This is a genomic window from Nocardia sp. NPDC004718 (genome assembly GCF_053601535.1).
Genome location: NZ_JBSGCA010000001.1, coordinates 25846 through 135238, shown reverse-complemented (window position 1 = coordinate 135238; position 109393 = coordinate 25846). Strand labels below are relative to the sequence as shown.

The following is a 109393-nucleotide window of genomic DNA, read 5'->3' as shown; positions in this document are numbered from 1 at the left end:
TCGCCGGGAGCGCGGAGGCCGTCGCGCGGTGGCACGACCCGTCGTCCGACGCCATGCTGCGGATCGCGCTCGCGCCGTGTTCGCCCTTCTCGGTCACGCCCGACCTGCTGCGCGAGTCGGCGGCGCTGGCCCGCGAGCTCGGGGTCCGGCTGCACACCCACCTCGCCGAGACCATCGACGAGCAGGACTTTTGCCTGGCGACTTTCGGCTGTACGCCCGCGCGGTACCTGCAGCGGCTGGACTGGTTCGGTCCGGACGTCTGGTACGCGCACGCCGTCCACCTGGACGACGACGCGCTCGCCGCCCTCGCGGAGACCGGTACCGGCGTGGCGCACTGCCCTACGTCGAACGCGCGGCTCGGCGCGGGCATCGCCCGCGTCGCCGACCTGGTCCGCGCGGGCGTTGCGGTGGGGCTCGGGGTCGACGGCGCGGCGAGCAACGAGGCCGGTTCGATGATCGAGGAGCCGCGCCACGCCTTGCTGTGGGCGCGAAATCGGGGCGGCCCGCACGCGATGACCGTGCGCACGGCGCTGGAACTGGCCACCATGGGCGGCGCGCGGGTGCTGGGCCGCGCCGCCGACATCGGTTCGATCGAGGTCGGCAAGCTGGCGGACCTGGCGCTGTGGCGGCTGGACACGGCCGCGCACGCCGGGATCGCGGATCCGGTGACCGCACTGGTGCTCGGCTCGCCTCCGCCGTTGGCGGCGCTGCTGGTGAACGGACGCGAGGTGGTGTGCGACGGCGAGGTGCGGACGGTCGACACCGATGTGGTCGCCGCCGAGGTGGCGCGGGCGCAGGCGAAACTGCTCGCGAAAGCGGGGTGAGCGACTCGCGCGCAGCAGCCGTCGGCGGCCCTGCCGGAGTGCGGGATCGGCCTACCGGCAGCGGGTGCTGTCGCCGTACGGCCTGTGCCGGTCGAGGCGGGGGGACGTGGCCCGGCCGGTACAGGTCGCCCACCTGCTCGACTGCGCAGGCGAGCAGCACCGGGAACCAGGCGGCGCGGTCGGTGCGGCGAGGCCGGGAGGATGCTGTCGGCTCCTTGGGTGCACGGAGTGCGGATCTCCGTCGCCGAGGCGCTCGAAGTCGATCGCGCACCGGAACACCGGATGCGGCCGTGCGGCACTCTCGCCATAGCCGCGCGGTGGTCGGGAATGCCGGGTGCGGTGACGGTGGTGTCGCGTCACCTTCGCTCGAGTGAGAATCGCCGCGTTGATCTGGGCGGGGTGTCGTGCCTGGTCAGGCCGGACGAGCAATACTGAAGCAGTGTCGGCTCGGACGGCCGGTAGGCGGGCGCGAGCCGTGGTGTCGTGGACGGCACGCCCGCGTAAGCGCTCGGCCGGGACGGTTTCCCGGTCGCGGGGGCCGTCGTGCGGCGAGGTAACGGCCGCGCAATCTGACGTGCGTCGCGCGCAATACGGCGGCAACCGACTGGCTCTACGGTGACGGAGAGGCAGGAACGAGGTGAGACGTGGATCTGGACACGATTCGCGAGGTGGTGATCGCTCGCGAGCGCGAAGACCTGGCCGTGCTCGGTGCGTCCACTGCGGTGCTCGCCGGAGGAACCTTCCTGTTCTCCGAGCCGCAGGATCAGCTGCTGCGCCTGGTCGACATCACCGGCCTGGGGTGGCCCGCGTTCGAGATCGTGGACGGCGGACTGGACATCGCCGCGACTTGCACCCTGGCCGAGTTCGCCGGAGCCGCGCCGGGCCGTGAGCTGGGGACGGGGGTGTTGCGCGACCCGTGGCCGGGGACCGCGCTGTTCGCTCGGTCCTGCCGGGCGCTGCTGGCCTCGCACAAGATCTGGCGCACCGCGACCGTCGGGGGCAACGTCTGCCTGGCGTTGCCTGCGGGAGCGGTGCTCGGCGCGCTGGTGGCGCTCGACGGAACCGCGCTGGTGTGGGCCGCGGACGGTACCGATCGGGAAATTCCGATGCGGGAGTTCGTCCTCGGTCCGGGCCGTACGGCGCTGCGCCCCGGCGACGTGCTGCGCTCGATTCGCCTGCCGCGCTCGAGTCTGCTGGCCCGCACCAGCTTTCGAAAGATCGCGCTCGCCCCGCTCGGCCGCTCCGACGCCGTCGTGATGGGGCGGAGGGAAGGCGGTGGCCGTAGCGCGGTCACGATCACGGCCGCCACGATCAGGCCCGTCGTGCTGGACTTCGCCGCACCGCCCACCGAAGGCGAGATGCGCGATGCCGTGCACATGATCGATCCGGCGCTGTGGTTCGACGATCCGCACGGGTCGCCGGAGTGGCGCAGGCATGTCTCGGGAGTGCTCGCCGACGAGGTCGCCGCGGAACTGCGGGGAAACTGATGCGATTCGAAGTGGACGGCAGGACCGTCGACATCGCGGCGCGGCCGGGGCAGTGCCTGCGGACGGCGCTGCGCGACAGCGGCAACCTGGCGGTGAAGAAGGGCTGTGACACGGGCGATTGCGGGGCCTGCTCGGTGCTGGTCGACGGAATGACCGTGCACTCCTGCGTCTTTCCCGCCTTTCGCGCCGCCGGACGCGCTGTCACCACCGCCGCCGGACTCGGAACGCCCGAGCATCCGCACCCGGTGCAGCGCCGGTTCGTCGCCGACGCCGCGTTCCAATGCGGGTTCTGCACCGCGGGCATGGTGGTGACGGCCGCGGGGCTCGGGTGTGCCGCCGACGAGCAGGTCGGCGTGTCGGGCGACGAACTCGCCGAGCTGATGAAGGGCAACCTCTGCCGCTGCACGGGTTATCGCGCCATCCGCGCCGCGCTGGGCGAGCAGCTCACTCCGGACGATCCTGCCGCCGTCGCACCGGATCCGGCCGCGGCGATCGTAGGAGCGGGCGCCCCGGCCGGGCCGCGCATCGTCTCCGGACGCGAGCCGTACACCTTCGACTTGCCGCTACCGGGCGACGCCGACACCGCGCCACCGTCCGCGCCGCTGCACATCGCGGTGCTGCGAAGCCCGCACCCGCATGCGCGAATCCGCTCGATCGGTACCACAGCCGCCGAGGCACTACCCGGCGTGCACGCGGTGCTCACCCATGCCGACGCGCCGGACGTGCCGTTCTCCACCGCGCGGCACGAGCTGCGCACCGACGACCCCGACGACACCTACGTGCTCGACCGCACGGTTCGCTTCGTGGGGCAGCGGGTGGCCGCGGTGGTGGCCGACAGCGTCGCGATCGCCCGCGAGGGATGCCGTCTGCTGGAGGTCGACTACGAGGTCCTGCCCGCGGTGTTCGAACCGCAGGACGCGCTGCGCCCCGACGCGCCGAAACTGCACGGCGACAAGCCCCCCTCGGCCCGGATCATCGGTCCCGGCCGCAACCTGGTCGCCGAACTGCACGGCGAGGTGGGTGACGTCGCCGCGGGTCTGGCTGCCGCGGCGCACGTCGTACGCGGCGTCTGGGATTCGCCGCGGGGCCAGCATGTGCACTTGGAGACACACGGCGGCGTGGGCTGGCTGGACGACGCCGGACGCCTGGTCATCCGGTGCAGCACCCAGGTCCCGTTCCTGGTCCGCGACGAACTGTGCCGTCTGTTCGGCCGGTCGTCCGCGCAGGTGCGGGTGTTCGCGGCCAGGGTCGGCGGCGGGTTCGGCGCGAAACAGGAGATGCTGGCGGAGGACCTGATCGCGCTGGCCGTGCTGCGCACCGGCAGACCGGTGCAATACGAGTTCACGCGCTCCGACGAATTCACCGCCGCGACCTGCCGCCATCCCATGCGGGTCGCGGTAACGGCGGGGGCCGACGCGCGCGGTGTGCTGACCGCCTTGGCCGTCGACGTGCTCGCCGACACCGGCGCGTACGGCAATCACAGTGGCGGGGTGATGTATCACGGCGTCGGTGAGTCGGTGGAGCTGTACCGCTGTGCCAACAAGCGGGTCGACGCGCAGGCGGTGTACACCAACAACGTTCCCTCCGGCGCGTTCCGCGGCTACGGCCTCGGGCAGGTGATCTTCGCGGTGGAGTCGGCTCTCGACGAACTCGCGCACGCGCTCGGCATGGACCCGTTCGAACTGCGCCGCCGCAACGCGGTGGTGCCGGGTGACCGGTTCGTCGGCGCCGCGGTGAACGAGAGCGACCTCATGTTCGGCAGCTACGGCCTGGACCAGTGCCTCGACCTCGCCGAACGAGCGCTGCTGCGCGGCAACGACGTGCACGCGCCCGGCCCGGAGTGGCGGGTGGGCACGGGCATGGCCGCCGCGATGATCGCGACCGTTCCGCCGCGCGGTCACCGGTCGACCGCGACGGCCGCGCTGCTGCCCGACGGCCGCTACGAGATCCGGGTCGGCACTGCCGAATTCGGCAACGGCACGACGACGGTGCACGCGCAGCTCGCCGCTACCGCGCTGGACACCGAGGTGGACCGCATCGTGGTCCGGCACGGCGACACCGACCTGGTGGACCACGACACCGGCGCGTTCGGCTCCACCGGCATCGTGGTCGCGGGCAAGGCCGTGTACGCGGCGGCGTGCGCGCTGCGCGGGCGGCTGCTGGCGAGGGCGGCGGAACTGACCGGCGTCGCGGAGCGGGACTGCGCGCTGAACTCCGGCGGCGTGCACTGCGGCGACCGGCTGCTCACCGCCGCCGAACTGCTGACCGGTGGCGCCCTCACCGCGCGCGCCGAGCACGACGGCAGTCCCAGGTCGGTGAGCTTCAATGTGCACGCTTTCCGCGTCGCCGTGCACCCGGACACCGGAGCGGTGCGCATCCTCCAATCGATCCAGGCCGCCGACGCGGGGACGGTGCTCAACCCCGTGCAGTGCCGCGGGCAGATCGAGGGCGGCGCGGCTCAGGCCATCGGCACGGCGCTGTACGAGGACATGCGCAGCGCGCACGGTGTGGTGGGTGCGCAGACCCTGCGGCACTACCACATACCGCAATTCGCCGACGTGCCGCGCACGGAGGTCTACTTCGCCGAGACGTCCGACGCGCTCGGTCCGCTGGGGGCCAAGTCGATGAGCGAATCGCCGTACAACCCGGTCGCGCCCGCGCTGGCCAACGCGGTCCGCGACGCGGTCGGCGTGCGGATGTACGGGCTGCCGATGACCGCCGACCGGGTCTGGGCCGCCCTGCGGGAGAAGGGATCACGATGACGAAGGTGCCGGAGAACGTCCGCGCCCGGGTCGAGGCGATGCTCGACGCGGTCGATACCGAGCTGCGCCGCCGATACCCCGGCTCGAACGGTCGCTCGCAACCGATCCACACCGTGTACGTCCCGGCCGACCGGGTCACCGAGGAGACTCCCGGGGAGTGGGGCGCGACCGCGGTCGAACTACTCGAACGCCACCACGATCTGCTGATCACTCTCGACGGCACCGATTCGCTTCCCGACGTGCGCAAACGGCTGGAAGCCGACCCGGTCCAGGATCTGCGCATCGACTTCGAGGACGGATACGGCCTGCGCGCCGACGCCGAGGAGGACCGTGCGGCCACGGCGGCGGGCGCGGTGCTGGCTGCCTGGGCACGGCGCCCCGGAGGCCCGGCGAGCAGCGGCATCCGGATGAAGGGTTTGGGCGGCGGCGAGCGTCGCCGGGCGCTGCGCACGCTCGACCTCGTGTTGGAGGGCGCCGGCGGCGTGCCCGAGGGATTCGTCTTCACGGTGCCGAAGATCCGTGCCGCGCAGCAGGTTCCCGCCCTGGTGCAGCTGTGCGCAGGGCTGGAACGCGGGTACGGCATCGCCGCGGGCAGCCTGCGCTTCGAACTACAGATCGAGAGCCCGCAGGCGATCCTGGCCGCGGATGGCACCGCGCCGGTGGCCGCCATGCTCACCCTCTCCGAAGGGCGGTGCAGCGCATTGCATTTCGGTACATACGACTACACCGCCGCCTGTGGCGTCGCCGCACCGGATCAGGCGCTCGACCACCCGGCCGCCGATTACGCCAAGGCGGTCATGCAAGTCGCGGCCGCGCAGACCGGGGTGTGGGTATGCGATGGTTCCACCCAGATCGTGCCCGACGCCGACCCGGAGGCCGCGCTGCGCAACCACCACCGATTGGTCGCCCGGGCGTTGCGGCGCGGGTACTACCAGGGCTGGGACATGCATCCGGGTCACTTGGTCACCCGCTGGCTTGCCACCTACGACTTCTTCCGCCGGGCGATCGACGTCGCGGTGCCGCGCCTGCGGGACTACCTCGCTCGACGCGGCGGCGACATCGTCGACGAGCCCGCCACCGCGGAAGCGCTGGCCGCCACGGTGCTGCGTGGCATCGAGTGCGGCGCCCGCCCGGACGCGGGGGCGCCGGAACTCACCGAGACGGTTCTGCGAGCCCTGGCGGCACGCGCGCCGATACCGGAGGCGCCGTGATCGGCCATCCGAACGGGACGATCCCGCACGACACAGGAGACGCGATGCGCGACCGGGGCGACGAAGAATTCACGCTGCTGCCGGACCTGGCGGTCCGGCCGCTGGGCGGTTCGGTGATCTGGGCGAACGACGAATTCTTCGCGGAGAAAGAGAATCTGATCAACCCGGGGCCCGCCCGGTACCGGCCGTCCGACTTCGGGCACAAGGGACAGATCTACGACGGCTGGGAGACCCGCAGGCACCGCGGGCAACCCGGCGACGACGCCGCGATCGTGCGGCTCGGCGTGCCCGGCGTGATCCGCGGGATCGTGGTGGACACGGCGTGGTTCAAGGGCAATTACCCGCCCGCCGTGTCGGTGTCCGCGTTGGAGGTCGAGGACTATCCGCACGCGGACACCATCGCCGCGCGGGACGATTGGGTGATGCTGGTCGATCGCTCGCCGGTTGCGGGCGACAGCCGCAACTCGTTCGCCGTCGAGAACGAGAAGCGCTGGACGCATGTGAAACTCACCATGCACCCCGACGGCGGCGTGGCCAGGCTGCGGGTGCACGGCGAAGGACGGCCCGACCCGCGCCTGCTCGGCCTCGGTCCGCTGGACCTGGCCGCGCTGGAGAACGGCGCGCTGGTGCTGGACTGCTCCAATCGCTTCTACAGCTCGCCGAACCAGTTGCTGTATCCCGGCCGCGCCCGGTCCATGGGTGAGGGCTGGGAGACCGCTCGCCGCAGGGACGACGGCAACGACTGGGTGCGCATCCGCCTGGCCGGGCCGGGACTGATCCGGCTCGCCGAGCTGGACACGTCCTACTTCCTGGGCAACAGTCCGGGCGCCGCCCGGCTGACCGGTCGCACCAACGACGGCACCGAGCTGGAGTTGTTGCCGCGCACCCCGCTGCAACCCGACACCAGGCACCGGTTCCCGATCGCGCCGATGGCGGCGTCGGTGGAGGAGGTGCGTCTGGACATCTACCCGGACGGCGGGCTGGCGCGGCTGCGCCTGTACGGAGAGCTCGGCGCATGAGCGGGCGGACGTCGGCAGTGTGTTGGGCTGCGCCTGCTCGGCGTATGTACGCGTGGGCGTTCGCAAGGTGTGGAGCTGCGCATGCAGGGCGAGCTGGGCGTATGAACGCGCGGGCATCGGCGGCGCGCACCGAGCCGTGTTTTCGTGAGGCGCGCTGATGAGGGATTTCGTCGGCTACGGCCCGCGTCCGCCGGACCCGAAGTGGCCGGGACAGGCGCGGATCGCGGTCCAGTTCGTGCTCAACTACGAAGAGGGCGGCGAGAACAACGTCCTCGACGGTGACGAGTTCTCCGAGACGTTCCTGTCGGAAATGACTCCCGCCGAAGCCTTTCCGAACCGCCACATGAGCATGGAGTCGCTCTACGAGTACGGCGCACGCGCCGGGTTGTGGCGAGTGCTGCGCGTCTTCGAACGGCGCGGGTTGCCGCTGACGATCTTCGCGGTCGCCCGAGCTCTGCAACGCAACCCGGAGGCGGTGGCGGCCTTCGGCGAACTGGGCCATGAGATCGCCTGCCACGGTCTGCGCTGGAAGTCCTACCAGCTCACCGACCGCGACACCGAGCGTGCGCACATGGCCGAGGCGGTGCGCGTCCTCACCGAACTGACCGGCTCCCGGCCGCTGGGCTGGTACACCGGCCGCGACTCGCCGAACACGAGGGAGCTGGTGGTCGAGCACGGCGGCTTCGCCTACGACGCCGATTCCTACGCCGACGACCTGCCCTATTGGGTGCGCGTGCTCGACCGCGGCCACTTGGTGGTGCCCTACACCTTGGACACCAACGACATGCGATTCGCCTCCCCCGCGGGTTTCCCCACCGGCGAACAATTCTTCGCACACGTCCGCGACGCCTTCGACGTCCTCTACCGGGAAGGGGCGGAGGGCAATCCGAAAATGCTGTCCATCGGCCTGCACTGCCGCCTCATCGGCCGCCCCGCCCGCACCGCCGCCTTGGAACGCCTACTCGACCACATCCAGTCCTACGACCAGGTCTGGATCACCCGCCGCATCGACATAGCGCGACATTGGCGCACGGTGCACCCACCGGTTGCATCCTTTTGACTTCGCCGGACCGCAACCCCAGCGTTGGCCTTCAGAGCCGTAGGTGCGACGCGTCGGCGAGTGGCACATGGCTGTGGCGAAACGCGAAAAGACCTCTCGCTGATGTGCCGCTCGCGGTCGTGGGGCGGCTCGTGGCGGGCGTCAGAGATCGGGGCGGGGTTCGCGTGGTCGGAGGTGGCGGGTCAGCGTCGTGAGCGCGTCGAGCACCTCGCGTAGGGCGGCTGGGTCGTTGTCGGCCAGTGCCGCTGCCACCGCGTCGTCCACTGGTGTTGCTCGGACTTCGGCTACTCGGGGTGAGGCTTGGTCGGCCGCGCGGACGAGGGTGCGGCGGCGGTCGCGTGGGTCGACCGTCGAGGTGACCGCACCGGCCTCCTTGAGTCTGGCGACGGCGGTGGATACCGCGCTTTGTGGCAATCCGGTTCGGGTGGCGATCTCGCCCACGGTGCTGTCCGGGTGCTCGAGGATGTCGCTCGACACGACGAGCACCGGGCGGTGTCCGCCGCCGAGTCCCGCTGTCGGCAACGCCTCCTCGCCGATCTTCATCAACGTCCGGCCCAACAGGAACAGTTCGACTCCGTCCACGACGGAGAACTTTACATCAATTCAGATGTATCAAGCTTGATGTATCTGAATTGATGGATTAGTCTGGTCTGCATGAGCACGATTGCCACTGGCACTCTCGAAGTCCCCGGAGCCGACCTGTACTACGAAGTTCGCGGCAGCGGCCCGATGCTTCTGATCTCGCAGAGCGGCGAGGGGGACGCGCGGCGCAGCGAAGATCTGGTCCGCCATCTGGAGCGGCGCTTCACCGTCGTCACTTACGACCGGCGCGGACTGTCCCGCAGCGTCCTTCGCGATCCGGGCGCTCCCGCCTCGGTCGCGACGCACGCCGACGACGTCTATCGCCTGCTGTCCACGTTGACCGACGAGCCCGTGGCAATGCTCGGGTGCAGCATGGGCGCGGCCATCGGATTGCATCTGGCGGTCGAGCACCCGGACCGGCTGCACACTCTCGTCGCGCACGAGCCCGTCACGCCGTGGCTGCTCGCCGCCGCCGACCGCGCCGCCCAAATGGGCGAACTCGAACACTGCGAGCAGGTGTTCGCCGAGCTCGGCTGGCAGGCGGCACTCGCTCCGATGGTGCGGACGCTGGGGATCGATCCGAAGAGCCAGGATCGCGAACCCGGCGTGACCGCACCCCCGCTCGGCCCCGAGCGTGCCGCGAATTTCGAATATTTCCTCGGGCACGACTTCGCCGCGATCCGCGCCGACCACCTCGACGTCGCGGCCTTGCGGCAGTCGCCGGTACGCATCGTCCCGGCCTGCGGGCACACCACCCCTCAGCACGTCTTCGACTACAAGGCCGCCCACGAGTTGGCGGCACTGCGCGGCGTGCCGGTGGTGGAATTTCCCGGCGGGCACAACGGAAATCTGACGCATCCGGCCGGATGGGCCGCGCGGGTCGGCGAAATCTTGTCGAACCACACGTTATTGGCGGGATAGAGCCTAGTCCGGCTCGCTACATCATTGCCGCGGACGGACTGATCCTGCGCCCAGGTTGGGGACAATGCCCGTGCGCATGCCCGCTCAGCGGCCCAGCCTGCCGTACGGCACGAGATACCCGGGATCCGTTCGGCTTCGCCAACCGCGCTCGGTCGGTTCCAGCGCCCGGCCGCTGGCAGCGGGGTCCTTCGGCCACGGCTCGCGTATGTGAATCTGAATGTCGTCCTGAAGGATTCGCGCCAACTCCATCGCGAAGCCCTCGGCCGTGCCGCTGCCCGACTCGGTGGGGTCGAGCGCCGCGGAGGTGCCTGCATCCGGCACTCCAATGCTCACCCAAGCTTTCGGCACCGGGCGACCGGGCTGCTCGCCGAATCTCCGCCAGTCCTCGGTGTACTCGGTGCTGATCTGTGTCGAGAACCCCAGGGATTGCTCGATATCGGCCGCCAGCAGCCGGGCACCTCGAACTGCTTCGTCTATACCCATGCCCATCCTGCCATTCGCCCACACGGCCGAACACTGCTCGAGACCGCCCCCTTCGGATCGGCCATCTTCCGCCACGAGTGGCACAAGGCTGCGGCAAAACGCGAGAAGGGCTCTCGCTCATGTGCCACTCGTGAGCCGGAATAGTCGGAGAGGTTGCCAGTGGCGCTGTGGCTGCTTTTGAACCACTTCGCCCCGGATAGGTCGGTCTTCACGCCTCGTAGCTCCTTGCTACCCGCCTCAGCAGGTCTCGCGATCTGGTCTCATCCAGCGACGACGTCCGGATGGGGGGTGGTCCGAGGAATCCAACTGACGGGATTGTCGGGAGCGGGCAATGGAGGGTGGTAGACGGAGGGAGCCACCCTTGCCGGGCTCGGAACTTCCCCCGTCCGGCCTGAGGCCGGGGGAATCGAGCCCGAGATCGAGGGGTGGCGTGGGCCACAGTGGTCGTGTGAAGGTCCTCACAGTTGGGAATTGCAGAGCCGGGGTGTAGGGGGCCGCCCGCCGATCGCTAACAGTACGAGCGTTACGCTAAAATCCCATGTCAGAGCTACCGGCCGGTAGATTGCACTACTGCAATTCGAGGGCAAATTTTGCAGACTTAGCAAAGAGGGCTGAAAACCTAGCTCAGATTCACACTAACAACAGGTAGACGCCTATTTCTTCATGTGCCATCGTGTGGAAGTACACCCCAAGGGCCTAGCAAGCCTGCAAATTGCCGCTCCAGCAGTACGAGCTGTTTCGTAGCTCGACCGGGCGGCAGCACCGAACGAGGAAGTGGAGTCACAGATGTCGACCACCGGCACCCCGAGGACCACCGCGGAAATCCAGAAGGATTGGGACACCAACCCGCGCTGGAAGGGCGTCACCCGTAACTACACCGCGGAGCAGGTGTCGAAGCTCCAGGGCACGGTCGTCGAGGAGGCCACCCTCGCCCGCCGCGGCTCGGAGATCCTGTGGGATCTCGTCAACAACGAGGACTACATCAACTCCCTCGGCGCTCTCACCGGCAACCAGGCGGTCCAGCAGGTCCGCGCCGGGCTGAAGGCCATCTACCTGTCGGGTTGGCAGGTCGCCGGTGACGCGAACCTGTCCGGCCACACCTACCCCGACCAGTCGCTGTACCCGGCCAACTCGGTTCCGTCCGTGGTCCGCCGCATCAACAACGCGCTGCTGCGCGCCGACGAGATCGCCAAGGTCGAGGGCGACACCTCGGTCCAGAACTGGCTGGCCCCGATCGTCGCCGACGCCGAGGCCGGCTTCGGTGGCGCGCTGAACGCCTACGAGCTGCAGAAGGCCATGATCGCCGCCGGCGCCGCCGGTGTGCACTGGGAGGACCAGCTGGCCTCCGAGAAGAAGTGCGGCCACCTGGGCGGCAAGGTGCTGATCCCCACCCAGCAGCACATCCGCACCCTGACCTCCGCGCGTCTGGCCGCCGACGTCGCCGACGTGCCGTCGGTGATCATCGCCCGCACCGACGCCGAGGCCGCCACCCTGATCACCTCGGACGTGGACGAGCGCGACCGTGAGTTCCTGGACGGCACCCGCACCGCCGAGGGCTTCTTCGGTGTGAAGAACGGCATCGAGCCCTGCATCGCGCGTGCCAAGGCCTACGCCCCCTACGCCGACCTCATCTGGATGGAGACCGGCGTGCCGGACCTCGAGGTCGCGCGCAAGTTCGCCGAGGCCGTCCGTGGCGAGTTCCCGGACCAGCTGCTGGCCTACAACTGCTCGCCGTCCTTCAACTGGAAGGCGCACCTGGACGACGCGACCATCGCGAAGTTCCAGCGTGAGCTCGGCGCGATGGGCTTCAAGTTCCAGTTCATCACCCTGGCCGGCTTCCACTCGCTCAACTACGGCATGTTCGACCTGGCCTACGGCTACGCCCGCGAGGGCATGACCGCCTTCGTCGACCTGCAGGAGCGCGAGTTCAAGGCCGCCGCCGAGCGTGGCTTCACGGCCATCAAGCACCAGCGTGAGGTCGGCGCGGGCTACTTCGACACCATCGCCACCACCGTGGACCCGAACACCTCCACCGCGGCGCTCAAGGGCTCCACCGAAGAGGGCCAGTTCCACTGAGCTGTGCCGCCGCGCTTCGGTCGCGGCTGGTCGAACGGCCCGCGCGTCGCATGCCGCTTTCGGAGCGACGCGCGAGCCGTTCGAAAACACAACTGGTGCTCGCAAGGGAAGTGAGGTTCCCGACGTGAAAACCGACAATCCTCTACTCCGGTAGGGGTGTACTGCCCTCCCCGCTGAACAGCCCCGGCGGGGAGGGCATCCCTATACCTTGGACCATCGAAGGGCGCGCTCACACCGGAGCGACACCTTCGCAGACCAGCCACCCCAGAGCCAGACAACCCAGCAGGAGCGGGACGTGAGCAGCGAAAAGATCCAACGCGTCGGTGTCATCGGCGCCGGCCAGATGGGCGCCGGAATCGCGGAGGTGTGTGCCAGGGCGCACGTCGACGTACTGGTGTACGAGCAGACCCGGGAACTGGCCGCGGCGGGCCGCGCGCGCATCCTGCGGTCCCTCGATCGCGGCGTGAGCAGCGGCAAGATCACCGAGCGCGAACGCGAGCAGGCCGCCTGGCGGCTGCGGTTCACCTCCGATCTCGGCGACTTCGCCGACCGTCAGCTGGCGGTCGAGGCGGTGCTCGAGGACGAGAAGGTGAAGACGAGCATCTTCGCCGAGCTCGACAAGGTCGTCACCGACCCTTCGGCCGTACTGGCCTCCAACACCTCCTCCATCCCGATCATGAAGATCGCGGTCGCCACGGCGAACCCCGAGCGCGTGGTCGGCATGCACTTCTTCAACCCCGTCCCGGTGCTGCCGCTGGTCGAGCTGGTCACCACGCTCAAGACCAGTGAGTCGGTCTCCGCGCGGGCCGAGGCGTTCGCGGGCGACGTGCTCGGCAAGCAGGTCGTGCGCTCGGCCGACCGCTCCGGTTTCGTGGTCAACGCGCTGCTGGTGCCGTACCTGCTGTCGGCGATCCGGATGGTCGAGTCCGGCTTCGCCACCAAGGAGGACGTCGACAAGGCGATGGTGCTCGGCTGCGCCCACCCGATGGGCCCGCTGGCGCTGACCGACCTGGTCGGCCTGGACACCGTGAAGTCCATCGCCGACTCGATGTACGGCGAGTTCAAGGAGCCGCTGTACTCGGCCCCGCCGCTGCTGATGCGCATGGTCGAGGCGGGCCTGCTCGGCAAGAAGACCGGCGCGGGCTTCTACCAATACCGTGCTTGATTCGCAGCGCCCGCGGCGCTGCGTGTTCGCGGCCCCTGGAAGTCTCGCGTCCGAGCGTCCGCTGCTCGCGCCTTCGGCGCATGCACAACGGACACTCGGACGCGAGACGGGCCGCGAACGGTGCTCGTAAGATTCGCACCCAGGGGGCCGGGGGAGCGAGCACCGAACGATCGGCGGTAGACGCGCCGCGGCGGTGGCCCCAGTCGGGGGGCGCGTAACGACCCCGACGTGGAGTCGACCGGAACGGTGTCGCCGGGCCGTCGACGGCAATCGGCATAAGCTGCACAACAGCCGGGCCATGGTGACGGCTCGGCTGGGTATCCGGAGCGCAGCGCCGGGTCGATCCGTCGATCCAGGCAAGGGCCGCGCAGGTGATCGAAAGAAGGTATCCCGCTCATGGTGAACGTGACCGACGGCTACGGGTCGAGCATCCTCGGCTATCCCAGGATCGGGCCGCACCGCGAACTCAAGCGGGCCCTGGAGGCCTACTGGCACGGTTCGCTCGACCGCGAGAAGCTGCTCGCGGTCGGCCGTGAGATCCAGGATACCCAGTTCAACGAGCTGGCCGCTACCGGACTGACCCAGGTGCCGGGCAATACCTTCTCGTTCTACGACCACGTGCTCGACAACGCGCTGTTGTTCGGCGCGGTGCCCAAGCGGTTCGAGCCGTATCGCGAGGGCCTGCATCCGCTGGACTTCTACTTCCTGATGGCGCGCGGCCGTCCGGACCTTCCGCCGCTCGAGCTGGTCCGGTTCCTCGGTACGAACTACCACTACCGCCAGCCGGAAATGGACGCCGACACCGAGTTCTCGCTGCACCCCGAGGCGCTGCTCGACGAATTCGACCGCGCGAAGGCGGTCGACATCGAACTGCGGCCGGTGGTCCTCGGCCCGGTGTCGCTGCTGCTGCTGTCCAAGGCCGGGCACATCCCCGGCGAGTCGGGCGGGTTCGACACGCTGAGCCTGCTGGACAAGCTGCTACCGGTCTACGAGGAACTGTTCGAGATCCTCGCCAAGCGCGGCGCCACCTGCGTGCAACTGGACGAGCCCGCGTTCACCAGCGAGCGCACGCCCGCGGAACTGGCCGCGTTCGAGTCGGCCTATCACCGGTTGGGCAAGGCCCCGCTGCGTCCGCGCATCCTGGTCACCGGACAGTACGGCGATTTCGGCGAGGCGCTGGCCATTCTCGCGAGCACGAACATCGAGGCGATCGGCCTCGACCTCGCCAGTCACCGGATGCGCCCGGAGGATCTGGCCGAGGTGCCCGGCATCCGCCGCAAGCGCTTGTACGCGGGCGTGATCAGCGGCCGCAACGTGTGGCGCGCCGACCGCTACGTCACGCTGGAATACCTGAACGAACTGGCGCAGGTGTGCCCGGACCTGGTGGTCTCGACCGGGACCACGCTGCTGCACGTGCCTTACGACCTGCTGGTCGAATACGACATCGAGGGGCATGTCGCCGATCGGCTCGCGTTCGCGAAACAGAAGGTGGGCGAGGTGGTCTCGCTCGCGAAGGCGCTCACCGAAGGCCCGTCGGACAAGTGGCGCAAGCGGCCGACCGAGGTGCACTTCAAGCAGAAGCACGCGGTGCGGCAGCGGGTCTACGCGATCACCTCGGACATGCGCTCGCGGGAGCCCTACGAGGTGCGCCGGGAAGCCCAGCAGCGCAAGTTGAACCTGCCTCCGGTGCCCGCGACCACGCTCGGCTCCTTTCCGCAGACCGTCCGGATTCGCCAGGCGCGCTACGAGCTCGGCGAGGGCAGGTTGTCCTACGAGGAGTACCGCAAGCGGATCGAAGCCGAGATCGAGGCGACGATCCGGTTGCAGGAGGACATCGGCCTGGACGTGCTGGTGCACGGCGAGCACGAGCGCAACGACATGATCCAGTACTTCGCCGAGCTGCTCGACGGTTTCGCGACCACCCGCTTCGGCTGGGTGCAGGTGTACGGATCACGCTGTGTGCGGCCGCCGATCATCTACGGCGACGTGTCGCGCCCGGCGCCGATGTCGGTGGAGTGGATCACCTACGCGCAGTCGCTCACCGACCGGCCGGTCAAGGGCATGGTGACCGGGCCGGTCACCATGATCGCCCGCTCGTTCGTCCGGCAGGACCAGCCGCTGCACGAGACCGCCGACCAGGTGGCGCTGGCCATCCGCGACGAAGTGGTGGACCTGGAGAAAGCGGGCATCGCGATCATCCAGGTCGACGAGCCCGCGATCCGGGAGATGCTGCCGCTGCGCCCGGAGGGGCGCGCCGAGTATTTGCGCTGGGCGGTCGGCGCGTTTCGTCTGGCCACCTCGGGGGTGCAGGCGGAAACGCAGATCCACACGCACATCGGGTATTCCGGCCGCGCCGAGGTGGTCGAGGCGATCGAAGAACTCGACGCCGACGTCACCGCCATCGTCGCGACGCGCTCGATCGAATGGGTGCTGCGTGCGTTGAAGGAGGACTGCGCCTCCGGGCACGGGCTCAGCCACGGCGTCGGCCCCGGCGTGTACGAGAGCCGGTCCGCGCGTATCCCGGACATCGACGAGCTGGACGAATTGCTCACGGCGGCAGCCGAAGCGGTGACGCCGCAGCGGTTGTGGGCGAATCCGGACGGCGGCCTGAAGACCAGGCACTACTGGCAGCTCGAGCCGTCGCTGCGCAACTTGGTCGCGGCGGCGCGCCGCATCCGCAGACGGGTGGAGTCCGCCGAGTGAGCTGAGGCAGAACGCGCCGACGGCCGTCTTCGTTCGATCGAACGGGGGCGGCCCTCGGCGTTTTCCCAGAGCTATTTCAGTACAGTTCGTACTGTATCGTTGAACTATGGACACCGACAACGGCTGGCCGGACTCACTGCGCGTCGCACAGGTCAGGATCGCCCGCCCGACCGACCGGCTCGAGGAAGTGGTGCGGTTCTATGTCGACGGGCTCGGCCTGCGCGAGCTCTACCGATTCCGCGACCACGCGGGCTACGACGGCGTGATGCTCGGATTGCCCGGGGCCGGATACCACCTGGAATTCACCACGCATGTGGACGGCAGCCCCGGCGATGCGCCGAGTCGGGAGAACCTGTTGGTGCTCTACTTCACCAGCGAGTCGCACATGTACGACGTTGCGCAGCGGCTCGGTGAGTTCGGCGTCGAGCCGGTGCCCGCCGAGAATCCGTTCTGGGCGGCCAACGGCGGCTTGACCTTTCCCGATCCGGACGGCTGGCGCGTCGTGCTGATGCCGCGACCGGTCTTCTGATGGCGGGACGAACCCGCGACGACCGCATCGACGCCGCGGTGCTCGCCGCCGCGCGGGAACTGCTCGACGAGGTGGGATACGCGGACCTGTCCATCGGGCAGGTCGCGGCCCGTGCGGGTCTGCACCGTCCCGCGATCTACCGCAGATGGCCGTCGAAGCGGCACCTGGTGGTCGACGTCGTCGCCGAAATGCTCGGCTTGCGACCGACCCCGGACACCGGCGACCTGCGCGCCGACCTGAACCGCGCCATGCGGGATCTGGTCGCCGCGCTGCGTGACACGTCGCTGCACCGGGTGTTGCCCGCGCTGGTCGCGGACCTGGCCGGTGACGAGCGGTTGCGCGCCCACTTCCTGGCCACGGTCTTCGAACCGCGGCGGCGGACCACGGCGACGGCGTTGCGCTCGGCCATCGCCCGCGGCGAAGTGGACCCGGACATCGATCCGGATTTCGTGCTGGACGCGGTCGCCGCGCCGATTTACTACCGGGCGTTGTTCGGACACCTACCGCTGACCGATGAACTCGCCGAGCAGTCGGTCACGGCGGTGCTGCGCGCGATCACTCGCTGACGGCAGGCAGCGCGCTGAGCGTCGCGAGCACCTCGGTCGCGGCATTGGCCACCGCTTCGACCTCGGCCATTGCCAGCGCGGCCGCCGTAGCGGCCCGCACGCGCGGCAGCAGCGCCAAGCAGGCCGCGGCGGCGGTACGGTCGGCCGGGGCGAGCTCGGCGTCGTCCTCGGCGGCGGATTGCCATGCCGCGGTGGCGATCACCTCGTGCAACCAGTTGAGCAGCTCCAAGCGCAGTGGTTGCGGATCGCGCAGCCAGGCGCGGACATAGATCACGTCGGTGCGCTCGTGCAGCAGGGCGCCGAGCACGACTTCGGCGGCGGGCGCGGTGACCGAGTAGATCGAACCCTGGTGCAGCACCGCGGAGTACAGGAATACGATGCCGCGCGCCTGGTCCTCGGTAGCCGCGCTGATCAGGTCGGCGAGCATGGCGGGGGCATCGCTCGCGGATCCGTGGGCGTGCGCCAGCCCGGCCCAGTCCGTCTCGCGCAGCACGGTCGCCGCCCGTTCGTGGTAGATCGGCGCGAGCGCGGCCGCCGCCCGGACGCGAGCTTCCGCGTCCGTCGAATCGAGTGCGCGCTGGAAGGCCGCCAGCGCCACGTCCGGCTCGCCGAGCTGTTCGCTGAACACCCCGACATCCAGACTGGCCCGCGCGGCCACCGCGGGATCGTCCGAACCGGCCAAGGACCGGCTCACCTCCCTGGCCCCCGGCAGATCGCCCGCCTCGCTCAGATGCTGGACGAGATCGCCCGCGACGATGAGCGACTGATCCTCCGGCCAGCCGTCGATGACGGCGCGGTAGGCGGCCTTCACGCCGTCCAGGTCGTCTTCGGAGCGCAGAAGGTAGGCCAGGTTGGACAGGGCGAGCCGGGCGATGTCGCCGGGGCCCGCGTCGATCGCGTGCTGGTAGGCCGTGCGCGCCGAATCCGAGTCCCCGCGCTTGGCGCGCGAGTAGCCGAGATTGATCCAGGCCCGCGGCGCCGCGTCGGGATGGCCGGATTCGGCGGCGCGCTCGTACATCGCCTCGGCCGCCGCCGTGTCGCCGCGTTCGGCCAGCAGCAGGCCAAGGTTGTAGGCCGCGCGCGGCCCGGCGTCCTCATGGCCGGAATCGACCGCGACGTGGTAGGCGCCTTCCGCGGCCGGTTTGTCACCCGCCGCGCTCAGCAGTCCGCCCAGCTCCGCGGCGGCCAGCGGCGCCCAGTTCGGATGGCCGGAGGCGATGGCGATCTGAAACGCCTCGCGCGCGGCCGCCACGTCGTTGCGCCTGCGGTGCATCTTGCCGAGGTCGAAGGCCAGGTCCGGCGGCCGCTTCAGCATTGTTCCCATTCCAGCCTCGGCACCGAGTGGTGCGGATCCTTTTCCGAGAGTTCTACATCGGCGCGCGATTCATGGCTACCCGTGGCGTGGGATAGGCCGGTGCGAGACGGTTCAGTCGGGGCCGATCTCGGTGGCCAACGTGCGCAATCCGGCGATCAGCTCGTCGGGCGACGGCGCGTTTTCGGGATCCACCAGCCACTGGGCCATGAGACCGCCGATCAACGCGTGCAGCACCGCGCCCACGGCGCGGTCGGCCTCCACGCCGCGGGGCGGGCCGAACAACTGCCAGAGCTGCTGGCGCGCGTGTTCCTCTGCGGTCGCCAGCTCCGCGCGTACCTCGGGGGAGTGCAGCGCCTGCGCGAGGCCTTCGATATTCGCCGACCAGAGCGGCCGGTCCTCGGTGAACGATGCGATGAGCTTGCGCCAGAAGACTTCCAGGCGCGCCGCGGGCGTAACGAGGTCGTCCTGCGGCAATGCCCCGGCGATTCGCTGCACCGCCTCCGCGCTCGACTCGATCATCGCCTGGTTGAGCAGCTTGTCCCGGGTACCGAAGTGGTAGTTGATCGCGGCCAGGTTGCTGCCGGAGGCGGCGACTATCTCGCGCACGGTCGTGCGTGCGTAACCGCGCTCGGCCAAGCACTGCTTGGCCGCGGCGAGCAGGTCTTCGCGGGTTCCCACTCCAGCACCTTAGCAAGGGGCCATACGTGCGTTTATAACGAACGTTTCAAACGTTCGTATGTGACAAGCGTTTGAAACATACGTATGGTGGGGTCTTCCGCACGAGAAGGAACGAGATGATGACCGATCACCGCCCCCTGTCCCCCTTCGAAAGCAGCTACTTCGGCTCCGGCACCAGAATCGGCAGCATCCCGGTGGGTGGCATGCCGCTGTTCATCGGTTCGACCGTGCGAGGCGTCCTCGACGTGTCCGCGCTGACCCGCGTGCTCGCCGAACTGGCGGCCGCGCATCCTCTCCTGCGCAGCCAAGTGATCGACGCCGAGGGAACGAAATGCTTCCGGTCCGACGAGTCCTATCGGCCGCGCTTGACGATCACCGAGGGCGGCGAGCCGGAGTACCTGGAATTGGTCAACACCGCACAGGACTGGACCGATGGGTTGTTCCACGCGCATCTCCTGCGCGACGGCGACCGCGCTCGGATCGTGCTGGTCATCCACCACGGAATCGCCGACGGCAGGTCAGCTTTCGCGCTGCTCGGCGAGCTGTGGGAGCGCTACACCGCACAGGTGACGGGCGCGCCCGCGCCACAGGCGAATCCGGACCAGCGCCTGCCCGAGGCGATGGACACCGAGCTGGCGGGAATCGTCTCCGACGAGGAGGTCGCGGGCCTGCTCGACCTGATGCGCGCGGGCGCGGCCATGATGAGCCCGGATCTCGCGCCGCGGCACCTGCCCGAGCCCGGCGACGGCGCGCACCGGCCGAACCGATTGACCCTGGACCGGATCGAACTCGACGACACCGAGACCGCCGCGGTGCTCGCCGCCGCCCGCCTCCACGGCGTCTCGGTGAACAGCCTGGTCGCCGGAGCGGCGCTCGCCGCCTTCCGCGCACAGCTGGAGCCGTCCGCGGGAGCGCTGCCGATGATCTGCGGCCACGCGGTCGACGTCCGCGCGGACCTCGTCCCGCCGCTGGCGGTGAGCACCGTGCTCAACTGCGTATCGGGGGTGGGCACGTACGCGCTCGTCGAACCGGAAGCCGATCCGATCGCGCTGGCGCACGCGGTGGCGTCGGGCATGCGCTCCTCGGTCGAGCGCAGAGAAGCACTGCTGGTGATGCTCGCCGCCCAGCGGGTCACCGACCCGGCGGCCGCCGCGCTGTTCTCCTCGCCGAACACCTTCGCCATCTCCAATATCGGTCGCCTGCCCGCGCTTCCGACCCCGCCGGGACTGCGGATCGTCCGCAACGACGTCTTCGCCATGACGGTGGGCATGCCGCCGAAGCTGACGGTGTTCACCATCGGCGACCGGATGACCATTCAGGTGGAGTACGACACCGCACGGCACACCCGGGCGCAGCTGGACGAGGTGAGCAAGGCGCTGGTCCGGACGTTGGCCGCCGTTCGCGCCGCCTAGCCACCCGCCGTCGCCGGTTCACTCGGCGGGCGGCTCGTGACGGCCGGCCAGGCGAAGGGTCAACTTCCTGGCGAACTTCCGGCGGCGCTTGGGTGAGCCGGTCGTGCGATCGATGTCGGCCTCTACGTCGGCCGGGACGTCATAGCGGCGGATGTAGGCGCCGGAGAACGCCTGCACCGTCGCGGTGACCGGAATGGCGAGCAACGCGCCCGTGGCGCCGAGCAGCGCCGCGCCCGCCAGCACCGCGCCGAAGGCCACGGCGGGGTGCATGTCCAGGGTGGTCGCGGTGACGCGCGGTTGCAGTACGTAGTTCTCGAACTGCTGGTACAGCACGATGAAGCCGAGGATCCACAGCGCCGTGCTCGGCCCGTGCACCAGACCCACGATCACCGGTAGCGCACCGGCGAGATACGTGCCGACCGTGGGGATGAACTGCGAGACCACACCGACCCACAGCGCGAGGGCGAACGCCGACGGCACGTCCAGCAGCCGCAGCATGACGTAGTGCGCGAGTGTCGAAGCGAGCGCGAGCAGTGCGCGGGAGTAGATGTAGCCGCCGGTCTTGTCCACCGCGATGTCCCAGGCGCGCAACACATGCCGCTGGCGGCGCGGCGGCAGGAGCGAGCAGACGGTGGTGCGGATCCGGGGGCCGTCCGCGGCGAAGTAGTAGGTGAACAGCAGGATGCCGAGGATCTGGAAGAGCGCGCCGATCGCGGCCGTGCCGATGCCCCAGACGTTGCCCGCCAATCCGGTGAGGTAGCCCTCCAGGGTCGAGCTCCAGTCGGTGGCGTACTTCTGGATGTCCGTACTGGACAGATCCTTGTGGAAGGTGTGGTTGATCCAGTCCACGCCGCGGTCGGCGTATTCGGGGGCGTGCTGCACCAACGTGGTGACCTGCTCGACCAGCAGCGCTCCGAGCGTCCAGAAGAAGCCGACGACGAGGGCCGTCAGGACGAGGAACACCAATCCGGTCGCCGGACCACGCCGCATGCCGCGCCGCGCCAGCCAGTTCACCGCCGGTTCGATCGCGAAGGCGAGAAACAGCGAGACCAGCAGAATCGTCAGCAGGCTCCGCAGTCGCCCGAGCACCCAGAAGGCCGCCAGCAACCCGGTGACCGTCGCCGCGGCGAGCAGGAACGCGCGCGGCAGCCACGGCGGCATGCCGCGTGCGGCGATGGCCAGTCGTGGCGTCTCGTCTTCGTCCTCCGCGGGCACAAGGCCAAGGTACCCACGCCACGACCGGTTCGCGCACGACACCACGCGGCCGTACCGGTGGAGAGCGGGCTCACATGGTGGAGACGTCGATGACGAACCGGTAGCGCACGTCGCTGGCCACCACCCGGTCGTAGGCGCCGTCGATCTCGTCGGCGGCGATCAGCTCGATCTCGGCGCCGATGCCGTGCTCGGCGCAGAAGTTCAGCATCTCCTGGGTCTGCGCGATGCCACCGATCATCGAGCCCGCCAGCGAGCGGCGGTAACCGGCGAGGTTGAGCGGCTTGACGCTCAGGGGCTTCTCGGGCAGACCGAGAACCACCAGGGTGCCGTCCAGGTTCAGCAGGCGCAGATAGTCGTCCATGGGCAGGTTCGCCGACACCGTGTTCAGGATCAGGTCGAACCGGCCGCGCAGCTCGCGGAAGGTCTGTTTGTCGCTGGTCGCGTAGTAGTTGGTGGCGCCGAAGAGCTTGCCGTCGTCCTGTTTGCTCAGCGAGTGGCTCAGCACCGTGACCTCGGCGCCCATCGCGGCCGCGAGTTTGACCCCGACGTGGCCGAGTCCGCCCATGCCGATGATCGCGACCTTCTTGCCAGGCCCAGCGCCCCAGTGCCGCAGCGGCGAGTACAGCGTGACGCCCGCGCACAGCAGCGGCGCCGCGACGTCCAGGCCGATCCCTTCGGGGATGGCGACCACGAAGTTCTCGGTCACCACGATCTGCGTGGAGTACCCGCCGAGCGTGTGTCCGCCGGGCTCCACCGCCGGATCGACCGGGGTGTTGTAGGTCATGGTCGCGCCCGCGGTGCAGTACTGCTCCTCGTCGGCGAGACAGGGCGCGCAGACCCCACAGGAATCGACCATGCAGCCGACGCCGACGCGGTCGCCGACCCGGTGCTTGGTGACCGCGGATCCGACCGCGGCGACCACGCCCGCGATCTCGTGGCCCGGCACGCAGGGGTAGCGGGTTCTGCCCCACTCGTTGCGGGCGGTGTGGATGTCGGAGTGGCAGATGCCCGCGAACTTGATGTCGATCAGCACGTCGCGCGGACCCAGGTCCCTGCGGTGGATCGTGACCTTCTCGAACGAGCCATCGGCGGTGGACAGGGCATAGGCAGCGGCAGTACTCATGAGGACATGCCTACCGTCGCATGGGTGCGGTTGCCAACTGTGACACGGAAAAGGCACGCTCACGAGCTATTTTTCCGGCGGGCTGCACGGTTCGATGATCTTCGGCGGCACGCACCGGCGACAATGGATCCGGGAGGTTCGGCCGAGGCGGGAGAGCCATGGACGAAAAACGGCAGCAGTGGATCGGGGCGCGTCGCGCGCCCGGTGGTGGCCGGGTGTTCGTGCTGGTCGTCACCCTCATGCTCGTGGTCGCCGCGTTCCTCGGGTATCGCGGCGATCTCCCGGACCGCGACCGGCCCGGCCCCGCCGGGACGGCGGCCTCGGTCGCGTTCGTACCGCCCGAGCCGCTCGACGCGGGACTCGTCACCGCGGCGGTGCGCCCCGCGCTGGTCAACATCAACGCCTCGGCCGAGCGATCCGGCCCCGGCGCCGCGGGCTCCGGCATCGTCCTCACCGCCGACGGCGAGGTGCTCACCAGCCACCACGTGGTCAAGGGCGCGGACACCGTGACCGTCACCGACGTGGGCAACGGCAAGGTCTACGACGCGGCGGTGCTCGGCTACGACGCCGACGCCGACATCGCCCTGCTGGACTTGGCCGCGGCCAACGCGCTGCCGACCGCGACCATCGGCAGTTCGGCCGGATTGCGGCTGCGTGAGGAGCTCCTCGCGATCGGCAACGCGGGCGGGACCGGCGGCACGCCCACCGCGGTGCACGGCCCGCTCACCGACCTGGACAGCGCGATCGTGGCGATCAACGCCGCCGATCTGTCGCGCAAGGCGCTCAACGGGATGCTCGAGGTCGCGGCGGCGGTCACGCCGGGACAGTCCGGCGGAGCCCTGGTCGATCACAAGGCGTCCGTCGTCGGCGTCATCGCGGCGGCGTCGGGCGACGGGGCGCGCACGGCCGACCACCCGGCCAACGGCTACGCGGTGCCGATCGATGCCGCGATGCGAGTGGTCCAGCAGATTCGCTCCGGCACCCCGACCGACACCGTGCACATCGGCCCCACGGCCACGCTCGGCGTGCTCGTCTCCAACGCGCTTCCGGCCGGTACCGGAGCGCGCGTGGACATGGCGATCTTCGGCATGCCCGCCTATACCGCCGGTCTGGCCGCCGGGGACGTGATCACCTCGCTCGACGACCACACCGTCAGCAACGCGCAGTCGCTGCGCATCGCGCTGAACAGGCGCAAGCCCAACGAGACCGTCCGATTGGGCGTCACCGGCGCGAGCGGCGCGCGCACGGTGCCGGTGGCGCTGGTCGCGGGCCCGCCGAACTGATCCGGATCAGACCAGCGACAGCCAGTAGTCCTGGAAGCGCAGGAATACCAGCAGCAGCACGACCGCGTAGAACAGCGCGACGATCGTCCAGCGCCACTCGGCGAGTACTCCCAGCGGACCGCGCGAGCGCCCCCACAGCTGATCGGTGCACACCGCGAGCAGCGGCGTGATGATCGCCCACACCACCATGCAGTACGGGCACAGCGCGTTGATCCGGTACAGGCTCTGGAAGATCAGCCAGCAGATGAAGCCGACCCCGAGCAGGGTGCCCAGCCACAGTCCGCCCCAGACCCAGCGCGGGAAGCCGACCCCGGCCACCGACAGCACGCCGAGCGTGACGACGACCGAGAACCCGACGATGCCGATGAGCGGGTTCGGGAACCCGAAAACCGCGGCCTGATCGGTCACCATCACCGACCCGCAGGACAGGATCGGGTTGATGCTGCACGACGGCGTGTAGCCGGGATCGGTGAACAGCTTGAACCGTTCCACGGTCAGCGCCACGGCGGCCAGCCAGCCGGCCAGCCCACCGATCAACAGGACCCACGCGGCCCGGGGCCCCGCGGTGATCACTGGCCCGCGGCGGCGCTGATCACGGGTGCGAGACCGCCTGCGCCGAAGACCTGCTGGCTGGACTCGACCTTCTTGCCGTTGACGAACACCGACGGGGTCGACTGGATGCCGCTGTCCAGCACCTCTTTGGTGCGGGCCTGGACGTACTTGTCGTACTTGTGGTCGGTGATGCACTGGGCGATCGCGTCGTCGGTGTAACCGGCGCTCTTGGCGATCTGGACCAGCTGATCGTCGGTCAGGCCCGCGCCGCCCTCCGGGGGCTGCTGGGCGAACATCGTCTTCAGCCAGGCCTGGTACTTCGATGGGTCGGCCTCCGCGACACAGTAGGCGGCGTTGGCCGCGCGCGAGGAGTAGCGCGTGGTGGACGCCTTGTCCAGGAAGGCGATGATGTTGTACTCGACCACCGCGGTGCCGTTGGCTACCGCGTCCTCGAGCACCTGTCCATTGGCCGCCTCGAAGGCCTTGCACGCGGGGCACTGGAGGTCGGCGACGACCCGCACGGTGACCTTCGCGTCCGGCTTGCCGACGCGGACGGCGCCGTTGTCGGTGATCGAGGCGGGCACGGGGCCCGCGTTCGCGGTGCCGGTCGCGGCGATGGACGGAGCGGGGCCGGGATCGTCCTTGTGGGCCTTCTTCACCGCGATGCCGATGCCGATCGCCGCGATCAGCGCGACGAGCACGGCGGCGACGGCCACCTGGATCAAGATCTTGCGGTTGCGGTCGGCGCGTTCCGCCGCCAGCAGCGGGTTCGATTTCCCACCCTGGTTTTTGCTCACCGTGCGCTCACCACGCCTTTCGCTCGCCGGACGTTTTCTGCCGCCACGATCGTAGATCCGCCGACCATCTGCCCGCGTGATCGGCCCACAGCCGCCATCATCGTCGGCTTACCTGAGAGATTCCGTAAAACAGGGCGTAGCGGCGGTTCGGAAGGCACCGGGAAACCGGCCGGGGCAGGCGGTATGAATAGTAGGATGACTGTTCTCGGTGTTGTGTTCCGCCCCCAAAATCCCCCCGAACTGCTCCGCGAGGCGACCCGCGTGGCCGAGACGACGGGGCTGGAGGAATTGTGGCTGTGGGAGGACTGCTTTCTGGAAAGCGGGATCGCCACCGCCGCAGCCGCGCTGGCCTGGACCGAACGGCTGCGCATCGGCATCGGGCTGTTGCCCGTACCGTTGCGCAACGTCGCGCTCACCGCCATGGAAGCGGCGACGCTACATCGGCTATTCCCGGACAGGCTGATCCTCGGTGTCGGGCACGGCGTCCAGAGCTGGATGGGACAAGTCGGCGCACGCGTGGAGTCGCCGATGACCCTGCTCGGCGAGCACCTGTCCGCGCTGCGCGCGCTACTGGCCGGTGAGCGGGTCACCACCTCGGGTCGCTACGTGTGCCTCGACGCCGTCGCGCTGGACTGGCCGCCCATTCGAGCGCCGAAGGTCTACGCGGGCGCGCGCGGCCCGCGGTCGATCCGGCTGTCCGGCGAGCACGCCGACGGCACTCTGCTCGATTCCGTCGCCGACGCCGACGGCGTCCGCGCCGCCCGCACGCTGATCGATGCGGGTCGCGCCGCCGTGGGTCGCGCCGACCGGCACGAGGTGATCGCGAATCTGCTCGCGGTGACCGGTCCGGACGCCGAGGCTCGCCTGGCCACGGAACGGACGCCGGAGCACGCGCCCGGCGCGGGCGTCGCCGGTGACGCGCATACGGTCGCCGGAGCCGTCACGCGGCTGGCCGAAGCGGGCGCCGATACGGTCGTCCTGCAGACCACTGCCGACGACACCGACCCGGCCGCGTTCATCCGCTTCGTGGCGGAGGAGGTCCGGCCACTGGTCCGCTGACGCTAGGCCCGCGCAAGCCGCCGTTTCTGCGCCTCGACGTCGAAGGTCGGTTGCGGCCAGTCGAGGTCGAGCCGCTCGAGGGCCGCGATCAGCAGTTCGGTGACGGCGAGCCGGGAGAACCACTTACGGTCGGCGGGCACGACGTGCCAGGGCGCGTACTCGGTGGACGTGCGGTCCAGCATCGCCTGGTACGCGTCCAGGTACGCGGGCCAGAACGCGCGCTCATCGATGTCGGACGGGTTGAACTTCCAGTATTTGTCCGTGCGTTCCAGTCGCTCGGCCAGCCGCCGCTTCTGTTCGTCGAGCGAGACGAACATGGCGACCTTCACCAGCGAGGTACCCTCGTCCACCAGTTCCCGCTCGAACGCGTTGATCTCGTCGTAGCGCGGCTCCCACACCGTCGGCGGCACCAGATTGTGCACCCGCACCACGAGCACGTCCTCGTAGTGCGAGCGATCGAACACCCCGAGCTGACCAGCGCGCGGCAGCGCCTTGCGGATGCGCCACAAATAGTGATGGCGGCTCTCCTCCGGCGTCGGCACGCCGAACGCGGCATGGTCGACGCCCTGCGGGTCGACCGAGCCGATGACGTGCCGGACGATGCCGCCCTTGCCCGCGGTGTCCATGCCTTGCAGGATCAGCAGCACGTTGCGCCGGTCGCCGCCTGCCCGGCCGTTGGCGTACAGCTTCTCCTGCAGATCCGACAGCACTTGGGCGCGTTCGGCGAGCAAGGGCACGCCCGCCTTCTTGCCGCCGGTGAACCCCGGCGTCCCGGAGGTGTCCAGCTCGGCTACGCGCAAGCCATCGGCTCGCATGGCCTCGGTGGGCGGCACCGTCCACAATTTCGGCATGGCTCCAACCTAATCGCGCGGCGGTCCGGCCACGTCACACTTGCGCGAGCCGCAGTAACTGAGTGGCGAATTCCTCGTCCGACACCGGGGTGAGGATGAGATCGTGCGCGGTGGTGAGCAAGTAGCGACCGTCGCCGGTGAAGTCCAGCCAGGTGCGATGGCGGGTGGGCGGGGACATCGGGTTCTCCGGCTGCACCGTGACGGTGATGAAGCCACGGCCGTCCACCGGCTTGCGCAGGGTTTGGCGGAACTTCGCCGCGCCGCGATGGCCATTGGTGACGAACGGCTCGGTGCGATCCGGATTCAGCACCGCGTCCTGCGGCTCCCGCATCGGGGCGAGCTTGCCCGGTCGCGCCGAACCGATGATCTGCACCAAGCGTTCGCCCACGGCACGGGCGTGGCACATCTGAACGGTCACCCGGTCCGGCGTGGCGACCAGAATGCCCGCGTGGTTGTGCACCACCGCGGCGAACGCGAGGATCCGTTCGGTCTCGGACCCGCTGCCGTTGCGCGAGAGCGCCGAACGCTCGCCGGAGACGGTGATGGTGGTCGCGTCGTTGCGCGCGCAGAGCACCAGCGCGGCGGCGAGATCCGGATCGGCTTGGCGGGCGAAGCGCTGCGGCAGATGGAGGGCGTGGTACTCCGACTCGGTCCGCGCGGTGGCCGAAGGGACCATGTTGACCGGGTAGGGCCTGCGGTCCAGGCTCGTTTCGTTCGTCCAGACATGCGTGAACTCGTCCGGGGTGAGCACCCATTTCACCGTGCGCCGCCTCCGCGCGCGGAATCCGGATCGCCGGGTGCGTTATCGGCCGCCGAACCTTCCTGCGGCCGGGGGAATCGGGGAACGCGGTCGCCGGTGGCGGGCATCGTCGGGGTGTAGACGTAAGTCATCGTGTCCCGGACATCCGCTTCGATGTCTGCCGCCGCACTATCGTGTTCCATCCTACGTTTTCCACCGTAAACCGCTTCTGCGGCCGGGTCCGCCAGCGGCCGATACCGCTGCGGCGGCGCGATCGCGCCCCGGACCGTCTGCGCGGCATCGCTATTCAACTCCATCAGCCGAGCGACCGCCCGGCACACGTCGTGCGTATCCCCGCCCGCGCGGACGAACTGCCTGGTCGCGCTCACCGCGGCGTCGGCTGCCCGGCCCGACCAGCGCGCGAATTCCCGGTTGGTGGCATCGGAGAAGGCTTGGAACGCTTCGGCCACCGCGGTCGCGTTGGCCTGCCATGCCGCGGCGATCCGGCCCAATGCCGCCGGGTCGAGCGCTTCGTGCACCAGCTCCCAGATCTGCTGGTGGGTGTAGGCGCCGAACAGTTCCCGATCCGGCGCGTAGGCGGGATCGGTCGCGTCGTCGGTGAATCCGGCCAATTCCTGCCGGATGCCGTCGGCGGCGGCGCGTGCCGTGGAGTCTGCCATCCGTCGTCCCCCTCAGTCGGTCCCGGCGCGCGGGTGCGCGCTCAACGGGGCTCCAGATAGTCGGCGACCAGCCGCAGCGCGGCCTGATTCGCCGCCTCGGCGTCGGCCAGCCGATTGGCCGCGGCGAGATACGCGGCCTTGAACAGCAGCGCCGTTTCCTGGAACGCTGCCAGGGTGTCCAGGTATTGCCTTCCCTTCGCGGAGAACCCGCGGGTGAGGCCGTGCCCGGTGGGCAGATCGGGGAAGCCGGTCACGTCGGTGACGAGGTGTTCGCCTGCCATCGCGCGGCCCAGATCGTCGACCAGTTGGTCGCACGCGGCGGCGAGATTCTCCGCGACCGCCGTGTCCAGCTCGAACCTTTCGCTCCCGCCCGCGCCGATGGCCGCCGCGTACAGCTCGCGCGCCGTCCCCTGTCCGGTATCGGGTACCGCCACGTGGAAGCCCCCTTCCGCTCGGTCCTGTTCGTACCGCGCTGTACTGGATTCGCACTTTACCGGGCGGTTCAGCGCGGCGGACCGCCTCGGTACGGGCTTGTGTGAAGGCCTCTGCCCCCGTCTCCGCCGTTGTTACACTGACCAGCGGTCCGAGGGGCGGTGTGGGGAAGGCGACCGGTGGCCGGAATCGATGGCGTAGTCCCGAAGTATCTGCAGATCTCGGGGCATCTTCGGGATCTGATCGAGCGCGGGGAGTTGGCTCCCGGCGCCGAGGTGCCGTCCGAGCGCGAACTCGCCGCCCGCTGGAAGGTAGCCCGCCCGACCGCGGCCAAGGCGCTGAACACGCTGCGGCAGCAGGGAATCGTCACGTCACGTCGTGGGTCGGGCACCTATGTGGCCGAACGCTCGGCGCTGATGCGCGAGAGCGCGCCCCGATACGGACCGTCCGCGTCCCAGCCCGATTCGGTGACCGTGCTGGGAGCTGAAATGGTGGAAGGACCGCGGGAGGTCACCGAATCGCTCGGTCTCCCGACGGCGGATCCGGTGATCAGCTTGAAGCTGTTGTCCGAGAACGGCTCCGGGGCAGTGCGGCTTGTCACGTGCTGGTATCCCGGTGCATTCGCCGCGGCCGCCACGCTGGTGCACGGGACGGTGCCCGTACCGGGCGGAGTCGTGCGGCATCTGGAAAACGTGATCGGCCGCGCCGCCGCAGTCGTGCGCGAGAGCGTCGGCGCCCGGCTGGCCACGGACGACGAACGCCACCGTCTCGCGCTGCCGCATCCGGCGGCGGTGCTGGTCGTGCACCGCATCGGTCTGGACGTCCACGGTGTCGCGCTGGAGTACCGCCAGAGCGTCCACCCGCCCGGCCGCCCGATCATGGAGCGCGTGTATCCGGCCAGGTCAGCGACCGATTTCCGCCGTTGACACCCCTGTGCCGCAACTGGCATAGTCCACTTGTCGGAAGTATCGAAGGGTGGGAGGGGCGATGTCCGATCAGTTGACCGTCGGCGGCTGGGTGGTCGTGGGGGAGCAGTGCTCGGTCCGCTTGGCCCCGGTACCGCGCGACGACTTCCTGGCCTTCGTGTTCGAGAGCAGCGGAACCGAATTCGAATTGGCCTTGGCGCCCGCGATCCTGCACCGCATGGTCGATCTCGGGACCGCCCCGTCCGCGCCGTGACATCGGCGAGCCATCACCGCGGCGGATCGCCTTACGCGCACCGTGGTTCGCGGCGGTTCCTGCCGACGCCTGCGGAACAAGCTGGGGGCCGAAAGTCAGTGCGGGTGCGTGCTTTCGGCTATCTCCGCGAATGTGGTCTACGCGTCGATGAAAAGGTCGTTGGCGAGCGCGCCGGAGCCCGGTACGACCCGGTAGTGGTCCAGGTCGGTGCGGCCATGGGAAGCGAGGACATCCTCGTCCAGCAGGAGCTGACCGGTGTAGGTCGCCGCAGGGCTGGTGACGATCAGTAAAGCGGCGTCCGCGCAGATGAACGGGTTGCGGGACGCGGCGACGGCTTCCGCGCCGCCGAGCAGGTTGCGCACCGCGGCAGTGTCGATCTTCGTGCGCGGCCACAGGGAGTTCACGGCGATGCCGTAGGGCCGGAACTCATGTGCCAGACCGACGGTGGCGACGCTGACACCGTATTTGGAGACGGTGTAGGCCACGCCGTTGCCCACGTGCTCGGGGTTCATGTTGAGCGGCGGTGAGAGGGTGAGGATGTGTGGATTCCGCCCGGCCGTCGCCGAGGCGCGTAGATGTGGCAGCGCCAGCTTGGACAGCAGGAACGGCGCGCGGACATTGACGGACTGCATGTGGTCGTAGCGCTGCATGCCCAGCTGCTCGGCGCCCGTGAGATCGACCGATCCCGCGTTGTTGACCAGGATGTCGATGCCGCCGAAGCGCTCGGCGATCCGATCGACCGCTTCCGCCATTGCCTTGTCGTCGCGGACATCCGCCACCAGCGGCAGGACCGCGCCGCCCGCGGCCTCCGCCTCTGCGGCGGCGGTGTGGATGGTGCCGGGCAGTTTGGGGTGCGGCTCCTGGGTACGGGCGATCATCGCGACGTTCGCGCCTTCCGACGCGAATCTGATCGCTATCGCCAGGCCGATACCACGGCTGGCCCCGGTGACGACGGCGGTCCTTCCCTCGAGCAGATCCCCGGTGGCCTCTCCTCGGGCGGACGCGGGCGTGGGTAGGGGACTGTTCATGGCTGGGTCCTCTGGCTGGAATACGCGATCTTGTGGAGTGAGGCTAGCTGGCATTCGCCGGGAGCGGGACAGATCCGTTGTCCCCGAGCTGTTTACAGCGGCTTGCGGGCGGCTGCTCGCCGTGCCCGAGGGGACGATCGAAGCCGGTGCGTCCATACGCGGCGGTCGTTTGAAAAAGCAATTGGATTTCTCGGCGATCCGGGGAACCGACAGCAGTCGGGATGCGTCCAATAACAGTGACGACCTTTTGAACGATGCACAGGCGGGCCTGGGGGTGAGGGGATCGGTGCGATGTCGGATGCGAACAACGCAGGTGCGATGGCGACCCGGACGGTGCCGCAGCCTCCGTTCTCGCCGGGGTTGCTGGCCGATCTGCATGCCGGCAATGTGACGGCCGCGCAGCGCGAGCAGTTGTGGCCGATCGTCTCGCGTGATCCGCAGGCGGTGCGGTATCTGCGCGGGCTGGATGAGATCAGCGCGGAATTGGGTGCACTGAGCCGGGAGGAACGCGTCATCCACGCCATGCCCGAGGACGTCACCGCCCGGCTGACCGAATTCATCGAAGCACTCCGATCATCCCAGGACGCCACGGTCCATGTGATTGCGCGCGGGCGGGCGGGCGAATCCCGGCTCGATATCGAATATTCCGAACGCGGCGCGGCTCCCTCGGTCACTGTCGACGAGCACCGCCGCACCAGGGCGCGCTGGTTCGCCGCGGCAGCCGCGGCGATCGTCGCCCTTGCCGGAGCCGGCGCGGCCATCGCGACGATGGACAGCCGTGACCACCCAGCCCCCACCGCGCGACCCACCATCGGGAATGACGAAGTCACCGCCACCATGGCCCTCGGCGCGCTGGGCCGCCACACCGTCAGCGGCTCCCTCGCCGACCCCGAAGCGCTGCAACGCTGTGTCCACGCGAACGGGCTCGACCGCACCGTCCTCGGCTCGGCCGACATCGCGTTCCAGGGCGGCGACGCGGTGCTCATCCTGCTCAGCGGCCCGCATCCGCCCGCCGTCACCGCATTGGTCGTCGGAACCGGTTGCGATACCGGTGACTCGCAGCGGCGGGTATTGCAGGACATCGGCTGACCGCGCGCGGTCACGGTCCACCGCGCACGGCCCGGGCCCGCCTGCGCGTAGGCTATGACAGTCGTCATGAACATGGGAGGAGAAAGGTGGCCGAAACGCCGCAGGCGCGGGATCGGATGGTGGCAGGCGCGGCCGACATGATCCGCCGCCGCGGTCTGAACGCGACCAGCGTGCGGGAACTGGCCAAGCACGCCCAGGCTCCGCTGGGATCCACTTACCACTACTTCCCCGGCGGCAAGGCGCAACTGGCGGCCGAAGCGGTGCGCTTCGCCGATGCGCTGGCCGCCCGCAAACTCGCGCAGGGCTTGCCCGCCGGGCCGGTCGCCGGATTGCGGTCGTTCGTCGACATGTGGCGGAAGGTCCTGGTGGACAATGATTTCCACGCAGGCTGCCCGGTGCTCGCGGTCTCGATCGAAGACCAAGGGGACGACGACGACGAGCCGCAGCGCGCCGCCGCGACCGCGTTCGAGAACTGGACCGGGCTGCTGACGCGGTCGTTGCGCGACCACGGCGCGAGCGAGGCAGACGCCGAGCAGACCGCCACCCTGATCGTCGCGGCGCTCGAGGGCACGGTGGCGATGTGCCGAGTGGAGCGCAGCATCCGTCCGCTCGATCGGACCGTGGCGAAGCTCGAGTTCCTGATCCGGACGGTCACCCGCGATTGATCACCGCGCTCCGGCGCACGCTGTTCCCGTCGCCGACTGAATGGGCTTCGTCGCGCTGACGTACTGGAGCAGGCGATGCACCCGCTGGTCGATCTCCACCAAGCCCTCCTCGGCGAACAGCGCGGGAAAGGTCCGGCCGCCGAACACCCGAAGTCCGCTCAGACCGCCGACGACGCGGCTCATCTCACCGATGGGGTTGGCGGCCCGGTGGCTGGTGGTGATGGCGATGCGGCCACCGGGGGCGAGGACGCGGATCATCTCGCGAGCGGCGACGAGCGGGTCCGGGATGAGGTAGAGCGCGCCGAAACAGCAGACCGCGTCGAAGGTTCCGTCCGCGAACGGGAGTGTGCGCGCGTCGCCGCGCAGATACCCGACTCGCGGTCCGGCGTTGTCCGCGACGGCGCGTGCCAGCATCGGCTCGGAGTAGTCCAAGCCGATCGCGTAGCCGTCGCCGGACAGAGATTCACTCAGGTATCTGGTGAAATTTCCCGGCCCGCATGCGATGTCGAGCACCTTTTGCGCGCCGCCGAGCCGCAGGGTGGAGACCGCGTCGCGCCGGTCGGACGCGGTCGTGCGCCCACTGGCGAGATAGAACAGCGCCGGTCGCCAGGCCCGCTCGTACACCGCGGCGAGCGCAGGGGCATTCATCGTCTTCCGTGCGAGATTCACCGGAGTGCGTCCCTCAGGCGCGGTCGACGGTGATCGTCATGCCCGCCGCGCGCAGTCGCTCGGTGAGCGCGTCGCCCATTGCCGCGGCCGGGGTGAGAATGCCCGCGAGCTCGGGTTGCTTCTCCGTGTCGAACGCCAGGCACAGACCGCTCTCGCCGAGCAGTACGGCGGTGGCCTGGTAGCCCGGGTCGCCGGTGCCGGAGAAGGTGGCCACGTATTTCGCGCCCGAGGTGGTGTGCGCGAACGTCTTCATAGAGAACCAGCCGCTCTTGCGGGCCTGCTCGCTCGGCCCGGTGCCCGGCTTGGGCAGCACGCGATCGAGCAGCTTGCGGCCCGCCGACGCCCGCGACAGCAGCGCCCCCGCGGTCATGCCCGCCACGATGCCGCCCGCCATGCCCGCCGCGACCAGCGGCGCCACCCGGGACTTCCCCGCGCTCATCACTTCGCGGTAGCGGAAGTTCTTGCCGTACACCCAGCCGAGCAGGCCGTTGCTGCGGCGCACGACCTTGGTGTTGTGCGCGGCCATGACGAACGTGCTGACCCACCCGTCCAGGCTGGGGTCGATCGCGCTCGCCCGCGACAGCGCCTGATCGGACTGGCGGCCGACGTCGGGATCCATCGACCTGTCCGGGCTCAGCGAGTACGGGTGCGACATCACCTTGCCCTTGGCCGGGTCGGCGGCGATCGCCTCCATCATGGCGCGGCCGGAATCGATGGTGCCGCCGCTGACGCCGCCCTTGAGCGAAGCCACCAGCGTGGTGTCGACGAGCTCACCGGTGTTGTCCTCGACCGTGCGGCGGTAGAGCTGATACACGCTCAGATCGGACGGAATCGAGTCGTAGCCGCAGGAATTCACGATCTTCGCGCCCGTGGCGACGGCCTGTTCGTGATAGTTGTCGATGGCGTCGCGGATGAACAGCGGCTCGCCGGTGAGGTCGGCGTAATGGGTGCCTGCCTTCGCGCACGCCGCCACCAGCGGCATCCCGTAGCGCAGGTACGGGCCGACGGTGGTGACCACGACTTTGGTGCGCGCCGCCAGCTCGTCGAGCGCGCTCTGGTCTGTCGAGTCGGCCACCACCAGACCCCAGTTCGCGGCCGTCGGGCCGAGGCTGTCGCGTACGGCGGTCAACTTGTCCAGCGATCGTCCCGCCAGCGCGATTCGCGCGGATTCCGGCGCGGCCTCGGTGAGATACTCCGCGGTCAGCTTGCCGACGAAACCCGTCGCGCCGAAGAGCACCAGGTCGAATTCCCGTGTGTCTGCCATGGTCTTCCGTTCTGCGGTCGTGCCGCCGTTCGGCGGCTACTTGGTGGTCTTCTTGCGCGGCCGTTGCGGCGCGGCGTGCGGGCGGTCGGCGAGCCAGGCGTGATGGGCCCGGCCGAGCTCGGTGACCGGTGGTTCGTCGTAGAGCCATTCCCTGGAGATGCGATGCCAGTTCGCGGTGCAGCCGAGGTGACCGAGCATGCCGAAGGTCAGGAAGTCGGCGCGGCGTGAAAAGAGGTGCTCCGGCGGCAGATTCTGCTGCTTCATACCGGTGAACTCGCTGGCCCTCGGGTCGACCGCGAGCAGGAAGGCGCCGCTGGCGAGCTCGGGAGTGATGGTCAGTTCCTCGTCGACCAGACACCATTCCGAAGCAGCCAGCACGTATTCCAGGCACTCTTCGGCGCCGATCTCCTGCGGTGAGATGACGCCGCGCTTGATCATCAACTCGCGCAGATCTTCCGCGCGATCTTCTGCCGCGGCACGCAGACAGACCAGCTCGAATTGCACGTGCTCGGCGTCCATGCGATTGAACAATCCGAAATCCAGGAAGCCGACCCGGCCGTCCCCCGCCAGCAGCACGTTGCCCGGATGCGGGTCGCCGCAGAATTCGTTGAAGGTGAACAGCGATCCCACGTAGAACCGGTAGATGATCTCGCCGATCCGGTTGCGCTCCGCTTGGGGCAGCTGCCGGATCTCCTCGAAACCCTTGCCCTCCACGTATTCGGTGACCAGCACCCGCGTGGTGGAGAACTCCGGCAGCGAGCGCGGGACGATGACGAACGGATGCCCGGCGTACAACTCGGCGATCTGCAACTGGGTGGCCGCCTCGGCCCGGTAGTCCAGCTCGGCCTCCATGTTCAGCCGTAGCTCGTCCAGCACCGCGGGCGTCACCCACGGCATCGCGGACTGGAGCACGCGCCGGAACATCGCGAGATTCTTCAGATCCGCGCGCACCGCGGCATCGATGCCCGGATACTGCACCTTCACCGCGACCTGGCGACCGTCGTGTAGTCGCGCCCGGTACACCTGGCCGATCGAGGCGGCGGCGACGGGCTCGGCGTCGAACTCGGCGAATACCGCGTCGAGCGGCTTTCCGAAATCGTCCTCGATCACCTGGCGCATGGCCGCGAAGGAGACCGTCGGAGCCGCGTTGCGCAGCACGGCCAGGCGTTTCTGGAACCGCTCCCGATGGTCCTCTGGCACCAGATCCAGATCGAGCACCGACATCATCTGGCCGAGCTTCATGGCGACGCCCTTCATGGTGCCCAGCACCGTGACCACCTGCTCGGTGGTGCGGATCATCGATTCCTCGGCCATCTTCGCCCGGACGGCCTCGGATCTGCCCCGCATGGTCAACCGCGTGCGCTGGGTGCGAAGGACCGAACTGGCTGCCACCGCGCCCAGCTTCGTGCCACGAGCAAGCCGAGAGGTCGGTACTTGCTTCGCCATCGAGGTACCTCCGTTGGTGCCGCGGTCGGAGCGACGGACGCGGGCGGCAGCGTGCGGGATACCCGCACGGACCGCCGCCGAGTACGGCGCCTGCGGTGACGCAACGCACTCGGCGCACCGCTCGGGTTCAGACTAGCCAAGGTTTCGGCAAAGTCGAGAGTGCTGGTGAACTTTTGCAAGCGCTCCAGCTAGCACGAGGGCCGATGGCTCGATTCAGTCTTGCGCCGGCGTCTCGGGGGCGGGCAGCACGTGCTGCTGCGCGTTGAACGCGGCGGGTGAACCACCCGCGCGGGCCATGCCCTCGATAGCGCTCCAGGCGAGCATGGTGAGGTAATCGATCACGTCCTCGCGGGACAGCGACTTGTTGGTGGTCCACCAGTGCGTGGCCAGCTGGATGCCGCCGACCAGCACGTACGACGCCAGCGCGGCGCCCTCGGTCGCCACGCCCCGGTCCTTGGCACGATCGGTGATCACCGCGCACACCACCTCGGCGAAGAGCTTCTCGAACTCCGCGAGCGAGGACTGGTCGGCCGAGCCGTTGCCCATGATGAAGCGGTAGACCTCGGGGTCCTCGTCGACCGTGCCGACGTACTCGGCAAGAGCCGAGCGCACCAGCTGGTATTCGTCGGCGTCCAGGCTGATCGCGCCGTACACCCGTGGCATCAGCGTGGTCTCGATGAACCGCTGCATGGTCGCGTGGACGAGGTCGTTCTTGTCGGAGAAGTAGCGGTAGAGCACGGTCTTGGAGACGCCGATCTCCGCGGCGATCTCGTCCATGCCCGCGTTGCTGCCGCGGGCGCGCACGGCGGCGAGAGTGCCGTCGACGAGTTCCTCTCTGCGGTCGATCTTGTGTTGCCGCCACCGGCGCTTGCGGCCGTCCATCCGGCCGCCGCGCACCGCCGACGGTCGCTCGCCGACATCGACAAGGTCTTCGGTGGACAGCGTGGGCTCCCTCGTTCGTAAGTGCTCCGGTGGCTACCAGCTTAGGTCCCCGATACCCGTGATATGCGCTTTTGAGCCCGGATGCGGTAGGAACCACAGTTCGGGCGTGTCCGGCGCCCGGCACGTCCGGTTTGTGCGCAGGCACTCACCCCGCTCGCTCACTTCGCCGCGCACAGCAGAATGGGAGGCATGGAGAAAGCTCCCGGCAACACCGCGGTGCTGAACGCCCGGGGCGAGCGCGACGGAGGCGCCGCGCCCGCCGCCGTGCCCCTCGGCTTCGCCGCCGTGCTCGACGAGGCGGCCAAGCGTCGTGACCTCTGGCGGATGAAGGCGTTCGCCACCGGGCTGCTCGCCCTGGCCACCGCGATCTATCTGTTCTGCCGCTGGACCGAATCGCGCGGGGCGGGCGGCGACTGGGTCGGCTACCTGCGGGCCGCCTCGGAGGCGGGCATGGTCGGCGCGCTGGCGGACTGGTTCGCGGTGACCGCCCTGTTCCGTCACCCACTCGGCCTGCCCATCCCGCACACGGCGATCATCCGGCGGAAGAAAGACCAGCTCGGCGCCAGTCTCGGTACGTTCGTCGGCACGAACTTCCTGGCACCCGAGGTGGTGTCGGCCAAGGTGAACTCGGCGCAGATCTCCTGGCGGGTCGGGCGTTGGATGGCCGATCCGGGTCATGCCGCGCGCGTGGCGCAGGAGAGCTCGACCATCCTGCGCGCCGTCGTCGGCGTACTGCGCGACGAGGACGTTGAGCAGGTCATCGACAACACCATCGTCAAGAGGATCGCCGAGCCCCTGTGGGGTCCGCCGATCGGACGGGTGCTGGCGGAACTGCTCGCCGACAACCGGCAGTTGGCGTTGCTGGATCTGCTCGCCGAGCGCGCGCACCAGTGGGCCCTCGGATCCCAGGAGACGATCGATCGGATCGTGTTGCGGGACGCGCCGCAGTGGGCGCCGAAATTCGTCAACATCTTGCTTTCCGAACGGATCTACCGGGAACTGGTCGAGTTCACCTGGAAAGTCCGCTCCAATCCGGAGCACGAGGTCCGTCTCGCCGCGAACCGGTTCCTGGAGGAATTCGCCGAGGACCTGCAATTCGATGACGCCATGATCAAAAAGGCGGAGCGGATCAAGGCGCAGATCATGGGCCGGGAGGAGATCACCGGGCTCGCCTCGGCTACTTGGCGCGCGGCGAAGCGGCTGATCCTGGAGTCCGCCGACGATCCGAGCAGCACGCTGCGGCGCAAGGTCGCCGAGAACGTGCAGCAGCTCGGCGAACGCTTGCGCGACGACGCGGACATGCGGGCCAAGGTCGACAACTGGATCGATCGCGGTGCGCGCTACTTGGTGGAAAACTACGCCGGTGAGATCAGCACCCTGGTCACCGACACGGTTGCCCGGTGGGATGCCGAGGAGGCCAGCAAGAAGATCGAATTGCAGGTCGGCCGGGATCTGCAATTCATCCGCATCAACGGAACCGTCGTCGGTTCGCTTGCCGGACTGACGATCTACACGATTTCCCACCTGATGTTCGGCGGTTGATCCGCGGCGTGCGGAACGTTTGCCGAAACGCTGCTAGCAGACTGCTTGCAATAGCTAGCACCCTGACCTAGAATCGAATTCGTACAACCGCCAGAAGGTGAGTGATGGCTGACCAGCCCGAGGTTTCCGCCGAGTACACCGAGAGATCGGACGAGCATTCGTCCGGCATCGGCGAACGAGGGGGTCGCGTCGTCAGTGCGGCGCACGACATCGGAGGCTTCATCAGGGCGCAGCGGGAAGCCGCGCAAGTCTCGTTGCGTCAGCTCGCCCAGCTGGCGGGGGTGAGCAATCCGTATCTCAGTCAGATCGAGCGCGGACTGCGAAATCCGTCCGCCGAAGTGCTCACGCAGATCGCGAAAGCGCTGCGGGTCTCCTCGGAGGTCTTGTACGTACGGGCTGGCTATCTCGAGCAGCGGCCGCACAGTCCGGTCCGGGATGCACTGCTCGCCGACACGTTCATCAGTGAGCGGCAGAAGCAGGTGCTGCTGGACATCTATGAATCGTTTCGCCGGGAAAACGGAGGAAACGAGGTAGGGGGGGACGTATGGGACAGCGACGTTCCGCGCACGACAACCGAAACTCCGCCACGCCAGGAGAACGAAACACCATGACCGAGAAGAACGCCACCGTCACCAAGCCCCTGCTCGCCACCGTCGGCGCGGGTGATGCCCTCTACGCTGCCGTCAACGACGTTTTCGCCCAGGTGCGCGAGCGTGCGGCCGCCACCGAGGTGCAGGCCCGGGTGGAGGAGGCGCGCGAGCGCTTCGCCAACGTTCCCGCCGACGTCCAGGACCGGTTCGAGTCGCTGCGCGAGCGGCTGTCCGGCCTGCCGTCGGAGCTGCCGGACGACCTCGCCGAACTGCGCGAGAGGTTCACCGCCGAGGAGCTGCGCGCGCTGGCCGAGAAGTACTACCGGCAGGCGCTGGACATCTACGCCGACCTCGCCGTCCGCGGTGAGGAGACGATCGAGCGGCTGCGCGCCAACCAGGTCGTCGAGGAGCGGATCGGCAAGGTCGAGACGCTGTACGGCGACGCGGTCAGCCGCGCCGAGGACGTGCTCGGGCGCGTCAACGGACTGATCGGCCGCCCGGCGAAGGTCGAGGCCGACGAGGAGACCGACCCGGCGCCGGTCGTCGAGGCCGAGGTCGTCGAGGTGACCACCGAGGCCACCCCGGCTCCGGCCGTGAACGGTGAGGCCAAGAAGGCTCCGGCCAAGAAGGCCCCCGCGGCCAAGAAGGCTCCGGCCAAGAAGGCCGCTCCCAAGAAGGCCTGAACGGCCCGCGGCTGAAGCGATTCGACGCCCTCGCGCACCCCTGGTGTGCGGGGGCGTTGCTTCTATGATGGGTGGGGTGAATATGGTGCACGGATTGACCGGGATGATCCTGCTGGTGCTGTGGCTGGCGGCGCTCGGTGCGACGATTTTCGCGCTGATCCACGCCGTGCGTCAGCGTCCGGACGCGTTCACCGCGGTGGACAAGCTGACCAAGCCGATCTGGCTGGCGATTCTCGGGGCGGCTGTGCTCGTGCTCCTGCTCTCGCCCGCGGGTCTGGGCCTGCTCTCCTTCGCGGCGATCATCGCCACGGGCGTCTACTTGGCCGACGTCCGGCCCAAGGTGGACGAGGTGCAGCGGGGTCCGCGCTGGTGAGGGCGGAGTTCGCCGACAGGTAAGGGTGCTTGCACTAGCAAGCGGCGCGAATCGGGGTTACTGTATCTGGCAGTAACACAAAGGAGTGTCCGATGCGTGCCATGCTGCCGACCGCGTTGACGAGCTTCCGGGGCCTGCTCCGGAGCTTGCGCGACGCGCACAGCGCCGACTTGCGGTCGCGTACCTACCAGACCGCCGCGTTCAACCCGCCGACCGAGCCTCGCGAGGTGATTCCGGTCCGGACCGGTGACGGCGTCCGGCTGCGCGTACACGCCTACGGCCCGTCGGATGCCCCCGCCATCGTGCTCGTCCACGGGTGGACCTGCTGCCTGGAATACTGGAATCCGCAGATCAACGCGTTCGCCGGAGACTATCGGGTGATCGCGTACGACCAGCGCGGTCACGGCGAGAGCGAATACGGGTCGGGCGAGCTGACCATGGAGCTGCTGGCCGACGACTTGGCCGCCGTGCTCGACGCCGCGCTCGCGCCCGGGCAGCGGGCCGTGCTCGTCGGCCACAGCCTCGGCGGCATGACACTGCAAGCGTGGGCGGGCCGCTATCCCGAGCGGGTCGCGCGTCAGGCGCTCGCGGTGCTGCTGACCAATACCGCGGCGGACCGGTTGATCCTGGAGACGACGGTCGTGCCGCTGCTGAACCGTCCGCTGCGGCTGCTGCAGTTGAAAGTGCCCCTGCCGTTCCTGTTCGGCAGGCTCGGGCTCGGCGCCCCGATGGTCTTCCCGCCCATCGCGCCGGTGCGCTGGCTGTTCGCGCGTCAGATCCTCAGCACCGCGGCCAAAGGCGAGCTGTTGGATTTCAGCATGGCGATCGTGCGGTCGTGTCCCGCGCGAGTGCGCGCCAAGTTCGGATTTCTGCTGGCCACGATGGATGTCGGGGAGTCGGCCCGGAATCTGGTGGTCCCCACGACGGTGATCTCGGGGCAGTTCGACGACATGACGCCGCCGGTGCACTCCGAGCGGATCGTCGAAATGCTCCGGCAGACCGGCAGTCTCGCGCGCTATCAGGTGCTGCCCGCGGGGCATCTCGGCAATGTCGAGGCCTACGTGCGGTTCAACGAGGAACTCGCGCGCGTCCTCGCCGCCACGCGCAAGTCCAGCCGCGCCGACCTCGCGGGCTGACGCGCCCAGGCACTCGCGCCGGTCAGGAGAAGACGACCGTCCGGCGGCCGTGCACCAGGACGCGGCCCTCCAGATGCCAGCGCAGCCCGCGCGCCAGAACCACCCGCTCGATGTCGCGACCTTGGCGGACCATGTCGCGCACTTCGTCCGCGTGGTCGATGCGGATGACGTCCTGCTCGATGATCGGGCCCGCGTCCAGTTCCGGGGTCACGTAGTGGCAGGTTGCTCCGATCAGCTTCACGCCACGGGCGAAAGCCTGGTGGTACGGGCGAGCGCCGACGAACGAGGGCAGGAAGCTGTGATGGATGTTGATCGCCTTGCCCGCCCAGTGTTCGCACAACTCGGCAGGCAGCACCTGCATGAACCGCGCCAGCACCACTGCGTGCGGATCGTGCGCGTCCACCAGGGCGCGGACCTCTTCGAACGCGGGACCGCGCTCGGCCGGGTCCTTCGGGAACGGCACGTGATGGAACTTCACCCCGTGCGCCTCGGTCATCGCCGCCAGATCCGGGTGGTTGCCGATCACCGCCTCGATGGTGGCGGGCAGTTCACCGCTGGCGGCGCGTCCGAGCAAATCGTGCAGACAATGGCCGTCCCTGCTGACCAGCAGGACGGCGCGACGGCGCGCGCCGGAGTCCAGCAGTTGCCATTCGCTCTCCGGCCCCAGTTCCGCCGCCACCCCGGCGAACCGGTCACGCAGCTCCGCGATGCCGAACGGCACCGTCGCGGCCCTGATCGCCTGACGCGTGAAGAACCAGCCCGTATCCGCGTCGGAGTGATACCCCGCCTCCACGATCGAGCCGCCGAACTCGGCGATGAACGACGTGATCCGGGCGATGATGCCCGGTCGATCCGGGCAGCCGAGAGTCAGCACGTAGCGGCGGTCGTCCGAGACGGGTGGAGCGGAACTCATGGGGTTCATCCTCCCAGGTGCGCCGCCGGGCATTCGCCGCGCCTTCACCGAGGCTCGACAAAGTGTCCCCGAGTGTGATCGCCGTCTATGCTTGAAGCCAATGAAGGCAATGACGCTATTGCTGTCAACTCGGAGTGGGTGAGTGGATATGGCCAGGCTGACCGTTCGTGATCTACCCGACGAGGTACGCGAGGCACTGCGTGTCCGCGCGGCCCAGCATGGACGCAGTACCGAGGCGGAAGTTCGCGCGATCCTCATCGAAGCCGTCACGCCTGTGGCGCAGGTCGAACTCGGGTCGTTGCTGGCGGAGATCGGTCGTGAGATCGAGCTCACCGATGACGAGTTCGACGCCCTGAACGCCCGTGACCGACGGCCGATCCCTCCCGTGGAGTTCGAGTGATCGTTCTCGACACCAACGTCATCTCCGAACCGCTGCGCAAGGCTCCGGACTCGCGTGTAGTCGCCTGGATGAATGCTCAACCTCTGCGCACTCTGTACCTATCAGCTGTCACTGTGGCCGAACTGCGGTTCGAAATTGCCGCGATGCCGGCGGGCAGGCGGCGGGACAACTTGCGCGACAGGTTCGAAACACGCGTGTTGCCTCTGTTCGCCGAGCGAATACTCGCATTCGACCTGACCACCTCCGCGGTGTATGCCGAACTCATGGCGGCTGCCCGCGCCACCGGCGCGGCGATCGGGACTGCCGACGGCTATATCGCCGCGACGGCCAGCGCTGCCCGGATGGCCGTCGCCACTCGCGATACCGCGCCGTTCCGAGCTGCCGGGGTGCCCGTCATCGACCCGTGGGCCTAGCGCCCGGGCCGTTCGCCTGCGGCGCAGGTCGCCTGTGCCGCAGGCGTCCGAGTCGAGCGGTGGTGCTCAGAGGTTGTAAAACGGTTCGGCGTAATGGAATTCGCCGGCGATCTGGGAGTCGTAGGCCGAGAGGGAGCGGACCTGGAAGTGGCTGATCCACGACGGGTCGTCGGGGGTGATGCCGAGGCGGGCGGCGGGGACGAAACCGAAGCGCGGGTAGAACTCCAGGCTGCCGAGCAGGCCGATCAGTGGTTCGTCGAGGGCGTCGGCGGCGCCGAGCGCCGCGTGCATGAGGGCCGAGCCGACTCCGGCGCCCTGATGGTCGGCGAGAACGCCGATCGGGCCGAGCGCCAGCACGGGAAACGGTCCGACGGCGGCTCTGGTCAAGCACAGGTGGCCGACCACACTGTCGTGCTCGATCGCCACCAGCGAGAGCGTCGGGATCCAACCCTCGTCGCTGCGCAGTTGAGCGACCAGGTCGACCTCGGGCGGGTCGGCGCCGGGGCGGCCACCGGATGCGGCGGCGGGGGCATAGCGCGGTGCGAATGCGCTGCGATGCACCGCCGCGATGGCAGCGGCGTCGTCGACGCGTTCGCGACGGATCAGCACGGTCGTCTCCTCCCGAACGAAGTAGGGCCCATCCGCACACGTTAGTCAGCGACCGTGGCGTCACGTTGTCCGATGCGCCATCAGCTACGAGTGTGCGCGAACTGCCGCCAGGCGCGCAACGGAATTCGATTCCGGTGTGCCAGACTCTCACCCCATGGCAAGTTCCACGTCGCTGACCAGGGCCGAAGTGGCCGCCATGATCGATCACACGCTGCTCGCCCCGGAGGCGACGCCCGCGCAGGTCGGCGCGTTGATCGAAGACGCGCGAGCGCTGGGCGTGCTCGCGATCTGTGTGTCGCCGTCCATGTTGCCGGTGCGCGCGCCCGGACTGGTGGTCGCGACGGTCGCCGGATTCCCTTCGGGGAAGCATCATTCGCTGGTCAAAGGCGCCGAAGCGCGGCTCGCGGTGAATCAGGGCGCCGCCGAGGTGGACATGGTCATCGATGTCGGCGCGGCTCGCGCCGGTGATTACACGGCGGTGCTGTCCGACATCGTCACGGTCCGCGAGGCGATCGGGGATCGGGCGCTGTTGAAAGTGATCATCGAGTCCGCCGCGCTGCCGGACGAAGCGATCGTGCAGGTGTGCCGGGTCGCCGAACGCGCGGGCGCCGATTTCGTGAAGACCTCCACGGGATTTCATCCCGCGGGCGGCGCGAGCGCGCACGCGGTGCGGTTGATGGCCGAGACGGTCGGCGACAGGCTCGGCGTCAAGGCCAGTGGCGGCATCCGGACAGCCGAGGCGGCCGCGGAGATGATCGCGGCGGGCGCGACCCGGCTCGGGCTGTCGAAATCGCGTGAAGTGCTCGACGGTTTCCCGATCTGACGGCAAAGCGCAACGCCCGAAGACCTTGCGACGGTACGCGTTCAGCAGCGCATGTCGGAGCCGTTGCCGTTGCCCGCGGGCTCGAGCTGGGTACGCCCGCCGGAGAGGTGGACGTCGATGCCGGAGTCGGTGACCTTCAGGTCGGTCGCCGCCATGCCGAGCGGGTAGCTCTGCAGGCTCTTGGTGAACAGGTCGACGATGCTCTGTACCAGGTCGGAGGGCAGGCCGATGCCGAGCAACTCCGCAGACATCGTCTCCACCTGCACCGTGCCGTTCACGATCTGCGGCTTCAGCTGGAGTTCGGCGAAGCCGCCGAGCACCGACAGGGTGAGCATGCCGGTACTCGCCGAGGAACTCACCCCGCTGACCATGCCGCCGAGAGTCTGCTTGATCCCCTCGTTGCTCCAGGTGACGTCCGCCGAGGAACTGCCGATTTCGCTTCGGTTCTGGTCGGCGACGTCGACGTCGCGGAAGACGGCGTGCACCACCATCCCGACGGCGGGACCGAACTTGGTGTCGTCACTGTTCACCTTGACCGTGGGCACTTTGCCGTCGATCCAGGTGAGCAGCATCGGCTTGGGTCCGAAGCTCACGTCGACCTTCGAACCCATCTCCTTCTCGAACTGCGAGCTGATGCAGTTCGACACCGTGTGCCTGGCGTAGGCCTCGCCGCCGACCAAGACCGTGGCGAGCAGAATCGCTACCACGGTCAGGGCGATCAGCAGGGTCCGCCGGTTGATCGTCGAGGTTGAGGTTGCGTTCGTACTCATGGCCGAAATTCTTCCCGACCTTTCTGTGCCGTCTCTGAGGACGCCGTGAGGGGTTCGAATGTGACATGAAGCACAAAAATCGAGCGTAGCCTGATGCCCATGGCCGGCGATGAGGCAAGCCGCGCGATCGTATCCGCGGAACAAGGATGGCGTGTTCTGCGCCGCTGGGCCGGTCGGCACGCCGGTTTCTTCACGACTCGCCAGGTGCTGCGCACCGGGTGCGGAGCGAGGGTGCGAGCGGCCCTGGGCGATGGTTCGGTGACGAGGGCCGGAGTCGGCATGCTCCGGTTGGCCGGGTGGCCGGACGGCCCGCTCGACGAGTACGCGATGTGGGCGGCCTGGTTCGACGGCGCCGCGGTGGTCTCCCATCAGAGTGCGGCGGACTTGCACGGGCTCGGCAGTCTGTGCCCGCGGTTCCTGCACCTGTCGGCGCGCGCGGGACGTCCGCCGGTGACGCCGCGGCTGGTGGTCGTGCGCCGGACGCTGGCAGGCGCCGACGTGGAATCGGCGGGTGCGTTCCTGGTGACGACGCCGGTGCGCACGGTGCTCGATCTGGCCGAGGCCGATATCGGGCAGTCCGCCCTGAACGAGGTGGTGGCCGACGCGGTCGCGATCCACCGGTGCGCGGGCGAGGAGATCACCGACGCGGGTGCGCGCTTGTCGCCGCGCGCCGCGCGACGGGTATACCAGGCGCTTGCCGTAGCGTGACGAAACCGCGCTAGCTCGTACCGAGCGGCGCGACCGCCGGCCACGGCACCGAGAGCACGCTGTCGCGCAGGCGGCGACGGTAGTGGCGGATCGGGAAGCCTTCCGCGTGCAGCGCCCGCGCCGCCGCGCGCCAGCGGACCCGGGGACCGTACGGCGCCATCGGCGCGGCGTGGGCCCACGCGCGATCGGCGGCGGTCAGCAGCGCGTGAATCGGTTCACCGGGGATGTTTCGGTGGATCAACGCCTTCGGCAAGCGTTCGGCGAGGTCGGAGGGACGCTCGACGGTGAAAGGATCCCAGGCCAGCGTGAGCGAGCGCGGTCCGTCCCGGTCGAGCAGGATCCATGCGCAGCGTCTGCCCAATTCGTCGCAGGTGCCGTCGACCAGCAGCCCGTCCGGCGCCAGCCCGGCCAGCACCGTCGACCACGCCTCGGGAACCGCCGCTTCCGGGTACTGCCGCAGGACGTTGAAGGCGCGCACCAGAACCGGCCGCAGCCCGGCCAATTCGAATCCGCCCCGTGCGAAGGTGACGCCGTCGCGGCCGGGCACCACGCGCTGCGGGTCGATCTCCAATCCGACCACCCGCACGTCGGCGCGGATCGTGCGCAGCCGAGCGGCCAGCTCGAACGTGGTCCACGGGCTCGCGCCGTACCCGAGATCGACGACCAGCGGATCGGGCGCACCGCGCAACCGGTCGGCGACGAATTCGTCGTTGATCAGCCAGCGGTCGCTGCGGCGGAGACGGTTGACGGCGGTGGTGCCACGAGTGATATTGCCGACCGGTTTGGTCAGCGAGTGGGGTGTTGTTCTTCCAGCCACTGAACCGTGAACTCGGCCTCGCCGCGGAACAGGTCGACCAGGTTCACCAGCATCAGCTGTTCCAGGCGCGGACCCACCATGGGGATGAACACTTTTGCCTCCGACGAGAAGCGCATGGTGCAGCCGGTGTCGGTGGGGAACAGGCGGATGGTGCCGCCGAGGCTACCGGGGCCCGCGGGAATGGACGCCGAGTACTTGCCGGTGGTCTCCTCCGCGGCGTACGGGCTGTAGAACTCCTTGCGAGTGATCACCATGTCCTTGCGCATCACCGTCTGCGCGATTTCCGGCAGCATGTCGCGGGGCAGGACGTGATGCAGCTCGACCGTGATCCCGTCGTCGCCCGCCTCCAGCCGGACCACCTCGTTGCCGGGGGTGTACTTCCGCATCTCGCCCATCCGCGCGTCCCAGTAATCGCGGTTCGACAGCGCCGCGTACAGCTCTTTTGTGGTGTGCAGCGGATAGCGGGCGGAGTAGTCCAATCGGCGTGCCATGGGCTCACACGTTACTGGGTCCGGTGGCGCCGACCTCGATGGGCGGGTGGAGTGCGGAACTGACACGAAGGCCGGGACCGCACGATGTGACGTCGAACAGTGACCGTGCTCCCGAGGCCGGTCAGTGCGCCGTGAGCCACTTGCCGGTGAACTCCGCCTCGTTCTTCAGCAGCTCGGTGAGGTGCTCGGCGATCGCCTTCTCGATCTTGCTGCCGAACAGCGGAATCTTCACCTCGATGGTGCCGTCGACCGTGGTGACGGCGCCGGAGCCGTCGGCGGCCAAGGCGATGGCGCCGCGGACCTCGGCGGGCGCGCCCTCGACGCGGGCCTCGAAGGTGGCCTGGTCCCCGGTCCAGTGTTCGACGCGGGGGATGATCAGATCGCCGGGCCGCACCGCGGTGATCGCGGCGGGGAGCCGCTCGGCGGGGATGGCCTGCACCATTTCGACGCGCACCTCGTCACCGCTGACGGTGACCGACTCCAGCCGCGCATTGGGGCCGCCGACCTCCGCGATGCGATCCTTCCAGTACTGGTCGTTCGCGAACGCCGCGCGCACCGCGGCGGTCGGATGGGTGTAGCGGGCCGTGTACGCCAGCGGTGTAGCCATGGTCCACACGCTACCGTGTAGCGCTCGAGCTCCACGACTCCTGCTGTCCGATCTGCTCGCGGCCGGACACCTCGGAATGGGGCCGTTCGCGCGCGTGGTACCGCGTAGCACTCGTGCTATCCGGATGGTGCCATCCGATCGACTGCTGGGAGCAATACACCAGCGTGTACCCATCAGCGCGCACGCTACCGTTTATCATCGTGCGAACTTCACGAGTGGTGCCGTCGGATCTCCTCGCCGATACCGGCGCGCGGCTACGCGCCGACGTGCGGCTGGCGGAGCTGACCACGCTGCGCGTGGGTGGACCCGCCCTGGTCGCCGAATGCGCGACGACCGAAGCGCTGGTCGCGACGGTCCGCGCGCTGGACGCGGCGGGTGTCCCGGTGCTGCTGCTCGCGGGTGGCTCGAATCTGCTGATCGGCGACGACGGCTTCGACGGCGTCGTGGTGCGGATCGCCACCGGCGGCGTCGAGATCGGCGACGGCGGCGTGGTCGCCGAGGCGGGCGCGGACTGGGACGCCGTGGTGCGCGCGACGGTCGAGGCGGGTCTCGGAGGATTGGAGTGCCTGTCCGGCATTCCCGGTTCGTCGGGTGCGACGCCCGTGCAGAACGTCGGCGCCTATGGCGCGGAGGTGGCGAATCTGCTGCGCCGGGTACGCCTGCTGGATCGCGCCAGCGGTGAGATCCGGTGGGTGGAGCCCGCGGAACTCGGTTTCGGTTACCGCACCAGCGTGCTCAAGCACCACGACGACGCCGTCGTGCTCGCGGTCGACTTCGCGCTGCGCGCAGACGGTTCCAGCGTGCCGCTGCGTTACGGCGAGCTGGCCTCGGCGCTGGGCGCCACGGACGGCGAGTCCCGCCCCGCGGCGCAGGTGCGGGAAGCGGTGCTGCGGTTGCGCGCGGGCAAGGGCATGGTCCTCGATCCCGCCGACCACGACACCTGGAGCGCGGGTTCGTTTTTCACCAATCCGGTGGTCGCGCCGGAGCGGGTGGCCCAGGTGCGCGCCGCGATCGCCGCTCATGTGGGCGACATCGCGGTGCCGACCTATCCGGCGCCGGACGGAGTCAAGTTCTCCGCGGGCTGGCTCATCGAGCGGGCCGGTTTCGCCAAGGGATTCCCCGGCGACGGTGCGCCCGCCCGGCTGTCGACGAAACACACACTGGCGCTGACCAATCGCGGCGGCGCCAGCGCGGCCGATGTGGTGGCGCTGGCCAGGACGGTCCGCGACGGCGTCGCCGAGCGTTTCGGGATCCGGTTGGAACCCGAACCGGTCACCGTGGGTCTCGCCCTCTGACCCGTTGAGGCCGACACCACACGCTGCGTCGACGGGTCGGCGCGCGCGCCGCGCGTAGATTCGACGAAGTGAACCACCGCACGATGATCCGCCGATCGGTTGCCGTGGTGTCGGCCCTCCTGCTGGTGGTCGTCGCTCTGGTTGCCGGTTGCACGATAGACCGTGGCTCCGGAAAGCCGCGTCCCGCTGCCGGTCCGATCGCCAAAGCGACGTTGACCCCCGCCGCCGACGCCACGAACGTCAACCCGGCAACGCCGGTCTCGGTGACGATCAGCGACGGCACCATCGATCAGGTCGCGCTGACCAACGCCGCGGGCAAGCAGGTCCGCGGCGAACTCGCGCCGGACCGGCGCGCTTACACCATCACCGAGCCGCTCGGCTACGACGCCACCTACACCTGGTCGGGCACCGCCGTCGGCGCCGACGGCAAGCCGATCCCGATCGACGGCTCGTTCCACACCCTGAAGCCCAAGAGCACCGTCCCCGCGACCCTGAACATCGGCGACAACCAGGAGGTCGGCATCGCGGCGCCGATCATCCTGCAGTTCAAGTCCTCCGTCACGAACAAGGCGGCGGTGGAGAAGGCCCTCACGATCACCACCGACCCGCCCACCGAGGGCGCGTGGGCCTGGTTCCCCGACGACGGCGGCTCCCGCCTGCATTGGCGTCCGAAGAACTACTGGACACCGGGGACCGCCGTGCACGTCTCGGCCCGGCTCTACGGCCTCGACCTCGGTGGCGGCAACTACGGCGATTCCGATCTGACCACCGATTTCCGCATCGGCCGCAGCCAGATCGTCAAGGCGAGCGCCCCTAGTCACCGCATGCAGGTGGTCCGCGACGGACGGACGGTCTTCGATTTCGCCGTCAGTTACGGCGAGGGCAACGAGGCGCGCAACGTGACTCGTTCCGGTGTCCACGTGGTCACCGAGAAGTACGAGGACTTCATGATGTCGAACCCGCCGTTCTACACCAATGTTCGCGAACGCTGGGCGGTACGCATCTCCAACAACGGCGAATTCATCCACGCCAACCCGGAATCGCTGTCGGCGCAAGGGTCGGCGAACGTCACCAACGGCTGCATCAATCTGTCGCCCGGTGATGCCCAGGCGTATTTCCCCACGTCCCTGTACGGCGATCCGGTCGAGGTGACCGGAACCTCGATCCCGCTCTCGGCCGCCGACGGCGACCTCTACGACTGGACCATCGACTGGGACACCTGGAAAACCATGTCGGCGTTGCAGGGCGCGCCGTCGGCCGTGGTCTCCGCCACACCCCTGCCCCCGCAGCCCGCGGGGGCGCGCTGACCGGTTCTAGCGCACCTTCACGTTCTGTTCTTCGGTCGCGTCGTCGGCGTGTTCCTCTTCGACCTCTCGGTCGGCCTGGCGTTGGGCGCGGACCGCCTCGTGCCGCTCGGCGAGCAGGTCGCGAATCTCGGTCAGCAGTTCGATCTGGGTTGGCTCGGCCGCCTTCGGCGTGCCGAAGCGATTCTTGATCGTCTTCATGGGCAGGATCAGCGCGAAGTACAGCACCGCGGCGACCATGAAGAAATCGATGGCGGCCGTGATGATCGGGCCGACGGCGATGAAGGTGGCGGGCTTGGAGGGGATCAGCTGCACGCCGAGGCCCAGCTGATTGGTGCTGCCGAACACCGCGAGCAGCGGATTGACCACACCTTTCGTCACCGAGGTCACCACGGAGGTGAACGCGGTGCCCATGACGACGGCGACCGCGAGATCGATGACGTTCCCGCGCATCAGGAACTCTTTGAAGCCCTTGAACATGAGCCGAATCACTCCCATCCGATGTCTTTACGCGTGCGGCCTCTCGGATGGTAACGGCTACGGGCGAACAGCGAAGGCCCAGCAATTCGCGGCCGGATCGGCTCCGCCGAAAGAGCAATACGTATCAGCTATGAATTGCGGCGGGCGAACCGGCCCGCGTCCGCCTGGTCGCGCGGCTTGATGATGATCTGGTCCAGATCGACGTGCGCCGGTCGCGACGCGACGAACCCGATGACCTCCGCGATGTCCTGGGCGACCAGCGGATCGATGCCCTCGTACACCTTGGCCGCGCGTTCGGCGTCGCCGCCGAAACGCACCAGCGAGAACTCGGTCTCCACCGCGCCGGGCGCGATCTCGGTGAGGCGCACCGGCTGCCCGAGCAACTCTCCGCGCAGCGTGCGGTGCAGCACGGCTTGCGCGTGCTTGGCGGAGGTGTACCCGGCACCGTTGTCGTAGGCGGTGAACGCGGCCACCGACGTGACGGTGACGATCAGCCCGTCACCGGAGGCGATCAGCTTCGGCAGCAGCGCCTTGGTGACGCGCAGTGTGCCGAGCACGTTGGTCTCCCACATCCAGCGCCAGTCGTCCAGGTCGGCCTCGGCCACCGGAGCCAGGCCCTTCGCGCCGCCCGCGTTGTTGACCAGCACGTCGACGCGCTCGACCGCCTCGGTGAACGCCCGCACCGACTCGTCCGAGGTGACGTCGAGTTCCAGTGCGGTGCCGCCGATCTCGTCGGCGAGGCGGCGCAGGCGATCGAGCCTGCGCGCACCGACGTAGACGTGATAGCCCTGCTTCGCCAGCTCCCGGGCGGTGGCCTCCCCGATCCCCGAGCTGGCTCCGGTGACGACGGCGGTGCGAGTGCTCATGCGAACAGATCCTAGGTGCGCGAGGTTTGCCGGGTCCTGGCGGTCACCGCGAGCACGGTTAGCCTCGGTGCATGGCTATTCGGGACGTGGTGAGCGCGGACGGAACCAACATCGTCTACCGGGTGAACGGCCCGGCGCACGGCAGGCCGCTGGTGCTGCTGCACGGCTGGTCGGCGAATCTGCGCTGCTGGGGTGGAGCCGCCGACGACCTCGCCGCGCACCTGCGGGTGGTCGCCGTCGACCTGCGTGGCCACGGTTACTCCGACGCGCCCGCGGCGGGCTACGACGATCCGAAGAACTGGGCGGCCGACGTCGCGGCGGTGCTGGCGGCCGAGGGCATCGCGTCCGGCGCGGTGCTGCTCGGCTGGTCCTACGGCGGGATCGTGCTGACCGACTACTTGACCGCCTACGGCACCGGCGCCGTGGCGGGCGTCGTTTACACCGGCTCGATGGCGAACATCGGCCCCGGTGTGCCCGGCGCGGCGACCGGCAGCATGATGCGGGAGGCGATTCCGGGCGTCTTCGAGGAGAGCGCGGGGCGGGCGGTGCGCGCCTTCGGTGTGTTCGGCAATGCGAACACCGGACCCGGCGCGGACAAGGGGCCGGACGCGCAGCGCTTGTTCGGGGCCAGTCTCGCCACCCCGCCCGCGGTGCGCAAAGCGCTGTTCTACCGGACCGTCGACAACACCGAGACCCTGCGCACGCTGGACGTTCCGGTGCTGGTCCTGCACGGGACCGCCGACAGGGTCGTTCCCGTCGACAACGGCCGCTACATCGCCGAGGCCGTGCCGGACGCGCGTGTGTCGTTCTGGGAGAACGCACAGCACGGCCTGTTCATCGAGGACCGTTCCCGGTTCGTCGCCGAGGTGCGCGCGTTCGCCGAGAGCCTGTGATCGGATTCATGTCTGCTCTGTGATAGCTCTCACTTGCCGCGGATAGCGTGTCTGGGCCGGGGAACGCAACGTGCACTATGGATAGTGTGAGTCAGCGCCTGGACCTACGGCCGAACCGTATAGCCGTGTTATCGGTGCACACCTCACCACTCGCTCAGCCGGGCACCGGCGACGCGGGCGGCATGAACGTCTACGTCCTGCAAACGGCCGTCGAGCTGGCCCGGCGCGGCACCGAGGTGGAGATCTTCACCCGGGCCACCGCGTCGAACGTCCCGCCGGTCCAGGAGGCCGCGCCGGGCGTGCTGGTGCGCAACGTGGTGGCAGGCCCGTTCGAGGGGCTGGACAAGCACGATCTGCCCACCCAGCTGTGCCCGTTCACCGCGGAGGTGCTGCGTCAGGAGGCCAGGCACCTGCCCGGCCACTACGACCTGGTGCACTCGCACTACTGGTTGTCCGGCCAGGTCGGCTGGCTGACCAGGGACCGGTGGCGGGTGCCGCTGGTGCACACCGCGCACACCCTGGCGGCGGTGAAGAACGCCGCGCTGGCCGAGGGCGACTGTCCCGAACCGGCGACCCGCGAGATCGGCGAGAAGCAGGTGATCGCCGAGTCCGACCGGCTGGTCGCCAACACCGCCGAGGAAGCCCGCCAGCTGGTGGAACTCTATGGCGCCGACCCCGAGCGCATCGATGTCGTCCCGCCGGGCGCCGACTTGACCTGCTACCGCCCCGGTGACAAGGCCGCCGCCCGCGCCGCGCTCGGGCTGGCCGCCGACGAGCGGATCGTCGCGTTCGTCGGCCGGATCCAGCCGCTGAAGGCGCCCGATGTGCTGGTGCGCGCCGCGGCCGAGGTCTTGCGCGCCGACCAGGAGTGCAAACTGCGCGTGCTGATCGTGGGCGGCCCGTCCGGCAGCGGGCTGGAGCGGCCGGACGCGCTGATCGATCTGGCCGCCGAACTCGGCATCGCCGAGCGGGTCAGCTTCCTGCCCCCGCAGCCGCCGCAACGGCTGGTGCTGGTCTACCGCGCCGCCGATCTGGTCGCGGTGCCGAGCTACAACGAGTCCTTCGGCCTGGTCGCGATCGAGGCGCAGGCCAGTGGCACCCCGGTGCTCGCCGCCGACGTGGGCGGTCTCGGCACGGCCGTACGGCACGAGGTGTCCGGCCTGCTCGTCCCCGGCCACCGCACCGTGGACTGGGCGAACGCGCTGCGCCACCTGCTGGACGACCCGGACCGGCTGCACCGGATGGGTGAGCGGGCCGTCACGCACGCGGCCAACTTCTCCTGGGCGCACACCGCCGACGGGCTGCTCGCCAGCTATGCCGCGGCCATGGCCGGTTTCCGGGACGAGCGGGCGGCTTTCGGCGGACGCGGCCTGGCGCACAGCGATGTGCGGGAGGATGCCTACGACCGGGTGTCCGACGACCACACCGGTCTCGCCGCGGAGCGGACGGCCGCCCTGCTCGGCGAGAACAGTCAGGCGAGATCGCGGGCGCTGTGGCGGCGCCGGATGGGAGTGCGCCGGTGAACGAGGTACAGACGACCGCGCGGCTCATCGATGAGACGCTGCGGGACAGGGAGATCGAATACACCCGGCCGGGGGAGGAGACCTTCGTCGTCGTCCTGCCCGGTGAGCGCAAACTGAAGACCACGGTGATGGTCACGGTGGGCAAGCACGGGGTCCGCTTCGAAGCGTTCGTCTGCCGCAAGCCCGACGAGAACTTCGAAGGCGTGTACAAGTTCCTGCTGCGCCGTAACCGCAGGCTCTACGCCGTCGCGTACACCCTCGACCGGGTCGGCGACATCTATCTGGTGGGCCGGATGTCCGCGCACGCCGTCACCGCCGACGAACTGGACCGGGTGTTCGGCCAGATTCTCGAGGCGGTCGACGCCGACTTCAACGTGCTGCTGGAACTCGGATTCGCCGAATCCATTCGGCGGGAATGGAAATGGCGCGTCTCGCGCGGCGAGTCGCTGCAGAATCTGCGCGCCTTCGAGCATCTGGTCGATTCCGCCGACAAGCCGTAGCCGGTCGTCGCCCCGTCCGGCTCCCGGGTGACAATCGCAGGTGGCTCGGATCGGCGAAGGGACGGCATTGGCGATTCTCGCTCTGGACATCGGCGCGACGAAGTTCGCGGCCGGGGTGGTCGGCCCCGGTTCCGAGGTGCGCGGCGTGCGCCGGGTGGACGTGCCGGCCGCCGGCGTGTGGGATGTCTGTCGCGAACTGCTGCGCGTGGTCGCGGGGCCGGAACCCGTCAGCGCGGTAGGTATCGGTGCGGCCGGGCCGGTGGATGTGCGCACCGGCGTCACGGGTCCGTTGAACATCCCGGAGTGGAAGACGGGATTCCCGATCGTTGCCGCCGTGCGGGAACTCTTTCCCGCCGCCACGATTCGTTTCGCCATCGACGGCGCTTGTCTCGCGCTGGCCGAACATCGCCTCGGCGCGCTGCGCGGGGTGCCCGACGCGCTGGCCATGACGGTGTCGTCGGGCATCGGCGGCGGGATCGTCGCGGGCGGCAAGGTGCTGCTCGGGCGCACCGGCAACGCCGGGCACGTGGGTCACATCGTCGTGCCCGGGTGGGACACGCCCTGCGGCTGCGGCGGCCGCGGCTGCGTCGAGGCGGTCGCGAGTGGCATGTCCTCGGTGCGCTGGGCGCGCGAGCAGGGTTGGCCCGGCGCCACGGGGATGCGGCTGGCCGCGGACGCGCACGCGGGCGACGAGATCGCCGTCGCCGCGCTGCACCGGGCGGGCACCGCGCTCGGCACGGCGGTCGCCTCGGCCGCCGCCCTGCTCGACGTCGACCGGGTGGTGATCGGCGGCGGGTTCGCGCAATCCGGTGCGCCGCTGTGGGATCCGCTGCGGGCCGCGGTGGACGCGCACGCCGGGCTGAAATTCCTGCGCGGACTGCGCGTGGAACTCTCCGAGATCACCCACGGGGCCACCCTGGCGGGCGCGGGCGTGCTCGCTGCGGAGCACACCGCCGACGAACCGGTCTGACATCGCGCTTTCGCGCCGGGACCCGGGGCGGCGGAGGCGGGAACCGATGCGACCCGGCGCGGCGCGCATGGGAGGATGGCCGCATGACGTACACCCTCGTGCTGCTGCGCCACGGCGAAAGCGAATGGAACGCCCTGAACCTGTTCACCGGCTGGGTGGACGTGCATCTGACCGACAAGGGCATCGCCGAGGGCAAGCGTGCCGGGGAACTGCTGGCCGAGCACGGCATCCTGCCGGACGTCGTCTACACCTCGCTGCTGCGTCGGGCGATCTCCACCGCGAACATCGCGCTGGACGCCGCCGACCGGCACTGGATCCCCGTGATCCGGGACTGGCGGCTCAACGAGCGCCACTACGGTGAGCTGCAAGGCAAGAACAAGGCACAGGTCAGGGAGAAGTACGGCGACGAGCAGTTCATGTTGTGGCGCCGCAGCTACGACACCCCGCCGCCGCCGATCGACCCCGCCAACGAGTACAGCCAAGAGGGCGACGCGCGCTACGCGGGCATCGATGTCCCGAAGACCGAATGCCTGCTCGACGTGGTCAACCGGATGGTGCCGTACTGGGAGTCGACCATCTCCAAGGACCTGCTGTCCGGCAAGACCGTGCTGGTCGCCGCGCACGGCAACTCGCTGCGCGCGCTGGTCAAGCACCTCGACCAGATCTCCGACGAGGACATCGCGGGCCTGAACATCCCCACCGGCATCCCGCTGCGGTACGAGCTCGACGAGAACCTGCGCCCGGTGCGCCCGCACGAGTACCTCGACCCGGAGGCGGCCGCCGCGGGCGCAGCCGCCGTCGCCGGTCAGGGCGGCAAGTAACCCGCATACCGAGCACTCTCGACGCGCTGTCACCCACCCGGGTGGCAGCGCGTTGTCGTTTCGATGGGCAGACGGGTGTTGCCGTGCGACACGCCGGAGGATGCCGGGTCGATCAGCGTCGCGACATCGGCGATTTAAGTTACCCACTATTTCTACCGGCAAGTAAGTAGGTACACTCTGGTCGTTCGACCAGCCGAGAGGTGGATCACGTCCGATGAAGAACGCGCTGCGGGCCACGGTGGCGGCGGTTGCCGTCACGATGCTCGTCCCCTTTCTCGCCGGCGGCGCCGATGCCGTCGCGCCGCCCACCGGCCCGGACGGCGGCGCTGCCGGAGCGGCTTGGACTGCCACCCAAGATGATCCGCAGCAGCAGTACCCGAACATCAACATCCAGTGGGACGTCCCCATCACGATGAGTGACGGAACGGTGCTGAAGGGCAACGTCTACCGGCCCGCGGACGCCTCCGGCCGCCCCGTCGACACCCCTACGCCGACGATCGTCAATCTCACGCCGTACACCAAGCTGGTGTCGAACCTGGCCGATCACGCGCAGTCGATCCCCGGCCTGTCCGACGCGCTGATCGAATTCTTCCGGCAGATCGACATGAGCGGCACGCCGCTGTCGGGCGTCACCGACCTGACGAAGGCGTTCGGCGGGGGCGAACTGCGCAACTTCACCGTCGACCGGCAGCTGATCAAGAGCGGCTACTCGCAGGTGGTCGTCGACGTGCGCGGCACCGGCTTCTCTCAGGGGGTCTGGGACATGCTGCGCGGACGCGAACAACAGGACACGCTCGAGGTGATCGACTGGGCGTCCCGGCAGCCGTGGTCCAACGGACGCGTCGGCATGAACGGCATCTCCTACTCCGGGATCAATCAGGTGCAGGTCGCGCAGAAGCGCCCGCCCGCCTTGCAGGCGATCTTCCCGGTCGTACCGGGCAGCGACCTGGTCAACGACGTGCTCGCACCCGGCGGCGGCTTCGGCTTCAACTTCATCCCCCTGTGGCTCACCGCGGTCAACGGGCTCAAGCTGATCCCCGACCTGGCGTCGGTGCTCAACGGGCAACTGGACACCACGTGGCTGGCCGACCGCGCCCGCGATCCGTTGACCTTCATGGACGTCCTGCTCAACGTCTACACCACCGCGCGCATCGAGGATCTCGACCCGCGCGCCAAGGAACTGCTCACCGACGGCTCCGGCCCGCGCCAGGACTGGCTCGGTGATCCCAGCGGGATCCGGACACCGACCTTCGTCACCGGCGGCTGGCACGACCTGTTCACCTACTCGGAATCCAAGATCTACGACGAGATTTCGCTGCCGCCGGGCCAGAAGCAGCTGCTGATGGGCAACACCTATCACCTCAACTCGGGCAACGAGTACGGCAAGCCGGGCCTGCCGCCGCGGCTGGATGTGTTGCAGCGCGCGTGGTTCGACCGGTGGCTCAAAGACATCGACAACGGCATCGAGCAGTACGGCCCGATCACCCTGCGTCAGCAGGGCGGTGGCTGGATCACCACCGACTCGTTCGCCGCGCCGACCGCCGCCGCGAAGCCGGGGCAGGCGGTGCATCGCAGGATGTACCTGACCGCCGCCGCCAGCGGCACCGCGAACAGCCGCTACGACGGTTCGCTCGATGCCACCGGCACCGGCGAGCCCGCGCGTCTGACCGTGGCGCCCGGCCTGACCAGCCTGTGTTCCAACGACGCCGCTCAGGGCAGTGCCGGTGTGCTTTCGGTCATCGACGGCTGCGCGAAGGACTCCAGGGTCGAGGAACTCAACGGACTGACCTTCACCAGCGCCCCGGTCGGCGAGCCGACCACGATTTCCGGGCGGATCGCGGTGCGGCTCAACACCGTTCAAGATGCCGCCGATGGGTACTGGGTGGTCACGGTGAACGATGTCGCGCCGGACGGGCAGTCCAGCGTGCTGTCGTCCGGTCAGCTCATGGCTTCGCTGCGGGCGATCGATGAGGCGAACAGCAGCAAGTCGGCCAACGGCGACTACACCGATCCGCGGCCGTACACCTCGCTGGAGCAGCGGCAGCCCACGGTCCCCGGCGAGGTGACCACGCTGGACATCGCGCTGCCCGCCACCGAGGCGATCCTGCAACCCGGTCACCGCCTGCGCGTCGACGTCTACGCGGGCAACTTCCCCAAGGGCTTGCCGATCCTGCCGATGCTGGTCGACACCGGCTTGCGGCCTCAGCATCTGGAGCTGGACCCCGGCCGTCCGAGCTTCGTCAACATCCCGGTCAGGGGCAATCCGGGCTGGTAGATCCGGGGCGGGTCCGGGCGTGCACCCCGCGCATCGACGTCGCGGGGTATGGGCGAGGGTGCACGCTCCGGCCGCATCGTCGTGCGGTCAGTCGGCGACGGCGAACGCGGCCTCCAAGGGCGGGAACATCGCGCGGGCGTCGTGCCCGGCGAACCAGAGACCTACGGTGAACACCGACATCGCCTCCAGGTACCGGGCCCGGTGCAGCCCGCCCGCCGGGAGCGCCCGCGATCCCAGGTCTTCCGCCAGCCCCGCGACCACCCGCAGCGCGGCCTCGTCGTCACCGCACAGCGGCACCGCCAAGCGGCGCTCGTCGAAGACGCGCGCCTTCGCCTGCCACACCTCGGCGGCGCACAGGTTGAAGGCCTTCACCACGTGCGCTCCCGGCGCCAGCGCAGCGACCCGTTCCGCGACAGCGTCTTCCGCCAGCACGAAGGCGGTGGCTCCTTCGGGCGCCGCCGCATCCGGGGCGAAGGCGTTGGTGCAGTCGACCACCGTGCGTCCGGCCAGCAGCTCTCCGGTCGCGTGCAGCACCTCCGACAGCGCGGGCACCGGTAACGCGAGCAGCACGGCGTCGCCGAACGTCGCCGCGTCGGTGATGCTCCCGGCGCGCCCGCCGATCGAGGCCGCCGATTCCGCCGCGGCGGCGGCGGAGCGGGCGCCGATGAGTACTTCGTGCCCCGCCGCGCTCCAGCCGCCGCCGAGCGCCCGCGCCATCGCGCCCGCACCGATGATTCCGATTCGCATTCGAACTCCTGACTCGAGACGTGTTCGACGACGACGCTAGGAAATCCGAAAGGCACCCGGAGGTGCGCAACGGCGCTGGCAAGCTGGAGCCGTGAACGCAGCACCGATCGACCCGGTCAGCGCCGAGCGGGTGGAATACGCGCCATACGGCGACTTCGAATCCGACTGCCCGGCCCGGATGGGTGTGGACATCTTCGGCAACTCCTGGCTACCGGTGCTCGTCTACCTGCTGCGAGAGGGGCCGATGCGTCCGGGCGAGCTGCGCGCGGCCATCGGCGGCATCAGTCAGAAGATGCTGACGCAGACGCTGCGCCGGATGGAACAGATGACGCTGGTGCGGCGGCACCGCTACGCCGAGGCCCCGCCGCGGGTCGAATACGAGCTGACCGAGGCGGGCGTGGACCTGTTGATCCCGATCTACGCCCTGGGCGAGTGGGTGGACAGGCACGGTGCGTCGGTGAACGCGGCCCAGGCCGAGGCCGACGACGAAGAGAACCGACCGCTCGGTGAATACGGGGCGGATACCTGACGTCGAACAGCGCGTAAACATGCGGCTAACGGGGCCGGAAGGGCCTATGACCTGCGCGAAACTTCGTGTACCCCGCGTTGGCCGACCCGTCGGCGACCGTACGATTCAAGGGTGAGTGTTCCCCAGGCCGTGCTGCTGGCCCTCTTGGCGGCTGTCGTCGGCCTGGCAGTCGGCGGGCTACTGATCCCGTATGTGAATGCCAGGCAGGCCGCGCGCAGGCAGGCCGACTCCGGTCTCACCATGTCCCAGGTTCTCGACCTGATCGTGCTCGCCTCCGAGAGCGGGATCGCGGTCGTCGACGAGTACCGCGACGTAGTGCTGGTCAATCCGCGCGCGGAGGAACTCGGCCTGGTCCGCAATCGCCTGCTCGACGAGCGGGCCTGGGCCGCGGTGGAGAAGGTGCTGGCCACCGGCGAATCCGCGGAGTTCGACCTCACCGCCAAGAATCCGGTCCCCGGCCGCGGCCGCATCGCGGTGCGCGGCGTCGCCAGGCAACTGTCGCGCGAGGAGACCACCTTCACCGTGCTGTTCGCCGACGACGATTCCGAACAGGCGCGCATGGAGGCCACCCGGCGCGACTTCGTGGCCAACGTCAGTCATGAACTCAAGACCCCGGTCGGGGCCATGAGCCTGCTGGCCGAAGCTTTGCTGGAATCCGCCGAAGACCCCGAAGCCGTGCGACACTTCGGTCAGCGCGTGCTCGGTGAATCCCGCCGCCTCGGCAAGATGGTGACCGAGCTCATCGCGCTCTCCCGCCTGCAAGGCGCGGAGAAACTGCCCGAACTCGAGGTGGTGGACGTGGACACCGTGGTGATGCAGGCGGTCGACCGTTCCCGCACCGCCGCCGAAGCCGCCGGGATCACGGTCAGCACCGACCGCCCGAGCGGGCTCGAGGTGCTCGGCGACGAAACCCTGCTGGTCACCGCCCTGTCCAATCTGGTGGAGAACGCGATCGCCTACTCGCCGGCCGGTTCCCACGTGTCGGTGAGCCGCTCGCTGCGCGGCGATCACGTGGCGATGGCGGTCACCGACCGCGGCATCGGCATCGCCAAAGAGGACCAGGAGCGGGTGTTCGAGCGATTCTTCCGGTCCGACAAGGCGCGTTCGCGCCAGACGGGCGGCACCGGTCTGGGCCTGGCTATCGTCAAACACGTGGCCGCCAACCACAACGGGGAAATCACCCTGTGGAGCAAGTTGGGCACCGGATCGACGTTCACCTTGCGCATACCCGCCCATCACGAAGCAGGCGCCGACGACGACCACGACGGCGCCGTGGTTGGCACGAATGAAACAAGCCCGCGTCCTCCGGGACCGGGCCGACCGAATGGTGTGGAGGCACGCAGATGACGAGTGTTCTGATCGTCGAGGATGAGGAGTCGCTGGCCGATCCGCTCGCGTTCCTGCTGCGCAAGGAGGGTTTCGAAGTCACCGTCGTCGGTGACGGTCCGTCCGCGCTCGCCGAGTTCGACCGGTCCGGTGCGGACATCGTCCTGCTCGACCTGATGCTGCCCGGCATGAGCGGCACCGACGTGTGCAAGCAGTTGCGCACCCGCAGCGGCGTCCCGGTGATCATGGTCACCGCCCGCGACAGCGAGATCGACAAGGTGGTCGGCCTGGAGCTGGGCGCCGACGACTATGTCACCAAGCCGTATTCCGCCCGCGAGCTCATCGCGCGCATCCGCGCCGTGCTGCGCCGGGGCGCGGGCGACGAGCTGGAGGGCTCCAACGAGAGCGGCGTGCTGGAAGCGGGTCCGGTGCGGATGGACGTCGACCGGCACACCGTGATGGTGAACGGCAAGCCGGTCACCTTGCCGCTCAAGGAGTTCGACCTGCTCGAATACCTGTTGCGCAACTCCGGGCGGGTGCTCACCCGCGGCCAGCTGATCGACCGCGTGTGGGGCGCCGACTACGTCGGCGATACCAAGACCCTCGACGTGCACGTCAAGCGGCTGCGCTCGAAGATCGAGGCGGATCCGGCCAAGCCGGAACACCTGGTCACCGTGCGCGGCTTGGGCTACAAACTGGAGGCGTGAGCGCTCCGCGCGGCGAGAACACGGAACGGCCGAGAGCACTGCGGTGCTCTCGGCCGTTGCGTTCAGCGGTGTGTCAGGGGACGTAGATCCAGGTGGTGCCGAGGGGGGTCTCGGTCTTCTGCAGGGTGATCCAGCCCAGATCGTCTTCCTGCATGCAGTCGTAGAGATCGGCGGTGGTGGTACCGCGGCAGGCGATGGTGTGGGAGGTGCCGTACGGGCTCGCGATCAGGAGCTTGCCCGCGGCCTTGGCGTTGACCGCGGCCGGATCGGTGGCCGACACGAACTCCGTGGTGAAGTCGAAGAACTTGTGCGGGTCGCCGTTCGGCTCGGCGTGGGCTACTCCGGTCAGCGAGAGGGCGGCGCCCAAGGCGATGGTGGCCGCGGTGAGAACTTTCTTGGACATAACCGCACATCAAACCCGATCCGGGTAAAGCTCGCATGGCGACGGGGTGAACCGCCCGGCGAATCGGTCCGCCGACCGCTGCCGACCGAGCGCCCGACCGGCAAACTGGTCAGGCGAGCGGATCCGTGGATTCGCGCATCCGCTCGGCGTGCACCGTCGCCGGGTGGACGGCGATCAGGCCGAGTCCTTCGCGGCGCTTGCAGTGCCTGGCCAGCTCCGCGTAGGCGGGCGCGCCGATCAGTTCGGTCAGCTCCGGTGCGTAGGACTGCCACACCGGCTTGCTGCCGACATGGGCGTCGGGAGAGCCGGAGCAGTACCAGTCCAGATCGGCGCCGCCCGGCCCCCAGCCGCGGCGGTCGTATTCGGTGATCACGGTGCGCAGGATCTGCACGCCGTCGGGCCGGTCCACCCAGTCCTGGGTGCGGCGGATCGGCAGCTGCCAGCACACGTCCGGCTTCATCTCCATCGGCTCGATGCCGCGCCGCAGCGCCATCGAGTGCAGGGCGCAGCCGATGCCGCCCGCGAAGCCGGGACGGTTGAGGAAGATGCACGCGCCGTCGAACCGGCGCGTGCGCAGCGCGGGCTCGTCGTCCAGTTCGTCGAGTTCCAGATAGCCGCTCTTGATGACTTTGCCCTGCGCGTTGGTCGCCTCGTCCCGCAGCTGCCAGTCCTCGGGTGTGAGCATCTTCACAGCGCGGCTCAGTCGTTTGCGGTCGTCCTCGTCGGAGAGGAACGCGCCGTGCGAGCAGCAGCCGTCGTCCGGCCGGTCGGTCAGGATGCCCTGACAGGCCGGGGTGCCGAACACGCACGTCCACCGCGACAGCAACCAAGTCAGATCGGCGACGATCAGATGCTCGTCATTTGCCGGATCTACGAACTCGATCCACTCACGGGGAAAGTCTGGATCGACTTCCGGGGCGGGGTCGATCTTCCCCGCTGGTCGGGGCCGGGTCGGGCTGCTCGGTGATGCGCCTACCGTCACGAAATAAGACGCTAACAGTTCAGTCGCCTGGGCTGAAGTGCCGCGCCACCCAGTACCGTGTTCATGTGCGGCTTGGGGTACTCGATGTCGGAAGCAATACCGTTCACCTGCTCGTGGTGGACGCGCATCGTGGCGGTCACCCCCTGCCGATGAGTTCGACGAAAGCCACCTTGCGGCTCGCGGAGAACATCGACGTCGCCGGTCGCATCACCGAGGCGGGCGCGCAGCGGCTGATCGACACCGTGGCCGAATTCGCCAGCATCGCCGAGACGTCCAGATGCGTCGAACTGATGCCGTTCGCCACCTCGGCGCTGCGGGAGGCGGCCAACTCCGAGGAGGTACTCGGCCGCGTGCGCGAGTCGACCGGAGTCGACCTACGGGTGCTGTCCGGCGTCGACGAGGCGCGACTGACCTTCCTCGCGGTGCGCCGCTGGTACGGCTGGAGCGCCGGGCGCATTCTCAACCTGGACATCGGCGGCGGATCGCTCGAGATGACCAACGGCGGCGACGAGGAACCCGACGTCGCGCTGTCCTTGCAGCTGGGCGCGGGCCGGTTGACCAGGGAGTGGCTGCGCGAGGACCCGCCGGGCAAGCGCCGGGTCGCCGTGCTGCGGGACTGGCTGGACGCCGAGCTGGTGGTACCGGCGAAGAAGCTGCTCGAGCCGGGCAAGCCCGATCTCGCCGTCGGCACCTCGAAGACCTTCCGGTCGCTGGCCCGGCTCACCGGAGCGGCACCCTCCGCGGCGGGTCCGCGGGTGCGTCGTACACTCACGAGCTCGGGTCTGCGCCAACTGATTGCGTTCATCTCGCGGATGACGGCGGCGGACCGTGCAGAATTGGAAGGCGTAAGTTCCGATCGGTCACAGCAATTGGTGGCCGGCGCACTGGTCGCGGAGGCGAGTATGCGGGCACTTTCGCTCGATACTTTGGAGATTTGCCCGTGGGCGCTGCGTGAAGGGCTGATCCTGCGCAAACTGGATACCGATATGAATGGTGGACCCGAAGCAACGTACTCAGCGGGCACGGCGACCGGTGACGGTCGGCCCGCGCCCGGCGGCGCGCCTTCGCCGGGCTCGATCGGGACGGTGTCGTCATGAGCGAGGATTCCAAACAGCTGTCGGTCGCGGAACTGCTGGCGCGTAACGGCCAGCAGAGCGGAGGCTCGTCCGGCGGTGGCAGACGTCGCCGCAGTGGCCGTGGCATCTCCGTCGCCGAACTGACCGGCGACCTGCCGGTCATCCGGGACGGCGGTGGCCACTCCGCGCACGCGGCGCCGGATTCCGACGCGGAGGAGCCCGCCTACGCGCCCCCCTCGTTCGATCCGCCCGCGCCGGAACCGGTTTCCTACTCGCCCGAGCCGCAGCCCGATCCGTCGTCGTATTCGCCCATGTCGGGCCCGATTTCGATGTACGACCCGCTGGCCGGTTACGCGCAGCCGGATCCGCCGCAGGCCGATCCGCCGCCCGGGCGATCCAGCCGGGTCATGCCCGGCCGGAAGATGCCCTCTTCGTGGCACGGCACGTCCTTCGATCCGCTGTCGCCGGATACTCCGGTGTCCGATTTGTTCTCTGTCGCGCCCGGTCCGTACGCCCCCGACCCACTGGCGGGTGCGCCCGAGACGCCCCCGCGCTCCGGGCGCAGGCGCAGGCGGGAGGAACCCGAAGAAGAGGCCACGGAGGTACGGTCCTGGCACGAGGTCCCGCACGAGCCGTTCGGCCGGGACGCGCTGTCCGACCGCGGGGTCGGTGAACCGGGCCGCAACGGCCACGGAGAGCGGGACGCACCCGGCTTCGGCCGCTCGCCGCTGCCCGAACGCAACGGCGCCAGGGGCGGGCGCGCGGCCAGGCGCAGGGCGGCCGAGGCCGCGGAAGCCGCGGAAGCCGCCGAGGACCTCGGTCCGTCCACCGCGGCCTGGTCCCCGTCCACCGGCGGTTTCGCCCCGGAATCGGAACCGCTGCCCCTTCCGCCACCGCCCGATCCGAGACCGAAGCCGACCAGGCCCGCTCCGCCCGAGCCGCAGCCGGAGGCACATCGAAGATCAGCCCGCCGCGAGGGCGTCGGCGAGAACGGACTACCGGCCTGGTCGGCCCGCCGGCACAAGCCGCAGGCCGATTCCGCGCCGGAATCGGTCGGCATCCCGACCGCCGCGTGGTCGCTGGCCAGCCAGGATCAGCAGTTGCTCTCCGGCCAGACGGTCGCGGGCGACCTGCTGCGCGACGGCGTCGACCGGGCCGAACGCGGCGCGGCGGAGCGCAACGGCAGAGGTGGTCGCGGTAGGCGCGCCGCGGCCGAGGCCGCGGAACTGGACGGCGTCACCGACGTCTACGAGCCGATCGCGCTGGACGAGGACGAAGACGACGACATAGTCGACGAACCTCGCATCACCAGCCGGGCCACCTCGCGCCGGTCCCGGGCCGTCAAGAAGGCGGAGGACGACGAGAACCGGCGCCAGTGGATGATCCTCGGCGGCCAGAGCACCGGCGCCGCCGTCGCGGGCATGCTGCTGTTCAAGGGCTTCGAGCGGATGTGGGAGATGCTGCCCTGGGTCGCGCTGGCCCTGGCGATGATCGTGATTCTAGGCCTGGTGGCCCTCGTGCGGATCCTGCGCAGGACCGACGACATCCTCAGCACGGTGATCGCCGTCGTCGTGGGCATCTTCGTCACGCTGGGGCCACTGGCCTTTCTTCTCAGCACGAACTGAGCATGGAGCAAGTCGTGGCGAATATCGGGCAGGCGAACGAGACCGGGTCGCGTATGGGCGAGGGATCGCCAGGAGATACCGGGGGCGCATCCCGGCCGAGGGAGATCCGGGTGGGGCTCTCGACCGCCTCGGTGTACCCGGAGAATACGGAGGCCGCGTTCCGTTACGCCGCCGAACTCGGCTACGACGGCGTCGAGCTGATGGTCTGGGCCGAGCCCGCCAGCCAGAGCATCGCCACCGTGCAGGCGTATTCGCGCAGTTACGGCGTTCCGGTGCTCGCGTTGCACGCTCCGTGCCTGCTGATCTCGCAGCGGGTATGGGGTTCGGATCCGGTGGCCAAGCTCGAGCGCAGCGTGCACACCGCCCAGGCGCTCGGCGCGGGCACGGTCGTCGTGCATCCGCCGTTCCGCTGGCAGCGCCGCTATGCGGCCGGGTTCGCGGCGCAGGTGGCCGAGCTGGAGGAGAGCAGCCCGGTGCTCGTGGCGGTGGAGAACATGTTCCCGATGCGGGCGGACACGCTGTTCGGCCGACGCGAAGGCGCGGTGCGCCGACTGGAGCGCCGTGGTGGCCCGGGTCCGGCGCTCACCGCCTTCAGCCCCTCCTACGACCCGACCGACACCGGGTTCCGCCACTACACCCTGGACCTGTCGCATACCGCCACCGCAGGAGCCGACCCGTTGGCGCTGGCGGCCCGCATGGGCGCGGGTCTGGTCCATCTGCACCTGGCCGACGGCCGGGGCGCCGCGCACGACGAACATCTCGTTCCTGGCGATGGCACCCAGCCGTGTGTGGAAGTGTGCGCGAGCATGGTCCGCAGCGGTTTCACCGGCCAGGTCGTCGCCGAGATCAATACGCAGAACGCGCGCACGACCAAGGAGCGGGCCGAGATGTTGCATCGCACGCTGGCCTTCGCCCGCAAGCATCTGACCGAGGCCGCCGCGCCCACTCCCGCCGGCGCGCGGCACAGCTCGCCCGAACCGCCGATGTGACGCTCGTCGCTACTCCGGTATGCGGCCATGGGGTCGGTCGCCGGTTGCGTTGTACGTTGTACGAACCCGATGCCGACAGTGTGGTCACGAGGCCGCGAACGACGCCATCGGGTGCGGCCGACGCAGGACAGGAGTGAGGATGACGACGGAGCTGACGGCTGAATTCGGCCCGGCGGCCACGACCGACGCACCGTTCAGCCAGGTGTGCGCGCTGGAAACGGCGCCGCCGCGAACTCCGGACACCGGCCGCTACCTGGGCTTCATCGACGACATCTGGACCATCGGCCCGAAGGTGCACGGCGGGACGATGGTGGCGGGCAGTGCGGCCGCGGCGACGAATTGGCTGCGCGCCGCCGATCCCGCGCTGGTCGGGATGGCGCCGGTCGCCGCGAGTTCCGATTTCCTCGGCGCGCCGAACCCCGGCGAGGTCGAATACGAGGTGCGCCTGCGGAAGATCGGTCGCCAGATCTGCCTGGCCGACGCCGACCTCGTCCAGAACGGCCGCGTCCTGGTGCGCACGGCGCTGACGTTCAGCCGCCTCGACGACGCGAACGCGATCTACGCGCCCGAGCACTCCGACATGCCCACGGCGCCGCCCGCCGATGCCGTCGGCTACGAGCCCGGCTCCCAGATGGGCGAGATCGTGCACGTCGGCCGAGGCGCCGACATCTATCTCGACCGCGACTGGGCCCGCTTCCTCGCGGGCGCGAAGGGCGAGCCGCGCCTGCGGATGTGGATTCGTCCGCGACCGGGCGACGAACAGGACCCGGACGTCGCGATGTACTTCGCCATGATGAGCGCCGACATGAGCCCGCCGGTCCCGATGAATCTCGGCCACTTCGGCTGGGCGCCCACCGTGCAGATGACCACCTACCTGCGTCGTAGGCCCGCGCCGGGCTGGCTGCGGATCATCGCCACCACGCACGAGGTGGGCGAGCGCATGTTCGACGAAGATCAGCTGGTGCTGGACTCGACCGGCGCGGTCGTCGCGCAGAGTCGTCAGCTGGCGCTCGTTCCCCAGCGCTGAGCCGCCGCGCGCGCCGTCTAGCCTTGACGCCCATGACGAGAATTGCGGTGATCGGTGGCGGGCGCATCGGGGAAGCGTTGGTCGCCGGGTTGCTGGAGTCCGGGAGGCTGACCAAGGATTTGGTCGTCGTGGAGACGCATCGGGAACGGGCCCATCAGCTCGCCGACCGCTTCGGCGTCCGGGTCACCGACGACCTCGCCGATGCCGCGGTTGGCGCGGATCTGCTGGTGATCGCGGTGAAACCGGGCGATGTGGACGCCGTGCTCGCGCCGCTGGGCAAGGCGGAGATCGGCAGCGACCGCGATCAGGTGCTGGTGTCGCTTGCGGCCGGTGTGCCGACCGGGCGACTGGAGGGCAAAATGCCCGCCGGGTTCCCCGTGGTGCGGGTGATGGCGAATACGCCGATGCTGGTGGGGCAGGGGATGAGCGTCATCGCGCCGGGGCGCTATGCGCGCGAGCAGCATCTGGAACTGGTGACCGAGGTGCTCGGGGCGGTCGGCAAGGTGGTCACCGTGGCGGAGAGCCAGATGGATGCCGTCACCGCGGTGTCCGGATCCGGGCCCGCCTACTTCTTCCTGGTCGTCGAGGCCTTGGTGGACGCGGGCGTCGGGCTCGGGCTCACCAGGGATGTGGCCACCCAGCTCGTCGTGCAGACCATGGTCGGCTCGGCCGCCCTGCTGGACACTTCCACCCAGACCGCGGCGGAATTGCGCGCCGCGGTGACCTCGCCCGCGGGCACCACCGCGGCCGCGATCCGCGAACTCGAGCGCGGAGGACTACGCTCGGCATTCTGGGAAGCCCTCTTCGCATCGAAGGAACGGTCGGTCGAACAGGGCGCATCAGCGGAGTGACCGGTCTGTTCAAAATCGGAAAACCCGATTTCTCACACCCGTCGCAGTAACACCACTGGTCCCGCTAAGCTTCAAGGAGCACGTGCGTGTCTGTTCCGCCGGTGGGGAAGCCGGCGGCGCGGACGTGCCGGAGGTCAATGGTGCAATGATGTCTGCGAACAAGATGTCTGCGAATTCCGGAGCGTCCGGCGGCTCCGGTCCCGCAGCAGGTCGGGGGAATTCCCGCGCACAGCGCGAGGCCGCGACGCAGGGGCAACCTGTACTCGGCGGCGGCACCCAGTTTCTCACCGTCGCCGAAGTGGCGAGTCTGATGCGGGTGTCCAAGATGACGGTCTACCGGCTCGTGCACTCGGGCGAGTTGCCCGCCGTGCGCGTCGGACGATCGTTCCGGGTGCACGCCAAGGCGGTGCACGACTATCTGGAAACGTCCTATTTCGACGCCGGATGAGGCGGTTTCGGTACCGCTGGGGCGTGACGGTACGATAGCTCCTCGGTTCGTGTTCGCCCGCCGGTGGCATCGTTGTTCGTTGCCCCGTGGTATCCGGCGGCGCGAACACGGGGCGTGCGGCTTGCCGAGCGACCCCGGCCCGTCGGCCGGGGCGCGGGCAGACGGGCGTCCGGCAATCGCGCACGGGCAGCGTGCGCGCCGAGTAGAGAGAACGCGAGGACAACCCTATGGGTTCTGTGATCAAGAAGCGCCGCAAGCGCATGTCGAAGAAGAAGCACCGCAAGCTGCTTCGCCGCACGCGTGTTCAGCGGCGCAAACTCGGCAAGTAGGCATCGCTGCGTGGTAGCTGCGCGAGCCCGTCACCAATAGGTGACGGGCTCTTTTATTTGAAACTTGAAATTTTGGAATCACCATTTGTATCACGTGACTGAAGTCATCGTTAGATCCTGGTTAATACTCTCGGTGCACGGGTAGGTACCCGCTACGCTGGGCACTGGGAATAATCACAAGGGCGGCTGGCAAGGGAAAGCGGGTGCCGGTGAGTTCTGAGGGTCGGGAAGTGTACGCGCCGAAGGTCGTGCTGGTCACCGGGGCCAGCCGGTTCTTCGGCGGCACGGTCGTCGCCCGCCTCGCCCAGCAACCCGCGATCGAGCGGATCCTCGCCGTCGACACGATGACGCCGAGCCGAGAGTTGCAGCGGCGCATGGGCCGTGCGGAATTCGTGCGGGCGGACATTCGAAATCCGTTGATCCGTAAGGTGATCGATGGTGGCGAGGTGGATACCGTGGTGCACACCGCGCTGCTGACGCGCCCGCCTGCGGGCGGCGGTCGCGCGGTGATGAAGGATTACAACGTCCTCGGCGCGATGCAGCTGTTCGCGGTGTGCCAGAAGGTGGCTTCGGTGCGCCGGGTGGTGCTGCGCTCCTCGTCGGCGGTTTACGGTTGCAGCGCCAAGGATCCCGCGAAATTCACCGAGGAAATGAGCGCGCGCACACCGCCGCGTGGTGGGTTCGCGCGGGACATGATCGATATAGAGGGTTATGTTCGCGGGCTGGCCCGGCGGCGCCCCGATATCGCCACGTCAATTCTGCGATTCGCCCCCATCGTGGGCCCGCGGCTGGCCGCTCGCGGCGCGCAATATCTGCGTTCGCCGGTGACCCCTACCGTATTCGGCCGGGACGCCAGAATGCAGCTGCTGCACGAGGAGGACGCGGTGGCCGCGTTGACTCACGCGGCGCGCGGCGCGGCAGGCGGCACGTACAACATCGCGGGCGACGGCGCGCTGTCGCTGTCGCAGGCGGTCCGGCGGGCGGGCCGGATCGAGTTGCCCGTTCCCTTCACGGTGTTCCGCACCGCGGGTCGCCTGCTCATGGGCCCGGTGCTGCGGGAGTTCTCCGCCGAACAGCTCGACTATTTCCACTTCGGTTGTGGCCTGGACACCACGCGCATGCGCACCGAATTCGGGTTCGTGCCGCGCTGGACGACGGTGCAGGCATTCGACGACTTCATCGGGGGCGCAGCGTTGCGGCCCGTGGTCGATCCAGCGTGGATCGACGCCGCAGAACACAAACTGCTCGGCCTGCTCGGGGCCGGTACGGGAGCACACCAATGAATGACGTAGCGAAAGTCATCCGACTCCACGACCTCCAGATCGAGGCGCGTCAGCGGCCCACGCCACGCAGGCTGGCCGCGCAGAGTCCGGTGACGTCGCTGGTGGAGCGGCGCGCGGCGGTCGCGCCCGCCGCGCCCCAGTCGCTGTCGGGCATGCTGCGCGGCGCGCTCGGCAAGCAGATCTCCAAGACCGCGGATTTCGCGCGCCGCAGGCTCACCGGCGACTACCAGGTCGACGAGTTCGGTTTCGACGAGCATCTGCTCGAGTCGGTCATCCTGCCCGCCCTGCGTCCGCTGTCGGACCTGTGGTTCCGGGTGGAGGTCAGCGGTATGGAGAATCTCCCGGAAGCGGGCGGCGCGCTGATCGTGGCCAACCACGCGGGCACCGTGCCGATCGACGGTCTGATGCTGCAGCTGGCCGTGCACGATCGGCATCCCAAGCAGCGCGCGTTGCGCTTGCTGGCGGCCGACCTGATCTTCGAGACGCCCGTGCTCGGGGTGCTGGCTCGCCGGGCGGGCCACACGCTGGCCTGCCGGGAGGACGCCGAACGGCTGCTGCGCTCCGGCGAGCTGACCGGGGTGTTCCCCGAAGGGTTCAAGGGCGTCGGCAAGCAGTACACCGATCGCTACAAGCTGCAGCGCTTCGGTCGCGGCGGCTTCGTCGCCGCCGCGGTGCGCACCGGCGTGCCGATCATCCCGTGCTCCATCGTCGGCTCCGAGGAGATCTACCCCAAGCTGGCCGACCTCAAGCCGCTGGCCCGGCTCCTGGGTCTCCCGTATTTCCCCGTGACGCCGCTTTTCCCGCACCTCGGCCCGCTGGGCGCGGTGCCGCTGCCGTCGAAGTGGTACATCGAATTCGGCGCCCCCATTCCGACCGCGCCGTACGAGCCCGAGGCCGCCGACGACCCGATGACCATGTTCGAGGTCACCGACCAGGTGCGCGAGACCATCCAGCAGACGCTCTACAAACTGCTCACCAAGCGCCGCAACGTTTTCACGGGGTAGCGGGGATCGCTAGTGACCGTCGCGGCGGCGGGTTACCGCGGCTGCTACGGCACCGCCCGCTGCGCCGAGGGCCAGGGCGGTGGGTACGCCGATCTTCGCTGCCTTGCGGCCGGTTCGGAAGTCGCGGATCTCCCAGCCGCGGTTCTTGGCGACCTCGCGTAGATCCGAGTCCGGGTTGATCGCGACGGCGGTGCCGACCAGCGAGAGCATCGGCACATCGTTGTGGCTGTCGGAGTACGCGGTGCACCGCTTGAGGTTCAAGCCCTCGCGGATCGCCAGGGTGCGCACCGCGTGCGCTTTGCCGAGTCCGTGCAGGATGTCGCCCACCAGGCGTCCGGTGAACTTCCCGTCGACACTCTCGGCCACGGTGCCCAGCGCTCCGGTGAGCCCGAGCCGCTTCGCGATCACCTGCGCCAGCTCCACCGGGGTCGCGGTCACCAGCCACACCTGCTGGCCCGCGTCCAGGTGCATCTGCGCGAGCGCGCGGGTGCCGGGCCAGATCTTGTCGGCGATGATCTCGTCGTAGATCTCCTCGCCCAGCGCGGCCAGTTCGGCGGTCGAGCGCCCGGCGATGAACGCCAGCGCCTTCTCCTTGCCGCTGGCCATGTCGGTGCTGCTCTCCTTGCCGGTGACCCGGAACTTCACCTGTTTCCAGGCGACATCCACCAGATCGGAGGTCTTGAAGTACTTGCGCGCCGCTAGACCACGGGCGAAATGCACGATCGACGCGCCTTGCACCATGGTGTTGTCGACGTCGAAGAACGCCGCCGCAGTCAAGTCGCGCGGCGCCTCGGGACCAGCGGCCTCCACCTCGCCCGCGGCGAGCTCGGCGTCGTGCAGGGTCAGCGCCGCGTCCGCGCTCGCCTCACCGGCCAGATTGGCCCGCAATTCCTCTTCACTCGGGCCGAAGGGGCTGCGCGAGATGCGGGCGAGCTGGTCCTGCAGCCCCTGGCCCATCTGGCTCAGATTCCACCGCGCCGGAAACTCACCGAATCGTCCCGCGATGAATCCGGCCCTCGCCACCTTCGATCGTTCCGGCACCAGTACCTCCGCCCGTCGCGCGAACCATGTCAACAGTAGCCGGATCGGCCGACAGTCACGGCAGAAGGCGGCGCGCGACACAATCGCGTGGCGCGCACCGAGCCCGCATGGCGTTCCGGCCGCTGATTGAATTCCGGTCATGACCAATCACACACATTCGGTGACATTGCTGACTCGCGCGGGCTGTGGACTGTGTGCGACGGCACTGGAACAACTGCGCGTGATCTGCGCCGAATTCGGTTTCGAACCGGGGACCGTCGATGTCGACGAAGCCGCCGCTACCGACCCTGGCCTGCGCGCAGAGTACGGCGACCGGCTTCCCGTCGTCCTGCTCGACGGCCGCGAACACAGCTATTTCGATGTCGACGAGACCCGATTGCGGGCCGACCTGGAGCGCTGAGCGCGCCGTTTTCCGTCCGATTCGGCCACTGTGCTGGTCGCGGCGGAAAATGAGGCCAATTTCACCGACTTTGTGCAGGGCTTCACAAGCAGTTACGGTGGTGGCAACGCGACCCGCATGCCGAGGCTGCGGAGCCGCCCCGAAATCCGAAACTTCGACACCATGGCACCGGACCGCCCCCGGGTCAGAAGGGTCGAGCGACGAACCGGAGCCCCGAGGTCCGGGACGAGGAGCCGACGACGTGACAGAGCAGCATGAGGCGCCAGGCGGCGTCTCCGGCAGGGCTCTGCAGAAGGACATCCCGCAGGCCACCGTCGCGCGGCTGGCTACCTATCTTCGGGTCCTCGCCATGTTGGCCGACGACGGTGTTGCCATCGTATCGAGTGAGGAACTGGCTGTCGCGGCGGGTGTCAATTCGGCCAAATTGCGCAAGGATCTATCCTTCCTCGGCCCCAACGGCGTTCGCGGCGTCGGCTACGACGTGGCCAAGCTCCGGTCCCGGATCGAGGATGTGCTCGGTCTGTCCCAGGGCCACCGTGTCGTGCTGGTCGGCGCGGGAAACCTGGGCCGGGCACTGGTGGGCTACGGCGGGTTTCAGCGGCGCGGTTTCACCGTGGTCGGCATTCTCGACAGCGACCCCGCGGTGATCGGCATGCCGGTCGCCGGACTGGTGGTGCGCGACGTCGCGGAGCTGGCCGCGGCGGTCGCCGAGCTGGAGCCGACCATCGCGGTGATCACCGTTCCCGACGACGCGGCCCAGGACGTGTGCGATCGGCTCGTCGCGTTCGGACTGCAGTCGATTCTGAGTTTCGCCCCCTGCGAGCTGGTCGCACCGGCCACGGTCGAGGTCCGCCGCGTCGACCTGGCCGTCGAGATGCAGATGCTGTCGTTCGAACGGGTGCGCAACGCGGAGCAGGCTCCGCTGCCGGAGGTGGCGCACGCCGGGTCGGGTCGCATCGCGCACCGCCTGCCGACTTCGCATCCGGCACTCCAGCACTCGGCAACCCCGCATACGGCAACCTCGCATACGGCAACGGAGCCAAGCAGCAAGGGATCGGTGGTCACACCATGAGTGAGCGCAGCGAGCGAATCATGCAGTACAGCACGGCGGAGGATTCCGTTCGTGCCGGGACGGTGACGGCATGAGCGTTCTCCTCGTCGGCATCTCGCACCGCAGCGCGCCGGTTCCCGTGCTGGAGAAGGTGGCCGTCACCGACACCGACCGGCCGAAGCTGATCGACCGCCTGATCTCCTCCAGCCGAGTGTCCGAGGCGATGATCGTCTCCACTTGCAACCGGGTCGAGGTCTACGCGGTGGTCGACGCCTTCCACGGCGGTCTCGCCGAGATCGGCGATCTACTGACCAGGCACTCCGGCCTGCCGATGCCGGATCTGACCAAGCACGCCTACGTCCGCTACTCCGAGGCCGCCGCCGAGCATCTGTTCGCGGTCGCCAGTGGCCTGGACTCGATGGTGGTCGGCGAGCAGCAGGTGCTCAGCCAGATTCGCGGGGCCTACGCCTCCGCCGACGCGCAGCGCGCGGTCGGGCGGACCCTGCACGAGCTGGCGCAGCACGCGCTGCGGGTCGGCAAGCGGGTGCACGCCGAAACCGGCATCGACCGCGCGGGCGCGTCGGTGGTGTCGGTCGCGCTCGATCGCGCGCAGCAGGTGCTCGGCCCCCTGGCCGGCCGGACCGCCGCGGTGGTCGGAGCGGGGGCCATGGGCGGTCTCGCGGTCGCGCATCTCTCCCGAGCCGGGATCGGCCGGATCATCGTGGTGAACCGCACCATCGCGCGGGCCCGCAGTCTCGCCGAGACCGCGCGGACGCACGGCGTCGAGGCCGAGGCCATGGAGCTGTCGCGGCTCACCGAGGCGATGTCCGCGACCGACGTGGTGGTCACCTGCACCGGCGCGGTCGGCGCGGTCGTGACACTCGCCGACACCCACCGCGCGCTCACCGACCGCGAGCGCGGCGAGGAATTCGCCACGGTGGACCGGCCGTTGGTGTTCTGCGATCTCGGCTTGCCGCGCGATGTGGAGCACGCCGTGGCCGGACTGCCCGGCGTCACGCTCATCGACATCGAGACCTTGCAGCGTGATCCGGCGGCGGGCGCCGCCGCCGACGACACGGCGGCCGCCCGATCGATCGTCGCCGACGAGCTCGCGAAGTATCTCGCCGGACAGCGGATGGCCGAGGTCACCCCGACGGTGGCGGCGCTGCGCCAGCGTGCGGCGGAGGTGGTCGAGGCCGAACTGCTGCGTCTGGATTCGCGGCTGCCCGGCCTCGCCGACCCGGAACGCGACGAGGTCGCGCGCACGGTGCGCCGGGTGGTCGACAAGCTGCTGCACGCGCCGACGGTGCGGGTCAAGCAGCTCGCCTCCACGCCGGGCGGCGACAGCTATGCCGAGGCGCTGCGCGAATTGTTCGAACTGAAGCCGGGCGCGGCCCAGGCGGTCGCCGCGCCGATGGAGATCACCGCGCTCGCGGACGACCGCGCCGAGATCACATTGGCCGACGGGGAGATCGCGCTGGCCGACGACTTCACCGCGGGCCATCGCGGCGAGGAACAGGGGCAGACGGCATGACCATGGTTCACCGAGAAGGCAACGCCACCGCGGAAGGCACTCGTGCCCCGTGGCGGATCGGCACCCGCGGGAGCCTGCTCGCGCTGACCCAGGCGGGCACGGTGCGCGACGCGCTGATCTCGGCCGGGCAGCCCGCCGAGCTGGTCGTCATCAAGACCGCCGGTGACCTGTCGTCGGACCCGGTGCAGAAGATCGGCGTCGGCGTGTTCACCTCCGCGCTACGCGACGAGCTGGCGGCGGGCGCGATCGACATCGCCGTGCACTCCTACAAGGACTTGCCGACCGCGCAGGACCCGCGCTTCACCATCGCCGCCATCCCGCCCAGGGAGGACCCGCGTGACGCGCTGGTCGCGCGCGACGGACTCGTCCTCGGCGAGCTGCCCGCGGGCGCCAAGGTCGGCACCTCCGCGCCGCGTCGCGCCGCTCAGTTGCGGGCGCTCGGGCTCGGCCTGGACGTCGTCCCGCTACGCGGCAACCTGGACACCCGGCTGCGCAAGGTCCGCGAGGGCGAGTTGGACGCCGTGGTGGTGGCCAGAGCCGGACTGGCGCGCATCGATCGGCTGGACGCGGTCACCGAGTCGCTGGAGCCGGTGCAGATGCTCTCCGCTCCCGCGCAGGGCGCGCTCGCGGTCGAATGCCGCAGCGACCACACCGCGCTGGTTGAGATTCTTTCCGGCCTCGACGACGCGGCCACCCGCGCGTCGGTCGTCGCCGAGCGGTCGCTGCTGGCCGAACTCGAGGCGGGCTGCACCGCACCGATCGGTGCGCTCGCCGAGGTGGTCGAATCGCTCGACGACGAAGGGCGGATCGTGGACGAGCTGTCGCTGCGCGCGTGCGCGGCGGCCGTCGACGGATCCGACGTGCTGCGCGCGTCGGTGGTCGGCGCCCCGGACGACGCCGCCGAGCTCGGCCGCGCGCTTGCCCGCGAGTTGCTCGACATGGGTGCGCGCGAGTTGCTCGCCACCGAACCGGACGACGGTTCCCCCACCCGGGCGGTGAGTTCGCCCGCCACAGACTTGCCCAACCCCAGCCCAATGGAGAACAGCCGATGAGCGGAAGCATAGGCACCGTGCCTTCGGGTATGCCGGAGCCGAGCGCAAGCGAGGTGCAGGCATGAGCCGAGCCACGAAGAAGCACCCCGGTCGCATTCTTTTCGTCGGATCGGGTCCGGGTGACCCGGCGCTGCTCACCGTGCGGGCCCGTGAGGTCATCGGGCGGGCGACGCTGGCGTTCACCGACCCGGACGTCGACAAGGGTGTGCTCGCCCTGATCGGCACCTCGGTCGAGCCGGGGCCCGACGGCGAACGTCCCGTCGACGTGCGGCCCGCGCTCGGCGAGCCGGCCGAGGTGGCCAAGACGCTCATCGCCGAAGCGCGTGCCGGGCACGACGTGGTGCGCGTGGTCGCGGGCGACCCGCTGACCACCGATTCGGTGATCGCCGAGGTCAACGCCGTCACCCGCTCGCACATGGTCTTCGAGGTGCTGCCCGGCCTGCCCAATGGCTCCGCGGTGCCCAGCTACGCAGGCATCGCGCTCGGTTCCGGGCACACCGAGGCGGACGTGCGCGGCGAGGTCGACTGGGCCGCGCTCGCGGCCGCGCCCGGCCCGCTGGTCCTGCACTCGACCTCAGGTCATCTCGCGGAGACCGCGAGCGCCCTGGTCGAGCACGGCATGGCACCGCAGACCCCGGTCGCGGTGACGGTACGGGGCACCACCCGCCAGCAGCGCACCATCGAGGCCACTCTGGCCACGCTGAACAGCGCCGCCTCCGAACTGGTCGGCCCGCTGGTGGTGACCATCGGCAAGGTGGTCGCGCAACGCTCGAAGATGTCCTGGTGGGAGTCGCGCGCGCTGTACGGCTGGACCGTGCTGGTGCCGCGCACCAAGGATCAGGCCGCGGAGATGAGCGAACGGCTCGTCACGCACGGCGCCATCCCGATGGAGGTGCCGACCATCGCGGTCGAGCCGCCGCGCAGCCCCGCCCAGATGGAGCGCGCGGTCAAGGGTTTGGTCGACGGTCGCTACCAGTGGGTGGTGTTCACCTCCACCAACGCGGTCCGCGCGGTGTGGGAGAAGTTCGCCGAATTCGGTCTGGACGCGCGGGCGTTCTCCGGTGTGAAGATCGCCTGCGTGGGGGAGGCCACCGCCGACAAGGTGCGGTCGTTCGGCATCAACCCCGAGCTGGTGCCCAGCGGCGAGCAGTCCTCCGAGGGCCTGCTGGCCGACTTCCCGCCTTACGACGACGTGTTCGACCCGGTGAACCGGGTGCTGCTGCCGCGCGCCGACATCGCCACCGAGACGCTGGCCGAGGGCCTGCGCGATCGCGGCTGGGAGATCGACGACGTCACGGCCTACCGCACGGTGCGCGCTTCGCCGCCGCCCGCGGAGACCCGCGAGATGATCAAGACCGGCGGTTTCGACGCGGTCCTGTTCACCTCGTCCTCCACGGTGCGCAACCTGGTCGGCATCGCGGGCAAGCCGCACGCCCGCACCATCGTGGCCTGCATCGGCCCCAAGACCGCCGAAACCGCCATCGAATTCGGTCTGCGCGTGGACGTGCAGCCCGACGTGGCCCAGGTCGGTCCTCTGGTCGAAGCGCTGGCCGAGCACGCGGCCCGGCTGCGCGCCGAAGGACTCCTGCCGCCGCCGCGCAAGAAGAGCCGCCGCAGTAGGTAATAGGGATCGGACTCAGTACCGCCTGCGCATCAGGGTGCGGACCATGGAGCAGGTGGCGTCGGAGGGTGGGCGGATGCCGATCACCTCGGCGGTGTGCCTGATTCGCTTGTTCGTGGCGTAACTCGGTGCGTAGACGCCGGAGTCGAGCAGTGCGATCGCCAGGCGCATCGCCTTGAGCCGCCGGTTGTGCAGGACGTACCACGCCTTGGGGCGGCCCGGAGGCAGCGGGCGCTTCTGCAAAGGGGTGTAGGGGCGATCGATGAGAACGGTTTGTGGTGTGCGCATTGGCATCCCTCCCGTGGCGATCGGGGGCGGGCGAGCCCCCTCGAACGTACCTTCGATTGTACCCGTGGGGACCGACAAACTTGGCTGGCCAGAAGGCTTTTCGAGCGTCCAGCGGCTCACAGATCGTGCAACAGCCGCATCGACTGCGGATGGCCCAGCGCGGCCGCGCGTTCCAGCCACTGCCTGGCTTCCCGCTGCGCCGGGGTGCGGCCGGTCGCGATGGCGGCGGCGGTCCGCAGCGCCTCGGGGTCCGCGAAATCGCCTGCGAGGTAGGGGGTGTTGGCAGCGCGCAGCAACAGCGCGAGGTGGAACATCGAGTCCGGGTCGCCCGCTTCGGCGCCCTTGCGCAACCACCGCTCACCCTCGATCGGCTCGCCGCGGTCCAGATGCAAGGCGCCCAGCACGGCCATCGCATCGGTCCTTCCCCGCCGCGCGGCCTCGGTGAGCAGGTCGATCGCGCGGTCGAATTCGCCGCGGCGCGCCAAGCGCAGGCCGAGACTGCGCATGGCCGTGGGATTTCCGGCGCGGACGGCTCGTTCGTACCACTGCTCGGCCTCTTCGTCGCGTCCACGCCGGTTGGCGATGACGCCCATATTGCAGAGGGCTTCCGGCAACCCGCGCTCGGCGGCCGGCCGTAGCCAGCGCTCCGCCTCATCGATATTCCCGCGCTCGGTGTGCAGCAGGCCCAGCTGCACGCCCGCCGCCTCGTTGCCGCGGGCGGCGGCGGTCTCCAGCCAGTGGATCCCCTCGCCGATCCGCCCGTCGGCTCCCAGCAGCGCGCCGAGCATGCCCATCGCCGGCGCACTGCCACTCGCGGCGGCCCGGCGCAGCCAGCGTTCGGCGCCCGCCGCGTCGCCCGCGTGCCACAGCGCTTCGGCACGCCGTTGCATGGCGACCAACTCGACCTCGCTCGGCGGCTCGGTCATCTAACAGCCCGTCTCGCGGAACACCACGCCGTCCATCATGGCGCCTGTTCCATCGGGACGCGGTACCCGTTCGCGTGCGCGTACGCCGTCAGCTGCGCGTCGTAGTTGCGGAGGCTGTCCAGTAGCCAGGTGTGTCCGGTGTCCTTGACGACCACGATCGGCCCCCGGCTGCCCGGCGGAAGCGTGGGTACCGAGCCGTCGAGGTACCAGGATGTGGTCGACCACGGGAAGATGAAGGCCCAGCCGATGTCGGCGACCCGCTGCGGCGGTCCGAGCTGTAAGGGATCGGCCGGGGTGGCATGCCGTGCGCTGTGCTGGGCGAGTAGATGCCGTGCGCTGTTGCGGGCCACGCGCACGTCCAGCGGCCCCGAAGTGGTGTCCGGAAACCGGAGACTGGTCTCCGCCCCTGCGCACAGTCGTCGGCCCGCCGCCTCCGTCACCTGGCACGGCCTGCTCTGCAGGCGGAGGAAGACGCAGCGGGCGGTGTCGGAGAAGCGCAACTGGACGATGGCGTCCTCGGTGCCGCCGGCCAGGTGCGTCCCCCGGCTGCGTATCCACTCGGGCTCGTCGGGCCGGATGCCGAGCATCCGGAAGGCGACGTGCGCGCCCGGCATCACCTCGGGCGCGGCCGATTGTCGTGCGACGAACTCCACGGCGAAGTTCTGCCCGGTGGCGTCGGTGGCACGCCAGACCCGCAGCATGAACGCGGGCGGAGGCAGACCGTCGGTGAGCACGGGCCACCAGTCGGCCAGCAACACCGCCGCCCACGACTCGAAGTCGGCGGCTCTGGCCAGCGAGATGTCGATGTGCGGATCGGTCATGCTTGTCCCCCAGCGGTTCTCGCCTAGTCGGAGTATGCGCCTTCGTCAGGGGGGTAATGTGTGATTTCGCACACTGTTATCACTCGGATGGCATGAGTGATCGCCGGGTAACGCGCGGCAGCTGTCCCAGAGGGTCGGGCCCGGCCCGCGCAGCGGGCCACGGGTGCTCGCGACAGCGGATCGCGCCGGGCGTATCGTGCGATTCATGACCGGAATGGACCGCCCACGGCGGTTGCGCCGTACTCCCGCTCTGCGCCGTCTCGTGGCCGAAACCACACTCGAACCACGGCAATTGGTGCTGCCGATGTTCGTGGCCGACGGCTTGGCGGAGCCGCATCCGATCGGCTCCATGCCGGGCGTGGTGCAGCACTCGCTCGACTCGCTGCGCAAGGCGGCGGTCGAGGCGGTCACGGCGGGTGTCGGCGGCATCATGCTGTTCGGCGTGCCGCGTCCGGAGGACAAGGACGCGGTCGGCAGCGCGGCCAGCGATCCGCGCGGCATCCTCAACCGCGGCCTGCGCGCCCTCGCCGACGAGGTGGGCGACTCGACCGTGGTCATGGCCGACACCTGCCTGGACGAGTTCACCGATCACGGGCACTGCGGTGTGCTCGCGGCCGACGGCGCGGTCGACAACGACGCGACGCTGGACCGCTACGTCGAGATGGCGCTCGCCCAGGCCGAGGCGGGCGCCGACCTGCTCGGCACCAGCGGCATGATGGACGGCCAGGTCGGCGCGATCCGGCGCGGTCTGGACGCGGCCGGGCGCATCGATACCGGCATCCTGGCCTACTCCGCCAAATACGCTTCGGCGTTCTACGGACCGTTCCGGGAAGCGGTCGCTTCCTCACTGGAAGGCGACCGGCGCACCTACCAGCAGAACCCGGCAAATCGGCGCGAGGCGATCCGCGAGCTGGAACTGGACCTGGCCGAGGGCGCGGACATAGTCATGGTCAAGCCGGCCGTGTCGTATCTGGACATTCTGCGCGAGGTCGCCGATCGCTCGACGGTGCCGGTCGCCGCCTACCAGATCTCCGGCGAGTACGCGATGATCACCGCCGCCGCCGAGCGCGGCTGGATCGACCGCCGCGGCGCCGTCCTCGAGTCGCTGCTGAGCATTCGCCGGGCCGGCGCGGACTTCGTGCTCACCTACTGGGCGACCGAGGCCGCGAACTGGCTGTCGTGACGAATATGGCGGGACCGTTCGCCGCGGGCTCGGCCCGGCCCCCGATGCCGGAGGACGTCGGTACCGCGCGGCAGCTGTGGTGGGGTGTCGTCGGATTCGGCATGGTGCAGTTGATCGCCTCGATCGTCGCTGCCCTGGATCAGCGGCGCACGTTCGCCGAACAGGTCTTCGAGCAGGCCAGGATGTAGGATCCGCAGGTCACGATGGCAAGCGCCGAGCTGATGGTGTCGCTGGTCTACGTGGTCGTGGTGCTGATCGGGCTCGGTCTGTCCGCGCTCGCTCTGGTGATCGTGCACCAGTTCGGGCGTGGCAAACCGTGGGCGCGCACCGTGCTGACGGTCCTCGGCGCCTGGTCCGTGGTGATCGGCGTCGGCGCGTTGCTGGCCATCGACGCGGTGACCGGGACGGCCTCGCTCGTCGCGGGCGGTGCTTCCATCGTGCAGGGCGTGCTCGCGGTCGGCGCCATCTATCTGTCCCACCGGCCCGAAGCCACCGCCTACTTCCAGCCGGGCAGGCGTTGAGGCTCTGAATGGAACAGGTTTCCAATTTGTCCGAGACAGTCCGGCATGTATGGTGAGGGTTGTCACAGTGGACGTGGGAACCGGTAGTCGTCTGCCGTTCGTTGGCGCTTTTTACGCGCGGGAACTCGGCAAATGGCTCCGGAGGATCGGAGGCATCGATGCGAGTGGTGATCCAGCAGCCGCACAGCATTCGGCGGGATCTGGCCGTCTTGAGTCTGCTGATTCTGTTCGCCGTGCTGACCGTCGCCGTGCTGTTGCTGCCCGGCCTGAGTCGCTGATTTCGTTCTCCGCCTTGGTCCACGCTGCCGTGGAGGCTCCGGCGTGACCGTTGAAGCCGTCTTGTTCACCGAGCCGGGCGCCCGCTGGCGCGCCGTGGCCTACGGGCCGATCCTGTGCCTGGCCGTTCTCGTCCTGGAACTCGTCACCGGTGGTGACGTGCACTGGTTCGCCCTGCTGTTCTGTGCCGCGCTGATCGGCGGTTTCGTCGGACTGCAAGTGATCGCGGGCAAACGGCACGTCGGCGTCGAACTCACCGCGGAGACGCTGCGTTCGGGCACCGAGTCGCTCCCGCTGAGCTCGATCGCGGAGGTCCTGCCGGAACGGGACGAGAACTCATGGGACGACGAAGAGTGGGAGTCGGCCAGGGCGCTCGGTGAGCTGACCGGCGTGCCGCGCCGCCGCACCGGCATCGGGCTGCGGCTGGCCGACGGCAGCCTGGTGCAGGCCTGGGCCAGAGACCACAAGGCGCTGCGCACGGCGTTGACCGAGGCCGTCGAACGCAGTTCGGACGGAGTGGACCGATGAGGCGCTGGCTGGTCGTGGTGCTGGTGGAAGTGGATCTGTTCGTGCTCGCGCTCATCGGGGCGGCGTTGAGCGCACGCGCGGGTGTACGCACCACCGATTTCCCGCCGTCCGGCGACGCCCCGGGTTTCACCGCGATCCGCTATGTCGCGCCTTGGTGGCTATTGGCCACACTGCTCGTCACGGTGGCCGGTGTGCTCGCCATCGACGCCGCGGCCCGGCTCGCGCGTGGACTGCGTGGCGCCGGAGCCGTGCGCTGATCGACGCGAATTCGTCTGCGGTCGTTTCATGCTGCGCACAGCGGGAACGCCGATCATATGAAACCAACTGTCCAGCGAGCACTTTTCGGTGCGGTAGCGGCCGGTGTGATCGGCGCGGCCGCGGCCGTACCAGCCACCGCGTCCGCCGAAACCGTTCCGCAAGAGCCTGTTCCGGTGACACCCGCCTTCGCGGCCACGCCGCCGGCACCGCTGCTGCACGCGCTGCCGGCGCCGTTGGCGTGCCTGGTGACGACCGGCTTCGCCGCGTTCTGTCTGGGCATCGCGTAGCCACCGATTGCCTGCTAGCCGCTGCGGGCCGCGCGCCGTCGGGTTACCGTGCTACCGCCCCCGGTTCGGCGCCCGACGCCCGCCGACCGTGCGCTTTGGTTGGAATGGCCCTGGGGCCGTTAGTATTTCGGCCGTATTTGGTACGTGCGTCGATGAAGGAAAGTGTTCGATGAACCGGTTCGCCGTGAAGATTTGTGCCGCGTTTGCCGTGGCTGCCGCCCTCGGATTCGGGGCCGCGCCCGCAGGCGCGACCCCGGGACTGCCACTGGAGGACGCGAACCCGGTCGATGCGCCGATCCTGGTGCCGGATTCCGGATCCGCGGGCCCTTACAACGGGTTCATGTGCTTCCTGCACACGATGTCGGCGCAGGTCCCCTGCATGTACGCCTGACGGCGGCGGCCCGGCGCCCGTTCAGTTCCAGTGCTGGTAGATGTCCAGCACACGGCCGTCGCGGGTGCCGGGGGCGTTCAGGTAGACGGTGACCGTGCCGTCCGGATGGCCCGCCGCCTCCAGCACCACCTGCCGCAGTGTGGCGTGCACCGCACCGCGGTCGTCGCGGTAGATCGCGGAGTCGTTCTTCAGTCCGGCGCCGATCCGGCTGGGCGGGACGAACATGGTGACCACGGCGGGAATCGGCCCGCCCGCCAGCGCTGCGGTCGCCGTGTGGTCCAAGGGGATGGCCAGCCGCACGTCGTCGATTTGATCGAGCGGCTGCGCGGCGGCGGATCCGGCGCCGAGTGCCATTGCGGCCCCCGCGACGACGGCGAGCACACCCACGCTGACGATGGCAATCCGCATGCAGACCCTCCCGAACGATGGACGAATGTGAGCTGAGACTACGCACCGGCAACCGTTCAGCGATCGAAATCCGCGCGAACCCCACCTCGGCGTGTTGCCGGGCGGCTGCGGCCTGCATCACTGCACTACACCCTGTCGTCAAGCCGATTTTCCGGTGCTGAGAGACTGGAACTCGTGAGTTCTTCTCCGCGCGTGACCAGTGCAGCTGTGCCGGTTTCCGCTCAGCTCTTCGACCGGGCGAGTTCGGTGATTCCGGGTGGCGTCAACTCTCCGGTGCGGGCATTTCGATCCGTCGGCGGCACACCGCGATTCATCGCCTCGGCCGACGGCTGGAGGCTCGTCGACGCGGACGGCAACGAGTACGTCGACCTGGTCTGCTCCTGGGGGCCGATGATCCTCGGCCACGCGCATCCGGCGGTCGTCGATGCGGTGCGCGGCGCGGCGAGCGGGGGCCTGTCCTTCGGCGCGCCGACCGAAGCCGAGATCGAACTCGCCGAGGAGATCGTGCGCCGGGTCACGCCGGTGGAGCGGGTACGGCTGGTGAACTCGGGCACCGAGGCGACGATGAGCGCGGTCCGGCTGGCCCGCGGCTACACCGGACGCACCAAGATCATCAAGTTCGCCGGTTGCTATCACGGCCACGTCGACGCGCTGCTCGCCGACGCGGGCTCCGGCGTCGCCACGCTCGGGCTGCCCACCTCGCCCGGCGTGACGGGCGCGCAGGCCGCCGACACCATCGTGCTGCCCTACAACGACATCGACGCCGTCGCCGCCGCGTTCGCCGCGAACCCGGGTCAGATCGCCTGCGTGATCACCGAGGCGGCGGCGGGCAACATGGGCGCGGTGGCGCCGCTGCCCGGATTCAACGCGGGACTGCGCGCGCTCACCGCCGAGCACGGGGCGCTGCTCGTCATGGACGAGGTGATGACCGGATTCCGGGTCAGCGCCGCGGGTTGGTTCGGCCGGGAAGGCGTCGCGGGCGACCTCTACACCTTCGGCAAGGTGATGAGCGGGGGTCTGCCCGCGGCCGCGTTCGGCGGTCGCGCCGAGATCATGAATCACCTAGCCCCGCTCGGGCCGGTCTACCAGGCCGGGACGCTGTCCGGTAACCCGGTCGCGGTGGCCGCGGGCCTCGCCACACTGCGCGCGGCCGACGAGGCGGTGTACACCGCGCTGGACCGCAACGCGCGGCGGCTCGGCGAACTGTTCACCTCGGCGCTGACCGCCGCGGGCGTCGGGCACCAGGTCCAGTTCGCGGGCAATATGGTGAGCGTGTTCTTCGCCGAACGCCCGGTCACCGACTACGCCGCCGCCAAGGCGAGCGAGACCTGGCGCTATCCAGCCTTCTTCCACGCCCTGCTCGACGGTGGCGTGTACGCGCCGCCGAGCGCGTTCGAAGCGTGGTTCGTCTCCGCGGCGCTCGACGAGGACGCGTTCGACCGTATCGCTACCGCTCTGCCCGCCGCCGCGCACGCGGCGGCGGCCGCCACCCCCGAAGGATCCCGCGCGTGACCTCCGACCTCGATCAGCCCGATGCCGACCGGCGCGAGCCGGCCAAGCCGTCCGCCGAGCCGGAGGTGACCGCGACGCACGGCGCGACCGCCGTGGCGGTCGATCCGGCCGCGGACGAGACCGTGATCGACGCTGGTGAGCAGTTCGCCGCCGGGAGCACCGAGGCGGTGGAACGCGCCGACGCGCGGACCAGCGCCACCGACCGGGTGCACGACGGCGGCGCCGCCGCGATCGAGACGATCGTGCACGTGCTGCGCCACGGCGAGGTGCACAACCCGAACGGCATCCTCTACGGCCGCCTGCCCGGCTTCGGCCTTTCGGTGGCGGGCCGTGCGCAGGCCGCCGCCGTCGCGCGGACCCTGGCCGATCACGACATCGCCGTGGTCATCGCGTCGCCGCTGCAGCGTGCTCAGGAGACCGCCGAGCCGATCGCCGCGCAGCACGACGTCATCGTGCGCACCGACGAGAACCTCATCGAGGCGGGCAACACCTTCGAAGGCCTGCGCGTCTCGGTCGGCGACGGCGCGCTGCGCAAGCCGCGGCACTGGTGGAAGCTGCGCGACCCCTTCACCCCGTCCTGGGGCGAGCCGTACCTCCAGATCGCGCACCGCATGCTGGCGGCCGTGAACAAAGCCCGGGTCGAAGCGGCCGGGCGGGAGGCGGTGCTCGTCTCCCACCAGCTACCCGTGTGGACGCTACGGCGGTTCCTCCAGGGCCAGCGCCTCTGGCACGACCCCCGGCAACGGCAGTGCTCGCTCGCCTCGCTGACCTCGCTCGTCTACCACGGCGACACGCTGGTCGACATCGTCTACTCCGAGCCCGCCGGCGGCTCGGACCCCTCGGTACACGGCGCATGACGCACCGCACCGCGTTCCCCATCCCGCCCTCGGCGCGCGCCGGGCGGGTGCTGCCGGCTCTGCTCGCGTGCGTGGCGCTGATCGCCGCGCTCGCGGGTTGTTCGACCGGTTCGGACGCGGTGGCCTCGGGCGGCACCTTCGAATTCGTCTCGCCCGGCGGCAAGACCGACATCCGCTACGACCCGCCCGCCGCGCGCGGCACCATCGGCAAACTCGCCGGTCCGGACCTGATGACCGCGGGCAAGACCACCTCGGTGGAGGACTACGCGGGCAAAGTCGTGGTACTCAACCTCTGGGGCCAGTGGTGCGGTCCGTGCCGCGCCGAGGCGCCCGCCCTGGAAAAGGTTCACGAAGCGACCAAGGACAAAGGCGTCGCCTTCCTCGGCATCAACGTCCGCGACCCGCAACAGGACAAGGCCCAAGACTTCGTGGTCGACAACAAGGTCGGCTACCCGTCCATCTACGACCCGTCGATGCGCACGCTTTTGGCGCTCGGCGGGAATTTCCCTACCAGTGTCATCCCCACCACGCTCGTCCTCGACCGGCAACACCGGGTCGCCGCGGTATTCCTGCGGTCCCTGCTCGCCGAGGATCTGCAGTCAGTGGTCGAAAGTATCGCCGCGGAGGAATCACAGTGAATCGCGACCGTCGTACCCGCCACCTGCGCGCCTGTCGGCCACGGCAGGGCGCCCGACGAATCGGCGGCGGATGGGCCGTCGACGACCGGTGGGCGGGCATCGCCACCGTGCCGCGCAGCGTCGCGGCCGAGTCGTTGCTGGACTTCCCGGCGTTCGACGCGGCCGAGGAACCCGCGGCCACCGAGCGGACGGTAGCGCCGCGCCGCGGCGCCGGACGATCGCCGGAGGATACGCGGGAGGACTCGGTGTGACCCTCGCGCGCACCGCGCCGTGTACCGGGGAGGACCTGTGATGGTGCTCGCCGCAGTCGGTGATTCGTTCCAGCAGACGGCGGCCTCCGGGCCGCTGCTGCTGGCGCTCGGCGCGTGCCTGCTCGCCGGTCTGGTGTCGTTCGCTTCGCCGTGTGTGGTGCCCCTGGTGCCGGGGTACCTGTCCTATCTGGCCGGACTCGTCGGTGCGGAGGCGCCGCCTGCCACGGTGGCGGAGGCCACCGGCGGACGCGTCGCGACTGCCGCGCGGCCGCCTCGGTCGGGACGGATGCGGGTCGCGGGTGCGGCCGGTTTGTTCGTCACCGGTTTCACCGTCGTCTTCGTGCTCGCCACCGCGACCGTGTTCGGCGTCATCCAGACCCTCAACGTGAATCGTGAACTGCTGCAACGCATCGGCGGTGTGGTGACGATCCTGATGGGTCTGGTCTTCATCGGCCTGGTGCCCGCGTTGCAGCGCGACACCCGGATGGAGCCGCGCAGGCTCACCAGCCTCATGGGCGCGCCGCTGCTGGGCGGGGTGTTCGCGCTGGGATGGACGCCGTGCCTCGGCCCCACGCTGTCGGGCGTCATGGCCGTGGCCGCGGGCACCGACGGGACCACGGCGGTGCGCGGGGTCGCGCTGATCGTCGCTTACTGTCTCGGCCTCGGTCTGCCGTTCGTGGTGCTGGCGTTCGGGTCGGCGAGCGCGCTGCGTGGGGTCGGGTGGCTGCGCCGCAATTCCCGCACCATTCAGATCATCGGGGGCATGTTGCTCGTCGCGGTCGGCGCCGCGCTGGTCACCGGGGCATGGGACCAGTTCGTCGCCTGGGTGCGCGACGCGTTCGTCTCCGAGGTGACCCTGCCGATATGACCGTGACCGACCACCCCACGATCGAAAGCCCCGAGCGTCCGCCGCGTCAATCGCTGATCGGGCGGGCCTGGGCGTTCTTGCGCAACACCTGGCGCGGGCTCACCAGCATGCGCACCGCCTTGGTCCTGCTGTTCCTGCTCGCTCTGGCCGCGATTCCCGGCGCGCTGCTGCCGCAGCGGAACCTCAACGAGCAGAAGGTCGAGCAGTACATTGCCGGCCGGCCCACGCTCGGCCCGTGGATGGACCGCTTCGAGCTGTTCGACGTGTTCTCCAGTTTCTGGTTCACGGCCGTCTACGTGCTGCTGTTCATCTCACTGGTCGGTTGCATCCTGCCGCGCACGCTCGACCACTACCGCGCTCTGCGCACACCGCCGGTGCGCGCGCCGCGCAACCTGACCAGGCTTCCGCACCACTACGCGGGCCGGGTCGAGCGGTCGCCGCAGGAGCTGATCGACCACGCCCGCGCCCAGCTGCGTGGCTGGCGCACCGAGGTCCGCCCCGGTCCTCGCGAGGGTGAACTGGCGCTGTCCGCGGAGAAGGGCTACACCCGCGAACTCGGCAATCTGGTGTTCCACCTCGCGCTGGTCGGGCTGCTGGTCGCCATCGCGATGGGCAAGCTGTTCGGCTACGAGGGCAGCGTCATCGTGCTGGCGAACAACGGCCCCGGCTTCTGCACCACCTCGCCCGCGGTGTTCGACTCGTTCAAGGCGGGCAACGTCAACGACGGCACCGGCATGACCCCGGTGTGCGTGCGGGTGAAGGATTTCCAGGCCGACTACCTGACCAACGGGCAAGCGGAGATGTTCACCGCGAACCTCTCCTACCAGGCGGGCGACGATCTGCGGTCGAACACCTGGCGCGACACCAGGGTGCAGGTCAACCATCCGCTTCGCGTCGCCGGTGACCGGCTCTACCTGCAAGGGCACGGCTACGCGCCGACCTTCACGGTCACCTTCCCCAACGGCCAGACCCGCACCGAGTCCATTCAGTGGCGGCCCGACGACGCCTCGACGTTCCTGTCCAGCGGCGTGCTGCGGATCGACCCGCCCGGTGGCATGTACGCCAGCGACGAGGAGCGCCGCAAGAACCAGATCGCGATCGAGGGCTTGTTCGCGCCCACGGCGATGTTCCACGGATCGTTGCTGTCCTCCGCGTACCCCGCGATGAACGATCCCGCCGTCGCGGTCGACATCTATCGGGGCGACACCGGCCTCGACACCGGTAAGCCGCAATCGTTGTTCGCCCTGGACCCAGAGCAGGTCAAGCAGGGCAGGCTCTCCAAGGAGGCCAGGGTCAATCTCCGCCCCGGCGAGTCGACCACGCTGCCGAACGGCACCAAGGTCACCTTCGACGGCGCGCAGGAGTTCGTGAATCTTCAGGTCTCACACGACCCGGCCCAGCAGTGGGTGCTGGTGAGCGCGCTGCTGATGATGGCGGGCCTGCTGGTGTCGCTGCTGATCAAGCGCAGGCGGATCTGGGTGCGGGTCTACCCGGCCGAGGACGCGGGCGGTACCGTGGACCAACGACGCACTGTAGTAGAGATGGGCGGGCTCGCCAGGACCGACCAGGCGGGCTGGGGCGGCGAGTTCGACCGGCTGCGCACGCGCCTGCTCGATGAGCACGCCGAGACCACGGGAGAGTGACGATGCCGATCGACGAGACCATCGCCAGGTACAGCGATTTCGCTTTCAAAACGGCGATCGTGGTGTACGCGCTGGTGCTGGTACTGCTGATCTGGCAGTACGCGACGGCGCGCAGCCGCCAGGTCTCCGAGCGCGAGCTCGTGACGGTGGGCGGCGGGTCGACACCGCAGGGACCCGGCCGCGTCAGCGAGCCCGCGGGGCGGCCGCTGTCGGAGCGGCTGGGCAACATGGCGTTCTCGGTGCTCATGGTGGCCATCGCGCTGCACGTGGGCGCGATCGTGCTGCGCGGCTTCGCGACGCACCGCTTCCCGCTGGGCAACATGTACGAGTTCGTCACCATGGCGACGGCGGCGGCCGTGCTGGTCGGGATCGCGCTCCTGCGCGAGCAGCGCTACCGCGCCATGTGGGTGTTCCTGCTGGTGCCGGTGCTGATCCTGCTGTTCCTCGCAGGCACGGTGCTGTACGCCGACGCCGCGCCGGTGGTGCCCGCGTTGAAGTCGTTCTGGCTGCCGGTGCACGTCACCATCGTCAGCGTGGGCAGCGGCGTATTCCTGTTCGCGGGCGTGGCGAGCATGCTCTTCCTCTACCGCCTGCGTCAGCCGGACGGCCAGGAGTCGGCCAACGTCCTCGGCGCCATCGCCCGCCGACTGCCCGACGCCCGCACTCTGGACCGGCTCGCCTACAAGGCCACCATCATCGGCTTCCCGCTGTTCGGCGCGGGCGTCATCCTCGGCGCGATCTGGGCCGAAGCCGCCTGGGGCCGCTTCTGGGGCTGGGACCCGAAGGAAACCTGCTCCTTCATCGCCTGGGTCCTCTACGCCGCCTACCTCCACGCCCGCGCCACCTCCGGCTGGCGCGACACCAAGGCCGCCTGGATCAACATCGCCGCCTTCGTCGCGATGCTGTTCAACCTGTTCATCATCAACATGGTGATCAGCGGGTTGCATTCGTATGCGGGGTTGAACTGAGGGGCGTTCTGACCCCTGCATAGGCCGCTACCATTGCGGCATGTCGGTGCCACACATCCAACGGCCGGACCTCCCTGAGTCGATGACCTGGGAGGAGTTGGAGCGACTCCCCGAGGAGATCGCGGAGCAGATCGAGTTGTGGGACGGTCGCGTGGTCTGGGTACGACGCGGGCCCGGCGAACACCAGGTCTTCACCCGTCGGCTGACCAACTCCCTCGAGCGCTGTGCGCGAAAGTCGATGGCGGACCGGCCGGAACACTGCTGGCGCGTCAACTTCGAAACCAACGTCTTCCTGGGACGCACCGGCAAGTCCAACTTCCTGACCCCGGACTTCCTCGTTCACCGCTGTCTCGAATCGCCCTATCAGGACGTACGGGGAGGCGATGTCCTCCTGGTCGGCGAAGTCTTGTCCCCGTCCAACACGCAGACGGACATCGAAGCCAAGAAAGGTCGGTACGCCAGCGCTGGCATCCCTTGGTACTGGGAAGTGACGTTGGCCCGTGAGGTCAGCGCGATCGCCACCGTTCGCGCTTACGGTCTCGACATCGGCCATGCGCAACTCCCGGACGGAGTCCATCCGCTCCGTGCCGCTAATTACATCCTCGCGGCCGAATGGACCCACCAGAACCGGGACGGTATCGAGTTCGACCGCCCGTTCGCGATCGCTATCCCATGGACCGAACTCGAATTCTGACGTCAGGTCGGCTCGCCCCATCACGGTGGCAGCCGCGATCATCGATCATCGATCGCCCTGGTGCAGGAGGAGGCCGGACCTGCACGTTCCACAGTGATGGCATCGCCTTCGCCGAACCCGACCTTGCGGAACGGGCGAAGGAGATCGTCCGGGACGAACTCGACCGGGGCACGGCCGAGGGCCACGCGGCCTTAGCCGTGATGCTTCGCCCATTCCGCTCACACTCAGTGGTCAGACAGTACTGGAGGCTCCGGACCCCGCCGGTCCCATCCAGGCGCGCAGGTCCACGACGCTGTCGCAGTAGTCGTCGGTGTCGTCGAGAACCGGCTGTCGAGCGAGGTCGCCGGTACGCACCAGCGGTGCCAGTTCTTGGGCGAGGTAGGCGTATCCGGTCGGGCGGCCGTCGGTGCCGCTGACGGCCAGGTCGATGCCGTAGGTGCGGTCCGTGCGGGTGACATGGATGTAGATGCGGCAGGTGTCGGCGTCGGTGTACAGGAATCCTGCGAACGTGTAGTCGTCGGCGAACCAGGGCAGGCCGCCCCCGACCAAGAGGCTGAACAGACTGAACAGGCGTTGGTCACCGGAATCGGCTTCGGCGGTGTAGTCGAATCCGGTCTCGGCCGCGGCGAGGACGGTGTTGCCGTGACTGTCACACGGTTGGTCCTCGTGGTCAGCCAGTAGCTGTGTGACAGCGGGCGCGATGGTGAACCGCGCGTGGTCGATAGCGCCGGTGACATCGAGCAGCATTGTGGCGGAGGCCAATTCGTAGTCCACCGCAATTCCCGAGACCATCGCCGCGTCCGGCGACAGCACAATGCGGGCATGTCCGGAGTCCGCGCGTACGACTCCCCGCACCCGCGGACCGACTGCAGTACCAGCCGGAGCGAGGACCAGCGGAATCGCGCGGCACAGCAGCAGATCGAACCGGCCATCCGCCTCTGCGTCGGGCACCGAGTTACCTCCTTGGTCAGCGGATGCCCCTCCGAGAACATGTTCGTGCGCTCGAATAGAGCCTGCTGTCGCGGTGATTCTGGGGTCGTCGCAGGGGACGGCTTGCCGCAAGCATTCCTCTGAGGCACTTCGAGCCGCTGGCTATGCCGGTTCGGCCCAGAATCCAGCCCTATCGATCACGATGGCGCATGGCTGGTTGAGCACCCCCGCCTTGTAGACGGCCTCGCTGAGGTGAGTCGACATCAGAACCATCCACGTCTTCCACGGCGTGCTCTCGCCATTGGGAGTTCCAGCTTTCGCCGCGAGGCGCGAATAGTAGTCATGAAGTTCCTGGTCGGTGAAGCGGAACTCTACGGGGGGAACCACCGGTGATTCGCCTACAGCCGTGAGTAGCAGCCGACCTGCGCTGCCGCGGCCGATCTGGTATCCCCACTCGTTACCGGCACGAATCACCGAATCAGTGAGTTCAGCCAGATTCGGATCAGACTTTTCCACCACAGGCTCCTCCTGGGTAGGCGGTGATGATCTTGCCTCTCTCGTTCACGATCACGGTGGGCTGAACCGTCTTGGCTATCGCTCCCGTGGCGCGGTTGACGAGATAGATCTGCCCCGTGTAACAGTACTTGCCGCTCCCGACCGAGCCATGCCAGTCGGGTGCGTCGTGAGCTTTGGCGATCGCCATGTCGGCGATGTCCCTCCAATTGCGACCTTCGATTCCTGCAAGGCCTTCCCACTCGCTCATGTGTCTCTGCTGGATGTGTCGATAGCCTGATTCTTCGTCTCCACACAGCAGTTTCCAGTCGCCGAAGGTTGTGACGACCTTGTCCGCAGGCGAGCTGATTCCGCACGCTCCCCAGGGGAATGACGCATGAGCCAGTGGGCTTTGGACCGCCCCGCCGATCAGGCTGAACACCGCCGCTGCGGCGACGATCAATGTGCGTATCTTCATCTCAACCCCCACGTAGTCGCACCGGATCGGTGCCTATCTGAAATTTCGTTGCTTCCCCGGTGATGGCGCGTCAGCGGCCCGATACGGCTCAATCGCCTCCAGCGGGTGGTGGTAGCGCGCCGTCCTGACTGCCAACTTCATTGCTTTTCAACATGCTTTGACGCACCGGCCACGACTTTGGTTCCCTCGATCGGTTCCCTTGAGTGACTCGATCCCTTCCCTGGTGTCGACGGGCACCCGGCTGGCCTTACCAACATTCGAGGTAGAGCCGCTCGTTCGGGAGGCGGGGGAGGCCGGTGGGGTCGCCGGGTAGGACGGTTACCGCGCCGGGGCGGTGGCGGGCGTTCCAGTCCTGGACGAATACCAATGCGGCGGTCAGGCATGCGGCGAAGTCCATGCGCTGGTCGTGCAGGTAGACCGAAAGGTGTACGTCGGGTTCCTTCGGGTGCGGAGACTGGGCGGGGCCGGTCATGCGACTGCGAATCGGGGGCGTGATCGATTCGCCGTGCGAGTTCATCGGCCTGTCCTGACCGCGCGTGCGAGCAGGGATGCTTGCACTGCTTCCACCACCAGCCGTCCTGAGGGCCGGTAGGTGTCGCAGGGAACCTCGAGCCATGCGCGGTATGCGGTGTTGCTGTCGGCCGGGGAAGGGAGGGCGATCAATCCGCCGTCGCGGATCACCTTCACGCGATCCCGGAACAGGCCCGCGAAGATTCGAGGTTCGTCGGGCAGATCAGGCCGCACCAGGAATGTCCAGGTCAGGGAATGCGGGTGCGTGATGATCGGGCCGAGACCGTATCCGCCGCTGCGCAACCGGTCCGTCGCTGCCCGCCCCAACGGCTCCGGCACCGAGACACCCCACACCAGCGAACCTGCTCGCACCACGATTCGGCCGAGTGCTTCAGGTTCTACCTCGGCAGGGAGTTGACAGATCATCTTGTAGTACGCGCACTGCCCGGATGGGGTTGCAAGATCGAAGTCTTCGATGCCTGGCGCGCTCATGCCTGAGCCTCCGCGTCCCCCGACGGTGCCGGGGTCGGGTACAGGGCGCGGCCGAGCATCACATGTCCCGGCATGATCACACTGCACACTCGCGTGAAGTCGGCCGGAACCGAGCCGCCCAGATGCGCCATCCCCGGAACTATCACCGCACTCGCGCGGGCGACGTGCACCATTTCCAACACACGCGCCGCCGCCACCGGCGATACCGTCTGCGGCGCAACCACATAGATCGCGGCCAATGTGTAACCGTGCCGCCGTGCGAGCGCCTCGATCGTCGCTCGATCGTGCACGGCGTCCGCCCCCGCGACCGCCGCGCACCGCATCCCGATAGCCAGTGCGCCGTGCGTATCTGTCAGCGAGCCACGCAAGGGCGTCGACTCGTCTTTCAGATACGCCGCGATCCGTTCCAACTCAGGCACTCCCGCCCGATACAACCCCTGCCGACTGCTCGCATCCATCCCCTGCGCCTCCCTGCGATCCGATTGGAAAGCACCCGACGCCGAGGGCTCAGCACCAGGAAGCGGTGATAGCTGTACTGGTGCGGCCGAGATTTCGAAGCGGCCGGCTCACCCCGGCGTCGGGGCCGGAGAAAGAGTAACAGGTCGAGAACGTGGTCAACAATGGCACTCTCGGCAGACCAACCGGCGAAAGTGCCATCGAGAGCCGCGATTTCAGTAGTCCAGTCGCAGAAGATCAGCGAGGTCTCGCATCTCAGGTGTCAGAGTGCGCCGTCTGGTGATGATCCGGCCGAGTAAATCCTTGGCGGACCGCTGTTCGATCAGCCACGGGCGGGCCTCGCGAGACAGCTGAACCAGAACGTCGAACGCGGTGTCATAGTTTCGGAGTTCGATGTGTGCTGCGGCGACATCGAGCAGATGCCTGTTCCGGTTGTCGGAGGTCGGACGCAGCCCTGACGGCACGTCGCGGGCCAGGCGTAACGCGAGGTCGGGACGGTCGTCCACGATGGCATTCTCGACCCGCTTCATGGCGACCGTGGCAGGCCCGAACGTCGTCCAATACTGGTGATAATTGCCCGAATCCCATTTGACCGCTGCCGCTGCCGCGTTCGCGAGGCGCATCATTTCGTCCGCCTCGTCCGGCCGGTTGTCGCGTATCGCTGCGGCCGAGCCGCGCAACAGCAACCATCCCCAGGTCGACAGTTCCCGTGTTGTGGCGACCGACAGGCGCGGCTCGACACGGTCAGCCCACGACACGGCCAAGGTGCGGACTTGCTCGAACTGCCGTTCTACAAGAAGCAGCCAGCACAAAGTGATCACTGCCGACGCGGAATCGAGCACATTCCCGGTCGATTCGGCATCCCGGAGTGACTGCTCGAGCGCGGTTCTCGCAGGCTGGAGTTGCCGAGTCTGGACCAGCACCGACCCGACCAGTTGCAGGATCCGGGACCGTATGAGCGGCGACGCGGCGCGTCCATCGAGTATCAAGCGGGGAAGTAGCCGACTCAATTCGTCGTACTCGTTATCGTGGTAGAGCTTCACCGCTGCGACAAGCGACTCGTTCATGCTCCGCTCAGGAGGCGTCTCGGCCGCGTGTCCGTCTGCGCTAGACACGAGAGCCCGCCGAGTAGGGAGCCAGAGTTCGCCGCTTTCGGGCTCGGGTCGGCGGGGGGTGGGACCGAGAAGAGCCGAGAGCGGACAGCGCATCGCCACAGCCAGCCGTCGAAGTGTCTGTACGCGAGTGTCATCGCGCTCGCCCTGTTCGATCTTGCGAATCAGAGATAGCGATACCCCTGAACTCTGTGCGAGTTCGCGTTGCGTCAGACCGCTCCGCTTGCGAACAGATCGCAAGCGTTCCCCGAGATCTGTGCTCATGGCCCGAGGCTACGGGACCTTGGGACGCTCGTCAGGCTGATGTCGAACCAGCACGGCCGAATCCGCTAGCGCCCGTGATCGCGGACGGTGATCATCGTCTGGTGGGGAAGAACTCGGATACGGCCCGGATGCGTCGCGTGCCGGAATTGACCGCAGCGGCAGGTGACTTGGTTCTTCGACCTTGGTCGATGTCGTCTGCTGATCTCGAACTGGTTCGGGAAGCATCGGACGACGACACGATCCCGTTGCCCGGCTGCAGCTCCACGTGGAACCGTGGAACACCGCCTCCATCCGGACTGCCGAGCGGGCGGGATTCCGGCGTGAGGGGCTGCTGCGCGGGTGGCAGCAAGTCGGCGAAAGTCGTCGCGACATGTTCATGTACGCGCGGCTCTCCCCGAGCCGCCCGTCGGCGAGACCGCGGTCGCTGACCGGCCCCACGGCTCGTGTTGCTGAGGAAGGCGATGTCGACGGCATCGTCCAACTGCGCGTGGCGGTGGCGGCGGAGGGCAAATGGATCGGGGCCGAAGCGCCGTTAGACGTGGAAGACGCCGCACGGCAGATCCGAGCGCATCTCGGCGACGAGAAGCGCGGTGTCTTCGTGACGGAGATCGACGGAGGCATCGTGGGCACGGCGACGGTCTACTTCGGCACACCTGGCGTCACCACCTTCGGCATGATGGTCGCGGCGGACCGGCGGGGAGGTGGCATCGGGTCGGCGCTGCTCGAGCGAGTCATCAGTTGGTCGCGGGGTCGGGGTGCTCACAAGGTGAGTCTGCAAGTATGGCCGCACAATCGGCACGCGATGACGCTCTACGACCGAGCCGGTTTCGAGGTCGAGGGCGTCCTGCGCGGGCATTACCGACGCCGCAGCGGCGAGCTGTGGGACGCGGTGCTCATGGGTCTCGCACTCGACGGTGCGGGCTGACGAGCGCCCGCCGGAGAGCATTTCGCGGAAAAGTAGGGTTTTTATTGGTGCGATTGCGTCAAAATAATTGAATGCGAACGTTTCAGACTGTGCATACCGAATTGCGTGAGATCTTCTCTGGTGCACGACGCGTGTAACGCGCGGGTGGCAGCACGCGAATTATCCACCGGCTGAACAAATAACGTTCTGCGTCTCGCCTTAAGGGACACAAGACTTCGCATGTCTGTTAATCGGCCGCAAAGTCGCGGCTCCCTCGTGGACGGAAAGTCCGTATCGCGGAGGTGTAACGGCACCTACAGCCGCGCCACGCAAACCACGAAATGCCTTTGCTGGTATACGATTCCGCTGTCGGCCGACCCGCACGCGTTGACATCGACGGTGTTCTGCTTGATATCGATCACCCGGACCGCGCCCGGGGTGTGGGCGGCGCAGTCGAGGCGCTTCGGGCTGCCGGGAGTCAGTTCCATGCAGCCGCCGACGACCCAGTCGATGTCCAGGCACAGCGCGGCCTGCGTCGCCCCGTGCAGGGTTTCGTTGTAGGTGTGGTCGGCATCGGTGGGACAGCTGGCGTTCGCCGGTGCCTTCTCGACGACCTTGTAGACGGAGTTCGGGCTCCCACAAGCGGTTTTGTCGATCGCGCCCGCGCCGCCGAGCTGGACGCAGTCGCCGATGTTCACCTGCATGCTGGTGGCGCTCTTATTCGACGCGCCGCGCATCGCCGACGTGGTCGGCAGCGCCTCCGTGGTGGTCGGCAGCGGTTCTTCGGTGGTCGTCGGGGGCGCGGCCGTGGTTGCGGCGCTATTGGTCTGAGCGGCGGCCTTGGCCGGCTCGTCAGCGGGGCCGGACATCGATAGCGCGGCGACGACCACGATGGTGGCCGCCAGTCCGGTCCCGACCATGAAGGCGGCCAGGGTGATACCGGCGCGGACACGTTGGCGCGACACGTACGTCCTCCAAGAGCTGTGAACCCTTCGAACCCACCTAGCGACCCGAAGTTGTGAATCTTGCGGATTGAAGACCACGCCATGCTTACACTACGCGGCACGTCCGCGTCGAGTTTTCCTTCCCACGGGTAGCGATCCGCGCTGGGAATTCGCCTTCGGGGCGGTATCCGGGCCAGGAGTGATCACGATCGGATAACGAACTTCGCGATCAGGTGTGCCGGTCGCCAAGTCTGGAAACTAGTCACGGGCGCTGTACAGTCACACGCCATCCGGCCTCCGGAGCCGGTGCCTCGGTGAGAAGGAATTCCAGAATGAAGTTCGGCACTATTGCCGCCATTACGCTCGGCGCGGTTGCCGCAGTGGGCATCACAGCGGGGGCCGCGAACGCGAAACCCGTAGAACCGGAGCGTGAAATCACGACAACCGGTGTAGAGCAGGGGGTCGATTACCACACCACGGTCTCGCGCGAGACCGGAGCCATCTCGACCGCCGTCGAGCACGGCACCTTCGCGGTGGCCGACGACGGCACCAAGATCAAGCTGACTTCCGATACCGGAGCTGTGGTGGCCGAAGTGCCGCTGACCTACCAGGTTTCCGGCAGCAAGCTGTCGGTCGCGCACGAAATCAGCGACAGCGGACGGCGTCTCGCGCTCACCCCGGTGGCAGGCGCCAAGGAGATCGGCGAAATGCAGCCGATCAGCTCGATGAACCGTCTCATCGCCGAGCTGAACCAGAACGTGGTCGGCGTGGTCGGCGGCGCGCTGATCGGCGGGCTGCTCGGGGCCCTGATCGGCCTGGGCTTCTTCAGCATCATCACCGGCCCGATCGGCCTGGTCGTCGGCGCGATCGCGGGCGGAGCCATTCAGGGTGGACAGCCGTTCACCGACGCGCTGATGGCGGTCGTCAACGGCGAACCCTGATCGATGCCGCGGATCGGGAGCGGCAGGCGCACCGCAGCGCGCCCGCCGCACCCGGACCGGGTTGTCGATCGTCGTGGCGTCCGTCGAGGGTGGAGATTCGGCCCCCGCCGGGACGGCGCCACGGCAGAGCGATGAAATCGCGCGAACGCCGGATACCGCTGGACGCGTGCTATCGCGCGGGTACTGCGAAGATCAACGCTCGGCGGAACCGGACTCGCCGTCACGGTGCTGACGAGATAGTCGCCAGAGGAACTCCGGGTCGTCGTCGGGTCCGATCACGCGCTTGCGCCGTGGTGAACGCGATTGCGGGGCAGTGGGTCCAGTCCGCTCGGGGCCGAACGCCTTCCAGCACAACACCGCTATTGCCACCACCGCGATGAGTGCCAACAGGTACGTCACGTCGCTCACCTCCTGATTACGAGGGTAGCCGCGGACGTGACTCCAGCACACCGCAGACGCGAAAATGGTCTGCGGGCGAGCGCGGACCCGAGCACGACGGGCCCGCGCGCCCTGCGATCAGCGTGCGGTCGCCTCGGTGGTCAGCGACTTGAGCAGCTGGAGTACTTCCGATTCGCGGAACCGGCGATGTCCGCCCGGTGTGCGCAGCGACCCGAGGCGCCCGGCGTGGGCCCAGCGCGTCACGGTCTTGGGGTCGACGTGGAACAGGGCAGCAACCTGGCCCGGAGTCAGCAGGGTGTCCTGGCCGCCGACGGTGATCGCAGTCATAGCAAACCTCTCCGTTCTCGACAGTTCCCTCATCAGATGGCGCCATCGTCGCACTGAAACCCCTAGGTACTCGAACCACCTACAGTTGGTAAAGGGGAGGTAATAGACAAAACGGATGCGCGCCCCACCCCCGGCTATTGGGCGTGCACCGGGGGCGGGCAACAGCTTCGCATAGGCTGAGGGATGTGCGTGACGCGAATCCACCAAAAGGTGCTTCCGGACAGCAAACGGCTGGCGCAGGTCGTCGTCTGGCCCGCAATCTGACCCTTTACACCGTCGCCAGGTTGGGTCTCGTGGTAGTGCTCGCCGCGCTGATCGTGCTGGCCGCGCGGCTGGTGTCGGTGGACATCCCCATCGTGGTCGCGGCCTTGTTCGCGCTCATCATCGCGATGCCGCTGTCGCTGGTGCTGTTCAAGCGGCTGCGGGCCAAGGTGAACGAGGACATCGCCCTGGTCGACGAGCGCAGGCGCCGCGACAAGGCCGAGCTACGGGCGCGGTTGCGCGGCGACGAGCCGCCCGCCGCGCCGGAGTCGGGGAAGTCTTCGTGAAGTCCTGCGATCACACCGCGCCGCGCGATTGGGTCGACAACGCGGTGCGGTTGATCGACGCCGACACCCAGCGCAGCGCGGACACCCATCTGCTGCGCTACCCGCTGCCTGCCGAGTGGAACATCCAGCTCTACCTCAAGGACGAGTCCACCCACATCACCGGCAGCCTCAAGCATCGCCTGGCTCGCTCGCTGTTCCTGTACGCGATCTGCAACGGCTGGGTCACCGAGGGGACGACCGTGGTCGAGGCGTCCTCGGGTTCGACGGCGGTCAGCGAAGCCTATTTCGCGAAACTGCTCGGCTTGGACTTCGTCGCGGTGATGCCGGCGAGCACCTCTCCGCAGAAGATCGCGCTGATCGAGGCCCAAGGCGGTCGATGTCATTTCGTGCGGCGCCCGCCGGACATGTACACCGAGGCGGCGCGGCTGGCGGCCGAATGCGGCGGTCACTACATGGACCAGTTCACCCACGCCGAGCGCGCGACCGACTGGCGCGGCAACAACAACATCGCCGAGTCGATCTTCCAGCAGATGGCGTTGGAGACCAATCCGGTGCCGGAATGGATCGTGGTCGGCGCGGGCACGGGCGGCACCAGCGCCACGATCGGCCGCTACATCCGGTACCGCAGGCATGCGACCAAGCTGGCCGTGGTGGATCCGGAGAACTCCGCCTTCTACGGCGGTTACGAGACGGGAGACGCGGGTTACCAGACCGGCATGCCCTCCCGGATCGAAGGCATCGGCCGCCCGCGCGTGGAGCCCTCGTTCGTCGGTCAGATCGTGGACCGCATGTTCGAGGTGCCCGACGCGGCGTCCATCGCGGCGGCGCGGTTCGCGAGCGCGCGGCTCGGCCGCCGGGTCGGCGGCTCCACCGGCACCAACCTGTGGGGAGTTTTCGCCTTGATCGCCGAGATGCTGTCCGAAGGGCGCGGCGGCAGTGTCGTCACGCTGCTGTGTGACGGTGGGGATCGCTACGCCGGAACGTATTTCGATGACGCGTGGGTGGCGTCGCAGGGGCTGGAGCTCGCGGAGCCCGCCGCTGTCCTGGAGAAGTTCGTGGCGACCGGAATCTGGGACGCCTGATCGGTTCGTACCCCGGCCAGGGGATTTGTTCGCCGGAGGCTGAACGGGGCTCAATCGCGCCCGCAGTTGTCAATTTTTGTTGACATCATGCGCGTGTGTCAATCAAAATTGACGTCATGACGGAAGCAACCACACTCGCGGCGGCCGCGGGCAGTCCCGATCCGAAGGTCGGGCTGCGCGCGGTGCTCGCGCTACGCAGGCTGCTCGAACGTCTCGAGGCGATCCAGGTGGCCAACGCCCGTGCTCAGGGCTGGTCGTGGCAGGCGATCGCGGAGGCGCTCGAGGTGAGCAGGCAGGCAGTCCACCAGAAGTACAACCGGAAAGGCAGGATCCGCTGATGTTCGAGCGGTTCAGCAGGTCTGCGCGCACGGCGATCGTCGTCGCCCAGGAGGACGCGCGCGAACTCCACGCGTCGAATATCGAGGTGGAGCACGTATTGCTCGGCCTGCTCGCACATGCCGAGCCGGAGTTGACGGCGTTGCTCGCGGAAGCGGGACTAACTCGCGATGGTGTGCGCCGCGCGCTGGCCGAGCAGGGCAGCGGGATACCGCTCGGCCCCGAGGACGCCGAAGCCTTGAAATCCATCGGCATCGATCTGGATGCCGTCCGGGAGTCGCTGGAAACGCATTTCGGCGAGGACGCGCTCGACCGCGCCGCGCCGGACCCGCGCCGTGGGCCGTTCCCGTGGAGCCGCGGTGGGTACTACGGGCACATTCCGTTCACGAAGGAAGCGAAGAAGGTGCTCGAGCTCTCCCTGCGTGAGGCGCTCGGTCGCAAGGACAAGACCATCGAGTCGGGGCACATGCTGCTGGGCATCCTGCGCGCCCCGAACGAGACGACGGTGCGCCTGTTCGGCGGTTCCGCCGCGATCGGTGAATTGCGGCCCAAGGTGCACGCCCTGCTCGACCGCGCGGCTTGAGCAGGCGGACATGCGCTGCGGGAGTTCGTGTTTTCCAGCGGCGCGTGTCCGCCTCCGACGCCTAGCATTGGGCCATGCAGCTCGTGATTCGGTTGATCATCAACGCGGTGGCCATCTGGCTGGCCGCCGTCTGGGTCGACAAGATCGACATTCTCGCTCCGGAAGGCGGCAACGGCGCCAAGATCGGTGTGGTCCTCGCGGTGGCCGCGGTGTTCACGGCGGTGAACGCCCTGGTCAAGCCGATCGTGAAATTGCTGTCACTACCGCTGGTGATCGTGACGCTCGGCCTGTTCCTGCTTCTGATCAACGCGCTGATGCTGTGGTTGACGGCCGAGATCACCGGGGCGTTCAGCCATTACGGCCTTCGGGTCGACGGCTTCTGGGCAGCGGTGTTCGGCGGCATCATCGTCTCGCTCGTGAACTGGGTGCTCGGCATCCTCGTTCCGGACGAGGATTAGTCCGCGCCGGCGCGAACGCACGACGTTCGGTCTCCCCTCGCACCATCGGGTTCACCTGGCCGGCGCGCCCCGCGAGCGTCAGGCCCGGTGGCGCGCTAACCCAGCCCGACCGCCAGCGCGGTGACCGCCGACCAGACCAGCAACGCCAGGCCGGAATCCCGCAGCGCGGGAATCAGTTCCAGGCCGCCCTTGCCGCCGCGCACCGGTGCGTTGGCGCGCACGGCGAGCGGTATCGCGAGCAGTCCGGCCAGTGCCCATGGCGTGCGGGCGACCAGCGCCAACGTCGCGAGAAACGGCACGGTGAGCAGGGCCAGATGCAGCGTGCGGGTGCGCGGATCGCCGAGTTTGACCGCGAGGGTCACTTTTCCGGACCCGGTGTCGGTGGGGATGTCACGCAGGTTGTTCGCGACGAGCACGGCGCTGGAGAACGCGCCCACCGCGATCGCGAGCAGCGCACCGACCCAGTCGATCCGGCCCGCCTGCACGAACTGGGTGCCGAGCACGGCGACCAGGCCGAAGAAGACGAACACCGCCACTTCACCGAATCCGCTGTAGCCGTAGGGCTTCCTGCCGCCGGTGTAGTACCACGCGCCGGCCAGGCAGGCCGCGCCGACGAGCAGCAGCCACCAGGCACTGGTGAGCACCAGCACCAGGCCGAAGACGGCCCCGACGACCAAGCTGACGATCGCGGCGGTCTTCACCGCGGTGGGCGAGGCCAATTTCTGCCCGACCAGGCGCAGCGGGCCGACCCGAACGTCGTCGGTGCCGCGGATGCCGTCGGAGTAGTCGTTGGCGAAGTTCACGCCGATGATCAGCGCCAGCGAAACGAACAGCGCGAGAATCGCTTTCCACCACACCGCACCGTCGATCGACGCGGCGGCGCCGGTCCCGGCGAGTACCGGGGCGATCGCGTTCGGCAGGGTACGGGGTCGCGCGCCCTCGATCCATTGCGCTGCAGTAGCCATGTTCGCAGCATAATGGGCAGAGTCGGACGCAGTCCGTCCTCAGCTCGCGCATGGCCGCAGCGAAGGCGGAGGTTCCGCATAATGGGCAGAGTCGGACGCAGTCCGTCCTCGGCCCGCGCACGGCGATCAGGCCGTTTCGGCCATCGCCGCCTCCTGCATCCGCGCGAGTCCCTTCTCGAAATCCCGGCCGACGAACTTGTCCATCGGGATGAGCTTGCCGATGACGGCCATCAGGCCGGTCTGCCGGCCGGTCATCCGCCAGGTCACTTCGGTGCCGGTCTCGACCGGGTCCAGGATGAAGGTCACCATGTTGGTGGCCTTCATGGGCTTCATGAACTCCAGGCGCACGCCGATCTCGCGCTCGGCGCTGCCGACGATCTCCATGCTGCCCGCTCCCGCCTTGCGGTTGCCGCTCCAGGCGTAGCGCGCGCCGACACCGGATTCCGCGCCGGAGTAACTGCGCTGGAGCTGCGGGTCGAGGTCCTCCCACGGCGACCACTCGACCCACTTGTGGAAATCGTTGATCAGCCCGTGCACGCGCGCGGGGTCGGCCGTGATCACGGCCGATCGGACCACCTCGAACTCAGCCATGGGGGTCACACTATGCGACCGACCGCTCGCAGTCGCGGCAAAGAATTCGTGTCGAGCTTCTCGGGCCTGCTCGCCTACGATGACCGCGGGATGTTTCCGGAGCACAGCGGCCCGCACGGCCACAGTCGAGCAGTGACGACGCCCGCAGGCGAATCGGTCGTGGTGGCCTTGCTGGGCGAGGTCGCGCTGCGCCGTGACGGCACGCTGACGCCGCTGCCCGGCGCGCGCTCCCGGCTGCTGCTCACCGCCCTGGCTCTGCGGCCGGGTCGCAGCCGCGGCGCGCAGGCCCTGATCGAGGACGTCTGGGGCGAACAGCCGCCGCGCTCGCCGATGAACGCGCTACACACCCAGGTTTCCCGGTTGCGTTCGGCGCTGCCGGAGGGCGCGCTGGAAATCGGCCCGGCGGGCTATCGGTTGACCCTCGGCGCCGATCAGGTCGACTTGTCCTCGGTGGGCGAGCGCCTGGCACGGGCGCGCGGGCTGCGCGCGGCGGGAGACCTTCCGGGATGCCTGGCGGAAATCACCCGGGCGCGGGAGCTGTGGCGCGGGGATCCCGGTGCCGATCTGCCGCCGGGCGACCTCGCCGACGAGCTGCGCGCAGCGGCCGGGCGGCGTCTGGCCGAACTGGACGAACTCGAACTCGCCGCACGCGAGGACGGCGGCGACGTCGATGGAGCCTTGCGTCTCGCTCGGCTGCGCGCCGCCGCGGAACCGCTGGACGAGCCCGCGCAGCAGACCCTGATGCGCCTGCTGGCGGCGGCGGGACGGCCCAACGAGGCGGTGGAATCGTTCGCCGCTTTCCGCTCCCGGCTGGCCGAGGAACTCGGCACGGACCCGGGACCCGCGCTCACCGAGATGCATACGGCGATCCTGCGTGGGGAGCGGATAGGCCGCGTCGCGCCGCCGCGCTCGGGCAGCGCGGCGAGCGAAGACGGCGGTTCCCGAAGCGGGCTCGCGGCCGAGGCGACGCCATCGGCCGCTGACGTACAGACACCGCACCTCGCCGCGATCGGCCTGCGTGCCGCGCCGAACGCACTGCTCGGCCGGGCCGCCGATATCACCGCGCTGATCGAGCTGCTCCGGGATGCCCGGGTGGTGACCGTGCTCGGTCCGGGCGGTGCGGGCAAGACCAGGGTCGCCAACGAGATCGGTTGGCAGGCGGCGGCCACCTGTCCGGTGGCGCTGGTCGAGCTGGCCTCGGTGCGCGCCGAAGGCGACGAAGCCAGGGTCGAGATCGAGGCGGCGATCGCCGCGGTACTCGGGCTCAGCGAGGTCACCTTCGACGCGGCCACGCTGCGTTCCGGACAGATCGTCGATCTGCGCGGGCGGCTGCACGACGCGGTGTCGGCGCGCGCCATGCTGCTGATCCTGGACAACTGCGAGCATCTGATCGACGCCGTCGCCATGGTGGTCGCCGATCTGATCGGCGTCGCACCGCGGCTGACCGTGCTCACCACGAGCCGTTCGCCGCTGACCATCACCGCCGAGACGGTCTATCCTTTGCCGCCGCTGACCATCGATCCGGCGGGCTCGCCCGCCACCGAGCTGTTCGCCGCGCGCGCCAGGGCGGTGCGGCCCGGCGTCCGGCTGGAGCCGGACGTGGTCGCCCAGCTGTGCCACACCCTCGACGGGCTGCCGCTGGCCATCGAGCTGGCCGCGGCCCGCGTGCGCGTGATGAGCGTGGAGGAGATCAACGAGCGGCTGGCCGATCGGTTCGCGCTGCTGCGCCACGGCGATCGCAGTTCGCCCGAACGGCATCGCACGCTGCACGCGGTGATCGACTGGAGCTGGAACCTGCTCGACACCGAACAGCAAGTCGCGTTGCGCCGGTTGTGCCGATTTCCCGCCGGTTTCACGCTGTCGGCGGCGGAGGCGGTCGCGGGCGGAGCCGACGTGGTCGATGTCGCCGCGGCCGTCGACGGCCTGGTCAACCAATCGCTGCTCACCGTGCTGGACGACGAAGTGCTCGGCACCCGCTACCGGATGTTGGAGACGGTGCGGGAATACGGTGAAGAGCAGCTGGCCGCCGCGGCGGGAGAGCCGGAATCGGTCGATACCCGGATGATGCGGTGGGCCAAGGACTACGCCGATGACGTGGCGAGCCGGTATATGACCGGCGATCAGTTCCACCTCGCGCTCTCCGTGGCGGCGGAGGTGGACAACTTGCTCGCCGCGCTGCGTTGCGCGATCGAAAGGCGGGACGCCGCGACGGCCTACACGGTGTTTCCGGTCGTCGCCACACTGTGGATCATCCGCGGATCGCACTTGGAAGTGATCGCCTGGGCCCAGCGGGTCATCGAATTGGAGCCGGCCGGCTTCGGCCCGGAAGGTCCGCGTCCGGATCTGGTGCTCGTCACCTACCAGATGACGTTCCTGCATCTCGCTTACACCAACGGCAGCGCCAGGGAGATCGCCGTGCTCCGCAAGCGGGTGCGCCGATTGCTTCGCCTTCCCGTCGAACTCACCGAGAACAGCCGATTCATCGCCAGGGTCATGCTCACGAGGGCCGACGGACGCGGCTTCAGCAGGCTGCTCGCCGAGGCGGCGCGTTCGGCCGATCCGGAGACCAGGGGTTCGGCGCTGTTGTTTCGAGCCAACATCCGGGAGAACCTCGGCGATGTGCGCGGCTCCACCATCGATGCGATCAAGGCGCTGGAGGTACTCGGGCGCGAGAACGTGTGGAGCGTGGCCATGGTGAGCAGGCACCTCGGACAGGTCTGTGGACAGATCGCCCGCTACGACGAGTCGGTGACCTATTACCGCCGCTCGCTCGAGGTGTTGCAGCGGCTCGGTGCCTACGAGGACACGGTGGAGATCCGTAGCCTCCTGGTGGCTTCACTGGTCGGAATCGGCGAGCTGGAGCAGGCCCGGCAGGAACTCGACCTCGCGTTCGGCACGCCGGACTTGGACAACTCGTCCCTCGGACAGAACCGGCTGCTGTCCACCGTGATGCAGAGCTCGGCGGAGTTGGCGTTCGCGGAAGGTGACACCGCGGGCGGGTTCGCTCGCTACGAACGCGCGCTGGAACTGTTCGGCTGGCCGGACAACGCGCTCGGCCCCGGGCCCGGCGCCCTGATGCTGGCCGCGACGGCGCTCGCCGCGCAAGTGATACACGGCGCCGCCGACCCGGACGCGACTCTGCCCACGCAGCTTGCCGAGATGGCTGTGCCGACGATGACCCAGTACCGGGACCTGCCACAGATCGGCGGCGTCGCCTGCGCGATCGGCTCGTACCTCATCGCCGTCGACCGCGAGGTCACGGTGGGGCTCGACTTGCTCATCCTGGCCCCGAACGTCGTGTGCCGACAGGACTTTCCCTCGATGCGGTGGCAACGGCACTTGGACGCGGCGACCGCGAAGCTCGGTCCCGGCCCGGTCGCCGAAGCCCGCCGCCGCCTCGGCCACCTGCGCCGGAACAGGTCCGCGGATCGCATCATGAAATTGCTGCAAGGCCTGGTCGACGCCCACTGATCAGTCGACGCACCGTCGCGCGCGGCAGCGCAGCGGGGGGGGGGGGGGGGGGGCCCCCCCCCCCCCGGGATCGCGGCGGGGGCGGACCCGCGGCCGCAGAGGGCGGTATGAAGAGAGGGGGGGGTGGGCGCGACCAGAACACAACACCACACAACACAA

121 protein-coding genes (1 of these 121 cut by a window edge) are annotated in these 109393 nt (G+C 68.9%); 76 read left to right on the top strand and 45 right to left on the bottom strand.

Annotated elements, in window-relative coordinates:
- The 6 genes from ACWEH3_RS00745 to puuE all read left to right on the top strand — a co-directional run.
- Positions 1-824: the 3' portion of an 8-oxoguanine deaminase gene (locus ACWEH3_RS00745; RefSeq protein WP_450025830.1), read on the top strand. The gene continues 529 nt to the left of window position 1, outside the view; 824 of the gene's 1353 nt are visible here — the last part of the coding sequence; its start codon lies beyond the left edge, outside the window; the stop codon is at positions 822-824.
- 644 nt (positions 825-1468) lie between these two features.
- A complete protein-coding gene (locus ACWEH3_RS00740) occupies positions 1469-2311 on the top strand; it encodes an FAD binding domain-containing protein (RefSeq protein ID WP_450025828.1) in 843 nt (280 codons plus the stop codon).
- A complete protein-coding gene (locus ACWEH3_RS00735; protein ID WP_450025826.1) occupies positions 2311-5073 on the top strand; it encodes a molybdopterin-dependent oxidoreductase in 2763 nt (920 codons plus the stop codon). The genes ACWEH3_RS00740 and ACWEH3_RS00735 overlap by 1 nt, the downstream gene beginning before the upstream one ends.
- Positions 5070-6284: a DUF6986 family protein gene (locus tag ACWEH3_RS00730; RefSeq protein ID WP_450025824.1), complete on the top strand. Its 1215-nt coding sequence runs from the start codon at positions 5070-5072 to the stop codon at positions 6282-6284. The genes ACWEH3_RS00735 and ACWEH3_RS00730 overlap by 4 nt, the downstream gene beginning before the upstream one ends.
- Positions 6285-6328: 44 nt before the next feature.
- Positions 6329-7303: an allantoicase gene (alc, locus tag ACWEH3_RS00725; RefSeq protein ID WP_450025822.1), complete on the top strand. Its 975-nt coding sequence runs from the start codon at positions 6329-6331 to the stop codon at positions 7301-7303.
- A gap of 157 nt (positions 7304-7460) precedes the next feature.
- Complete coding sequence (gene puuE, locus ACWEH3_RS00720) at positions 7461-8363, top strand: allantoinase PuuE (RefSeq protein WP_450025820.1); 903 nt, start codon at positions 7461-7463, stop codon at positions 8361-8363.
- Between the two features lie 141 nt (positions 8364-8504).
- Here puuE and ACWEH3_RS00715 read toward each other — a convergent pair whose 3' ends face one another.
- Complete coding sequence (locus ACWEH3_RS00715; protein WP_450025818.1) at positions 8505-8945, bottom strand: MarR family winged helix-turn-helix transcriptional regulator; 441 nt, start codon at positions 8943-8945, stop codon at positions 8505-8507.
- A 72-nt stretch (positions 8946-9017) separates the two neighbouring features.
- On the opposite strand from ACWEH3_RS00715, the gene ACWEH3_RS00710 reads away from it, so the two are divergent.
- Complete coding sequence (locus tag ACWEH3_RS00710) at positions 9018-9866, top strand: alpha/beta hydrolase (protein ID WP_450025816.1); 849 nt, start codon at positions 9018-9020, stop codon at positions 9864-9866.
- Between the two features lie 84 nt (positions 9867-9950).
- On the opposite strand, the gene ACWEH3_RS00705 is transcribed toward ACWEH3_RS00710, so the two are convergent.
- The gene (locus tag ACWEH3_RS00705) at positions 9951-10349 is read right to left on the bottom strand and encodes a hypothetical protein (RefSeq protein ID WP_450025814.1); all 399 of its coding nucleotides are present in this window, start codon (positions 10347-10349) and stop codon (positions 9951-9953) included.
- Positions 10350-11135: 786 nt separating this feature from the next.
- Here ACWEH3_RS00705 and aceA point away from each other — a divergent pair.
- The 5 genes from aceA (at position 11136) to ACWEH3_RS00680 (ending at position 17388) form a co-directional block, all read left to right on the top strand.
- A complete protein-coding gene (gene aceA / locus ACWEH3_RS00700) occupies positions 11136-12425 on the top strand; it encodes an isocitrate lyase (RefSeq protein ID WP_450025812.1) in 1290 nt (429 codons plus the stop codon).
- 295 nt (positions 12426-12720) lie between these two features.
- Positions 12721-13590, top strand: a complete 870-nt coding sequence (locus ACWEH3_RS00695; RefSeq protein ID WP_450025810.1) for a 3-hydroxybutyryl-CoA dehydrogenase — start codon at positions 12721-12723, stop codon at positions 13588-13590.
- A 396-nt stretch (positions 13591-13986) separates the two neighbouring features.
- Positions 13987-16293: a 5-methyltetrahydropteroyltriglutamate--homocysteine S-methyltransferase gene (metE, locus tag ACWEH3_RS00690; RefSeq protein ID WP_450017533.1), complete on the top strand. Its 2307-nt coding sequence runs from the start codon at positions 13987-13989 to the stop codon at positions 16291-16293.
- Positions 16294-16399: 106 nt separating this feature from the next.
- Complete coding sequence (locus ACWEH3_RS00685; RefSeq protein ID WP_379254046.1) at positions 16400-16822, top strand: VOC family protein; 423 nt, start codon at positions 16400-16402, stop codon at positions 16820-16822.
- Entirely contained in the window at positions 16822-17388 is a 567-nt protein-coding gene (locus ACWEH3_RS00680; protein ID WP_450017535.1) for a TetR/AcrR family transcriptional regulator, read from the top strand. Before ACWEH3_RS00685 ends, ACWEH3_RS00680 begins: the two co-directional genes overlap by 1 nt.
- Here the strand turns inward: ACWEH3_RS00680 and ACWEH3_RS00675 are convergent.
- The gene (locus ACWEH3_RS00675; RefSeq protein WP_450017537.1) at positions 17378-18703 is read right to left on the bottom strand and encodes a tetratricopeptide repeat protein; all 1326 of its coding nucleotides are present in this window, start codon (positions 18701-18703) and stop codon (positions 17378-17380) included. The genes ACWEH3_RS00680 and ACWEH3_RS00675 overlap by 11 nt on opposite strands.
- Positions 18704-18814: 111 nt before the next feature.
- Positions 18815-19381: a TetR/AcrR family transcriptional regulator gene (locus ACWEH3_RS00670; RefSeq protein ID WP_450017539.1), complete on the bottom strand. Its 567-nt coding sequence runs from the start codon at positions 19379-19381 to the stop codon at positions 18815-18817.
- A 119-nt stretch (positions 19382-19500) separates the two neighbouring features.
- Here ACWEH3_RS00670 and ACWEH3_RS00665 point away from each other — a divergent pair, with 119 nt between their 5' ends.
- Positions 19501-20793 (top strand): phthiocerol/phthiodiolone dimycocerosyl transferase family protein, encoded by a 1293-nt coding sequence (locus ACWEH3_RS00665; RefSeq protein WP_450017541.1) that lies wholly within the window; start codon positions 19501-19503, stop codon positions 20791-20793.
- Positions 20794-20811: 18 nt separating this feature from the next.
- On the opposite strand, the gene ACWEH3_RS00660 is transcribed toward ACWEH3_RS00665, so the two are convergent.
- On the bottom strand, positions 20812-22008 hold the full coding sequence (locus ACWEH3_RS00660) for an AI-2E family transporter (RefSeq protein ID WP_450017543.1): 1197 nt from the start codon (positions 22006-22008) through the stop codon (positions 20812-20814).
- Positions 22009-22078: 70 nt separating this feature from the next.
- A complete protein-coding gene (locus ACWEH3_RS00655; RefSeq protein ID WP_450017545.1) occupies positions 22079-23131 on the bottom strand; it encodes an NAD(P)-dependent alcohol dehydrogenase in 1053 nt (350 codons plus the stop codon).
- Between the two features lie 158 nt (positions 23132-23289).
- Here ACWEH3_RS00655 and ACWEH3_RS00650 point away from each other — a divergent pair, with 158 nt between their 5' ends.
- Positions 23290-24414 (top strand): S1C family serine protease, encoded by a 1125-nt coding sequence (locus ACWEH3_RS00650; protein ID WP_450017547.1) that lies wholly within the window; start codon positions 23290-23292, stop codon positions 24412-24414.
- A gap of 6 nt (positions 24415-24420) precedes the next feature.
- On the opposite strand, the gene ACWEH3_RS00645 is transcribed toward ACWEH3_RS00650, so the two are convergent.
- On the bottom strand, positions 24421-24987 hold the full coding sequence (locus ACWEH3_RS00645; RefSeq protein WP_379254040.1) for a vitamin K epoxide reductase family protein: 567 nt from the start codon (positions 24985-24987) through the stop codon (positions 24421-24423).
- Complete coding sequence (locus tag ACWEH3_RS00640) at positions 24984-25763, bottom strand: DsbA family protein (RefSeq protein ID WP_450017549.1); 780 nt, start codon at positions 25761-25763, stop codon at positions 24984-24986. Before ACWEH3_RS00640 ends, ACWEH3_RS00645 begins: the two co-directional genes overlap by 4 nt.
- Before the next feature lie 183 nt (positions 25764-25946).
- Between ACWEH3_RS00640 and ACWEH3_RS00635 the strand changes: the two genes are divergently transcribed.
- On the top strand, positions 25947-26822 hold the full coding sequence (locus ACWEH3_RS00635; RefSeq protein ID WP_452358244.1) for an LLM class flavin-dependent oxidoreductase: 876 nt from the start codon (positions 25947-25949) through the stop codon (positions 26820-26822).
- Positions 26823-26824: 2 nt separating this feature from the next.
- On the opposite strand, the gene ACWEH3_RS00630 is transcribed toward ACWEH3_RS00635, so the two are convergent.
- From ACWEH3_RS00630 to ACWEH3_RS00615, 4 genes are read right to left on the bottom strand one after another with little or no spacing between them, the layout of a single operon-like run.
- Positions 26825-27673 carry a polyphosphate kinase 2 family protein gene (locus ACWEH3_RS00630; RefSeq protein WP_450017553.1) on the bottom strand — a complete coding sequence of 283 codons (849 nt, stop codon included), beginning with the start codon at positions 27671-27673 and terminating at the stop codon, positions 26825-26827.
- Positions 27674-27707: 34 nt separating this feature from the next.
- Entirely contained in the window at positions 27708-28433 is a 726-nt protein-coding gene (locus ACWEH3_RS00625; RefSeq protein WP_450017555.1) for an ESX secretion-associated protein EspG, read from the bottom strand.
- The gene (locus ACWEH3_RS00620) at positions 28430-29092 is read right to left on the bottom strand and encodes a hypothetical protein (RefSeq protein ID WP_355071862.1); all 663 of its coding nucleotides are present in this window, start codon (positions 29090-29092) and stop codon (positions 28430-28432) included. The genes ACWEH3_RS00625 and ACWEH3_RS00620 overlap by 4 nt, the downstream gene beginning before the upstream one ends.
- Positions 29093-29133: 41 nt before the next feature.
- Positions 29134-29526 (bottom strand): hypothetical protein, encoded by a 393-nt coding sequence (locus ACWEH3_RS00615; protein WP_450017557.1) that lies wholly within the window; start codon positions 29524-29526, stop codon positions 29134-29136.
- 177 nt (positions 29527-29703) lie between these two features.
- Here ACWEH3_RS00615 and ACWEH3_RS00610 point away from each other — a divergent pair, with 177 nt between their 5' ends.
- Both ACWEH3_RS00610 and ACWEH3_RS00605 read left to right on the top strand, forming a co-directional pair.
- Positions 29704-30450: a GntR family transcriptional regulator gene (locus tag ACWEH3_RS00610; protein WP_450017559.1), complete on the top strand. Its 747-nt coding sequence runs from the start codon at positions 29704-29706 to the stop codon at positions 30448-30450.
- Positions 30451-30511: 61 nt separating this feature from the next.
- Positions 30512-30703, top strand: coding sequence for a hypothetical protein (locus ACWEH3_RS00605; protein WP_356962625.1), 192 nt, complete (start codon positions 30512-30514; stop codon positions 30701-30703).
- A gap of 137 nt (positions 30704-30840) precedes the next feature.
- Here ACWEH3_RS00605 and ACWEH3_RS00600 read toward each other — a convergent pair whose 3' ends face one another.
- Positions 30841-31731, bottom strand: coding sequence for an SDR family oxidoreductase (locus ACWEH3_RS00600; RefSeq protein ID WP_450017562.1), 891 nt, complete (start codon positions 31729-31731; stop codon positions 30841-30843).
- 291 nt (positions 31732-32022) lie between these two features.
- Between ACWEH3_RS00600 and ACWEH3_RS00595 the strand changes: the two genes are divergently transcribed.
- Both ACWEH3_RS00595 and ACWEH3_RS00590 read left to right on the top strand, forming a co-directional pair.
- A complete protein-coding gene (locus ACWEH3_RS00595) occupies positions 32023-32820 on the top strand; it encodes a hypothetical protein (protein WP_452358243.1) in 798 nt (265 codons plus the stop codon).
- Positions 32821-32936: 116 nt separating this feature from the next.
- Positions 32937-33485, top strand: a complete 549-nt coding sequence (locus ACWEH3_RS00590) for a TetR/AcrR family transcriptional regulator (RefSeq protein WP_450017711.1) — start codon at positions 32937-32939, stop codon at positions 33483-33485.
- Here ACWEH3_RS00590 and ACWEH3_RS00585 read toward each other — a convergent pair whose 3' ends face one another.
- From ACWEH3_RS00585 to ACWEH3_RS00570, 4 genes are all read right to left on the bottom strand, one after another.
- Positions 33486-34154: a class I SAM-dependent methyltransferase gene (locus ACWEH3_RS00585; protein WP_450017568.1), complete on the bottom strand. Its 669-nt coding sequence runs from the start codon at positions 34152-34154 to the stop codon at positions 33486-33488.
- 13 nt (positions 34155-34167) lie between these two features.
- Positions 34168-35418 (bottom strand): saccharopine dehydrogenase family protein, encoded by a 1251-nt coding sequence (locus tag ACWEH3_RS00580; protein ID WP_450017570.1) that lies wholly within the window; start codon positions 35416-35418, stop codon positions 34168-34170.
- Between the two features lie 36 nt (positions 35419-35454).
- Positions 35455-36864, bottom strand: coding sequence for an ABC1 kinase family protein (locus ACWEH3_RS00575; protein ID WP_450017572.1), 1410 nt, complete (start codon positions 36862-36864; stop codon positions 35455-35457).
- Positions 36865-37077: 213 nt separating this feature from the next.
- Positions 37078-37746, bottom strand: a complete 669-nt coding sequence (locus tag ACWEH3_RS00570; RefSeq protein ID WP_355071877.1) for a TetR/AcrR family transcriptional regulator — start codon at positions 37744-37746, stop codon at positions 37078-37080.
- A gap of 249 nt (positions 37747-37995) precedes the next feature.
- On the opposite strand from ACWEH3_RS00570, the gene ACWEH3_RS00565 reads away from it, so the two are divergent.
- The 5 genes from ACWEH3_RS00565 (at position 37996) to ACWEH3_RS00545 (ending at position 42130) form a co-directional block, all read left to right on the top strand.
- Positions 37996-39348 carry a DUF445 domain-containing protein gene (locus ACWEH3_RS00565; protein ID WP_450017574.1) on the top strand — a complete coding sequence of 451 codons (1353 nt, stop codon included), beginning with the start codon at positions 37996-37998 and terminating at the stop codon, positions 39346-39348.
- Between the two features lie 104 nt (positions 39349-39452).
- On the top strand, positions 39453-39959 hold the full coding sequence (locus ACWEH3_RS00560) for a helix-turn-helix domain-containing protein (RefSeq protein ID WP_355071881.1): 507 nt from the start codon (positions 39453-39455) through the stop codon (positions 39957-39959).
- On the top strand, positions 39956-40621 hold the full coding sequence (locus ACWEH3_RS00555; protein WP_450017576.1) for a heparin-binding hemagglutinin: 666 nt from the start codon (positions 39956-39958) through the stop codon (positions 40619-40621). The genes ACWEH3_RS00560 and ACWEH3_RS00555 overlap by 4 nt, the downstream gene beginning before the upstream one ends.
- Before the next feature lie 82 nt (positions 40622-40703).
- Positions 40704-40994 (top strand): DUF2516 family protein, encoded by a 291-nt coding sequence (locus ACWEH3_RS00550; protein ID WP_040870424.1) that lies wholly within the window; start codon positions 40704-40706, stop codon positions 40992-40994.
- 92 nt (positions 40995-41086) lie between these two features.
- On the top strand, positions 41087-42130 hold the full coding sequence (locus tag ACWEH3_RS00545) for an alpha/beta fold hydrolase (RefSeq protein WP_450017578.1): 1044 nt from the start codon (positions 41087-41089) through the stop codon (positions 42128-42130).
- Between the two features lie 22 nt (positions 42131-42152).
- Here ACWEH3_RS00545 and purU read toward each other — a convergent pair whose 3' ends face one another.
- Positions 42153-43043 carry a formyltetrahydrofolate deformylase gene (gene purU / locus ACWEH3_RS00540; RefSeq protein WP_450017580.1) on the bottom strand — a complete coding sequence of 297 codons (891 nt, stop codon included), beginning with the start codon at positions 43041-43043 and terminating at the stop codon, positions 42153-42155.
- Positions 43044-43191: 148 nt separating this feature from the next.
- Here purU and ACWEH3_RS00535 point away from each other — a divergent pair, with 148 nt between their 5' ends.
- Together ACWEH3_RS00535 and ACWEH3_RS00530 are read left to right on the top strand one after the other, a co-directional pair.
- Positions 43192-43443, top strand: a complete 252-nt coding sequence (locus tag ACWEH3_RS00535) for a FitA-like ribbon-helix-helix domain-containing protein (protein WP_356962615.1) — start codon at positions 43192-43194, stop codon at positions 43441-43443.
- Positions 43440-43856 carry a PIN domain-containing protein gene (locus ACWEH3_RS00530; protein WP_450017583.1) on the top strand — a complete coding sequence of 139 codons (417 nt, stop codon included), beginning with the start codon at positions 43440-43442 and terminating at the stop codon, positions 43854-43856. Before ACWEH3_RS00535 ends, ACWEH3_RS00530 begins: the two co-directional genes overlap by 4 nt.
- 66 nt (positions 43857-43922) lie before the next feature.
- Here the strand turns inward: ACWEH3_RS00530 and ACWEH3_RS00525 are convergent, their stop codons facing one another.
- Positions 43923-44465 carry a GNAT family N-acetyltransferase gene (locus tag ACWEH3_RS00525; protein WP_364424346.1) on the bottom strand — a complete coding sequence of 181 codons (543 nt, stop codon included), beginning with the start codon at positions 44463-44465 and terminating at the stop codon, positions 43923-43925.
- A gap of 154 nt (positions 44466-44619) precedes the next feature.
- Between ACWEH3_RS00525 and deoC the strand changes: the two genes are divergently transcribed.
- Complete coding sequence (deoC, locus tag ACWEH3_RS00520; RefSeq protein WP_450017586.1) at positions 44620-45288, top strand: deoxyribose-phosphate aldolase; 669 nt, start codon at positions 44620-44622, stop codon at positions 45286-45288.
- Positions 45289-45329: 41 nt separating this feature from the next.
- On the opposite strand, the gene ACWEH3_RS00515 is transcribed toward deoC, so the two are convergent.
- On the bottom strand, positions 45330-46058 hold the full coding sequence (locus tag ACWEH3_RS00515) for an LmeA family phospholipid-binding protein (RefSeq protein WP_450017588.1): 729 nt from the start codon (positions 46056-46058) through the stop codon (positions 45330-45332).
- 99 nt (positions 46059-46157) lie between these two features.
- On the opposite strand from ACWEH3_RS00515, the gene ACWEH3_RS00510 reads away from it, so the two are divergent.
- Positions 46158-46766 carry a hypothetical protein gene (locus ACWEH3_RS00510; protein ID WP_450017590.1) on the top strand — a complete coding sequence of 203 codons (609 nt, stop codon included), beginning with the start codon at positions 46158-46160 and terminating at the stop codon, positions 46764-46766.
- A gap of 10 nt (positions 46767-46776) precedes the next feature.
- Here the strand turns inward: ACWEH3_RS00510 and ACWEH3_RS00505 are convergent, their stop codons facing one another.
- The 3 genes from ACWEH3_RS00505 to ACWEH3_RS00495 all read right to left on the bottom strand — a co-directional run bounded on the left by ACWEH3_RS00505 (position 46777) and on the right by ACWEH3_RS00495 (position 48681).
- The gene (locus tag ACWEH3_RS00505) at positions 46777-47583 is read right to left on the bottom strand and encodes a class I SAM-dependent methyltransferase (RefSeq protein WP_450017592.1); all 807 of its coding nucleotides are present in this window, start codon (positions 47581-47583) and stop codon (positions 46777-46779) included.
- Positions 47553-48074, bottom strand: coding sequence for a DUF2505 domain-containing protein (locus ACWEH3_RS00500; RefSeq protein ID WP_355071895.1), 522 nt, complete (start codon positions 48072-48074; stop codon positions 47553-47555). The genes ACWEH3_RS00505 and ACWEH3_RS00500 overlap by 31 nt, the downstream gene beginning before the upstream one ends.
- Positions 48075-48195: 121 nt before the next feature.
- Entirely contained in the window at positions 48196-48681 is a 486-nt protein-coding gene (locus ACWEH3_RS00495; RefSeq protein ID WP_450017594.1) for a DUF2505 domain-containing protein, read from the bottom strand.
- A gap of 215 nt (positions 48682-48896) precedes the next feature.
- Here ACWEH3_RS00495 and ACWEH3_RS00490 point away from each other — a divergent pair, with 215 nt between their 5' ends.
- Both ACWEH3_RS00490 and ACWEH3_RS00485 read left to right on the top strand, forming a co-directional pair.
- Entirely contained in the window at positions 48897-49976 is a 1080-nt protein-coding gene (locus ACWEH3_RS00490) for a UDP-N-acetylmuramate dehydrogenase (RefSeq protein ID WP_450017713.1), read from the top strand.
- An 83-nt stretch (positions 49977-50059) separates the two neighbouring features.
- Positions 50060-51283 carry a L,D-transpeptidase gene (locus ACWEH3_RS00485; RefSeq protein WP_450017715.1) on the top strand — a complete coding sequence of 408 codons (1224 nt, stop codon included), beginning with the start codon at positions 50060-50062 and terminating at the stop codon, positions 51281-51283.
- A gap of 6 nt (positions 51284-51289) precedes the next feature.
- Here the strand turns inward: ACWEH3_RS00485 and mscL are convergent, their stop codons facing one another.
- Entirely contained in the window at positions 51290-51778 is a 489-nt protein-coding gene (gene mscL / locus ACWEH3_RS00480; RefSeq protein WP_450017597.1) for a large conductance mechanosensitive channel protein MscL, read from the bottom strand.
- A gap of 110 nt (positions 51779-51888) precedes the next feature.
- Positions 51889-52626 carry an SDR family NAD(P)-dependent oxidoreductase gene (locus tag ACWEH3_RS00475; protein WP_450017599.1) on the bottom strand — a complete coding sequence of 246 codons (738 nt, stop codon included), beginning with the start codon at positions 52624-52626 and terminating at the stop codon, positions 51889-51891.
- 71 nt (positions 52627-52697) lie between these two features.
- Between ACWEH3_RS00475 and ACWEH3_RS00470 the strand changes: the two genes are divergently transcribed.
- The 6 genes from ACWEH3_RS00470 to ACWEH3_RS00445 all read left to right on the top strand — a co-directional run bounded on the left by ACWEH3_RS00470 (position 52698) and on the right by ACWEH3_RS00445 (position 59608).
- The gene (locus ACWEH3_RS00470) at positions 52698-53519 is read left to right on the top strand and encodes an alpha/beta fold hydrolase (protein ID WP_450017601.1); all 822 of its coding nucleotides are present in this window, start codon (positions 52698-52700) and stop codon (positions 53517-53519) included.
- A 77-nt stretch (positions 53520-53596) separates the two neighbouring features.
- Positions 53597-55042 (top strand): D-inositol-3-phosphate glycosyltransferase, encoded by a 1446-nt coding sequence (gene mshA / locus ACWEH3_RS00465; protein ID WP_450017603.1) that lies wholly within the window; start codon positions 53597-53599, stop codon positions 55040-55042.
- Positions 55039-55542, top strand: a complete 504-nt coding sequence (locus ACWEH3_RS00460) for a type III secretion system chaperone family protein (protein ID WP_355071902.1) — start codon at positions 55039-55041, stop codon at positions 55540-55542. Before mshA ends, ACWEH3_RS00460 begins: the two co-directional genes overlap by 4 nt.
- A gap of 67 nt (positions 55543-55609) precedes the next feature.
- A complete protein-coding gene (locus ACWEH3_RS00455) occupies positions 55610-56512 on the top strand; it encodes an ROK family protein (RefSeq protein WP_450017605.1) in 903 nt (300 codons plus the stop codon).
- Positions 56513-56595: 83 nt separating this feature from the next.
- The gene (locus ACWEH3_RS00450; protein WP_355071904.1) at positions 56596-57333 is read left to right on the top strand and encodes a phosphoglyceromutase; all 738 of its coding nucleotides are present in this window, start codon (positions 56596-56598) and stop codon (positions 57331-57333) included.
- 214 nt (positions 57334-57547) lie between these two features.
- Complete coding sequence (locus ACWEH3_RS00445; RefSeq protein ID WP_450017608.1) at positions 57548-59608, top strand: CocE/NonD family hydrolase; 2061 nt, start codon at positions 57548-57550, stop codon at positions 59606-59608.
- Between the two features lie 87 nt (positions 59609-59695).
- Here ACWEH3_RS00445 and ACWEH3_RS00440 read toward each other — a convergent pair whose 3' ends face one another.
- Positions 59696-60355, bottom strand: a complete 660-nt coding sequence (locus ACWEH3_RS00440) for an NADPH-dependent F420 reductase (RefSeq protein WP_450017610.1) — start codon at positions 60353-60355, stop codon at positions 59696-59698.
- A gap of 91 nt (positions 60356-60446) precedes the next feature.
- Here ACWEH3_RS00440 and ACWEH3_RS00435 point away from each other — a divergent pair, with 91 nt between their 5' ends.
- The 3 genes from ACWEH3_RS00435 (at position 60447) to ACWEH3_RS00425 (ending at position 62917) form a co-directional block, all read left to right on the top strand.
- Positions 60447-60884, top strand: a complete 438-nt coding sequence (locus tag ACWEH3_RS00435; RefSeq protein WP_450017612.1) for a winged helix-turn-helix transcriptional regulator — start codon at positions 60447-60449, stop codon at positions 60882-60884.
- 111 nt (positions 60885-60995) lie between these two features.
- Positions 60996-62231 carry a sensor histidine kinase gene (locus ACWEH3_RS00430; protein ID WP_450017614.1) on the top strand — a complete coding sequence of 412 codons (1236 nt, stop codon included), beginning with the start codon at positions 60996-60998 and terminating at the stop codon, positions 62229-62231.
- Positions 62228-62917, top strand: a complete 690-nt coding sequence (locus ACWEH3_RS00425) for a response regulator transcription factor (RefSeq protein ID WP_039802162.1) — start codon at positions 62228-62230, stop codon at positions 62915-62917. Before ACWEH3_RS00430 ends, ACWEH3_RS00425 begins: the two co-directional genes overlap by 4 nt.
- 73 nt (positions 62918-62990) lie before the next feature.
- Here the strand turns inward: ACWEH3_RS00425 and ACWEH3_RS00420 are convergent, their stop codons facing one another.
- Both ACWEH3_RS00420 and ACWEH3_RS00415 read right to left on the bottom strand, forming a co-directional pair.
- On the bottom strand, positions 62991-63320 hold the full coding sequence (locus ACWEH3_RS00420) for a hypothetical protein (RefSeq protein ID WP_450017616.1): 330 nt from the start codon (positions 63318-63320) through the stop codon (positions 62991-62993).
- A gap of 109 nt (positions 63321-63429) precedes the next feature.
- Positions 63430-64302 carry a hypothetical protein gene (locus tag ACWEH3_RS00415; protein ID WP_450017618.1) on the bottom strand — a complete coding sequence of 291 codons (873 nt, stop codon included), beginning with the start codon at positions 64300-64302 and terminating at the stop codon, positions 63430-63432.
- 65 nt (positions 64303-64367) lie between these two features.
- Here ACWEH3_RS00415 and ACWEH3_RS00410 point away from each other — a divergent pair, with 65 nt between their 5' ends.
- From ACWEH3_RS00410 to ACWEH3_RS00370, 9 genes are all read left to right on the top strand, one after another.
- Complete coding sequence (locus tag ACWEH3_RS00410) at positions 64368-65399, top strand: Ppx/GppA phosphatase family protein (RefSeq protein ID WP_355071917.1); 1032 nt, start codon at positions 64368-64370, stop codon at positions 65397-65399.
- The gene (locus ACWEH3_RS00405; RefSeq protein ID WP_450017620.1) at positions 65396-67003 is read left to right on the top strand and encodes a hypothetical protein; all 1608 of its coding nucleotides are present in this window, start codon (positions 65396-65398) and stop codon (positions 67001-67003) included. Before ACWEH3_RS00410 ends, ACWEH3_RS00405 begins: the two co-directional genes overlap by 4 nt.
- 53 nt (positions 67004-67056) lie before the next feature.
- Positions 67057-67992 carry a sugar phosphate isomerase/epimerase family protein gene (locus ACWEH3_RS00400; protein WP_450017717.1) on the top strand — a complete coding sequence of 312 codons (936 nt, stop codon included), beginning with the start codon at positions 67057-67059 and terminating at the stop codon, positions 67990-67992.
- Positions 67993-68131: 139 nt separating this feature from the next.
- A complete protein-coding gene (locus ACWEH3_RS00395; RefSeq protein ID WP_450017622.1) occupies positions 68132-69019 on the top strand; it encodes a thioesterase family protein in 888 nt (295 codons plus the stop codon).
- Positions 69020-69051: 32 nt separating this feature from the next.
- Positions 69052-69870 (top strand): pyrroline-5-carboxylate reductase, encoded by an 819-nt coding sequence (gene proC / locus ACWEH3_RS00390; RefSeq protein WP_450017624.1) that lies wholly within the window; start codon positions 69052-69054, stop codon positions 69868-69870.
- A 163-nt stretch (positions 69871-70033) separates the two neighbouring features.
- Positions 70034-70318: a helix-turn-helix domain-containing protein gene (locus tag ACWEH3_RS00385; protein ID WP_356962590.1), complete on the top strand. Its 285-nt coding sequence runs from the start codon at positions 70034-70036 to the stop codon at positions 70316-70318.
- Between the two features lie 227 nt (positions 70319-70545).
- The gene (locus ACWEH3_RS00380; RefSeq protein WP_003402602.1) at positions 70546-70647 is read left to right on the top strand and encodes a 30S ribosomal protein bS22; all 102 of its coding nucleotides are present in this window, start codon (positions 70546-70548) and stop codon (positions 70645-70647) included.
- Positions 70648-70856: 209 nt separating this feature from the next.
- Entirely contained in the window at positions 70857-71930 is a 1074-nt protein-coding gene (locus ACWEH3_RS00375) for an NAD-dependent epimerase/dehydratase family protein (RefSeq protein WP_355071925.1), read from the top strand.
- Positions 71927-72934, top strand: coding sequence for a lysophospholipid acyltransferase family protein (locus ACWEH3_RS00370; protein ID WP_450017627.1), 1008 nt, complete (start codon positions 71927-71929; stop codon positions 72932-72934). The genes ACWEH3_RS00375 and ACWEH3_RS00370 overlap by 4 nt, the downstream gene beginning before the upstream one ends.
- Before the next feature lie 9 nt (positions 72935-72943).
- On the opposite strand, the gene ACWEH3_RS00365 is transcribed toward ACWEH3_RS00370, so the two are convergent.
- On the bottom strand, positions 72944-73891 hold the full coding sequence (locus ACWEH3_RS00365; protein ID WP_450017719.1) for an HAD family hydrolase: 948 nt from the start codon (positions 73889-73891) through the stop codon (positions 72944-72946).
- 223 nt (positions 73892-74114) lie between these two features.
- Here ACWEH3_RS00365 and ACWEH3_RS00360 point away from each other — a divergent pair, with 223 nt between their 5' ends.
- From ACWEH3_RS00360 to ACWEH3_RS00340, 5 genes are all read left to right on the top strand, one after another.
- Complete coding sequence (locus tag ACWEH3_RS00360; RefSeq protein ID WP_450017629.1) at positions 74115-74375, top strand: glutaredoxin family protein; 261 nt, start codon at positions 74115-74117, stop codon at positions 74373-74375.
- Positions 74376-74616: 241 nt separating this feature from the next.
- Positions 74617-75447: a redox-sensing transcriptional repressor Rex gene (locus ACWEH3_RS00355; RefSeq protein ID WP_379254009.1), complete on the top strand. Its 831-nt coding sequence runs from the start codon at positions 74617-74619 to the stop codon at positions 75445-75447.
- 70 nt (positions 75448-75517) lie between these two features.
- Complete coding sequence (locus ACWEH3_RS00350; RefSeq protein ID WP_450017631.1) at positions 75518-76960, top strand: glutamyl-tRNA reductase; 1443 nt, start codon at positions 75518-75520, stop codon at positions 76958-76960.
- The gene (gene hemC / locus ACWEH3_RS00345; RefSeq protein ID WP_450017633.1) at positions 76957-78012 is read left to right on the top strand and encodes a hydroxymethylbilane synthase; all 1056 of its coding nucleotides are present in this window, start codon (positions 76957-76959) and stop codon (positions 78010-78012) included. Before ACWEH3_RS00350 ends, hemC begins: the two co-directional genes overlap by 4 nt.
- A 61-nt stretch (positions 78013-78073) precedes the next feature.
- Entirely contained in the window at positions 78074-79636 is a 1563-nt protein-coding gene (locus tag ACWEH3_RS00340; protein WP_355071937.1) for a bifunctional uroporphyrinogen-III C-methyltransferase/uroporphyrinogen-III synthase, read from the top strand.
- Positions 79637-79648: 12 nt separating this feature from the next.
- Here the strand turns inward: ACWEH3_RS00340 and ACWEH3_RS00335 are convergent, their stop codons facing one another.
- The 3 genes from ACWEH3_RS00335 to ACWEH3_RS00325 form a co-directional block, all read right to left on the bottom strand.
- Positions 79649-79921 (bottom strand): hypothetical protein, encoded by a 273-nt coding sequence (locus ACWEH3_RS00335; RefSeq protein WP_355071939.1) that lies wholly within the window; start codon positions 79919-79921, stop codon positions 79649-79651.
- Between the two features lie 116 nt (positions 79922-80037).
- Positions 80038-80847, bottom strand: coding sequence for a tetratricopeptide repeat protein (locus tag ACWEH3_RS00330; RefSeq protein WP_450017636.1), 810 nt, complete (start codon positions 80845-80847; stop codon positions 80038-80040).
- 35 nt (positions 80848-80882) lie between these two features.
- Positions 80883-81668: a hypothetical protein gene (locus tag ACWEH3_RS00325; protein WP_450017638.1), complete on the bottom strand. Its 786-nt coding sequence runs from the start codon at positions 81666-81668 to the stop codon at positions 80883-80885.
- Positions 81669-81873: 205 nt separating this feature from the next.
- Here ACWEH3_RS00325 and hemB point away from each other — a divergent pair, with 205 nt between their 5' ends.
- The 7 genes from hemB to ACWEH3_RS00290 all read left to right on the top strand — a co-directional run bounded on the left by hemB (position 81874) and on the right by ACWEH3_RS00290 (position 85112).
- A complete protein-coding gene (gene hemB, locus ACWEH3_RS00320) occupies positions 81874-82851 on the top strand; it encodes a porphobilinogen synthase (RefSeq protein WP_450017640.1) in 978 nt (325 codons plus the stop codon).
- A gap of 5 nt (positions 82852-82856) precedes the next feature.
- Entirely contained in the window at positions 82857-83039 is a 183-nt protein-coding gene (locus ACWEH3_RS00315) for a hypothetical protein (RefSeq protein ID WP_450017642.1), read from the top strand.
- A gap of 15 nt (positions 83040-83054) precedes the next feature.
- Entirely contained in the window at positions 83055-83372 is a 318-nt protein-coding gene (locus ACWEH3_RS00310; RefSeq protein ID WP_450017644.1) for a hypothetical protein, read from the top strand.
- 321 nt (positions 83373-83693) lie between these two features.
- The gene (locus ACWEH3_RS00305) at positions 83694-84176 is read left to right on the top strand and encodes a hypothetical protein (protein WP_450017646.1); all 483 of its coding nucleotides are present in this window, start codon (positions 83694-83696) and stop codon (positions 84174-84176) included.
- Positions 84173-84433 (top strand): hypothetical protein, encoded by a 261-nt coding sequence (locus ACWEH3_RS00300; RefSeq protein WP_450017648.1) that lies wholly within the window; start codon positions 84173-84175, stop codon positions 84431-84433. Before ACWEH3_RS00305 ends, ACWEH3_RS00300 begins: the two co-directional genes overlap by 4 nt.
- Before the next feature lie 57 nt (positions 84434-84490).
- Positions 84491-84721 (top strand): hypothetical protein, encoded by a 231-nt coding sequence (locus tag ACWEH3_RS00295; RefSeq protein ID WP_450017650.1) that lies wholly within the window; start codon positions 84491-84493, stop codon positions 84719-84721.
- A gap of 169 nt (positions 84722-84890) precedes the next feature.
- Complete coding sequence (locus tag ACWEH3_RS00290) at positions 84891-85112, top strand: hypothetical protein (RefSeq protein WP_450017652.1); 222 nt, start codon at positions 84891-84893, stop codon at positions 85110-85112.
- 21 nt (positions 85113-85133) lie between these two features.
- Here ACWEH3_RS00290 and ACWEH3_RS00285 read toward each other — a convergent pair whose 3' ends face one another.
- On the bottom strand, positions 85134-85520 hold the full coding sequence (locus ACWEH3_RS00285) for a hypothetical protein (protein WP_355071956.1): 387 nt from the start codon (positions 85518-85520) through the stop codon (positions 85134-85136).
- Between the two features lie 192 nt (positions 85521-85712).
- Here ACWEH3_RS00285 and hemL point away from each other — a divergent pair, with 192 nt between their 5' ends.
- The 8 genes from hemL (at position 85713) to ACWEH3_RS00245 (ending at position 92951) form a co-directional block, all read left to right on the top strand.
- Positions 85713-87032, top strand: a complete 1320-nt coding sequence (hemL, locus tag ACWEH3_RS00280; RefSeq protein ID WP_450017654.1) for a glutamate-1-semialdehyde 2,1-aminomutase — start codon at positions 85713-85715, stop codon at positions 87030-87032.
- Between the two features lie 206 nt (positions 87033-87238).
- A complete protein-coding gene (locus ACWEH3_RS00275; RefSeq protein WP_450017721.1) occupies positions 87239-87889 on the top strand; it encodes a histidine phosphatase family protein in 651 nt (216 codons plus the stop codon).
- Positions 87886-88527, top strand: a complete 642-nt coding sequence (locus tag ACWEH3_RS00270; protein WP_450017656.1) for a TlpA disulfide reductase family protein — start codon at positions 87886-87888, stop codon at positions 88525-88527. The genes ACWEH3_RS00275 and ACWEH3_RS00270 overlap by 4 nt, the downstream gene beginning before the upstream one ends.
- A complete protein-coding gene (locus ACWEH3_RS00265) occupies positions 88524-88778 on the top strand; it encodes a hypothetical protein (RefSeq protein WP_450017658.1) in 255 nt (84 codons plus the stop codon). Before ACWEH3_RS00270 ends, ACWEH3_RS00265 begins: the two co-directional genes overlap by 4 nt.
- Before the next feature lie 40 nt (positions 88779-88818).
- Positions 88819-89646, top strand: coding sequence for a cytochrome c biogenesis CcdA family protein (locus ACWEH3_RS00260; RefSeq protein WP_450017660.1), 828 nt, complete (start codon positions 88819-88821; stop codon positions 89644-89646).
- Entirely contained in the window at positions 89643-91289 is a 1647-nt protein-coding gene (gene resB / locus ACWEH3_RS00255; RefSeq protein WP_450017662.1) for a cytochrome c biogenesis protein ResB, read from the top strand. The genes ACWEH3_RS00260 and resB overlap by 4 nt, the downstream gene beginning before the upstream one ends.
- Positions 91290-91291: 2 nt before the next feature.
- On the top strand, positions 91292-92257 hold the full coding sequence (gene ccsB, locus ACWEH3_RS00250) for a c-type cytochrome biogenesis protein CcsB (protein WP_356962571.1): 966 nt from the start codon (positions 91292-91294) through the stop codon (positions 92255-92257).
- 40 nt (positions 92258-92297) lie between these two features.
- Entirely contained in the window at positions 92298-92951 is a 654-nt protein-coding gene (locus tag ACWEH3_RS00245) for a Uma2 family endonuclease (RefSeq protein WP_364424292.1), read from the top strand.
- A 231-nt stretch (positions 92952-93182) separates the two neighbouring features.
- Here ACWEH3_RS00245 and ACWEH3_RS00240 read toward each other — a convergent pair whose 3' ends face one another.
- From ACWEH3_RS00240 to ACWEH3_RS00210, 7 genes are all read right to left on the bottom strand, one after another.
- Positions 93183-93902, bottom strand: a complete 720-nt coding sequence (locus ACWEH3_RS00240) for a hypothetical protein (RefSeq protein WP_450017665.1) — start codon at positions 93900-93902, stop codon at positions 93183-93185.
- A 141-nt stretch (positions 93903-94043) separates the two neighbouring features.
- Positions 94044-94397 carry a hypothetical protein gene (locus tag ACWEH3_RS00235; protein ID WP_355071971.1) on the bottom strand — a complete coding sequence of 118 codons (354 nt, stop codon included), beginning with the start codon at positions 94395-94397 and terminating at the stop codon, positions 94044-94046.
- A complete protein-coding gene (locus ACWEH3_RS00230) occupies positions 94384-94851 on the bottom strand; it encodes a hypothetical protein (RefSeq protein ID WP_450017667.1) in 468 nt (155 codons plus the stop codon). The genes ACWEH3_RS00235 and ACWEH3_RS00230 overlap by 14 nt, the downstream gene beginning before the upstream one ends.
- A 247-nt stretch (positions 94852-95098) precedes the next feature.
- Positions 95099-95368 carry a hypothetical protein gene (locus tag ACWEH3_RS00225; protein WP_450017669.1) on the bottom strand — a complete coding sequence of 90 codons (270 nt, stop codon included), beginning with the start codon at positions 95366-95368 and terminating at the stop codon, positions 95099-95101.
- Complete coding sequence (locus ACWEH3_RS00220) at positions 95365-95700, bottom strand: DNA-directed RNA polymerase subunit beta (protein ID WP_450017671.1); 336 nt, start codon at positions 95698-95700, stop codon at positions 95365-95367. The genes ACWEH3_RS00225 and ACWEH3_RS00220 overlap by 4 nt, the downstream gene beginning before the upstream one ends.
- Positions 95701-95849: 149 nt before the next feature.
- On the bottom strand, positions 95850-96272 hold the full coding sequence (locus tag ACWEH3_RS00215; protein ID WP_450017673.1) for a hypothetical protein: 423 nt from the start codon (positions 96270-96272) through the stop codon (positions 95850-95852).
- A 252-nt stretch (positions 96273-96524) separates the two neighbouring features.
- Positions 96525-97685 (bottom strand): helix-turn-helix domain-containing protein, encoded by a 1161-nt coding sequence (locus tag ACWEH3_RS00210; RefSeq protein ID WP_450017675.1) that lies wholly within the window; start codon positions 97683-97685, stop codon positions 96525-96527.
- 265 nt (positions 97686-97950) lie between these two features.
- Here ACWEH3_RS00210 and ACWEH3_RS00205 point away from each other — a divergent pair, with 265 nt between their 5' ends.
- The gene (locus ACWEH3_RS00205) at positions 97951-98610 is read left to right on the top strand and encodes a GNAT family N-acetyltransferase (protein WP_450017677.1); all 660 of its coding nucleotides are present in this window, start codon (positions 97951-97953) and stop codon (positions 98608-98610) included.
- Positions 98611-98903: 293 nt separating this feature from the next.
- Here ACWEH3_RS00205 and lppU read toward each other — a convergent pair whose 3' ends face one another.
- A complete protein-coding gene (gene lppU / locus ACWEH3_RS00200) occupies positions 98904-99554 on the bottom strand; it encodes an LppU family putative lipoprotein (protein ID WP_450017679.1) in 651 nt (216 codons plus the stop codon).
- A 311-nt stretch (positions 99555-99865) separates the two neighbouring features.
- On the opposite strand from lppU, the gene ACWEH3_RS00195 reads away from it, so the two are divergent.
- A complete protein-coding gene (locus ACWEH3_RS00195) occupies positions 99866-100474 on the top strand; it encodes a hypothetical protein (RefSeq protein WP_450017681.1) in 609 nt (202 codons plus the stop codon).
- Between the two features lie 192 nt (positions 100475-100666).
- On the opposite strand, the gene ACWEH3_RS00190 is transcribed toward ACWEH3_RS00195, so the two are convergent.
- Together ACWEH3_RS00190 and ACWEH3_RS00185 are read right to left on the bottom strand one after the other, a co-directional pair.
- Positions 100667-100873: a hypothetical protein gene (locus tag ACWEH3_RS00190; protein WP_355071985.1), complete on the bottom strand. Its 207-nt coding sequence runs from the start codon at positions 100871-100873 to the stop codon at positions 100667-100669.
- 117 nt (positions 100874-100990) lie between these two features.
- On the bottom strand, positions 100991-101200 hold the full coding sequence (locus tag ACWEH3_RS00185; RefSeq protein ID WP_040783886.1) for a BldC family transcriptional regulator: 210 nt from the start codon (positions 101198-101200) through the stop codon (positions 100991-100993).
- Between the two features lie 185 nt (positions 101201-101385).
- Here ACWEH3_RS00185 and ACWEH3_RS00180 point away from each other — a divergent pair, with 185 nt between their 5' ends.
- The 5 genes from ACWEH3_RS00180 to ACWEH3_RS00160 all read left to right on the top strand — a co-directional run bounded on the left by ACWEH3_RS00180 (position 101386) and on the right by ACWEH3_RS00160 (position 104207).
- On the top strand, positions 101386-101748 hold the full coding sequence (locus ACWEH3_RS00180; protein WP_450017683.1) for a DUF4229 domain-containing protein: 363 nt from the start codon (positions 101386-101388) through the stop codon (positions 101746-101748).
- Positions 101745-102830, top strand: a complete 1086-nt coding sequence (locus ACWEH3_RS00175; RefSeq protein ID WP_450017685.1) for an L-cysteine desulfhydrase Cds1 — start codon at positions 101745-101747, stop codon at positions 102828-102830. Before ACWEH3_RS00180 ends, ACWEH3_RS00175 begins: the two co-directional genes overlap by 4 nt.
- Before the next feature lie 116 nt (positions 102831-102946).
- Positions 102947-103168 (top strand): helix-turn-helix domain-containing protein, encoded by a 222-nt coding sequence (locus ACWEH3_RS00170; RefSeq protein ID WP_039802098.1) that lies wholly within the window; start codon positions 102947-102949, stop codon positions 103166-103168.
- Complete coding sequence (locus ACWEH3_RS00165; RefSeq protein WP_450017688.1) at positions 103168-103749, top strand: Clp protease N-terminal domain-containing protein; 582 nt, start codon at positions 103168-103170, stop codon at positions 103747-103749. The genes ACWEH3_RS00170 and ACWEH3_RS00165 overlap by 1 nt, the downstream gene beginning before the upstream one ends.
- A 74-nt stretch (positions 103750-103823) precedes the next feature.
- Complete coding sequence (locus ACWEH3_RS00160; protein ID WP_450017690.1) at positions 103824-104207, top strand: phage holin family protein; 384 nt, start codon at positions 103824-103826, stop codon at positions 104205-104207.
- Between the two features lie 95 nt (positions 104208-104302).
- On the opposite strand, the gene ACWEH3_RS00155 is transcribed toward ACWEH3_RS00160, so the two are convergent.
- Complete coding sequence (locus ACWEH3_RS00155; protein WP_450017692.1) at positions 104303-105172, bottom strand: 1,4-dihydroxy-2-naphthoate polyprenyltransferase; 870 nt, start codon at positions 105170-105172, stop codon at positions 104303-104305.
- A gap of 126 nt (positions 105173-105298) precedes the next feature.
- Positions 105299-105763 carry an SRPBCC family protein gene (locus ACWEH3_RS00150; RefSeq protein WP_450017694.1) on the bottom strand — a complete coding sequence of 155 codons (465 nt, stop codon included), beginning with the start codon at positions 105761-105763 and terminating at the stop codon, positions 105299-105301.
- Between the two features lie 132 nt (positions 105764-105895).
- On the opposite strand from ACWEH3_RS00150, the gene ACWEH3_RS00145 reads away from it, so the two are divergent.
- On the top strand, positions 105896-109234 hold the full coding sequence (locus ACWEH3_RS00145) for an AfsR/SARP family transcriptional regulator (RefSeq protein ID WP_450017696.1): 3339 nt from the start codon (positions 105896-105898) through the stop codon (positions 109232-109234).
- Positions 109235-109393: the final 159 nt, after the last annotated feature.

Bases quoted from the DNA above. Each gene is read 5' to 3' on its own strand.
- ACWEH3_RS00330 (WP_450017636.1), bottom strand. From the start codon at position 80,847: ATGACCGAGCCGCCGAGCGAGGTCGAGTTGGTCGCCATGCAACGGCGT.
- ACWEH3_RS00445 (WP_450017608.1), top strand. From the start codon at position 57,548: ATGAAGAACGCGCTGCGGGCCACGGTGGCGGCGGTTGCCGTCACGATG.
- ACWEH3_RS00335 (WP_355071939.1), bottom strand. From the start codon at position 79,921: ATGCGCACACCACAAACCGTTCTCATCGATCGCCCCTACACCCCTTTG.
- ACWEH3_RS00340 (WP_355071937.1), top strand. From the start codon at position 78,074: ATGAGCCGAGCCACGAAGAAGCACCCCGGTCGCATTCTTTTCGTCGGA.
- resB (WP_450017662.1), top strand. From the start codon at position 89,643: ATGACCGTGACCGACCACCCCACGATCGAAAGCCCCGAGCGTCCGCCG.
- ACWEH3_RS00730 (WP_450025824.1), top strand. From the start codon at position 5,070: ATGACGAAGGTGCCGGAGAACGTCCGCGCCCGGGTCGAGGCGATGCTC.
- ACWEH3_RS00635 (WP_452358244.1), top strand. From the start codon at position 25,947: ATGAATAGTAGGATGACTGTTCTCGGTGTTGTGTTCCGCCCCCAAAAT.
- ACWEH3_RS00310 (WP_450017644.1), top strand. From the start codon at position 83,055: ATGGCAAGCGCCGAGCTGATGGTGTCGCTGGTCTACGTGGTCGTGGTG.
- ACWEH3_RS00385 (WP_356962590.1), top strand. From the start codon at position 70,034: ATGTCTGCGAATTCCGGAGCGTCCGGCGGCTCCGGTCCCGCAGCAGGT.
- ACWEH3_RS00315 (WP_450017642.1), top strand. From the start codon at position 82,857: ATGGCGGGACCGTTCGCCGCGGGCTCGGCCCGGCCCCCGATGCCGGAG.
- ACWEH3_RS00680 (WP_450017535.1), top strand. From the start codon at position 16,822: ATGGCGGGACGAACCCGCGACGACCGCATCGACGCCGCGGTGCTCGCC.
- ACWEH3_RS00195 (WP_450017681.1), top strand. From the start codon at position 99,866: ATGAAGTTCGGCACTATTGCCGCCATTACGCTCGGCGCGGTTGCCGCA.
- ACWEH3_RS00575 (WP_450017572.1), bottom strand. From the start codon at position 36,864: ATGGCGAAGCAAGTACCGACCTCTCGGCTTGCTCGTGGCACGAAGCTG.
- ACWEH3_RS00245 (WP_364424292.1), top strand. From the start codon at position 92,298: ATGTCGGTGCCACACATCCAACGGCCGGACCTCCCTGAGTCGATGACC.
- ACWEH3_RS00260 (WP_450017660.1), top strand. From the start codon at position 88,819: ATGGTGCTCGCCGCAGTCGGTGATTCGTTCCAGCAGACGGCGGCCTCC.
- ACWEH3_RS00655 (WP_450017545.1), bottom strand. From the start codon at position 23,131: ATGAGTACTGCCGCTGCCTATGCCCTGTCCACCGCCGATGGCTCGTTC.
- ACWEH3_RS00285 (WP_355071956.1), bottom strand. From the start codon at position 85,520: ATGCGGATTGCCATCGTCAGCGTGGGTGTGCTCGCCGTCGTCGCGGGG.
- ACWEH3_RS00500 (WP_355071895.1), bottom strand. From the start codon at position 48,074: ATGGCACGCCGATTGGACTACTCCGCCCGCTATCCGCTGCACACCACA.
- ACWEH3_RS00475 (WP_450017599.1), bottom strand. From the start codon at position 52,626: ATGAGCACTCGCACCGCCGTCGTCACCGGAGCCAGCTCGGGGATCGGG.
- ACWEH3_RS00675 (WP_450017537.1), bottom strand. From the start codon at position 18,703: ATGCTGAAGCGGCCGCCGGACCTGGCCTTCGACCTCGGCAAGATGCAC.
- aceA (WP_450025812.1), top strand. From the start codon at position 11,136: ATGTCGACCACCGGCACCCCGAGGACCACCGCGGAAATCCAGAAGGAT.
- ACWEH3_RS00620 (WP_355071862.1), bottom strand. From the start codon at position 29,092: ATGGCAGACTCCACGGCACGCGCCGCCGCCGACGGCATCCGGCAGGAA.
- ACWEH3_RS00600 (WP_450017562.1), bottom strand. From the start codon at position 31,731: ATGAACAGTCCCCTACCCACGCCCGCGTCCGCCCGAGGAGAGGCCACC.
- ACWEH3_RS00605 (WP_356962625.1), top strand. From the start codon at position 30,512: ATGTCCGATCAGTTGACCGTCGGCGGCTGGGTGGTCGTGGGGGAGCAG.
- ACWEH3_RS00495 (WP_450017594.1), bottom strand. From the start codon at position 48,681: ATGGCTACACCGCTGGCGTACACGGCCCGCTACACCCATCCGACCGCC.
- ACWEH3_RS00270 (WP_450017656.1), top strand. From the start codon at position 87,886: ATGACGCACCGCACCGCGTTCCCCATCCCGCCCTCGGCGCGCGCCGGG.
- hemB (WP_450017640.1), top strand. From the start codon at position 81,874: ATGACCGGAATGGACCGCCCACGGCGGTTGCGCCGTACTCCCGCTCTG.
- ACWEH3_RS00485 (WP_450017715.1), top strand. From the start codon at position 50,060: ATGATCCGCCGATCGGTTGCCGTGGTGTCGGCCCTCCTGCTGGTGGTC.
- ACWEH3_RS00425 (WP_039802162.1), top strand. From the start codon at position 62,228: ATGACGAGTGTTCTGATCGTCGAGGATGAGGAGTCGCTGGCCGATCCG.
- ACWEH3_RS00185 (WP_040783886.1), bottom strand. From the start codon at position 101,200: ATGACTGCGATCACCGTCGGCGGCCAGGACACCCTGCTGACTCCGGGC.
- ccsB (WP_356962571.1), top strand. From the start codon at position 91,292: ATGCCGATCGACGAGACCATCGCCAGGTACAGCGATTTCGCTTTCAAA.
- proC (WP_450017624.1), top strand. From the start codon at position 69,052: ATGACGAGAATTGCGGTGATCGGTGGCGGGCGCATCGGGGAAGCGTTG.
- ACWEH3_RS00665 (WP_450017541.1), top strand. From the start codon at position 19,501: ATGACCGATCACCGCCCCCTGTCCCCCTTCGAAAGCAGCTACTTCGGC.
- ACWEH3_RS00555 (WP_450017576.1), top strand. From the start codon at position 39,956: ATGACCGAGAAGAACGCCACCGTCACCAAGCCCCTGCTCGCCACCGTC.
- ACWEH3_RS00420 (WP_450017616.1), bottom strand. From the start codon at position 63,320: ATGTCCAAGAAAGTTCTCACCGCGGCCACCATCGCCTTGGGCGCCGCC.
- ACWEH3_RS00510 (WP_450017590.1), top strand. From the start codon at position 46,158: ATGGCCGGCGATGAGGCAAGCCGCGCGATCGTATCCGCGGAACAAGGA.
- ACWEH3_RS00170 (WP_039802098.1), top strand. From the start codon at position 102,947: ATGACGGAAGCAACCACACTCGCGGCGGCCGCGGGCAGTCCCGATCCG.
- ACWEH3_RS00545 (WP_450017578.1), top strand. From the start codon at position 41,087: ATGCGTGCCATGCTGCCGACCGCGTTGACGAGCTTCCGGGGCCTGCTC.
- puuE (WP_450025820.1), top strand. From the start codon at position 7,461: ATGAGGGATTTCGTCGGCTACGGCCCGCGTCCGCCGGACCCGAAGTGG.
- ACWEH3_RS00210 (WP_450017675.1), bottom strand. From the start codon at position 97,685: ATGAGCACAGATCTCGGGGAACGCTTGCGATCTGTTCGCAAGCGGAGC.
- ACWEH3_RS00735 (WP_450025826.1), top strand. From the start codon at position 2,311: ATGCGATTCGAAGTGGACGGCAGGACCGTCGACATCGCGGCGCGGCCG.
- ACWEH3_RS00160 (WP_450017690.1), top strand. From the start codon at position 103,824: ATGCAGCTCGTGATTCGGTTGATCATCAACGCGGTGGCCATCTGGCTG.
- ACWEH3_RS00590 (WP_450017711.1), top strand. From the start codon at position 32,937: ATGGTGGCAGGCGCGGCCGACATGATCCGCCGCCGCGGTCTGAACGCG.
- ACWEH3_RS00580 (WP_450017570.1), bottom strand. From the start codon at position 35,418: ATGGCAGACACACGGGAATTCGACCTGGTGCTCTTCGGCGCGACGGGT.
- ACWEH3_RS00150 (WP_450017694.1), bottom strand. From the start codon at position 105,763: ATGGCTGAGTTCGAGGTGGTCCGATCGGCCGTGATCACGGCCGACCCC.
- ACWEH3_RS00350 (WP_450017631.1), top strand. From the start codon at position 75,518: ATGAGCGTTCTCCTCGTCGGCATCTCGCACCGCAGCGCGCCGGTTCCC.
- ACWEH3_RS00470 (WP_450017601.1), top strand. From the start codon at position 52,698: ATGGCTATTCGGGACGTGGTGAGCGCGGACGGAACCAACATCGTCTAC.
- ACWEH3_RS00290 (WP_450017652.1), top strand. From the start codon at position 84,891: ATGAACCGGTTCGCCGTGAAGATTTGTGCCGCGTTTGCCGTGGCTGCC.
- metE (WP_450017533.1), top strand. From the start codon at position 13,987: ATGGTGAACGTGACCGACGGCTACGGGTCGAGCATCCTCGGCTATCCC.
- ACWEH3_RS00565 (WP_450017574.1), top strand. From the start codon at position 37,996: ATGGAGAAAGCTCCCGGCAACACCGCGGTGCTGAACGCCCGGGGCGAG.
- ACWEH3_RS00295 (WP_450017650.1), top strand. From the start codon at position 84,491: ATGAAACCAACTGTCCAGCGAGCACTTTTCGGTGCGGTAGCGGCCGGT.
- purU (WP_450017580.1), bottom strand. From the start codon at position 43,043: ATGAGTTCCGCTCCACCCGTCTCGGACGACCGCCGCTACGTGCTGACT.
- ACWEH3_RS00650 (WP_450017547.1), top strand. From the start codon at position 23,290: ATGGACGAAAAACGGCAGCAGTGGATCGGGGCGCGTCGCGCGCCCGGT.
- ACWEH3_RS00360 (WP_450017629.1), top strand. From the start codon at position 74,115: ATGACCAATCACACACATTCGGTGACATTGCTGACTCGCGCGGGCTGT.
- ACWEH3_RS00550 (WP_040870424.1), top strand. From the start codon at position 40,704: ATGGTGCACGGATTGACCGGGATGATCCTGCTGGTGCTGTGGCTGGCG.
- ACWEH3_RS00440 (WP_450017610.1), bottom strand. From the start codon at position 60,355: ATGCGAATCGGAATCATCGGTGCGGGCGCGATGGCGCGGGCGCTCGGC.
- ACWEH3_RS00380 (WP_003402602.1), top strand. From the start codon at position 70,546: ATGGGTTCTGTGATCAAGAAGCGCCGCAAGCGCATGTCGAAGAAGAAG.
- ACWEH3_RS00535 (WP_356962615.1), top strand. From the start codon at position 43,192: ATGGCCAGGCTGACCGTTCGTGATCTACCCGACGAGGTACGCGAGGCA.
- ACWEH3_RS00155 (WP_450017692.1), bottom strand. From the start codon at position 105,172: ATGGCTACTGCAGCGCAATGGATCGAGGGCGCGCGACCCCGTACCCTG.
- ACWEH3_RS00595 (WP_452358243.1), top strand. From the start codon at position 32,023: ATGTCGGATGCGAACAACGCAGGTGCGATGGCGACCCGGACGGTGCCG.
- ACWEH3_RS00405 (WP_450017620.1), top strand. From the start codon at position 65,396: ATGAGCGAGGATTCCAAACAGCTGTCGGTCGCGGAACTGCTGGCGCGT.
- ACWEH3_RS00705 (WP_450025814.1), bottom strand. From the start codon at position 10,349: ATGGGTATAGACGAAGCAGTTCGAGGTGCCCGGCTGCTGGCGGCCGAT.
- ACWEH3_RS00630 (WP_450017553.1), bottom strand. From the start codon at position 27,673: ATGCCGAAATTGTGGACGGTGCCGCCCACCGAGGCCATGCGAGCCGAT.
- mshA (WP_450017603.1), top strand. From the start codon at position 53,597: ATGGATAGTGTGAGTCAGCGCCTGGACCTACGGCCGAACCGTATAGCC.
- ACWEH3_RS00685 (WP_379254046.1), top strand. From the start codon at position 16,400: ATGGACACCGACAACGGCTGGCCGGACTCACTGCGCGTCGCACAGGTC.
- ACWEH3_RS00710 (WP_450025816.1), top strand. From the start codon at position 9,018: ATGAGCACGATTGCCACTGGCACTCTCGAAGTCCCCGGAGCCGACCTG.
- ACWEH3_RS00570 (WP_355071877.1), bottom strand. From the start codon at position 37,746: ATGGACGGCCGCAAGCGCCGGTGGCGGCAACACAAGATCGACCGCAGA.
- ACWEH3_RS00560 (WP_355071881.1), top strand. From the start codon at position 39,453: ATGGCTGACCAGCCCGAGGTTTCCGCCGAGTACACCGAGAGATCGGAC.
- ACWEH3_RS00400 (WP_450017717.1), top strand. From the start codon at position 67,057: ATGGGCGAGGGATCGCCAGGAGATACCGGGGGCGCATCCCGGCCGAGG.
- ACWEH3_RS00165 (WP_450017688.1), top strand. From the start codon at position 103,168: ATGTTCGAGCGGTTCAGCAGGTCTGCGCGCACGGCGATCGTCGTCGCC.
- ACWEH3_RS00370 (WP_450017627.1), top strand. From the start codon at position 71,927: ATGAATGACGTAGCGAAAGTCATCCGACTCCACGACCTCCAGATCGAG.
- ACWEH3_RS00300 (WP_450017648.1), top strand. From the start codon at position 84,173: ATGAGGCGCTGGCTGGTCGTGGTGCTGGTGGAAGTGGATCTGTTCGTG.
- alc (WP_450025822.1), top strand. From the start codon at position 6,329: ATGCGCGACCGGGGCGACGAAGAATTCACGCTGCTGCCGGACCTGGCG.
- ACWEH3_RS00325 (WP_450017638.1), bottom strand. From the start codon at position 81,668: ATGACCGATCCGCACATCGACATCTCGCTGGCCAGAGCCGCCGACTTC.
- ACWEH3_RS00230 (WP_450017667.1), bottom strand. From the start codon at position 94,851: ATGAAGATACGCACATTGATCGTCGCCGCAGCGGCGGTGTTCAGCCTG.
- deoC (WP_450017586.1), top strand. From the start codon at position 44,620: ATGGCAAGTTCCACGTCGCTGACCAGGGCCGAAGTGGCCGCCATGATC.
- ACWEH3_RS00515 (WP_450017588.1), bottom strand. From the start codon at position 46,058: ATGAGTACGAACGCAACCTCAACCTCGACGATCAACCGGCGGACCCTG.
- ACWEH3_RS00365 (WP_450017719.1), bottom strand. From the start codon at position 73,891: ATGGGCCAGGGGCTGCAGGACCAGCTCGCCCGCATCTCGCGCAGCCCC.
- ACWEH3_RS00450 (WP_355071904.1), top strand. From the start codon at position 56,596: ATGACGTACACCCTCGTGCTGCTGCGCCACGGCGAAAGCGAATGGAAC.
- ACWEH3_RS00225 (WP_450017669.1), bottom strand. From the start codon at position 95,368: ATGAACTCGCACGGCGAATCGATCACGCCCCCGATTCGCAGTCGCATG.
- hemC (WP_450017633.1), top strand. From the start codon at position 76,957: ATGACCATGGTTCACCGAGAAGGCAACGCCACCGCGGAAGGCACTCGT.
- ACWEH3_RS00395 (WP_450017622.1), top strand. From the start codon at position 68,132: ATGACGACGGAGCTGACGGCTGAATTCGGCCCGGCGGCCACGACCGAC.
- mscL (WP_450017597.1), bottom strand. From the start codon at position 51,778: ATGGGAGTGATTCGGCTCATGTTCAAGGGCTTCAAAGAGTTCCTGATG.